Annotated in this window: 89 protein-coding genes, 2 tRNA genes and 1 riboswitch (2 of these 92 running past the window's edge); of the genes, 64 read left to right on the plus strand and 27 right to left on the minus strand. The window is 61.8% G+C overall.

What is annotated here, in order from left to right; translation table 11 throughout:
• The 11 genes from FGZ14_RS08905 to FGZ14_RS08955 all read left to right on the plus strand — a co-directional run.
• A protein-coding gene (locus tag FGZ14_RS08905) for a lipopolysaccharide biosynthesis protein (RefSeq protein ID WP_180754568.1) crosses the window boundary here: on the plus strand, positions 1-1494 show its 3' portion. Its footprint begins 123 nt before the window's first position; 1494 of the gene's 1617 nt are visible here — the last part of the coding sequence; its start codon lies off the left edge, out of view; the stop codon is at positions 1492-1494.
• Positions 1495-1496: 2 nt separating this feature from the next.
• Positions 1497-2651, plus strand: coding sequence for a glycosyltransferase family 1 protein (locus tag FGZ14_RS08910; protein WP_139923414.1), 1155 nt, complete (start codon positions 1497-1499; stop codon positions 2649-2651).
• Entirely contained in the window at positions 2648-3961 is a 1314-nt protein-coding gene (locus tag FGZ14_RS08915) for an O-antigen ligase (RefSeq protein ID WP_139923416.1), read from the plus strand. Before FGZ14_RS08910 ends, FGZ14_RS08915 begins: the two co-directional genes overlap by 4 nt.
• Entirely contained in the window at positions 3894-4979 is a 1086-nt protein-coding gene (locus FGZ14_RS08920) for a nucleotide-diphospho-sugar transferase (RefSeq protein ID WP_180754569.1), read from the plus strand. The genes FGZ14_RS08915 and FGZ14_RS08920 overlap by 68 nt, the downstream gene beginning before the upstream one ends.
• Entirely contained in the window at positions 4976-6274 is a 1299-nt protein-coding gene (locus FGZ14_RS08925) for a glycosyltransferase family 4 protein (protein WP_139923418.1), read from the plus strand. Before FGZ14_RS08920 ends, FGZ14_RS08925 begins: the two co-directional genes overlap by 4 nt.
• 54 nt (positions 6275-6328) lie before the next feature.
• Positions 6329-7168, plus strand: a complete 840-nt coding sequence (locus FGZ14_RS08930; RefSeq protein ID WP_139923421.1) for a glycosyltransferase family 2 protein — start codon at positions 6329-6331, stop codon at positions 7166-7168.
• 49 nt (positions 7169-7217) lie between these two features.
• On the plus strand, positions 7218-8408 hold the full coding sequence (locus FGZ14_RS08935) for a glycosyl hydrolase (RefSeq protein ID WP_139923423.1): 1191 nt from the start codon (positions 7218-7220) through the stop codon (positions 8406-8408).
• A 652-nt stretch (positions 8409-9060) separates the two neighbouring features.
• On the plus strand, positions 9061-11748 hold the full coding sequence (locus FGZ14_RS08940; protein ID WP_139923426.1) for an Ig-like domain-containing protein: 2688 nt from the start codon (positions 9061-9063) through the stop codon (positions 11746-11748).
• A 247-nt stretch (positions 11749-11995) separates the two neighbouring features.
• On the plus strand, positions 11996-13108 hold the full coding sequence (gene gmd / locus FGZ14_RS08945) for a GDP-mannose 4,6-dehydratase (RefSeq protein ID WP_139923429.1): 1113 nt from the start codon (positions 11996-11998) through the stop codon (positions 13106-13108).
• A gap of 242 nt (positions 13109-13350) precedes the next feature.
• Positions 13351-14310 carry a GDP-L-fucose synthase gene (locus FGZ14_RS08950; protein WP_139923431.1) on the plus strand — a complete coding sequence of 320 codons (960 nt, stop codon included), beginning with the start codon at positions 13351-13353 and terminating at the stop codon, positions 14308-14310.
• Between the two features lie 40 nt (positions 14311-14350).
• A complete protein-coding gene (locus tag FGZ14_RS08955; RefSeq protein ID WP_180754572.1) occupies positions 14351-15424 on the plus strand; it encodes a glycosyltransferase family 2 protein in 1074 nt (357 codons plus the stop codon).
• 126 nt (positions 15425-15550) lie between these two features.
• On the opposite strand, the gene FGZ14_RS08960 is transcribed toward FGZ14_RS08955, so the two are convergent.
• The 13 genes from FGZ14_RS08960 to FGZ14_RS09020 form a co-directional block, all read right to left on the minus strand.
• Positions 15551-16912, minus strand: a complete 1362-nt coding sequence (locus tag FGZ14_RS08960; protein WP_139923436.1) for a glutamate-1-semialdehyde 2,1-aminomutase — start codon at positions 16910-16912, stop codon at positions 15551-15553.
• 30 nt (positions 16913-16942) lie between these two features.
• A complete protein-coding gene (locus FGZ14_RS08965) occupies positions 16943-18268 on the minus strand; it encodes a DUF4910 domain-containing protein (protein ID WP_219601092.1) in 1326 nt (441 codons plus the stop codon).
• A gap of 21 nt (positions 18269-18289) precedes the next feature.
• Complete coding sequence (locus tag FGZ14_RS08970) at positions 18290-18931, minus strand: PIG-L deacetylase family protein (RefSeq protein ID WP_139923438.1); 642 nt, start codon at positions 18929-18931, stop codon at positions 18290-18292.
• Entirely contained in the window at positions 18925-19761 is an 837-nt protein-coding gene (locus FGZ14_RS08975; RefSeq protein WP_139923440.1) for a sugar phosphate nucleotidyltransferase, read from the minus strand. The genes FGZ14_RS08970 and FGZ14_RS08975 overlap by 7 nt, the downstream gene beginning before the upstream one ends.
• Before the next feature lie 186 nt (positions 19762-19947).
• Complete coding sequence (locus FGZ14_RS08980) at positions 19948-21288, minus strand: class I SAM-dependent methyltransferase (protein ID WP_139923442.1); 1341 nt, start codon at positions 21286-21288, stop codon at positions 19948-19950.
• Between the two features lie 50 nt (positions 21289-21338).
• The gene (locus FGZ14_RS08985; protein ID WP_139923445.1) at positions 21339-22688 is read right to left on the minus strand and encodes an NAD(P)H-dependent oxidoreductase; all 1350 of its coding nucleotides are present in this window, start codon (positions 22686-22688) and stop codon (positions 21339-21341) included.
• Positions 22689-22840: 152 nt separating this feature from the next.
• On the minus strand, positions 22841-23392 hold the full coding sequence (gene rfbC, locus FGZ14_RS08990; protein ID WP_139923447.1) for a dTDP-4-dehydrorhamnose 3,5-epimerase: 552 nt from the start codon (positions 23390-23392) through the stop codon (positions 22841-22843).
• 56 nt (positions 23393-23448) lie between these two features.
• Positions 23449-24540 carry an NAD(P)-dependent oxidoreductase gene (locus FGZ14_RS08995; RefSeq protein ID WP_139923449.1) on the minus strand — a complete coding sequence of 364 codons (1092 nt, stop codon included), beginning with the start codon at positions 24538-24540 and terminating at the stop codon, positions 23449-23451.
• A gap of 207 nt (positions 24541-24747) precedes the next feature.
• Positions 24748-25638, minus strand: coding sequence for a glucose-1-phosphate cytidylyltransferase (gene rfbF, locus FGZ14_RS09000; protein ID WP_139923451.1), 891 nt, complete (start codon positions 25636-25638; stop codon positions 24748-24750).
• A gap of 250 nt (positions 25639-25888) precedes the next feature.
• Complete coding sequence (locus FGZ14_RS09005; RefSeq protein WP_139923453.1) at positions 25889-26671, minus strand: WecB/TagA/CpsF family glycosyltransferase; 783 nt, start codon at positions 26669-26671, stop codon at positions 25889-25891.
• Positions 26672-26901: 230 nt separating this feature from the next.
• A complete protein-coding gene (locus FGZ14_RS09010; RefSeq protein ID WP_139923456.1) occupies positions 26902-28305 on the minus strand; it encodes an exopolysaccharide biosynthesis polyprenyl glycosylphosphotransferase in 1404 nt (467 codons plus the stop codon).
• A 277-nt stretch (positions 28306-28582) separates the two neighbouring features.
• On the minus strand, positions 28583-30505 hold the full coding sequence (locus FGZ14_RS09015; RefSeq protein WP_139923459.1) for a gliding motility-associated C-terminal domain-containing protein: 1923 nt from the start codon (positions 30503-30505) through the stop codon (positions 28583-28585).
• A gap of 629 nt (positions 30506-31134) precedes the next feature.
• Positions 31135-32484 (minus strand): hypothetical protein, encoded by a 1350-nt coding sequence (locus FGZ14_RS09020; RefSeq protein ID WP_139923461.1) that lies wholly within the window; start codon positions 32482-32484, stop codon positions 31135-31137.
• A 374-nt stretch (positions 32485-32858) separates the two neighbouring features.
• Positions 32859-32953: riboswitch (SAM riboswitch) on the plus strand.
• A gap of 395 nt (positions 32954-33348) precedes the next feature.
• On the opposite strand from FGZ14_RS09020, the gene FGZ14_RS09025 reads away from it, so the two are divergent.
• Positions 33349-34383 carry a RimK family alpha-L-glutamate ligase gene (locus tag FGZ14_RS09025; RefSeq protein ID WP_139923463.1) on the plus strand — a complete coding sequence of 345 codons (1035 nt, stop codon included), beginning with the start codon at positions 33349-33351 and terminating at the stop codon, positions 34381-34383.
• Positions 34384-34386: 3 nt separating this feature from the next.
• Complete coding sequence (locus tag FGZ14_RS09030) at positions 34387-35412, plus strand: LLM class flavin-dependent oxidoreductase (RefSeq protein ID WP_139923465.1); 1026 nt, start codon at positions 34387-34389, stop codon at positions 35410-35412.
• A 158-nt stretch (positions 35413-35570) separates the two neighbouring features.
• Here the strand turns inward: FGZ14_RS09030 and FGZ14_RS09035 are convergent, their stop codons facing one another.
• Positions 35571-36455 (minus strand): carbohydrate kinase, encoded by an 885-nt coding sequence (locus tag FGZ14_RS09035; protein WP_257883386.1) that lies wholly within the window; start codon positions 36453-36455, stop codon positions 35571-35573.
• A gap of 484 nt (positions 36456-36939) precedes the next feature.
• Here FGZ14_RS09035 and FGZ14_RS09040 point away from each other — a divergent pair, with 484 nt between their 5' ends.
• The 3 genes from FGZ14_RS09040 (at position 36940) to FGZ14_RS09050 (ending at position 43107) form a co-directional block, all read left to right on the plus strand.
• Positions 36940-41817 carry a gliding motility-associated C-terminal domain-containing protein gene (locus tag FGZ14_RS09040; RefSeq protein WP_139923467.1) on the plus strand — a complete coding sequence of 1626 codons (4878 nt, stop codon included), beginning with the start codon at positions 36940-36942 and terminating at the stop codon, positions 41815-41817.
• A 75-nt stretch (positions 41818-41892) separates the two neighbouring features.
• Positions 41893-42864, plus strand: coding sequence for a type IX secretion system membrane protein PorP/SprF (locus FGZ14_RS09045; RefSeq protein WP_139923469.1), 972 nt, complete (start codon positions 41893-41895; stop codon positions 42862-42864).
• A gap of 39 nt (positions 42865-42903) precedes the next feature.
• Positions 42904-43107 carry a hypothetical protein gene (locus FGZ14_RS09050; protein ID WP_219601094.1) on the plus strand — a complete coding sequence of 68 codons (204 nt, stop codon included), beginning with the start codon at positions 42904-42906 and terminating at the stop codon, positions 43105-43107.
• A gap of 379 nt (positions 43108-43486) precedes the next feature.
• Here FGZ14_RS09050 and FGZ14_RS09055 read toward each other — a convergent pair whose 3' ends face one another.
• Positions 43487-43834 carry a hypothetical protein gene (locus FGZ14_RS09055; protein ID WP_139923473.1) on the minus strand — a complete coding sequence of 116 codons (348 nt, stop codon included), beginning with the start codon at positions 43832-43834 and terminating at the stop codon, positions 43487-43489.
• 588 nt (positions 43835-44422) lie between these two features.
• Positions 44423-44496 (minus strand) — tRNA-Ile (locus FGZ14_RS09060).
• Positions 44497-44615: 119 nt separating this feature from the next.
• Between FGZ14_RS09060 and FGZ14_RS09065 the strand changes: the two genes are divergently transcribed.
• Genes FGZ14_RS09065 through FGZ14_RS09075 form a run of 3 tightly spaced genes read left to right on the plus strand, consistent with a single transcriptional unit; the run spans position 44616 to position 47189 of the window.
• The gene (locus tag FGZ14_RS09065; RefSeq protein WP_139923475.1) at positions 44616-45272 is read left to right on the plus strand and encodes an HAD family phosphatase; all 657 of its coding nucleotides are present in this window, start codon (positions 44616-44618) and stop codon (positions 45270-45272) included.
• A complete protein-coding gene (locus tag FGZ14_RS09070; RefSeq protein WP_257883387.1) occupies positions 45238-46503 on the plus strand; it encodes a site-2 protease family protein in 1266 nt (421 codons plus the stop codon). Before FGZ14_RS09065 ends, FGZ14_RS09070 begins: the two co-directional genes overlap by 35 nt.
• Before the next feature lie 44 nt (positions 46504-46547).
• Positions 46548-47189, plus strand: coding sequence for a hypothetical protein (locus tag FGZ14_RS09075; RefSeq protein WP_139923477.1), 642 nt, complete (start codon positions 46548-46550; stop codon positions 47187-47189).
• Positions 47190-47398: 209 nt separating this feature from the next.
• Here FGZ14_RS09075 and pgk read toward each other — a convergent pair whose 3' ends face one another.
• The gene (pgk, locus tag FGZ14_RS09080) at positions 47399-48583 is read right to left on the minus strand and encodes a phosphoglycerate kinase (protein ID WP_139923479.1); all 1185 of its coding nucleotides are present in this window, start codon (positions 48581-48583) and stop codon (positions 47399-47401) included.
• Positions 48584-48792: 209 nt separating this feature from the next.
• Here pgk and FGZ14_RS09085 point away from each other — a divergent pair, with 209 nt between their 5' ends.
• The 8 genes from FGZ14_RS09085 (at position 48793) to FGZ14_RS09120 (ending at position 57912) form a co-directional block, all read left to right on the plus strand.
• Positions 48793-51564 carry a D-alanine--D-alanine ligase gene (locus FGZ14_RS09085; protein WP_139923489.1) on the plus strand — a complete coding sequence of 924 codons (2772 nt, stop codon included), beginning with the start codon at positions 48793-48795 and terminating at the stop codon, positions 51562-51564.
• 98 nt (positions 51565-51662) lie between these two features.
• Complete coding sequence (locus FGZ14_RS09090) at positions 51663-52448, plus strand: PASTA domain-containing protein (RefSeq protein WP_139923491.1); 786 nt, start codon at positions 51663-51665, stop codon at positions 52446-52448.
• Between the two features lie 131 nt (positions 52449-52579).
• The gene (locus FGZ14_RS09095; RefSeq protein WP_139923493.1) at positions 52580-54451 is read left to right on the plus strand and encodes a T9SS type A sorting domain-containing protein; all 1872 of its coding nucleotides are present in this window, start codon (positions 52580-52582) and stop codon (positions 54449-54451) included.
• A 103-nt stretch (positions 54452-54554) separates the two neighbouring features.
• Positions 54555-54854, plus strand: a complete 300-nt coding sequence (locus tag FGZ14_RS09100) for a rhodanese-like domain-containing protein (protein WP_139923496.1) — start codon at positions 54555-54557, stop codon at positions 54852-54854.
• Between the two features lie 184 nt (positions 54855-55038).
• The gene (locus FGZ14_RS09105; RefSeq protein WP_139923498.1) at positions 55039-55491 is read left to right on the plus strand and encodes a MarR family winged helix-turn-helix transcriptional regulator; all 453 of its coding nucleotides are present in this window, start codon (positions 55039-55041) and stop codon (positions 55489-55491) included.
• A 36-nt stretch (positions 55492-55527) separates the two neighbouring features.
• The gene (locus FGZ14_RS09110; protein ID WP_219601102.1) at positions 55528-55965 is read left to right on the plus strand and encodes an organic hydroperoxide resistance protein; all 438 of its coding nucleotides are present in this window, start codon (positions 55528-55530) and stop codon (positions 55963-55965) included.
• A gap of 147 nt (positions 55966-56112) precedes the next feature.
• Positions 56113-57108 carry an NADP-dependent oxidoreductase gene (locus tag FGZ14_RS09115; RefSeq protein ID WP_139923500.1) on the plus strand — a complete coding sequence of 332 codons (996 nt, stop codon included), beginning with the start codon at positions 56113-56115 and terminating at the stop codon, positions 57106-57108.
• Between the two features lie 123 nt (positions 57109-57231).
• The gene (locus FGZ14_RS09120) at positions 57232-57912 is read left to right on the plus strand and encodes a type 1 glutamine amidotransferase domain-containing protein (protein ID WP_139923503.1); all 681 of its coding nucleotides are present in this window, start codon (positions 57232-57234) and stop codon (positions 57910-57912) included.
• A gap of 85 nt (positions 57913-57997) precedes the next feature.
• Here the strand turns inward: FGZ14_RS09120 and FGZ14_RS09125 are convergent, their stop codons facing one another.
• Positions 57998-59917, minus strand: a complete 1920-nt coding sequence (locus tag FGZ14_RS09125; protein ID WP_139923505.1) for an ATP-dependent DNA helicase RecQ — start codon at positions 59915-59917, stop codon at positions 57998-58000.
• Between the two features lie 297 nt (positions 59918-60214).
• On the opposite strand from FGZ14_RS09125, the gene FGZ14_RS09130 reads away from it, so the two are divergent.
• On the plus strand, positions 60215-60760 hold the full coding sequence (locus tag FGZ14_RS09130; protein ID WP_139923507.1) for a hypothetical protein: 546 nt from the start codon (positions 60215-60217) through the stop codon (positions 60758-60760).
• A gap of 54 nt (positions 60761-60814) precedes the next feature.
• Here the strand turns inward: FGZ14_RS09130 and FGZ14_RS09135 are convergent, their stop codons facing one another.
• Together FGZ14_RS09135 and FGZ14_RS09140 are read right to left on the minus strand one after the other, a co-directional pair.
• On the minus strand, positions 60815-61618 hold the full coding sequence (locus FGZ14_RS09135) for a hypothetical protein (protein ID WP_139923510.1): 804 nt from the start codon (positions 61616-61618) through the stop codon (positions 60815-60817).
• Positions 61619-62062: 444 nt separating this feature from the next.
• Entirely contained in the window at positions 62063-62719 is a 657-nt protein-coding gene (locus FGZ14_RS09140; RefSeq protein WP_139923512.1) for an ABC transporter ATP-binding protein, read from the minus strand.
• Between the two features lie 294 nt (positions 62720-63013).
• Here FGZ14_RS09140 and sucC point away from each other — a divergent pair, with 294 nt between their 5' ends.
• A complete protein-coding gene (sucC, locus tag FGZ14_RS09145; protein ID WP_139923515.1) occupies positions 63014-64219 on the plus strand; it encodes an ADP-forming succinate--CoA ligase subunit beta in 1206 nt (401 codons plus the stop codon).
• A 124-nt stretch (positions 64220-64343) separates the two neighbouring features.
• Positions 64344-65219, plus strand: a complete 876-nt coding sequence (locus FGZ14_RS09150) for a transglutaminase family protein (protein WP_139923517.1) — start codon at positions 64344-64346, stop codon at positions 65217-65219.
• 90 nt (positions 65220-65309) lie between these two features.
• Here the strand turns inward: FGZ14_RS09150 and FGZ14_RS09155 are convergent, their stop codons facing one another.
• Positions 65310-65801: an organic hydroperoxide resistance protein gene (locus tag FGZ14_RS09155; protein ID WP_139923519.1), complete on the minus strand. Its 492-nt coding sequence runs from the start codon at positions 65799-65801 to the stop codon at positions 65310-65312.
• Positions 65802-65955: 154 nt separating this feature from the next.
• Between FGZ14_RS09155 and FGZ14_RS09160 the strand changes: the two genes are divergently transcribed.
• The 9 genes from FGZ14_RS09160 to FGZ14_RS09200 all read left to right on the plus strand — a co-directional run bounded on the left by FGZ14_RS09160 (position 65956) and on the right by FGZ14_RS09200 (position 78038).
• Positions 65956-66027 (plus strand) — tRNA-Arg (locus FGZ14_RS09160).
• Between the two features lie 465 nt (positions 66028-66492).
• Entirely contained in the window at positions 66493-66735 is a 243-nt protein-coding gene (locus tag FGZ14_RS21915; protein WP_219601111.1) for a hypothetical protein, read from the plus strand.
• A 20-nt stretch (positions 66736-66755) separates the two neighbouring features.
• Positions 66756-67550 (plus strand): hypothetical protein, encoded by a 795-nt coding sequence (locus tag FGZ14_RS09170; protein ID WP_139923523.1) that lies wholly within the window; start codon positions 66756-66758, stop codon positions 67548-67550.
• A gap of 60 nt (positions 67551-67610) precedes the next feature.
• Positions 67611-68624, plus strand: a complete 1014-nt coding sequence (locus FGZ14_RS09175; protein WP_139923525.1) for a sensor histidine kinase — start codon at positions 67611-67613, stop codon at positions 68622-68624.
• 352 nt (positions 68625-68976) lie between these two features.
• A complete protein-coding gene (locus tag FGZ14_RS09180; protein ID WP_139923527.1) occupies positions 68977-69963 on the plus strand; it encodes a YitT family protein in 987 nt (328 codons plus the stop codon).
• A 72-nt stretch (positions 69964-70035) separates the two neighbouring features.
• The gene (locus FGZ14_RS09185; protein WP_139923529.1) at positions 70036-73074 is read left to right on the plus strand and encodes a cyclic nucleotide-binding domain-containing protein; all 3039 of its coding nucleotides are present in this window, start codon (positions 70036-70038) and stop codon (positions 73072-73074) included.
• 126 nt (positions 73075-73200) lie between these two features.
• Entirely contained in the window at positions 73201-74691 is a 1491-nt protein-coding gene (locus FGZ14_RS09190) for a sensor histidine kinase (protein WP_139923531.1), read from the plus strand.
• Between the two features lie 323 nt (positions 74692-75014).
• Positions 75015-75512: a fasciclin domain-containing protein gene (locus FGZ14_RS09195; protein WP_257883409.1), complete on the plus strand. Its 498-nt coding sequence runs from the start codon at positions 75015-75017 to the stop codon at positions 75510-75512.
• A gap of 198 nt (positions 75513-75710) precedes the next feature.
• Positions 75711-78038, plus strand: coding sequence for an endonuclease (locus tag FGZ14_RS09200; RefSeq protein WP_139923535.1), 2328 nt, complete (start codon positions 75711-75713; stop codon positions 78036-78038).
• 234 nt (positions 78039-78272) lie between these two features.
• On the opposite strand, the gene FGZ14_RS09205 is transcribed toward FGZ14_RS09200, so the two are convergent.
• On the minus strand, positions 78273-79145 hold the full coding sequence (locus FGZ14_RS09205) for a universal stress protein (protein WP_139923537.1): 873 nt from the start codon (positions 79143-79145) through the stop codon (positions 78273-78275).
• Between the two features lie 289 nt (positions 79146-79434).
• Positions 79435-79725 carry a GNAT family N-acetyltransferase gene (locus FGZ14_RS09210; protein ID WP_139923539.1) on the minus strand — a complete coding sequence of 97 codons (291 nt, stop codon included), beginning with the start codon at positions 79723-79725 and terminating at the stop codon, positions 79435-79437.
• 145 nt (positions 79726-79870) lie between these two features.
• On the opposite strand from FGZ14_RS09210, the gene FGZ14_RS09215 reads away from it, so the two are divergent.
• From FGZ14_RS09215 to FGZ14_RS09225, 3 genes are all read left to right on the plus strand, one after another.
• Positions 79871-80380 (plus strand): hypothetical protein, encoded by a 510-nt coding sequence (locus tag FGZ14_RS09215; RefSeq protein WP_139923541.1) that lies wholly within the window; start codon positions 79871-79873, stop codon positions 80378-80380.
• Between the two features lie 87 nt (positions 80381-80467).
• Entirely contained in the window at positions 80468-80743 is a 276-nt protein-coding gene (locus FGZ14_RS09220; protein ID WP_139923543.1) for a hypothetical protein, read from the plus strand.
• Between the two features lie 312 nt (positions 80744-81055).
• The gene (locus FGZ14_RS09225) at positions 81056-81877 is read left to right on the plus strand and encodes a universal stress protein (RefSeq protein ID WP_139923545.1); all 822 of its coding nucleotides are present in this window, start codon (positions 81056-81058) and stop codon (positions 81875-81877) included.
• Positions 81878-81947: 70 nt separating this feature from the next.
• Here the strand turns inward: FGZ14_RS09225 and FGZ14_RS09230 are convergent, their stop codons facing one another.
• The gene (locus tag FGZ14_RS09230; protein WP_180754574.1) at positions 81948-84074 is read right to left on the minus strand and encodes a TonB-dependent receptor plug domain-containing protein; all 2127 of its coding nucleotides are present in this window, start codon (positions 84072-84074) and stop codon (positions 81948-81950) included.
• Between the two features lie 590 nt (positions 84075-84664).
• On the opposite strand from FGZ14_RS09230, the gene FGZ14_RS09235 reads away from it, so the two are divergent.
• From FGZ14_RS09235 to FGZ14_RS09295, 13 genes are all read left to right on the plus strand, one after another.
• Positions 84665-86803: a GAF domain-containing hybrid sensor histidine kinase/response regulator gene (locus FGZ14_RS09235; protein ID WP_139923550.1), complete on the plus strand. Its 2139-nt coding sequence runs from the start codon at positions 84665-84667 to the stop codon at positions 86801-86803.
• 632 nt (positions 86804-87435) lie between these two features.
• A complete protein-coding gene (locus FGZ14_RS09240; protein WP_139923552.1) occupies positions 87436-87822 on the plus strand; it encodes a response regulator transcription factor in 387 nt (128 codons plus the stop codon).
• Between the two features lie 86 nt (positions 87823-87908).
• Entirely contained in the window at positions 87909-88793 is an 885-nt protein-coding gene (locus tag FGZ14_RS09245) for a sugar transferase (RefSeq protein WP_139923554.1), read from the plus strand.
• Entirely contained in the window at positions 88793-89563 is a 771-nt protein-coding gene (locus FGZ14_RS09250; RefSeq protein ID WP_139923557.1) for a TolC family protein, read from the plus strand. The genes FGZ14_RS09245 and FGZ14_RS09250 overlap by 1 nt, the downstream gene beginning before the upstream one ends.
• Positions 89560-91809 (plus strand): hypothetical protein, encoded by a 2250-nt coding sequence (locus FGZ14_RS09255; RefSeq protein ID WP_139923559.1) that lies wholly within the window; start codon positions 89560-89562, stop codon positions 91807-91809. The genes FGZ14_RS09250 and FGZ14_RS09255 overlap by 4 nt, the downstream gene beginning before the upstream one ends.
• Positions 91810-91943: 134 nt before the next feature.
• Positions 91944-93380, plus strand: coding sequence for an O-antigen ligase (locus FGZ14_RS09260; RefSeq protein WP_139923561.1), 1437 nt, complete (start codon positions 91944-91946; stop codon positions 93378-93380).
• A gap of 7 nt (positions 93381-93387) precedes the next feature.
• Positions 93388-94293, plus strand: a complete 906-nt coding sequence (locus FGZ14_RS09265; protein WP_139923563.1) for a glycosyltransferase family 2 protein — start codon at positions 93388-93390, stop codon at positions 94291-94293.
• A 9-nt stretch (positions 94294-94302) separates the two neighbouring features.
• On the plus strand, positions 94303-95535 hold the full coding sequence (locus tag FGZ14_RS09270; RefSeq protein ID WP_139923565.1) for a glycosyltransferase: 1233 nt from the start codon (positions 94303-94305) through the stop codon (positions 95533-95535).
• A 317-nt stretch (positions 95536-95852) separates the two neighbouring features.
• Positions 95853-97052 carry a glycosyltransferase family 2 protein gene (locus tag FGZ14_RS09275; protein WP_139923567.1) on the plus strand — a complete coding sequence of 400 codons (1200 nt, stop codon included), beginning with the start codon at positions 95853-95855 and terminating at the stop codon, positions 97050-97052.
• Between the two features lie 66 nt (positions 97053-97118).
• Entirely contained in the window at positions 97119-98000 is an 882-nt protein-coding gene (locus tag FGZ14_RS09280; protein ID WP_139923569.1) for a beta-1,6-N-acetylglucosaminyltransferase, read from the plus strand.
• Between the two features lie 40 nt (positions 98001-98040).
• Positions 98041-99285: a glycosyltransferase gene (locus tag FGZ14_RS09285; RefSeq protein ID WP_139923571.1), complete on the plus strand. Its 1245-nt coding sequence runs from the start codon at positions 98041-98043 to the stop codon at positions 99283-99285.
• 71 nt (positions 99286-99356) lie between these two features.
• On the plus strand, positions 99357-100706 hold the full coding sequence (locus tag FGZ14_RS09290; RefSeq protein WP_139923574.1) for a lipopolysaccharide biosynthesis protein: 1350 nt from the start codon (positions 99357-99359) through the stop codon (positions 100704-100706).
• Positions 100703-101701, plus strand: coding sequence for a hypothetical protein (locus FGZ14_RS09295; protein ID WP_139923576.1), 999 nt, complete (start codon positions 100703-100705; stop codon positions 101699-101701). The genes FGZ14_RS09290 and FGZ14_RS09295 overlap by 4 nt, the downstream gene beginning before the upstream one ends.
• Positions 101702-101828: 127 nt before the next feature.
• Here FGZ14_RS09295 and FGZ14_RS09300 read toward each other — a convergent pair whose 3' ends face one another.
• On the minus strand, positions 101829-104996 hold the full coding sequence (locus tag FGZ14_RS09300; protein WP_139923578.1) for a PA14 domain-containing protein: 3168 nt from the start codon (positions 104994-104996) through the stop codon (positions 101829-101831).
• 624 nt (positions 104997-105620) lie between these two features.
• A complete protein-coding gene (locus FGZ14_RS09305; RefSeq protein ID WP_139923581.1) occupies positions 105621-107282 on the minus strand; it encodes a hypothetical protein in 1662 nt (553 codons plus the stop codon).
• 378 nt (positions 107283-107660) lie between these two features.
• Here FGZ14_RS09305 and FGZ14_RS09310 point away from each other — a divergent pair, with 378 nt between their 5' ends.
• Both FGZ14_RS09310 and FGZ14_RS09315 read left to right on the plus strand, forming a co-directional pair.
• Entirely contained in the window at positions 107661-108377 is a 717-nt protein-coding gene (locus tag FGZ14_RS09310) for a hypothetical protein (RefSeq protein WP_139923582.1), read from the plus strand.
• Between the two features lie 36 nt (positions 108378-108413).
• Entirely contained in the window at positions 108414-108962 is a 549-nt protein-coding gene (locus FGZ14_RS09315; RefSeq protein ID WP_139923584.1) for a hypothetical protein, read from the plus strand.
• A 70-nt stretch (positions 108963-109032) separates the two neighbouring features.
• Here the strand turns inward: FGZ14_RS09315 and FGZ14_RS09320 are convergent, their stop codons facing one another.
• Positions 109033-109467 carry an energy transducer TonB gene (locus FGZ14_RS09320; RefSeq protein ID WP_139923586.1) on the minus strand — a complete coding sequence of 145 codons (435 nt, stop codon included), beginning with the start codon at positions 109465-109467 and terminating at the stop codon, positions 109033-109035.
• Positions 109468-109654: 187 nt separating this feature from the next.
• On the opposite strand from FGZ14_RS09320, the gene FGZ14_RS09325 reads away from it, so the two are divergent.
• The 7 genes from FGZ14_RS09325 to FGZ14_RS09355 form a co-directional block, all read left to right on the plus strand.
• Positions 109655-109987 carry a hypothetical protein gene (locus tag FGZ14_RS09325; protein ID WP_139923588.1) on the plus strand — a complete coding sequence of 111 codons (333 nt, stop codon included), beginning with the start codon at positions 109655-109657 and terminating at the stop codon, positions 109985-109987.
• Between the two features lie 231 nt (positions 109988-110218).
• Complete coding sequence (locus tag FGZ14_RS09330) at positions 110219-111181, plus strand: alpha/beta fold hydrolase (protein ID WP_139923590.1); 963 nt, start codon at positions 110219-110221, stop codon at positions 111179-111181.
• Between the two features lie 164 nt (positions 111182-111345).
• On the plus strand, positions 111346-111936 hold the full coding sequence (locus FGZ14_RS09335; RefSeq protein ID WP_139923592.1) for a hypothetical protein: 591 nt from the start codon (positions 111346-111348) through the stop codon (positions 111934-111936).
• 30 nt (positions 111937-111966) lie between these two features.
• Positions 111967-113067 (plus strand): sensor histidine kinase, encoded by a 1101-nt coding sequence (locus tag FGZ14_RS09340; protein ID WP_139923594.1) that lies wholly within the window; start codon positions 111967-111969, stop codon positions 113065-113067.
• Between the two features lie 66 nt (positions 113068-113133).
• Positions 113134-113886 (plus strand): LytTR family DNA-binding domain-containing protein, encoded by a 753-nt coding sequence (locus FGZ14_RS09345; RefSeq protein ID WP_139923596.1) that lies wholly within the window; start codon positions 113134-113136, stop codon positions 113884-113886.
• A gap of 126 nt (positions 113887-114012) precedes the next feature.
• On the plus strand, positions 114013-114273 hold the full coding sequence (locus tag FGZ14_RS09350) for a hypothetical protein (RefSeq protein WP_139923598.1): 261 nt from the start codon (positions 114013-114015) through the stop codon (positions 114271-114273).
• Between the two features lie 252 nt (positions 114274-114525).
• Positions 114526-115343 carry the 5' portion of a S8 family peptidase gene (locus tag FGZ14_RS09355; RefSeq protein WP_139923600.1) on the plus strand. Its footprint extends 2017 nt past the window's final position, so the window shows 818 of its 2835 coding nt (coding positions 1-818); its start codon is at positions 114526-114528; its stop codon lies off the right edge, out of view.

Below are 115343 nucleotides of genomic sequence, written 5' to 3' on the forward strand. Positions count from 1 at the left end.
AGTCCGGCGGCCTTTGGGTTGGTGGCGCTGGCCGGCGTAATTCTGCGGTTTGGCTCCTACTTCGCCCAGATGGGCATGGAGCAGGCCATTATTCAGAAGCCCGACATTACCCGCAACGATATTCGGGCAGCCTTCACCTCGTCGGTGGCCCTGAGCTTGGTGTTTGCCGGGCTGCTGGTGCTGGGTGCCCCCCTGGCGGCCGGCCTGGTACGCCAGCCCGAGGTAGTGCCCGTGGTGCGGGTGCTGGCCGCCGGCCTGCTCCTGACGGGCCTCAATGCTACGGCCCTGAGCCTGCTGCGCCGCCGGATGCAGTTCCGGGCCATGGCCCTGATGGAGGTAGCTTCCTATGTGCTCAGCTACGGTGGCTTGGGCATCGGATTGGCGCTACAGGGATACGGAGTCTGGAGCCTGGTAGCCGCCACGCTGGGGCAGGGCCTGCTTCTGACGGTGCTGAGCTACGCCGCTGAGCGCCACGCTATTCGCCCGCTCTTCGACTGGGCCACGTACCGCCCCCTGCTGGCCTACGGCAGCCGTATGTCGGCCATCAGCTTCCTGGAGTTTATTACCGGCTCCCTCGATACCCTGCTGATTGGCCGGCTGCTGGGCGCGGCTGCCCTGGGCATTTACAGCCGGGGCTGGCAGCTGATTGGCTTGCCCGTGTACATGCTGACCACCAGCGTATCGAAGGTGGTTTTCCCGTCCTTCAGCCAGCTGCAGTCTGACAGGGCGCGGCTGAAAACGGTGTACCTGGGCAGCATCACCCTGATTGCTACCCTGGTACTGCCCATCTGTGCCGGCGCGGCCGTTGCCGCGCCCGAAATCGTGCGGGTGATGCTGGGCCCCAACTGGACGGCTACCATCCCAATTCTGCGGGTGGTGTGCGCGGCCTTTGGCCTGAGTATGGTGACGATGTTTGCCGGGGTAGTGTGCGATGCTACCGCTACCCTCACGCCCAAGCTGTGGCTGAACCTGGGCTACGCCGTGCTGCTCACGGGCCTGTTCTTCGGGCTAAGTCGGTTTGGGCTGCTGGGCGTGGCTGGCGCGGTAGTGGCCGGCGAAGTGATTCGGACGGTGCTCTACCTGCTGCTGATGCGGCGGGTGCTGGCCGTGCGGACGGCCGAGGTGCTGGGCTCGTACGTGCCCGGCCTGCTGGCGGGGGTAGCCGTGGCGGCGGGTATTGCGGCCGTTCGGTTGCTGCTGCCGCCCGGTACCGTGCCCGCCTCGGTGCTGCTGGTTGAAATGCTGACTGGGGCGCTGCTGCTGGGTGCCTTGGCTGTAGGAGCTCCGCCCGCCCGCCTGCGCAGTGTACTGCGCCGCCTGCTGGCCCGCCTGCAGGAAGGCCCGCACAGCCCGGGCCGCGCCCAGCAGCTGCTTCGCGCGTTTGCCGCCCGCCTGGCCCGCCTCGATGGTGAGCCGGCTCCGGTTGCCGCGCCGGCGGCCCCGCGCCGCCCCCACCCGGCCTTACTCCCCGATCCGGAAACCGAACTGGTATAGCTATGCGGGTACTCTACGATCATCAGGCCTTCACACTGCAGGACTTCGGGGGTATTACGCGCTACCATCACGAGCTGCTCTGCCACGCCAGCTGGCAGGCGGAGCTGGCCGTAACCCTAAGCAACAACCTGTACCTCCGCGACGGAAGCTACTCCCACCACCGAACTTTTCTGCCCAACGTGCCGCTGCGGGGCCGCTGGCGCGTTATCCGGTATTTCAACCACCGGGCCTCGGTGCGGGCACTGCGCCGGGGTGAGTACGATGTTTTTCATCCCACCCTCACCGACGACGACTACTTTCTGGAGCTGCTCGATGACCGGCCCCTGGTCATTACCCTCCACGATACCATTCCGGCCCTGTTTCCGCAGTACTACCCCGACCGCGACGGGAAAGTGCTGGAGCGCATTGTGCGGCGGGCCAGCCGCATTATCACCGTTTCGGAAAACACCCGCGCCGATGTGCTGCGCCTGCTGCCGGTAGCACCCGAGCGGGTATGCGTGGTACCCCACGGCTACGCCGGCCGCGAGTATTCGCACCCCGGCCCGGCCCTACCCCTGCCGGCGTGCTACGTGCTGTTTACCGGCAGCCGGGCCCTGTACAAGAACTTTGGCTGCCTGGTAGAGGCCCTGGCCTTGCTCCCCCCGGCCGTAGCGGCCGACCTGCACCTGGTATGCGCTGGGGGCGGCCCCTTCACGTCCCCGGAGCAGGAGCACTTGCAGCGCGCCGGATGGGCAGGCCGCGCCCACCAGTTCGGGCCCGTGTCCGATGCCCAGCTCAACCAGCTATACCGCCAGGCCCTGGTGTTCGTGTTTCCCTCGCAGTACGAGGGCTTCGGGCTGCCCATTCTGGAGGCCTTCGGGCAGCAGTGCCCGGTAGTGCTGAGTAGTGCCTCCTGCTTTCCGGAAATAGCCCAGGACGCGGCCCTGTACCACCACCCGCACCAGCCCGCCGAGCTGGCCCAGCAGCTGGAGCGTCTGCTGCTGGATACCGCCCTGCGCCAGGACCTGGTGCGGGTGGGCCAGCTGCGCCTGCTCGACTTCAGCTGGCCCCAGACGGCCCGCCGCACCCGCGCCGTGTACGAAGCCGCCGCCCAGGACACCAACCCGTTCTCCACCCCCGCCCCGGTAGCACCCCGCATTCCCGTGCTTGAGCTATGAAAATCAGTCTGCGCTTTCGCCATGTGCTGCCCGCACTGGTGGTGGTAGCCACCGACCGGGCCTTCACCGATTTCGTGTTTCCCGATCCTGACGACCCCCGCCTGGGCCTCTACAGCTACGCCATCACGGGCTTCTCGCTATTGCTGATTGGGCGGTATTTCCGCTACCTGAGCCCGGTAATGCGGCGGTGGCTACTCCTGACGCTGGCCGCCACTGCGGCCCTGGCCCTGGAGTCGTACAATGGCTGGGGCACGCCTTTCGTGTACCCGCACGTATTCGCCAAGCTGCTGACGCTGCTGCCCATTTTCGGCCTGTACGCCTATTACCGCCGCTACCCCCTCCCGATTCCTCTGCTCATGGGGTTGCTGCTGGTCGGGCTGGTCATCAACCTGGCCTTGTATCACCCTGACGCCTTGAGCGTTTCGGCCTTCCTGGAAAACGAGCGGGGCTTTGATGTAACCTCGGCGTTTCTGCTGCTGCTGCTGGCCCTATACTACTTCAACCACTACCTGACCCGGGGCGGACTGCTGCGCCTGGGCCTGTTTTTCCTGATTGTGGGCCTGATTGTGTTTCTGCAGCACCGCACCGTCTGGCTCACCACGATTCTGGCCCTGGCCCTGAACGGGCTGCTGGTAGCCACGGGCCGGGTAGAGGGCGCGCGCCTGAGTCTGAACCGCCTGCTGCCCGTGGTGCTTATGCCCCTGCTTGCGGTTGTGCTGGGCGGTACGGCGCTGATGCTGGATAACCCACAGGTACTGCGCCGGCTGGAAACCAGCCTGGAAGATATTGAGCACGCCGACAAGCAGGGTACTGGCAGCTGGCGCCTGCAGCAGATAGAAACCTACCAGCCTTTTGTGGAGGAGCACCCCATTCTGGGCCTGCGCCTGGAGGGATTTGAACTGCCCGTGCAGTTTTACGGCGACGGCGACACCCCCGTGTGGGCCGACCGCACGGGCCACCACTTCCACAGCTTCTACCTCGACCGGCTGTTCTACTTCGGGGTGCTGGGCCTGCTGCTGGTAATTGCCGTGCCTATTGTTCAGCTCTGGCAGCGGGTGCGGCAGCCAGTACCCCTGAGCCCGGCTACGGCAGCCCTGGTGTGCTACGTTGGGTGCAGCCTGCTCTACGGCGTTTCCTACGACTGGCCGCCCTACCTCTACGGCCTGATCGGGCTTACGCTGGCCCTGGCCGCGCCCGTTACCGCGGCGGCCCCTGCCGCTTCCCCGGCCTTCCCCCGGGCCGATGAAGACCTGGTCCGGCTTCCGTATTCTGCTCCTCAAGCCCCCTCTCCGCATGCTGTCCACTCCTGATGCCGCGGCTCCTGCCGCCGCACCGCTGCACACGCCGGTGCTGCTGCTCATCTTCAACCGCCCCGATACCACCCGGCGCGTATTTGACGCCATCCGCCGGGCCCGGCCCACGCGCCTCTATATTGCCGCCGACGGCCCCCGGGCAACCCACCCCGAAGACGCCGCCCGCTGCGCCGCGGCCCGCGCCGAGGTAGCCCATGTCGATTGGCCCTGCGAGGTATTTACCCTGTTTCGGACCAGCAACCTGAACTGCGGCGTAGGCCCGGCTAGCGCCCTGAACTGGTTTTTTGAGCACGAAGAGGCCGGCATCATTCTGGAAGACGACTGCGTGCCGGCGCCTTCGTTTTTCCGGTTCTGCGAGGAGCTGCTGGTCCATTACCGCCACGATACCCGGGTGCTTCACATCGGGGGCAACAACTTCAGCCGGGAAGCCCGGCGGCCCCAACCCGCCGGCGCCGATTCGTACTTTTTCTCTACCCAGGTAAATAGCTGGGGCTGGGCTACCTGGCGCCGGGCCTGGCACCTCTACGATTTTCACCTGAGCCAGTACCACCAGCTGGCGGCCCAGGGAAAGCTGCGCGGCCTTTACAGCTCCTGGCTCGAAAACCGCTACCGGCTCAGCAAAATCCGGAGTGTGGTGGGCCTGCCCCAGCCCCCCGACGTGTGGGACTACCAGTGGCACTTTACGGTAGCGGCGCACTCGGGCCTGTGCATAGTGCCGGCCGTGAACCTGGTGGGCAACATCGGGTTCGGGGAGCAGGGCACGCACACACTGGACGCCACCGACGAGTTTGCCGACATCCCAACCTCTGAGCTGGAGTTTCCCCTGCGCCACCCCGCCTTCGTGCTACCTGACCGCCGCCGCGACCAGCAGCGGTTCCGGGAGTTTTTGTGGGGACGCCTCACGGCCAAAGCACGGCGCCTCACGGCCCGCCTTGTGCCCCGCGCCGCTACCCCGCCACCGGCCCCGCCGGCTCCGGTTTCCTCGCCTCCCATTCTGCACACCCAACTGGTATGAACGCTCTGATATCGGCCTATGCCTGCAACCCGGCCCACGGGGGCGAGGACAGCAACGGCTTCAACTGGGCCTGGCAAACCGCCCGGCGCGGGCACCGGGTTTGGTGCCTTACTACCCCCGATGGGCAGGCCAACATTGCCGCCTTTCTGGCGGAACAGGGCCACGAGCTGCCCGCCGGACAGCTGCGATTTTTGTTTGTGGCGGTGCCGGCCTGGGTGCAGTTTCTGTACCGCTGGCAGTTTGGGGTGTACCTGCACTATATGGTATGGCAGTACCAGGCCTGGCGGCAGGCGCGGCAGCTCAGCCAGACGGTAACCTTCGACTACGTGCACCACGTTACCTACGGCAGTCTGCAGATGGGCTCCTGGCTGTGGCGCCTGGGCAAGCCCCTGATTTTTGGGCCCGTGGGCGGGGGGCAGCAGGCCCCGGCCGCTTTTCGTCCCCTTATTCCCGACTGGTTTAAAACTGAAACCCTGCGCAACGCCATCAGCTGGCTGCTGATGACCTTCGACCCCAACGTGCGCCAGACCCTGCGCCACGCTACCCTGGTGCTGGCGGCCAACTCCGAAACGGCCGCCCTGGCCCGCCGCCTCGGCGCCCGCCGGGTCGAGCTGTTTCTGGATACTGGCCTGCCCGAATCGTACTTTCCGGCGGCCGCTCCGCAGCGCTGCCCGGGGCCGGTGCTGCGGCTGCTGTGGCTGGCCCGGCTGTATCCGCGCAAGGCCTTGGTGCTGGTGCTGGAGGCTCTGGCGCGGGTTAATCCGGGCATTTCCTTTCACCTGACCATCGTGGGGGATGGGCCGCTGGGGCCGCTGGTGCCGGGCTGGATTGCCCAATACGGCCTTACAGACCGCGTAACGTGGCGCGGGGCAGTATCTTGGCTGGAAGCGCGGGAGGCGTTTCTGGAGCACGATGTGTTCCTGTTCGGCAGCCTACGCGACTCTTTCGCTTCGCAGTTTCTGGAGGCCATGGCCACCGGTCTGCCCATCATTACCCTCGACCACCAGGGAGCCCACGATTTTATTCCGGCCGCAGCCGCCATTAAGGTACCCGTTACTACCCCCGAGGCTACCGCCAACGGCCTAGCCCGCGCCGTGGAGTACCTGCACGCTCATCCCGCCGCCCGCCAGGCCATGAGCCAGGCCGGCTACGCCTTCGCCCGCACCCAAACCTGGGCCGCCCGCACCTACCGGCTCATGAAGCTGACCGCCCACCTGGTACCGGCGCGCCCGAGCCGCCCCCGCCGGGCACCGGCGCTGCCGCTGGAGCGGGCCGTGGCCCTGCCCGCCGGGTAGCCCGGTTTTACTCTCCTTTCCAGTACTGTCCTCGTCCTGCTTTCTGCCTCCTCTATGCTCTACATTGTTATACCCGTTTTCAACCGAAAAGAATTTACCCGGGCCTGCCTGGAATCCTTGCGCCGCCAAACGCACCCCGATTTTCGGGTGGTGGTGGTGGACGACGGCTCCACTGACGGTACCGGCCAGATGCTGCGCACGGAGTTTCCTGAAGTGCTGATTGAGGAAGGCGACGGGAATCTGTTCTGGACGGCCGGCGTAAACCTGGGCATCCGGCGCGCCCTGGCCGAGGGGGCTTCCCGGGTCATGACTCTCAACAACGACGTGGTGGCCGCCCCCGATTTTCTGGCCCGCATGCTTGCCTGGGCCGACCTTCATCCTACGGCCGTACTGGGGGCTCTGGAGCTAGATATTTCTACCGGCCAGCCCGTGTATGGCGGCGAGACCCTGGACTGGCGCACCAACACCCGCCGCGACCTGCTGCAAACCCTGCCGGCCGAGCAGCGCCACGGCCTGCACCCGGTTACCTACCTGCCCGGCCGGGGCCTGCTGATTCCGCGCCGGGTGCTGGAAACCATCGGGCTGTTTGATGAGCGGCGCCTGCCCCACTACCTCGCCGATTTCGACTATACCAGCGTGGCACGGCGGCACGGCTTTCTGGTGTACTGCAACTACGACGCCCACCTGAGCACCTACCCCGAGGAAAGCGGCCAGGAAATAACCCGCCGCCAGCGCAGCCTGCGCGGCTACTACCAGCACCTGTTCGGAATCCGGGGCGGGGGCAACCTGCGCAACTTCACGTACTTCAGCCTCAAAAACTGTCCCCGCCCCTACCTGCCCTACTTCCTGCTGAATGGCTACGCCCGCCGCCTGGTAGGCTACTTCCTGCACTAGCGCCTCACCTGCGGCGGGGCCCGGGTTGTTCTTGTTTTATCCTTGCGCTATGAGGGGTGCTTTCATTTTCCGGCTGGCTAGCGCCCTGGGCCTGTTGCTGCTGTGCACCCTGTGTACGCTGGCGGGCCAGGATGCCGTGCTCGTGATTACGCAGGGCGGCACGTACTCCGGCCGCTACGAAAGCACCGACTCGGACCAAGCCTGCATCCGGATTGCTACTACTGAACCCGTAGTGCTGGAAAACTGCGAGTTGCGCGGCCCCGGCCGCCTGATTGATGCCACCGCAGGCGGCGCCCGCCTGACGGTGCGCAACTGCCGCGGCTACGGCCGGCCCCCTACTGCCGACAACCGGTCCCGCGGCCGCTTTCTGGAGATAAACAAAGGGGTTAGCCTGCAGGCTGAGCACAACTACCTGGAGCACACGGCCGGCCTGCTGGTGTACCAGTGGAGCGGCGACGGCACACCCGCCCAAACGATAACCGTGCGCTACAATCAGGCGCGTAACATCGATGGCCGGTTTCGCAATGGAGGGGGCGCCCACGTCAGTTTTTTGCAGCTGAACGAGGTGCACGGCGTGGGCCACATTGATATTGGCTGGAACCAGGTCATCAACGAGCCCGACAATAGCCTGGTAGAAGATAACATCAACCTGCATAACTCCTCGGGCACGCCCGCCAGCCCCCTGCGGGTGCACGATAATTATATTCAGGGCGCCTACCCCATCCCGGCCACGGCAGCTAAATTCACGGGCTCGGGCATCACAACCGACGGCGATGCTTCTTCGGCGCTGACTACTACGGCTTACGTGGAAGCCTACCAGAACCAGGTAGTGAGCACCTGCAACGCGGCCATGAATATTGCCGCCGGCCACCACAACGTGTTTCACCACAACCGCATGGTAACCAGCGGCCTGCTACCTAATGGCACCCGTCTGCGGGCTACGTACGCGGCTACCTCTATTTTCAACGCCTACCAGAAGCCAGCCACGGTGTTCTTCGCCAACCGGATTGAGAACAACACGATTGGGTTTGTGAGCTGGGGCCGCCACTCCCCGGGTCCCGACCGCCACGACTTGAGCGAGGGAAACTGCACAGAGTGCACCAGCACCATACATTTGCCCGGGCCCATTACCCTGGCTCAGGAGCAGCAGGAACTGGCAGCCTGGCAAACCCGGTTGCGCCAGATAGGGCAGGTAGTGGGACCCCAAAGCCGCCGCGGCCCGGTTTCTGTAGCGCCCTGAGCCCGTCGGAACCCGATAAAGACCTGATTACCAGCCAAAGAATTTTTTAATGCCCGAATTTTATACAAACCGCCTGCACGGTAGCCGCAGGCGGTTTTTTTGTCTATAGGCTGTATTAAAAATTAAAATAATACAATAATTCAAACTCTGCCATCCATTTGGGTTTTCAATCTATTTTATACATTTGTAGTGAACCAAGGGTATCAATATAGCATTTTTTTAAGGCTATTATTGAGCAGGTTTTTTCCAGAACGGGCCGGGTTGCGTAGTTTCCAGCATCCCGATTGTACCTACCGGAGAACCGACAGTTCAGCGGGTCACAGTAGGCCCCTGGTGGCTGCGAATGGGAAGTGCGGAGTGATAAACAGGTTTGCCACAATAGTTTCGAACTAAATTGCGCAGCTGGAATGTTGGTACTGGATGCTTCGAGGTATGGTCAGAATTGTGTCAGGCGCCGGGCGCAATTTGCAGGCCAAATCAGTACCGCAGCAACCAGGCTGCAGCAGTAACACAGCTTTCGAATAGCACAAATTCCATCCAGCCATCTGGAACGAATTGACTTACGGAATAGGCTTTCAGACCATTCCTAACCTGGTTTTTTTCTTTGAAGGCTCACAGAATGCAAAAAGCCCTCGGACCACAATTTTTCCTGATGACTCAACGCAACCGCTCTGGTGCCCATTTCCTGCCGTTGGCGGCAGTAGCCCTGTCTCTGTTTACGCTGGCTCCTTCGGCCGGCCACGCCCAGGGGCAGTTTCCTTCAAACATTACCTATTCGGCCCCCATTACTATTACCAAAGGGGGGTCATACACGGGTAATTTCCGCAGCACGGACTCTAACACACCCTGCATCAAGATTCAGACCACCGAACCGGTAACCATCACGAACTGCGTGCTGGTTGGCGCCGGCGACCTGATTGACGCCAAAAACGGTGGCTCCACTCTGGTTATCACCAATAACAAAGGCTACGGCACCCAGCAAACCGTAGATAATCGGCGCCACGGCCGGTTTTTGGAAGTAAACTCGGGCCGCTCCGTGCGGATTGAGAACAACTACTTCGAACACACCTCGGGCATTGCAGCCTATAAATGGGGTGGCGACGGCTCGGCCTCCCAGACCCTGACGGTTCGGTTCAACCAGGCAAAAAACATTGACGGCCGCTTCCGCAACGGTGGCGGCGAGTACGTGCAGTTCTGCGGCCTGAACCAGGTGCGCAACGTTGGCAACATTGAAATTGCCTGGAACCAGGTCATCAATGAGCCTAACAACAGCCTCGTAGAAGACAACATTAACTTCTACAACTCCGGCGGTACCCAGCAGAGCCCGGCCCGCGTGCACAACAACTACGTGCAGGGCGCCTACCCCATCCCGGCTACTGCCAGCAAGTTCACGGGCACAGGCATGACCACGGATGGTGACGGGTCTTCCGCTTCCACCACCACGGCTTTCCTGAACGCCTACGAGAACCAGTTCATCTCGACCTGCAATGCGGCCATGAACATTGCCGCCGGCCACGACATTAAGTACTACAACAACCGCATGGTAACCAGCGGTTTGCTACCCGATGGCACCCGCCTGAACGCAACGTACGCGGCTACCTCTATTTTCAACGCCTACCAGCAGCCGGGCAGCGTGTTTTACGGTAACGCCACCACCAACAATACCATTGGTTTTGTAAAGTGGGGCTACAACGTGCCGTTTGCTGACCGCCATGACCTGAGCTCCGGCTCCTGCTCCAACTGCACGGGCACCAATCACCTGCCCAACCCCATTACCCTGCAAACCGAGCAGAATGAGCTGGCACTGTGGCAGCAGAAGCTGAAGCAGAACAACATTGTAGTGGGCGCCAGCGGCACCAACACTACCGCACCCGGTACCTCGACCCCTGCTCCTGCTCCAACAACTCCTGAGCCTGCCCCTACTACCAACGCTCCTATCGCCAACACGCCGGCTCCTACTCCTAGCGAAGCCGTTTTCGTGCGGGCTATTAACGTAAACGGGGGTGCTACCACCCTCGACGGCCGCAACTGGGATGCGGGCAATTCCAGCGGGGTTCAGATCAATGGTTTGCCCTTTGCCAACCAGAACGTGACCCTGAACCCGGCCACCGACAACGGCCGCGCCCAGATGATCCGCTCCTCGGTGTACTCGCGTAACCTCAGCGCCAATGTAGCGGTCAGCAACGGCACCTACCTGGTATATGCCTACGTGTGGGAAGACAACGCCGCCCAGACCTACAGCATCAGCGTGGAAGGCAAGGTTGTGCAGAGCAACTACAACAGCGGCGCGGCGGGCCGCTGGGAACGACTGGGTCCGTATACGGCCAATGTTACTGACGGTAACATCACGTTTACTACCTCCGGCGGCGACGCCAACCTCTCTGGCCTGGAAATCTGGCGTCAGGGCACCACGGCCTCGACTCCGGCTCCTACTACCCCCGCTCCGGCTCCGGCTAACCAGGCTCCTACGGTAAGCCTGGCCGCCAACAGCACCGTTACGGTAAATACGGCTCTGGCCCTGTCGGCAACTGCCGCCGATACGGATGGCTCCGTGGCGAAAGTAGAGTTCTACAACGGTTCGACGAAGCTGGGTGAGGACACGTCTTCTCCGTATCAGCTGAGCTGGACGCCGAGTGCCACGGGCAGCGTATCGCTCACGGCCCGCGCCATTGACAATGCCGGCGCTGCTACCACTTCGGCGGCGGTCAGCGTGACGGTAAACGCGGCGGCGGTGGCTTCCACCGGCACTACCTTCTACCGGGCCATCAGCCTGAACGGGGGTGCGTTCACCCTCGATGGCAACGCCTGGGAAGGCAGCAAGGCCAGCAACTACACCGTCAACGGCACGGCTTTCGCCAATCAGAACGTGACCCTGAATCCGGCCACCGATGCCGACCGGGCCCAGATGATCCGCTCCTCGGTGTACGGTAACAGCATCAACTTCACGATGAGCAGCGTGCCCAACGGTACATACGAAGTGTACGCCTACGTTTGGGAAGATGACAACGCCCAGACGGTGAGCATCAGCCTGAACGGCCAGAAAGTGCTGACCAACTTCAACACCGGCTCGGCTGGTTCCTGGAAGAAAATCGGCCCCTTCGCCGCTAATGTTACCAACGGCACTATTCAGCTGACCAGCAGCGGCGGCCACCTCAACCTCTCGGGGGTAGAGGTATGGCGCAAGTCCACGGCCACGGCATTCCAGCCCGTAACGCCCGCGGCGCTGGGCTTCCAGCCCGCCTCCGGGCAGGCACCCACAGCAGCTGGCTTGCGTCCGGCTCTGGTAGCAGTGCTGGCTCCTGGCTCGCGTCAGCAGCGGGTGGGCCTGCGGCTTATCTAGCCAGTAACGCTACCACCCAGCGGCTTACATTTCTCTTCGGCAAAGCCCGATCCTGCTTAGGATCGGGCTTTTTCGTTTTCACGGCCTGAGAGGCAGCACAGCACATAATTTACTTTATTTAATATTAAAGATAAATATTTTCACTGAGTCCCTTTGATATATCAATCATAATACAATAATTTGTCGCTAAAGTTCTAAAAATAATCCTCCGGGATTCTATCTGGCTAACTTCTCATTCCCCTCTTTCATGAAGCGCGCACTCATCACCGGGATTACGGGTCAGGATGGCTCCTATCTGGCGGAACTACTGCTTAGCAAGGGCTACGAGGTGCACGGCATCAAGCGCCGCTCCTCCATGTTCAACACCGAGCGGGTGGACCACCTCTACCAGGACCCCCACGAGCCCCACGTCCGCTTCAAGCTGCATTACGGCGACCTGACGGACTCCACCAACCTGATCCGGATTGTGCAGGAGGTGCAGCCCGATGAGATTTACAACCTGGGGGCCATGTCGCACGTGAAGGTTTCCTTTGATACGCCCGAGTACACGGCCGATGTGGATGGCATTGGCACGTTGCGCCTGCTGGAGGCCATCCGAATTTTGGGCCTGACCCACAAAACGCGTATTTACCAAGCCAGCACCTCAGAGCTCTACGGCCTGGTGCAGGAAGTACCCCAGCGCGAAACCACGCCTTTCTACCCCCGTTCGCCCTACGCCGTGGCCAAGCTTTATGGCTTTTGGATTACGGTCAACTACCGCGAGGCCTACGGCATGTATGCCTGCAACGGCATTCTGTTCAACCACGAAAGCCCGCAGCGGGGTGAAACCTTCGTGACGCGCAAGATTACCCGCGCGGCGGCCCGCATTGCCCTGGGCCTGCAGGAAAAGCTGTACCTGGGCAACCTGGACGCCAAGCGTGACTGGGGCCACGCCAAAGACTACGTGGAAGCCATGTGGCGCATGCTCCAGCAGGACCAGCCCCGCGACTACGTGGTGGCAACCGGCGTCACGACCACCGTGCGCGAGTTTGTGCGCCTGGCTTTTGCTGAGCTGGGTATTGAGGTGGGCTTTAGTGGCACCGGCGCCGCTGAAAGGGGCATCGTGGCAGCTTGCCACCACCCCGATTTTCAGTTGCCCCTGGGCCAGGAGGTAGTAGCCGTTGACCCGGCCTACTTCCGCCCCACGGAGGTAGAGTTACTCATCGGGGACCCAACCCGCGCCAAAACCGAGCTGGGCTGGGAGCCCCGCTACGACCTGCCTGCCCTGGTGCAGGACATGGTACAGGCCGATCTGCGCCTGTTCCGCCGCGACGCCGTGCTCCTGGAAGCCGGCCACCAGATTATGTATCATGATGAATAAGGGTCTCTAGGGTAAGAGGGTATGGGGGTGTGAGGGCATGAGGTTGAAGCGGTATCGTCATTCTGAGCGCTTGGCTAAGAACCTCTGCCATTAGTAGCTACCCCAGCGAAGCGGCAGAGGTCCTTCGGCTACCGCCTCAGAATAACAATACTTCTATCCTCTCGCCTCTGCGCCTTCCTACCCCCACACCCTCCTACCCCCATACCCTCTAAAAAACCAACCTTACCCCAGCCTCTCTCCCCATGGAACTAGACGCTAAGATTTACGTGGCCGGCCACCGGGGCATGGTGGGCGCTGCGCTGGTGCGCCGCCTGCAGCGCGCGGGCTACCACAACCTGATTACGCGCACCTCTCAGGAACTGGACCTGCGCGACCAGGCCGCCGTGGAGGATTTCTTTGCCCTGGAGCAGCCGGCCTACGTGCTGCTGGCCGCCGCGAAAGTGGGTGGAATTATGGCCAACAACACCTACCGCGCCGACTTTCTGTACGATAACCTGATGATTCAGAGCAACGTGCTGCGCGAAAGTCAACGCCAGGGCGTGCGCAAGCTGCTGTTCCTGGGTTCCTCCTGCATCTACCCCCGCCTGGCCCCGCAGCCCATTCGGGAAGAGTACCTGCTCACGGGGCTGCTGGAGGCCACCAACGAGCCCTACGCCATTGCCAAAATTGCGGGCCTCAAGCTCTGCGAAGCCTACCGTGCCCAGCACGGCTGCAACTTTATTACGGTGATGCCCACCAACCTCTACGGCCCCGGCGACAACTACGACAGCCGCAACTCGCATGTGTTACCGGCTTTGCTGCGCAAGTTTTCCGAGGCCGTGGCCCTGGGCCTACCCCGCGTGCCGGTGTGGGGTACGGGCACCCCGCGCCGCGAGTTTCTGCACGTAGATGACCTAGCCGATGCCTGCCTGCACCTGCTGCTGCACTACAACGGGGCCGAGCCGGTTAACATCGGTACCGGCCGCGACATCAGCATTCAGGAGCTGGCCGATCTGCTGGCGGAGCTGACCGGATACGCCGGCGAAATCCTGTTTGACTTCTCCAAGCCCGATGGCACCCCGCGCAAGCTACTGGACGTCAGCAAGCTGCATGGTCTTGGCTGGCAGCACTCCATTGGCCTGCGCGAAGGCGTTACCGCCGTGCTGCAGTCGGCGGAGTGGCAGCGGGCTACGGCCCAGCCGGAGCTGAATGCCCTGGCGTAAGCGCGGTTTGTTTTCTGAAACTCCACTTTTTCCTGTTTTCATGTCGTCTGCTCCGTTTCCGGCCGCCCCTGCCCCTACAGTAGCCCCGGCGTCTTCCCCATCTGCCACCCCGCAGGCAACCCAGCCCCTGCTCAGCATTTGCGTGCCCACTTACCGGCGCCCCGATCTGCTGGCCCGGGCCCTGGGCTCCCTGGGGCAGCTGCCGGCCGAGGTGGAAGTCATCATCTCCGACAACGATGCCGCCGATGACCTGGGTGAGCAGGTAACTACCCAGGCCCTGGCCGGGCAGCTGCCCGGCACCTGGCGCTACTACCGCAACGCACCCGGCGGCTCGGCGGCTACCAACTGGGTAGCCTGCATAGAGCGGGTGCGCGGCCAGTATGTTCTGATGCTGCACGACGACGACTACCTGCTGTCCGGCGGCCTGCAAACCGTGCTAAACGCGCTGCGTTACCTGCGGCAGCAGCACCAAACGGTACACGCCGTGCTGTTTGGCGTGAGCGTAGTAGATGCCCATGAGCGGGAGCTGCAGCGCCAGCAGCCCGCCGAGGCCGGCTATCTGCCACCCGCCGCCGCCGTAGAGGCCGTGCTGACCGACTCGGCCCTGGTGCGCATGCCGGCACTGGTGGTGAGCCGCGAGGCCTACCAGCACACCGGCGGACCCGACCCCAGCCAGCGCAACACCGACGATACCGACCTCTGGCTGCGGGTGTTTGCGTTTGGGGGCGTGCACCTAGCTCCGGCCCTCACGGCGGCATACTCGGTGCACGAAGGGGCCCTGACCACCGGCGTGTTTCACGAGCAGAACATTGAGCTGCTCCAGCGCATTTTTCAGAAGGCCCGCACCCGCCAGCTGCTGCCCGAAGCCCGGCTACGGCGGGCTGAAAATCAGTTTTTCCATCAGTTTATTCTGGCCGGAGCCTACCGGGCCCTGCGCCGGCACGATGCCGATGGCGCCCGGCAGGCGCTCCGGCTGTTCCAGCTGCCCAGCCTGCGCCACCTCTCCACGCCGCTGCGCTGGCTGCCCATCCGGTGGGGGCTGGGGGCGCTGGTACGCCTGAACCTAACACCGCCCCGCCTGAATCGGCTGAGCTGGCTGCGACCTACGGCGTAGGCCCGCGCGGTCCGGCCCGGCTACCCCTTCTTCAACACAAAGGCCCCATTCGTAACAGACACCAGGTACTTAACCTACGGTGCGTTGCGGACGGGGCCTTTGTGCTGAAGGCGGGGGTAGGCAGGGCTAGTTGTAGCGCCGGTAAACTGACTTCACTGGCTGGCCATGCAGGTACTTTTCAACGCCTTCGTCCAGGGCACGGCGGTACACACCCAGTACCTCGTGCAGCCGCTCCAGTACCTGGGCAATAATGGCCTCGGTGTGCGAGTAGTTCACGATGAGGGAAGGCATCAGTAGGCCGCGGCGCATGGTTTCCTGCAGAAACAGGGTCCGGAGGGCTGCCGAGTGCTGGCCTTGCGCGTCGCGGGTGGTGTAGATCAGGCAGCAGGGTTGCCCCAGGGCCTGCACCTGCTGGCTTAGCCCATGCTCACGCGCCGACTGGCCCAGGCCCTGGGCCAGAAGCTGGCCCATGTGGCGCAGATGCTCCACCACAGGCTCCTGCCGGTACACCTGCATCACCGCGCGGGCGGCAGCCAGGGCGTGCGTTTCGGCCCCATAGGTGGTGGAGAGCAGGAACACCCGCTCGTGGGGGTGATGCAGGCCGCCGCGCTCCATCAGCTCGCGCCGGCCGGCCAGGGCGGCCACGCTGAAGCCATTGCCCAGGGCCTTGCCGAAGGTGCTCAGGTCGGGGCGGATGCCGTAGTAACCCTGGGCACCCTGGTTGTGCCAGCGCAGGCCGGTAATAATTTCGTCGAAGATGAGCACCACCCCCTCGCGGCGGCACAGGGCCTGCACTCCTTCCAGAAAGCCGGGAGCCGGCGGCACTTCTTTTTCTACCTCCATGAGCACGCAGGCTACCTGGCCGGGGTGAGCCGCCAGCAGGGTTTCCAGGCTGCCCAGGTCGTTGTATCGGAACCCCAGCGTCAGCTCCCGGATGGCCGACGGAATACCTGTCCCGACGGGCGTGGTGCCTATAAACCAGTCATCGACGGAGAAAAACGGATGGTCCTGGCAGATGGCAACCAAACTGCGGCCGGTGTAGGCGCGGGCTAGCTTCACGGCGGCGGTGGTCACGTCGGAGCCGTTTTTGGCGAACTTGACCATGTCGCCAGCCCCGGTGAAGTCCAGAAACTCTTCGGCGGCTTCCAGCTCCAGCACCGCCGGCCGCCCAAAGTTGCAGCCCAGGCCCAGCTGCCGGGCGGCCGCGGCCACCACCGGGGGGTAGGCGTGCCCCAGCGTTACGGAGCGCAGGCCGGCCCCAAACTCAATAAACTCGTTGCCATCTGCGTCCCACACCCGGCAGCCTTCGCCCCGCACCACGTACGGCGCCATGTGCTCCGGAAACTGGTCGTCACCTTTGGCATAGGTGTGGGCCCCACCCGGGATGGCCGCATGAAACCGCTCCCGCAGCGCGTCGGAGCGCTCGAAGGAAGGGTTTGCGGCCGTGGTGGGGGTAGGAAGGGCGGCAGAAGTCAGAGCTGATTCCATGAGTAGGCGGCCAGGGCCGGTGGTAAGAGGTTAGAGAGGCTGCAGCAGCTCGACCGCTTTCAGGGCGCGGGCGGCCCGGTGCAGCAGCGCCACCGGCAGCCCCGACTGCTGGGCTACCTGCAGCAGGCTGTGGCTGCCATCGGAGAGGTTGAGCAGCCAGAGCAGCGCCATTTGCCAGTCGGCGCCTTCCTGCCCGCCCCCTACCCCCTTGTAGAGGCCCCGGCGGCCCAGTTGGGGCTCGCCGTAGGGACTGAGGTTGCGGTAGCTGCGGTTGGCTTCCAGGGCCTCGCAAAGGGCCTGGGTCAGGCTCAGACTTTCGGCCAGCTGGGTGGGCTGCACAAAGCCCACATCATCAGCCGAGGTATGGTATTCGGCAAACTCCCCGAAGGGCGTGCGCGAAAGGCAGCCCACGGGCAGGTTGAAGCCCGGGGAGCCGTACTGGCGCTCATCGTAACCATAAGGCAGCCAGGGTCGCACCTCGTACGCGGCCCCAAAGTCGCGCAGGACCAGGGCAGCGGCCTGGTCCACCTCAGCGGTAGTATGGCGGCTCTGCTTGTAAGTGAAGCCGCCCGGGCCGCCCAGCAGGGTCAGCACCAGCCCGTGCCGGATGCGACCCACGGCCTCGGGGTTGCGGCTCAGCCACACAATGGAACCAATGGTGCCCGGCCCCAGCACCAGTCGGTAGGTGTAGCGGCGCGGCTGCCGGGCCAGCTCCTGAGCCAGAAACACGGCCACCACCAGCCCCGAGAGGTTATCGTTGGCTAGGGAGGGGTGGCAGCAGTGGCAGGACAGCAGTACTTCTTCTTCCGAAGCGCCCGGCAGCACCAGCTCACCATAGGTCAGGGAGCCGGCCGCATCCAGGGTGCTGTCAATACAGACTTCGTAATACTCATCCTGAAGCTGCTCGCGCTGATGGTGACTCAGGCAGAAGCCCCAGTTGGGTTGGTAGTAGCTGGTGCGGTAGGGAATCAGGTCGGGCTGCTGGGGCAGAGAAAACAAGTGTTCTTCCAACTCGGCCCGCGCAAACCAGCCCCCTACCGGCGTGCTGTACTGCAGCACATGCAGGTTGTGGGCCCGGAAATCGATGACCCGCTCCCCGGCGGCGTTTTTCACCCAGGCCTCCCGGATGCTCCACTCGGCGGGCACGGTCCAGTCGAGGGCGGGGGTACCGCTGGGCACCTCATGCACCTGCAGCGCCGGCAGATACTCGCGCACGATGGCCAGGGTCTGGCGCACCCCGTCGCCGGTGATGCTGCGGCAGATCGGGAACAGGCGCGCCAGCAGGGCGTGCATGGCCGCTCCGAAAGCAGGAGCCGGCATGGCTGGAGGGGTAGCAGGCAGGGCAGCGGTTGACATCAGGGACGGGGGTAGGAAAAACTAGCCAATCAGAAGCTTGCGCACATAAAAGGCCTCGGCGTAGCGGGTGGCGCTCTGAATGCCGCGCAGGCGGGGCAGGGCCCGGAAGGTTTCGTCGTCGTACCAGTGCTTGGCGGCCTGGGTCGGGAAGCCCTCCCGCAGCAGCGCCAGCTTCTGACTGAGCACCTCCGGGGGCAGCTCCACGAAGGCAGCCGGGTTGCCCAGGTCGCCATCGTACTTCGGAATTTCATATTCCAGAATAAGATGGCTCCGAAACGTGTTCCAGGTCAGCTCCGATACCAGGCGGTGGTCCTGGTGCAGATCATGCTGGTAGTGGGTCAGGATAACGGTGGGCTCAAAGGTCTTCAGCTTTTCGTACTCGGCCTTGATGGCAGCGCGCTCGGCCAGCAAGGAGCCGTCGGGGAAACGGTGCACGGTTACCTCGGCGCTGCCGGGCGGAGCAGCCCGCAGAAACAGGGTGGCGGAGTGCTCAGCCTCGCGGGCGCGCTCGTCGGTGGCGGCCCACACCACCCAGCGCACCGCTGCTACCCGCCCCTGCTGCAGCCAGCGCAGCACGGTGCCGCCCGCTCCTATCTCAATGTCGTCGGAGTGGGCACCCAGGCACAGCAGGCGCAGGTTGGCGCCGGGCGCCAGGCTTAGCATACGGCGCGCAGCAGGGCCTCGGCGCGCAGCCGCAGGGGCTGGCCGGGGTCGGTGCTGGTTCGCCACAGCTCCCAGGGCGCATGGCCACGGGCGCAGAGCTCATCCAGAGTCTGCTTGTCCTTGAACGTATCCATAGCCGTCCAGAAGCCCGCGTGGCGGTGGGCCCGCAGCCGGCCCTCCTGTATCAGCCGCTGAAAGGGCTCTTCTACCAGCTCCTCGCCGGCCGCCATGTAGCTGAACACCTCAGGCCGCAGCACAAAGTAGCCGGCGTTGATCCAGAGGCCCGATTTGGCAATGGGGCTGATGTAGTTTACCCGGTCATCATCGGCCAGGGACACCACATGGAAGCTCTGCTGGGGCTGGTAGGCCATAAAGCTGCCCACGGCATCGGTGGCGGCAAAGCGGCTGATCATCTGGTTGAGGTCCAGGTCGGTGAGGCCGTTGGCGTAATTGGCCAGAAACATCTCCTCACCTTCCAGGAAAGGCTGCACGGCCCGCAGGCGCTGCCCGATGTTGCTGGTCAGGCCTGTATCTACGAACGTGATGTTCCAGTCGTCGATATCCGAGTTCAGCAGCTTTACCTGGCGCCCGCCCTTGGAGTACACAAAGTCGTTGGAGAGGCACTCGTTGTAGGTCATGAAATACTGCTTGACCATATCGGCTTTGTAGCCCAGGCAGAGAATAAAGTCTTTGTGGCCGAAATGGGCGTAGTAGCGCATGATGTGCCAGATCATGGGCCGGTACCCGAGCGGTACCATGGGCTTGGGGGTGTTTTCGGAAAACTCGCGCAGGCGCATGCCCAGTCCGCCGCAGAAGAGAACAACTTTCATGTGATTGGCAGGAAGAAAGCAGGAAGAGAAGAAGTGCGAAATAGAATGCGGTAAGCGGGTGAGGGAAGGGAAGCATGCCAGGTTGCCGGGAAAAAGAAGGGAGGCTGCCGGAACGGCCGGGCGGCTGCGCCCGGCTACTTCCTACCTCCTCCACTTTCCTGCCTGGTATGTATGCCGTACTGGCACTTATTCGTACACCTGCACTTCCGGGATGGGCACCACAAAGCGCCCGCCCCAGCTGCGGATGTCCTGCATTTGCTCCATAATCTCTTCGCGCAGGTTCCAGGGTAGAATCAGCACGTAGTCGGGCCGGGTCTGGCGGATACGGTCGGGGTGGCAGATGGGAATGCGAGTGCCCGGCAGAAAGTTGCCTTGCTTGTGGGGGCTTACATCCACGGTATATTCCAGAAAATCGGTCCGGATGCCGCAGTAGTTCAGCAGGGTGTTGCCTTTGCCGGGCGCCCCGTAGCCGACCACCGTTTTGCCCTCGCGCCGGGCTTCAATCAAAAATTCGAGGAGCTTGCGCTTGGTTTCCTTGGCTTTCTCCTCGAAGTCGCTGTAGCAGGCCAGGTCCGTAATGCCGGCTTCCAGCTCGCGGTGGCGCAGGGCCACTACCCGCTCGGTTACGGGCCGGCCCAGGTTGGCCGCGTGCCGGGCGAAGATGCGCAGGGAGCCGCCGTGGGTGGGCAGCTCTTCCACATCAAAGAGGGTCAGGCCGTGGTGGGCGAAGATGCGCTCCACGGTGTAAAACGACAGGTAGCTGAAGTGCTCGTGGTAGATGGTATCGAACTGGTTGCCCTCCATCAGGCGCAGCAGGTGCGGAAACTCCATGGTGATGACACCACTGGGCTTGAGCAGGATGCGCATGCCGGCCACGAAGTCGTTGATGTCGGGCACATGGGCCAGCACGTTGTTGCCCAGCAGCAAATCGGCCTGCCCCGAAAGCTCGGCCACGTAGCGGGCCGTTTCGCTCCCGAAAAAGCGCACCAGCGTGTTGATGCCCTTGGCCTGGGCGTGGCCGGCTACATTGGCGGCCGGCTCAATGCCCAGCACTGGTATTCTTTTCTCCACGAAATACTGCAGCAGGTAGCCGTCGTTGGAGGCTACTTCCACTACCAGGCTGTTGCTGCCCAGCCCGAACCGCTCGGTGGCCATATCGGTGTAGCGGCGGGCGTGGCGCAGCCAGGAAGCTGAGTATGACGAAAAGTAGGCGTAGTCGTTCTGGAAGATTTCCTCGGAGGTCACAAACTCATCGAGCTGGACCAGAAAGCAGCTGCGGCACACCCGGGCGTGCAGGGGGTAAAAGGCCTCGGCCCGGTTAAACTCGTGGGGCCGCACGTGGTTCTGGCACAGCGGCGAGGTGCCCAGGTTCACGAAGGTGTAGTCCAGCGGGGCCCCGCAAAAACGGCACGGACTGGCCGGCGGCTCCACCGGCTCGGGCAGCAGGAAGGGAGCATCGGCGGCGCCTACGGAGGGGCAAGTGGCAGGAAGCGGCGGCGCGGAAACGAGCGAGGACAGGTGTTCCATGACGAATACGGGGAAGAAGAAAGAGGCAATAGGGCAGGCCGGAAGCAGAGCTACACCACCGAAGACGCGGCTACCGCGGCGGCTGGGGTAAGCAACTGGCTTTGAGGCCGGAAGTAGGCGGCTTGCTCGCGGCGCAGCTGGTCAATCAGCCGGCCTTCGGGCACTATCACGTCGTGGTAGGTCAGCACCTGGTCTTTGGGGATATCATGACGCAGGATGCAGCCTTCGGCCACGCCAATGGGGAGCAGGTTTTCGCGCTCGGCTACGTCGGCATTTTCGGCCAGGCCGTAGGTGTGGTAGTGCCCAATGCCATCCAGCACCTGCCCGGCCAGCAGAGGCACCTTGGCAGCCGTTACTACCTCCACGCACATGGGGCCCGCCGGCGCCAGGGCGGCATCCTGAAACAGCACGGCCCGCGCTACGGTGGTGGGGGTTTCGAAGTGGCAGAGGTGGTAGGGCGTGTAGAAGCAGTACAGCGGCCCTGGCCCCAGCTTGTAGAGCTTCAGGTAATGCTGCTGCACGGGGTCATCAATGGTGCCCAGCACAAACACGCCGGGGCCCGGCTCGGCGCCCACTACATAGTCCACTATGCCGGGTCCGCCGCCCAGCAGCAGCTCGTGGGGGTACCACTCGGCGGCTTTGGTGATGGGCGTGCCCGGCTCTACGGTGGGCCCCAGCATGCCCCGGCGGGCCACGCGCATGCCCAGGGCATTGGCTACCACGGCCTGCTCAAAGCTGATTTTGCTGCCATCGGCGAAGCTGGTCACCATGCTGGGGTTCTGGCCCCACTGCCGGGCAAACCCCTCCTGGGTGGTGGGGTTGCGGTAGGGGTCGTGCAGGCCCTTGATGTTGCCGCAGAGCACGGGAGTTACCCCCAGCCCCTTCACGAAGCGGGCCAGGTTGAGGGTTACGCCGGGCTGGTCGCCGTCGGCAACGGTATATACTACCCCAGCGCGGTCGGCGTACACTTTCAGGATGGGTCCCACGGTGCCGTCCAGCTCGGCGTTGAGCAGAATGATGTGCTTACCGTGCCGAATGGCCTCCAGCACCACGCGGGCCCCGTGCTCTACGGCCCCGGTTACCTCAATAATGGCCTCGATGCCCGCGGCCCGACTGAGCAGCAAGGCGTCGTCGGTGATGGCGGGGCGGCCCTGGGCCACGCAGGCTTCCAGCTGCGCTACCGTCCCCACCTCAGTTACGTCGGTTACGCCAGCTTCGGCGTAAATGGCGCGGGCTTTGTCCGGGGTGCGGTTGGCAATGGCCACCAGCTCCATGCCGGGCACATAGCAGCAGATTTGCCGGGCCACGCCCCGGGCCATAAAGCCGGCCCCTATCATACCAACCCGAATGGGGCGGCCTTCGCGCTGGCGCTGTTGCAGCGCCGTATCAATGATGAGCATACGGGAGAGAGTAGCTGAGGGGAGGAAGGGAGTAACTGAGTAAGAAGTAGCGAAGCATTGGAGTAGCTGAGGAGGTGTGCCGGCGCCAGCAGGCTGCCCGGTATGCGGCATGGTGCCAACCAAACCGCTACCCGGCTACTCAGCTTACTGCGTTACTCAATAGGCACGGGCACGCGCAACTCAAAGTCGGGGTGGCGCTGGTCTTTCTCGGAAATCAGGGTAGGCTCCAGGGGCCACTTGATGCCGATGGCGGGGTCGTTCCAGCGCAGGCCCCGCTCGAAGCCCGGAGCGTACTTGGCCGATACCTGGTAGCACACGTCGGTATTGTCCTGCAGGGTGATGAAGCCGTGGGCAAAGCGGCCCGGCACGAACAGCATCCGGAACGAGTCGGCGGTCAGCTCCACGCCCAGCCACTGCCCGTAAGTCGGCGACTCTTCGCGCAGGTCCACAATCACGTCGTAAATGGCCCCGCGGGTGCAGCGGACGAGCTTGGTTTCCTCGTGGGGCGGCAGCTGCAGGTGCATGCCGCGCAGGGTGCCGCGCTGGGGGTTAGAGGATACGTTGGCTTGCAGGGGCGGCATCAGAATACCATGCGCCTCAAACTCATCGGCGCACCAGGAGCGGGCGAAAAAGCCGCGCTCATCGGCCATACGGTCCACATCAATGATGAAGGCGCCGGGCAGCTCGGTTTCGGTGAAAATCATAAGGGGGTAGGTGTTGGAAGTTGATGGCAGAAAGCGGCGGCGGGCCACCCGCAGTCCTAGGCTATGGTAGCAGCCGGAGCCGCTACCACCCGGGCACTGGCGGCGCGGGCCCAGCCCAGGTCGTCGGCCAGCTCGTGCGCTTCGCGCAGGCTGGTGAGCACGCGCAGTCGCATCAGCTCCGAGGAGCGAAAGGCCGCGTCGCGGAAGTTCATGCCCAGCAGCCCGTCGCGCAGCTCGTCAATGGTATCCGCAAGGGTGCGGCGGGGCTGGTGGTCGGGGGCCAGCTCGCGGTACAGGCTGAAATCGACGCGGTAGGAGCGTTTGTCGGGCGGGGCGGCGGGGTTCAGGCTCACGCGGGTACCGGGCAGCGACTCCGCCACGGCGTAGGCCAGCTCGCGCACCTGGTAGTTCCACTGCTCCGAGCCCGTATTGATGGCCAGGAAGGAGCCCCCTACCTCGGGGGTGCGACCCAAGGCCCACGCAATGGCCCGGGCCATATCCTGCACATGAATGAGGGGGCGCCAGGGCGTACCATCGCTCAGGATGCTGATTTCGCCGGCGGCCACGGCCCCGGCCACGAAGTCGTTTACCACCAGATCCAGCCGCAGCCGGTCGCTCCAGCCGCAGGCAGTAGCAAAGCGCAGGCAGGTCACCACAAAGTGGTCGTCGGCGAGGGGGCGCAGGGCCTGCTCGGTCAGCACCTTAGAGCGGGCGTAGGCCGTGAGGGGGTTCAGGTCGGAGGCTTCGGTTTTGGCGCCCTCGCCCCCCGCCCCGTACATGCTGCACGAGGAGGCAAACACGAAGCTGCCCACGCCGGCCGCCTTGGCCTTACGGGCCAGCTCAATGCCAGCCAGGTAGTTTACATCCAGGGTTACCTGCTCGTAGGTCTGGCCCATGGGGTCGTTGCTGATGGCCGCCAGGTTTACTACCGCGTCCACGCCTTCGAGCAAGCCTTCGGGCAGGTGGCGGATGTCGCCGAAAATCTGCCGGTCCAGCCGCGACTCGGGCAGGCGGCGGGCCCCGGTGAGGCAGTGGGCAAAGTAGCCCATGTCGTAGCCAATCAGCTCGGCCTGCGGAAACTGCTGCCGCAGGTGGCGCACCACGCCCGGGCCCACGTAGCCCATGTTACCCGTGATAAGAATGCGCATATGGTGTAGAGTATGAGGGTAGGAGGGTATGGGGGTGTGAGGGCGAGGGGGGGGGGTGAGGAGGTGTAGGGTATGGGGATAAGGGGGCGAAGTGTCCGGAAGAGAGAAGGAAACCCGACAAGCCACGCTGTCAGCTTCTCCGCTATGCTTTCCTACCTTCTCATTGCAATAACGCCTGCCCTACTACCCCCTACCCCTCCTGCCCTATCAATCGGCCGGCATGATGGTGGGGGCGGCTACCCGCTGGCTGAGCGGGGCCACTACGGGAGAGGCCAGGATGTCGGCCAGCACCGGGTCGGGCTCCGCCGACTCAGGGGCGTTGCTCCATACTTTCCACTGGGCGCGGCCCTGCTGCCACATTTCTTCCAGCATGTTTTTGTCGCGCAGGGTATCCATGGGCTGCCAGAAGCCGGTGTGGCGGAAGGCGGCCAGGCGGCCTTCGGCGGCCAGGCGCTCCAGCGGGGCCTTTTCCCATACCGTGTCGTCGCCGTCGATGTAGTCGAAAATGGCAGGCTCCAGCACGAAGAATCCCCCGTTGATCCAGGGCGTTTCGCCGCCCTCCGGCTTCTCGGTGAAGCTGGAAACCAGGCTGCTGGAATCCTGCAGGTTAAACACCCCGAAGCGGCCGGGCTGGCGGACGGCCGTGAGGGTAGCCAGGGCGCCCTGCTGGCGGTGGTAGCGCACGGCCTCCCGAATGTCCACGTCGCCTACCCCGTCGCCGTAGGTCAGGCAGAAGGTTTCGTTTTCCACGTACTCGCGCACCCGGCGCAGGCGGCCGCCGGTCATGGTTTCCTGGCCGGTATCTACCAGGGTCACGGTCCAGGGCTCGGCGTGGTTCCGATGAATCTGCATCTCGTTGCGGTCCATACGGAATGTCACGTCGGAGTTGTGCAGGAAATAATCAGAGAAGTACTGCTTGATCAGGTGCCCCTTGTAGCCGCAGCAGATAACGAAGTCGCGGATGCCATGGTGGGCATATATCTTCATGATATGCCACAGAATCGGCCGCCCCCCAATCTCCACCATGGGCTTGGGCCGCACGCCGCTTTCCTCACTGATTCGGGTGCCGTAGCCACCCGCCAGAATCACTGCTTTCATACGTGTAAGGGTTAAATCATTATCAGGGGAGAGAAGTCAATAAGAGGAGCTCAACACGCATTTACGGCATGACCTATAGTGAGCTAAGGTTGCTGAAATATAGATGTAATTATAATCTTGACAATATTTTTTATTAATATTTTTTATAAAAATTAAAATAAACGTGTGTATTATCCATTTGCCGCACACAATGAGTCCGCCCGCCCTGTTCTGGGTGGGAGCAGCGGGGTTTTCGCATGAGGCAGCGGAGCTAGGCGGCGGACTGAGCAACCGGCCGGCCGGCCAGGTTGGCGAGTGTGCGCCGGGTGAGCAGGTACACGAAGCGGGTGTTGGTGACTAGGTAGCGGCGCCACAGCCGGCGCGGCTCCAGCCACAGGCGGTAGGCCCACTCCAGCCAGAGGCGGCGGGCCCACAGGGGCAGGCGGCGCTCCAGGCCCGCGTACACCGGAAACGCCTGCCCTACCCCCAGCATACAGGCCCGAATGCGCCCCTGGTGGGCAGCCATCCATTTTTCCTGGCGCGGGCAGCCCAGGGCCACAAACAGCAGGTCGGGGTCGGCGGCGTTGATGGCGGCTACCTCGGCCGCGTCTTCCTCCGGGGTCAGGGCCCGGAACGGGGGCGAGTGGGTGCCGGCTATGCGCAGCGTGGGCAGCTCACGCCGGGCCCGGGCTACCATAGCCGTCAGCACTTCGTTGGTGGTGCCATAGAAATACACCGACTGCCCGCTGCGGGCGGCGGCTTCCAGCAGCACGGGCAGCAGGTCCATGCCGGCCACGCGGGCCTGGGGCGCACTGCGGGGGTTGAGCCAGTGTACGGCGGCAGCTACGGGGCTGCCATCGGGGGCTACCAGGGCGGCCTCGCGCAGAATCTGCCGGAACTGGGCGTCGTGCTGGGCCTCCACTACCATGTGCACGTTGGCAAAGCACACGTAGGCCGAGGCGCGCGCCGCCCCCAGCTTCAGGATAGTCGCCACAAAATCAGCCACCGAGCCGGTTGAAATCCAGGAATCCAGAACGGGTAGTTTTGGCAGCATCTGGTGAGATAGTGAGTTTAAGAGTTCAGTAACTGCGAACGGCGCGGCATTGCCCGGTCCGACGGGCGCAGCCCGTCCGACCGATTGGCTTCGTGCTGACTTCCGGTCCGGGAGGGTTTGGCAAGATAGAGGGGGTAGGCGGGTGCCGGCCTTTCGGCGCGAATGGCGCGGACGGCAACCGGTCCGACGGGCTGCGCCCGTCGGACCGGGGCAAACTCACTATTTCACCGCTAGTAAGCGTTCTTTTCGCCTTTCACCATGTTCCAGACGGTAAGGCCGATGATTTTCATATCCAGCCCGAACGACCAGTTTTCTACGTACTTCAGGTCGTACTCCACGCGCTTTTCCATGGTGCCGGCCTCGCGGGTTTCACCCCGGAAGCCATTCACCTGGGCGTACCCCGTGATGCCGGGCGTTACGGCGTGGCGCATCTGGTAGGTGCGGATGTGCTTGCTGTACTCTTCCAGCTGCGAAATCATGTTGGGCCGGGGCCCTACCACCGACATGTGCCCAAGCAGCACATTAAAAAACTGGGGCAGCTCATCGAGGTTGTACTTACGCAGGTAGTAGCCCACGCGCGTCACGCGCCGGTCGCCCTTGGTTGCCTGCAGCTCGGTTTGGCCGTGGCCCTGGCGCATGGTGCGCAGCTTGTAGCACGGGAAAAGCTGGTTGCGTTTGCCCGGCCGCATCTGCTTGAAAAACACCGGCCCCGGCGAATCGAGCTTGATGAGCAGGGCCAGCAGGGTAAGTACCACCGGAAACACGCCCACAATCACCAGCAGCGAAAAGGCAATGTCGAAAAGGCGCTTGAGCACTTGGTTGGTGCGGATGCCCAGGGGCGCGTGCCGGATGGTGAGAATGGGCAGGTGGTCGTAGAAATAGACATTCACATCTTTACGGACGGTGCCGCGGAAATCGGGGACAATGCGGAAGGACAGGAAATGGTCGTCGGCGAAGCGCGAGAGGTCTTCGATGAGCTGGCGCCGATCGAGGGGCATGGCAAAGTAGATTTCATCGACCTGGGTGCGCAGGCAGTACTCTTTCAGCTCAGACAGGCGCCCGCGCACCAACGGCCGGATGCCGGCCGGCACGGGCTCGGTGCTATCGGCGAAAAAGCCCATGAACTGGTTGGCTATCGGGTCGTGCGACTCCAGGAAGCGGTACAGCTCCTGCCCGGAGGCCCCTGCGCCTACTATCACGAAGCGGCTGTGCGGGCGGGCCAGGTGCTTATGGTAGGCCCGGTAGAAAAACGTAATCAGAAAGCGCCCCGCCACCACGGCCGTTACCGAAAAGCTGTAGGCCGAAAACAGGTAGCGGGCCGGCAGCCAGTACATGTGCAGGGCCACTACCCCCAGCAGCACTACCCCCGCGTGCAGCAGAAAGGTGCGCATCAGATACAGCAGCTTCTCGGGGTAGGTAATCAGCCGGTCAGTACGGTACAGGTTGGCAAACTGCCCCGAGAGAATCCACCAGAGCAGGGCAAAAATGGCGTAGAAGAAGGGATAGTAGCCCCCAAAATACCAGTTGCCCAGGAACAGATATCCGGCCAGCCGGAAGGCCGCGAAAATCAGCAGAACATCAACCGCGGGCAGAATAAAACGGGAAGTGTCAGAGTAGTGTCTGTAACGTTCCATAAGCCTGAGGGGAGAAGTGCCAAAGAAACTAGAATAGGTAAAAGCAGCAGGGCAGCCCACAAGGGCGGTATGAACAAAGAAACGTATATTTATTCTTTAATTAATAATAAATATGATTAATTTTTAATCATGGTAAACTATACCTTGGAATGATTCATAAAGTTTCACTGAGTTTCCTTCTTATAACTACCTGCCTGAACCGTAGGCAAGCGGCTCTGCCCGCAACGTCCGGCTTACGCGGGGCGTTACGGGCGGCTATAGGCGAAGAGCTAACCAGCTAGGGGGTTACCTGCAGCCAGCCCTTGTAGCGGCGGCCATCGGTATAGGTTACCAGGTAGTAATACGTGCCGGCCAGGCCGTTGCCCTCCCACCGGAAGCTTCGGCTATCGGAGTGGTACACCTTGGCCCCCCAGCGGCTGTAAATGGCAATGCCCGCGAAGCGCCCGTCGCAGAGGTCGGGCGGCAGGTCCGGGAGGGTGAACACGTCGTTTTTACCGTCGTGGTTGGGCGTAATGATGTTGGGCGGCCGGAACGCAACGGTATCAATGGGCGGCGCCAGCTCAAAGCGAACCGTGCGGACCTGCGCCAGATTGTTGCAGACGGCGCTTTCCTGAAGCCGAAACGTCACGACCAGATCGGGGAACTGCTGGGCGGTACAGGCCGCCTGCCACTGAAAAGCGCCGGTAGCCTGCCCCCGCCCGTTCTGGGCCGTAAAGCGCATGCCCACCGCCGCCAGCTCGAAGCCCTGGCCGGTAGCCGTCAGGGCCAGTGGGTCAGTATCGGCATCGAAGCCAGCCAGGTCGGCGGTGTAGGTAGTGCCCAGGGGTACCCGGATGGTAACCGGTGGCGCGGCCGGGGCGGCGGGAACGGGCGGGAAGGTGGTCGTCAGGACAGGGGGCGCATCCGGGGGCGGCACGGCCGTGAAGGCAACCCGCACCGTGTCGCGCTTGGGCAGGCTGCAGCCATCATCGGCCACTATTACATCCAGCAGAAACACCCGCCCGCCGGAGTTCAGGCACTCCGAAAAGCAGAAGCGGGTGATGAGGGTATCGGTGGGGGTACGCACCACGCCGCTGGCTGCCGCCGCAAACGTAGGGACCGGGGCAGTGAAGTTAACGGGGCGCAGCTCCACGGTCAGGCGCGAGCCCGCGTCGGGGTCCGTGAAGCGCGCCTGCATGCAGTGGTCGGCGCCAACCACCAGCCGCAGCGTGTCGCGGCCCGGGCGGTAGGGTACGCCGGCCGAGGAACGCAGCTCCAGGCTGGGCGCTGTGTTGCGGGGGCAGTTGAGCACGTACAGCTGAAAGTCGCGGCGGGTTTCCCCTATTTTCACCCCCTGCCGGTACTCGGAGCAGCGCACCCCAAACACAAACAGGCCCAGCTGGGTAGGCCGCACCACCAGGCGGCCAGTGCGGGCATCAATACCCAGGCTCGGGCTGCCCGGAATCTGGTTCTGGGCGCTCAGGCCCGGCGCCCACGCCACCGGGGCGTAAGGGGCCGGGGCAGCCTGCAGCGGGTTAGACGAGTTGCCCGAGCCGGCGTGCCCATTGAGGGGAGTAACCATATCGTAGGCCAGCGAGTCGCCATCGGGGTCCTGACCGCCAAAGTCGTAGGTAAACAGCTCGCCCCGGCAGACATAGTCGCCGAGGGCCGGAAAGATGCGGGGGGTAGAATCCAGAAAGCGCTGCCCGTCCCGCACCACGGCCGGAAACTCCAGATAAAAGGCCTGGGCGGCGCTCAACGAGTTCAGAATATTGCTGACGCCCTGGTTGCGGCAGCAGCGCTCCACGGCCACGTAATAGCCGCCCGGACTGGCGTAAGTAGCCGTCGGCAGCGTAATGTTAGTGGTGTAGATAAGCTTGCGGGTGCTCAGCACCGGGGAGGTACAAACCGGATTGGAGTAGTTTACAAAGGTGTTGCTGGTGAGGGGCAACATTACGTTTTGCATCCGCAGGTTGGAGCCGCGCTCGAAAATGCCGGCCCGCATGGTTTGGTCGAGGGCGCCCGGGCTGCCGTTGATGGCGTCGAAGTACAGAGTAAGGGTGAGGGCATACGTGCTGCCGCTGCGGTACTGCAAATCCAGCTCGCCGCCCACAATGTGGGTAGCCTGCGCCGCCGGGGCCACCAGGTTGAGGGCGGCAACCAGCAGCAGCCATAGCCATTGTTGACCAAGCCGGAAGAAAAGGGTACGTGTCCTGTCCATAGTAGCACGAAAAGAAATTCTGGCAGTCCGGCGCCTGGCCCAGACTACGGCTTGCAAGCGGGCGGTTGGACCGTTTCAGTACTGCTGCTGCTCTCCGCCCTTCCGGCCCCTGCATAATGGCCGGCCTGGCTACCGGGCCTGGCAGCTTTCCACTGAAAATAATAAAAAACCAGGCAGTATCCAGCTCAGACAGTGGATCTTATCCGTTCATCTTCTTCCGACTACTGCGGGCTTCTTGGGTGGTTGCTCCCGGTGCCTCCCCGAGCGTCCGGCCTCCCTACCCCCACCCCCATCCTCAACCGGCCGGCAGCGCCAGCTCTGGCGGCCAGCGGGGGCTAATGCCCTGCGCTGCCGGGGCCGCTCACCACAGCCGCTAAGCCCGGGCGTAACGCTAACCCGGCAAAATGCGTAGGTTTGGCCTGCCGGCTGTTACAGGTGTGTGTCAGTCGGCAAGAGCTGCACCTATTGCATTAAAAAGCCCCGACTGACGAGCCGGGGCTTTTTATATGCATCCACTTTGCAGTCGGCGCCGGGGATGACGTAAGGTCTGCTTTCGGACCGGGTAAACTCAGTAAAAGCCCGCCTCCCTTGGGAAACGGGCTTCTGCCGGGCTTGCAGGCGGCCGGAGTCTAACGGTTCTGGCGCACGAGGGTGATGTTGCCGTTGCCGGTTTGGGTCACGTCGCTGCTGTTAAAGCGGGCCCCCTGGTAGGTGCGCGCGTCGTTGCTGTTACCCACCTGCAGCTGGCGGGCGTACGAATCGTTGGCGTCCTGGCTGATGTAGCCGTAGTTGCCCGAGCGGGCAGGGCTGCTGGCGAAACCGCCTACCTGCTGGTCCTGAATGGCCGTGTTCCGGTTGCCCGTCTGCTCTGCCACGGCCTCGTGATACTCGCCTTCCTGCCGCTGGTTAGCCACGTTGCGGTTACCATCCTGCCCGATGGTGGCCTGCGCGAAACCGGCATTCTGCTGGCGCTGCGTGGCCGCATTGTTGTTGCCTACCTGCTGAATAGAAGCCCCCGCAAAAGCCGCACTCGCCTGGGTCTGGGTGGCCTCGTTGCGGTTACCACTCTGGGTGACCGTAGCACTCACCGAAAGAACCCCCGTCTGGCTTTGGGTAGCGGCGTTGTTGTTGCCGGTTTGGGTAGCGCTGGCGGCCACGGCCCCGAAAGCCCCGGAGTGACTCTGGGTTTGGTCGGCGGCGTTGTTGTTGCCGGTCTGCTGAATGAAAGCGGCAGAAGACGCACCTCCCTGGCTAAGCTGCGACTGAGTAGCCGCGTTGTTATTGCCCTGCTGCCCGATGGTGGCGGTCATGTAGCTGCCGGCGTTTTGCTGCTGTTGGCCGGCCGAGTTATTGTTGCCTTGCTGCAGCACGCTGGCCGAGGCCGACTGGCCCGAAACGCTCTGCTGCTGACTGGATGTGTTATTAGCCCCCAGCTGTCGGGCCGTAGCAGTACCGCCAAATACGTTGGTATTCTGGTCCTGGGTAGCGCGGTTATTATTTCCGGCAGCCTGGTAAATCTCGGCATAGGCGTTGCGGCCGCTCTGGTTTTGGGTGGCGTAGTTGGCCCCGCTCACCTGCTCAATGAAAGCACTGTGGCTGAAGCCCCCCTGGAACTGGCTGGCGTAGTTGCCGTTGCTGCCGGCGGCCGTGGAGCCCTGCCGGATGAAGGCCCTGTTGGCGCCCCTGCTTTCATCGGAAAGCTGTGTCTGAATGGCCTGTTGGCGGTTGCCCATCTGGTCAGCCTGCGCCGTATGCTGGATGCCGGCCTGAGTTTGGGTTACTTCGTTGTTGTTGCCACTGCTGCTGCCCCCGTTCACGGCCGCGTCGTTCTGGTGCGCAATGGCCGTATTCGCCCGGCCTAGCTGCTCCACCGTCACGCGGTTGTTGTTGCCGTAGCTGGTAGATGTTTGGATGTTGTTCTGCGCTGTGGCAGCGCCGCTGGTCAAAAGAGCAGCAAAGAGTACTCCGGTTGCTTTCATGCTGATAGAAGGATATAAAAGTGGGAATGAGACACGCCCTGCAAGCCATTCAGGAAATCAATATGAATAAATATGAGAAGATATAGTTATATTAAAAATTATTTAAGTGCATTTTATTAGCAATAAGGCCAGATTCATTCCAAAGTCCTTACAAGCCCATTTTATTCTTATAAAATTCTGTCCATCAGATTTTTTAGTAGCCTTCTGCTAACCCGGCTAGTGCACAAGGCAGCACCTGCACCCTACACACCGCATGTGCGCTGGGGCCTACGCTGCCTACCCCCTGCTGCCTAAGCGGCGCGCAAAGAAAATTTGGCTTTCTGGACCCGGCCGCTTTACCTTTGCCGCACTCAATTCTTTACCTGAAAGGATTGTTTTTATACAGAGGCGTGGAGAGACAGGCTCGACGAAACGCCGGCAACCTTCCGTAGCAGTACGGAAACGGTGCCAAGTCCTGACCATATAAAAACAACGTACCGTGAACCGCTTCCCGCACTTCGCCCCCACTCCTGCCACCCTTGCTTCTGTACAGCATGGCTGTTGTGGCACGTGTTGTTGGGCCGTCTGTACGCCGCTGGCCGGGTAGAGCTGCCGGTTCATTAGCCCCCGGCCGGGGCAATTCTGCGTTTCACGGGTGCCGCAACTGCCGTAAGGGCAGAGCAATGGCTACGGCCTGACCGCGCCCGCCTACTTCCTTCCCGGCTCCGGGCCCCTCTTCCCTACCCCCTTATCCTTGCCCAACCCGGAATGTGTTCGGGCGGTTGCGTGGCGTCTTTGCGCCCGGCCTAACTTCCGGAGGTTCTGGCGGTTGTAGGGGGTAGCGTTTTCCGCTGACTTCAACTATCTGTTTCTTCTTCCCTTCTCATGTCGCAGCCTTCAAAGCCCATTGGCATTTATTTCGAGCATCCCGAATGGTTTAAGCCCCTGTTTGCCGAGCTGGACCGCCGGGGCCTGCCCTACGAAAAAATCGACGCCGCCCACCACCTCTTCGACCCCGCCGAAACCGAGAGCCGCTACTCCCTGGTGGTCAACCGCATGAGCTCCTCGGCTTATCTGCGCGGGCACGGCCAGGGCATCTTCCATACGGCCGGCTACGCCACCCACCTGGAGCGCATCGGCACGCGCATCATCAACGGCTCGGCGGCCACGGCCATCGAAACCAATAAGGCCCGCCAGCTCAGCCTGTTCGCCTCGCTGGGCCTGAAATTCCCGAAGTCCTTCGTGATTAACCACGCCTCCCGGGTGCCCGACGCGGCCCGGCAGCTGCAGTTTCCCATCGTGGTGAAGGTAAACATCGGGGGTAGCGGCGCAGGCATCATCCGCTTCGATACCATGGAGGGGGTAGAGGCCGCCGTAGCCGCCGGACAGATTGACCTCGGCATCGACCAGACGGCGCTGGTGCAGGAGTACGTGGCGCCTCGCGGCGGCCACATTCACCGCGTAGAAACCCTGAACGGTAAGTTCCTCTACGCCATGAAGGTGTACACCACCGGTGAGAGCTTTAACCTGTGCCCCGCCGAAATCTGCCAGATTCCGGAAGAGCCTGCTGCCGGCGACTTCTGCCTCACCGAAGCCCCCAAAAAGGGTATTCAGGTAGAAGCCTTCACGCCTCCCGCCGAGGTAGTAGAAGCCGTGGAGCGCATCGTGGCCGCCGCCAAAATCGACGTGGGCGGCATTGAGTATCTGGTGGATGACCGCACCGGCGACGTGCTGTTCTACGACGTGAATGCCCTGTCTAACTTCGTGGCCGACGCCGTGAATGTGGTGGGCTTTGACCCCTACGCCCGCTTCGTGGACTACCTCGAAACCCAGATCGGGGCTTCGAACCCCGGCAGCCAGCCCGTTGCCGCTGATGCCGTTTCTTCCACCCAACAGCCGGTAGCGGCTTCCATTCACTAAGCCATGCGGTACGGATATTGGATGCCTGTTTTTGGCGGGTGGCTGCGCAATGTTGAGGACGAAAACATGCGCGCCGACTGGGACTACGTGAAGACGCTGGCCCAGCGCAGCGAGGACCTCGGCTACGACTTGTCCTTGATTGCTGAGCTCAACCTCAACGACATCAAGGGCGAAGAAGCCCCGTCGTTGGACGCCTGGAGCACGGCGGCGGCTCTGGCTGCCGTAACCAAGAAGATCGAGCTGATGGTGGCCGTGCGGCCCACTTTCCACTCGCCGGCTTTGCTGGCGAAGCAAGCTGCCAACATTGACCACATCAGCGGGGGTAGGATTTCCTTGAACGTGGTGTCGTCGTGGTGGCAGGATGAGGCCAAGAAGTACGGCGTGCACTTCGAGCAGCACGACGACCGGTACGCCCGCACCGCCGAGTGGCTGCACGTAGTGGACAACCTCTGGAAGCAGGACCACTTCACCTTCGAGGGCAAGTTCTATAAGGTGACGGACTCCATTCTGCAGCCCAAGCCCGTGTCGCGCCCCCGGCCGTTCATTTACGCCGGTGGCGAATCGGAGGCGGCCAAAAACCTGATTGCCGCCCAGTGCGACGGCTACGTGATGCACGGCGACGAGCCCCAGGCCATCGGCCGCCGCATCCGGGACCTGCAGGAGCGCCGCGACCGGCTGGGTTTACCGCCCATGAAGTTCGGGGTAGCGGCTTACAGCATTGTACGCAACACCGAGGCCGAGGTGAAGAAGGAGCTGGAGCGCATTACCAACGTGCAAGGCTCGGCGGCGGGCTACAAAAACTACCAGCAGTGGCTGGCCGGCACCCAATTGGAAAACCAGGTGAGCCTGCAGGACTACTCGGTTTCCAACCGTGGCCTGCGCTCCGGCCTCACCGGTACCCCTCAGCAGGTAGCCGACCGCATCGGCGAGTTTGAAGCCGTGGGCGTGGACCTGTTTCTGCTCCAGTGCAGCCCTCAACTAGAGGAAATGGAGCGGTTCTCGGAAGCCGTAATTCAGGTGCTGGCGTAAGCAAGTTTATTTGTAGCAAAAAGGCCGCGCTAATTGGTAGCGGGGCCTTTTTGTTTACCTAAAAGACTTCGGATGCTCGGGGAGCCGCCGGGCAGGCTGGTGCATCTCAGGAGCAGGTAGCAAGCGGCTGGTTCGCACTCGGGGCAGGCCGGCGCTGCCTACACGGCCTGCCTAGCCATCAGCGCCTGCACGTCGTGTTCGGTAAACGCAGGGGTTGCGCCCGGATGGGTGGCCACCAGCGCGCCGGTAGCGCAGGCCAGGCGCAGCGCCTGCTCGGGGTGGGTGCCGGCCAGCCAGCCTTTGAGCAGAGCGGCCAGAAACGCGTCGCCGCTGCCGATAGGGTCTTTTACCGCCACCGGCACGCCAGGGGCACGGTAGAGGTGGTTGCCGGTCCAAAGCAGGGCCCCGGCGGCCCCGCAGGTTACGCACACGGCCTGCAGCCCAAAGTTTTCGGTTAGCCACTGCATAGCAGCGGGCAGTTCGGGCTCCTTTCCAAACCAAGCCATAATTTCTGCCAGCTCGTGGTGATTTAGCTTCAGCAGGTTGGCTTGCGCCAGCAGCTCGGTTACTACCGCCCGCGTGTAGTGCGGCGGGCGCAGGTTCACATCGAATACTTTAAGGCGGGCGCGCTCCAGCAGGAGCCGCAGGGTTTGGCGGGAATCGGGCTGGCGGGCGGCCAGGGAGCCAAATACCAATGCTTCAGCCTGATCCGCCCGCTGCTCCGGGGCCGCACCGGGCCGGATGTAGTCCCAGGCCACGGGCTGGTCAATCTGGTAGGTTACTTCCTGGGCCGCATCTACGTGGGCAGTTACCCGTCCGGTGGCGTAATGCTTGCTGCGCTGTATGAAGGTAGTATCCAGGCCGCGTGACTGTATAAAGCGCAGGAGCTCCGTGCCCGGCTCATCTTCCCCAACGCAGCTGATCAGGTCCGCGGAACAACCCAGCTGGCGCAGGTGCACGGCTACGTTAAGGGGCGCGCCGCCCGGCTGTCGGCCGCCTGGCAGTACGTCCCAGAGCATTTCTCCAAAGCAGACGATAGACATAGAAAGAAGGCAAGAAAGGGAACGGCTGCTGGCTTCGGCAGCGGAACCTGTGGCAGCCAACAGCTTATGGGGCAAGGGCGCCCCCTGCGCCACTAAAGTCCCTGGGTAGAAAGGTACGAGCCTTTGCCAATGTGCCCCACCCGAAAGTACTGAGCAAATTACTTTACGCAACGGGCACTACCAGAGGCACAGGCCAACTGCCGGGGATAGTGCACACCGCTTTTTTCAGGGCCTAAACCGGGGCGCATTAGCCCCATTTAGGGCTCTGGGGTAACCAGAAAGGCTTCTAGCGGTCGGCTGGCAGCGGTGCCTATCACTATTCTGACATTGCATTGCATAAACCTGGCGGGCAGTGTGTAGCTTTACTACAAACGGCTAGCTGCATTTCAGCAATACCCGGCCGTTGTGCTTCGTTTCTAAGGTAGTGGGTGGCAGCTTCTTTTTTGCGCATCTGCTTTCTCCTTTGCTCTTCACCTGCCCTACTATGCGTGCAGAACTACCGCACTCTACCCGTACCTCCTTTCTGTGCCTTACCCAACCCCGCCGGCCAGCCGGACGGGCGGGCGCGGCGGCCAGCCGGCTGCTGAGCCTGCTGCTACTTTTGCTGCTGAGCGGAGCCGCTACCACCACGTTCGGCCAGGCACCACCCCCTCCCCCCCCGGAGTGCGCGGCCGATGAAAAGTTTGCCAACACCTGGTACTTTGGCTTTAAAGCGGGGCTCGACTTCAACCAGGCCTCTGCCGACTCCCTTCCGAAGGTGCTCACAAATGGGGCAATGGATGCCCCGGCCGGCTCGGGGGTAATGTCAGACGCCAACGGCGAAATTCTGTTCTACAGCAACGGCGAAACCGTCTGGAACGGCGACGGTAGTGTGATGACCAACGGCACGGGGCTGGCAGGCAGCCGCTTCACTACCGACGGCCCCCTTCCCATCAAGCTGCCGGGCAAACCTATAGCTGGCCAACCCACGCGCTACCTGCTCTTTACCCTGAAAGACACCGTTGGCCTGAGCTACTCGGAAATTGAAATTCCTGAGGGTGGTGGGCCGGGCACCGTTATAGCGGCTACCAAAAACACCCCTCTGGCCCGCGGCACGGCGGAGAAGCTGACAGCCGTATTCCATAAAAACGGCTGCGACATCTGGGTTATCGCGCACGGCTGGGGCACTGCCAAGGGGGGGAATAATAACCGCGGCGACGCCTTTCTGGCCTACCGTGTGCGGCAATCAGCCGGCTATGTAGGTCCGGTCCTCATCGACGAGCCCATTATTTCAACCGTCGGCAGCCTGCACGCGCCAAGTGTGGCGGCCCTGGGCTATAAGGGCCAGATGAAGGTAACTCCCAATGGTCAGCAGTTGGCCCTGGCCCGCTACAGCGAAGTAGTGGGCGACAGCAGCAGCACCGTGGAGCTGTTTGGGTTTGATACCGGCTCGGGCCAGGTCAGCGTTAACCCACAGGTGCCGTACATTGTGGACAGCGGCGCCGGGAAATATTATGGAGTAGGGTTTTCGCCTGGCAGCTACCTCTATGCTACGGTGCGCAACCCGCCCAAACTGCTGCAATTCGACATCAGCGGCCGCGGGCCGGTTACCAAGGAAGACATTCCGCTCAAACAGAAAACCCCGGCCGACCTGGGCTCCCTGCAGGCCGCGCCCGACGGCAAGATTTACGTGGCCCGTGACAACCAGCCCGCGCTGGGCGTCATTCCGTACCCGGACTCGCTGGGGGCCAAGTCCCGCTACGCCGACGACAGCCTACAGCTGGGTGGTCGCCTGAGTGGCCTGGGCTTAGTCAACTTCAACCAGAGTTCTTTGTTGCGCGTGGGGCCTATTGCGCAGATAACGGGTTGTCGGCAAATCTCATTCACGGCCCCGCCCATTGAATTTGATAATAAGAAATATCTCTGGACGTTCGGCGACGGTGCCACCTCAACTGAGGAGAACCCCGTTCATATCTACGCCAGGCCCGGCAACTACACCATCACGCTGCGCATTGACACCGACTGTTTTTGCCGCCAAAGCTCGGGAATAATCCAGGTGCCTGATCTGCCGGAGCCGGGTAGCGTCGCGGGCCCGCAGGTGCTATGCGCTGGCGCTGCGCCGGCCGCTCTTACCAGCACTACCGGTGCCTCCAGTGATGCTGACCTTCCGCTTGTGTACCAGTGGCAAACCTCAACGGATAATTCTAACTGGACTGATATTCCCGGGGAAACCGCAGCCACCTATCAGCCCGGCAACTCATTGCCTGCGGGCGTTACGTATTTCCGGCGGCGCGCCCTGCTGCTTTTGCCTAACCAAACCGGTCCGTACTGTACCCCCACCTTTACCGCTTCGGTAGCCATTACCGTGCTGCCAGCCCTAACGCCGGGCGGCATTGCCGCCGCCCAGACGGTATGCGCCGGCAGCCCGGTTGCCCCCCTGACGAGCACCGCCCCCGCTACGGGCGGCACGGGCACGTTTGCGTATCAGTGGGAAGCGTCGGTAGATGGTGGTGCTACCTGGACCGCTATTCCAAACGCTACCAGCGAAACCTTCGCGCCCGGACTGCTCGCGGTTACCACGTCGTTCCGCCGCCAGGTAACCTCCGGGGCCTGCACGACTACGCCTTCCAACACGGTTACCATCACCGTGGTACCCGCCCTGACGGCCGGCACCATTGCGGCCAGCCAGACCATCTGCGCGGGCAGCATACCGGCCCCGCTGACCAGCGAAACTGCGGCTACGGGGGGCTCCGGCGCCATTGCCTACCAGTGGGAATCATCGGTGGATAATGCCACCTGGACGCCCATCGGCGGGGCCACCGGACCAAACTTTGAGCCGGGTCAGCTCAGCGTAACTACCTCCTTCCGCCGCCGGGCAACTTCGGGGAGCGGCTGCGCGCCGGTCTTGTCCAATGTGGTAACCATCACGGTAACGCCCGCCTTGGTGGCCGGCACTATTGCCGCCAGCCAAACGGTGTGCCCGGGTGCTACCCCCGCCGCGCTTACCAGCACGGCCCCTGCTACGGGCGGTACGGGCACGTTTGCTTATCAGTGGGAGTCCTCGCCGGATATCAACGTCTGGACGGTTATTGCGGGTGCCACCGCCGAAACCTTCGCGCCCGGTCCGCTCACGACTACCACCTACTTCCGCCGCCGGGTTACCTCCGGGCCCTGCGCCGCTACCCTGTCTAATGTTGTAAACATCACGGTACTGCCGACTCTAACACCGGGCCGCATTGCCAACGACCAGACCATTTGCGCCGGGGCTACCCCCGCCCCGCTTACCGGCCCGGCTAGTCCCGAGGGCGGCACAGGCAGCTACGCCTACCAGTGGGAATCTTCCCCGGACAACACCACCTGGACGGCCGTTGGCGGGGCTACCGGCGCCACCTTCGTGCCTGGTCCGCTTACGGCTACTACCTTCTTCCGCCGCCGGGTAGTATCCGGCGACTGTGGGCCGGTGTATTCCAACGCCGTAACCATCACGGTGGTACCGACCCTGACTGCCGGGAGCATCGCCGCTAACCAAACCGTTTGCACCGGCGGTACACCGGCTCTGCTTACCAGTACGACCCTGGCCGCGGGCGGCTCGGGCGCCATTGATTATCAGTGGGAAGCCTCGCCCGACAATGTAACCTGGACTACCATCCCCGGCGCCACCGCATCAACCTTTGCTCCAACTCCACTGGCCGCTACCACCTACTTCCGGCGGCGGGCAACCAGTGGGCCTTGCGGCCCGGTTTATTCCAACGTGGTAACCATCACGGTAGCGCCGGCCCTGTCGGCCGGTGTCGTTGGTCCCGCCCAAACGGTGTGCCCGGGCACTACCCCCGCGCCCCTCACCAGCACTACCCCCCCTACGGGCGGCACGGGCAGCTACACCTATCAGTGGGAATCTTCCCTGGATAACAGCACCTGGACGCTCATTGGCGGGGCTACTGCCGAAACCTTCGCACCGGGCCCGGTTTCGGTTACCACCTACTTCCGCCGCCGGGTAACTTCCGGGCCATGCGGACCCGAGGTTACGGCTTCGGTGGCGGTAACGGTACTGCCCGAACTGCTGGCAGGCACCATCGGCACCGATCAGGACATCTGCTCGGGAGCTACGCCGGCTCCGCTGGGCGGGGGCGGGGCCAGCGGAGGCACTGGCACCTTTACCTATCAGTGGGAAGCGTCCACGGATAACTCCACCTGGACGGCCATCAGCGGCGCCACCAATCCTGGGTTTGCCCCCGGCCCGCTCACGACGACTACCTTTTTCCGGCGCCGCGTTACATCGGGCACGGGCACTTGCGCCACGGCGGTTTCCAACGTGGTAGCGGTGCGGGTGACGCCCCTGGTGACGCCCACCGTAACCCTGGCTCCGGCTCCGGTGCAGTGCCCCGGCACTCCCCTGACCTTTACGGCCGTGGCTACCAACGTGGGGGCTAATCCCACGTTCCGCTGGCTGGTGAATAACGTGTTCGTGGCCAGCGGCCCCACGTTTACCAGCAGTACCCTCGTCACCGGCGACCAGGTGCGGGTGGAGGTAACGCCCACGGTGGGGCTGTGCAGCACGGGGCCGGCAACGGCTTCCGTTACCGTCACGCGCACGCCTACTTCCCTGCCTACCCTTACTATTGCCGTGCAACCGGGCGGCCCAGTGTGCCTGGGGGCTCCCCTAACCTTCAGTCTGACCAACGTGAACGGGGCGGGTCCGGCGCCGGAGTATCAGTGGCAGGTAAACGGCACCGATGTACCGGGCGCCACGGGCCCGGTATTCACCAGCACCACCCTGCAGGCAGGACAGGTCGTTACGCTGCGCCTGCGCACTACCAACATCTGCGCCCAGCCTGTTACGGCGGTTTCCAATGGGGTGCCCGTGCGGATTCAGCCTCCGGTGGATGTGGACGCCGGCCCCGACCGGGAAATTCTGGCCGGCACCTCCATCACGCTGGAGGGCCGGGCCGATGGGCGCTACCCCGTGCGCTGGACGCCGGCCGCGGGCCTGCGCTTTACCGGCGACTCGCTGCGGCCCGTGGCTACGCCCCGCGTCACGACCACTTACACCCTCTCGGCGGGAGCGGGCGGCTGCGCCGACTCCGACCAGGTAACGATTACCGTGCGCCCGGCCATCCGGATTCCGAACGCCTTTACGCCTAACAGCGACGGCCGCGACGATACCTGGCAGATTGAAAACATCGAGCAATTCCCCGACAATACCGTAACCGTGTTCAACCGCTGGGGCAACCAGATTTTCTCGGCCACCAACTACAGCCGGGCCAATGAGTGGCGTGGCGACATCAACGGCAAGCCCGCGCCGGTGGGCACCTACTACTACGTCGTCGTCACGAAGGGGCCGCTGGGCAAGTCCTACAGCGGGTCCATCACTATTCTGTATTAACCAAACACCCGGCCGTGCCAGCCACGGCCGGGCTACCTTCTACCCTCCCCGCGAGGTTCTCAGGCAACTTCTGCTATGAAAAGAGCTTTAACGCTACTGCTGCTTCCGCTGCTGCTGCTGGCTGCCGCCCCCCTCCGGGCCCAGCAGCAGGCGCAGTACAGCCAGTACATGAACAATAACTATATCCTGAACCCCGGTACCACGGGCGTTGAGGATTACATCGACGTCAAGACCAGCTACCGCACCCAGTGGACGGGGCTGGAAGGCGCCCCCAAAACCTACTACCTCAGCGCCAGCTCCTCGCTCGGCAAGTGGCGCAGCACCGGCAAGCGCACCCTGCGCGACCGGCGCCGGCCGTTTCACGCCATCGGGGGGCTGATATATAACGATGTAACCGGGCCAACCAGCCGCAAGGGGGCCTACCTCTCTTACGCCTACAACCTGGTGCTGGCACCCAACCTGCGGGCCGCCCTGGGCGTGTCGGCGGGGATGCAGCAGTTTGCCGTGGATGGGCAGCAGCTGCGGTTCTACGATACCACCTTTCAGGCAGGCAGCGCCGCCTCGCGGGTGCTCGACGGCTCTATTGGCCTCTGGGTCTATAGCTCCGATTTCTACGTGGGCATTTCGGGGGCGCAGCTGCTGGGCAACAAGCTCGACTTCTCCTACAGCCCCGATGGGGTAGGCGCGGGCGCGGGCAACACGCTCAAACGCCACTACTTTGCCACGGCCGGGGTGCGCGTGCCGCTCAGCGACGACTGGTCCCTGGTGCCCTCGGTGCTGCTGAAGGCCGTGAACCCGGCCCCGCTTTCCCTCGACCTTAACGCCAAGCTCAAGTACCAGGATTTGCTGTGGGGAGGCGTCTCGTGGCGGGCCTTCGACTCGTTTGTAGCCATGGTCGGTCTAAACTATGAGCAGCTTACCCTGGGCTACTCCTACGACGCGGGCCTCTCCCGACTGGCCGGCTACCACGGCGGCAGCCACGAGGTGTTGCTGGGGCTGCGGCTCAAGAAAAAAGCCCAGGTAGTGTGTACTAATCGGTTTTGGTAAAACTTGCCGCCGGCCCTACCCCACCCATATGGCGCGAAGGTGCTGCAGGGCATCGTATCGACCCTGTTTGGGGGCATCATCTGGGATGCACTTGCCCTACCCCTGAGCCTGAACTTAGAGGGTCCTACGTTTAAGCAACTGCGCAAGCTTGGCCGCACCCTCCTGATCGAAGTAAAGGGCCCGAGCCTGCCCGCGAGCAAACACCAGCTCACGGAGGGCGAAGCCAAGTTCAAGATTGAGTAGTGGGGCTCCCCTGCTACGTCATGGAAACGGCAGAGGAAGCCCTGCGCCTGATTACGGCTTTGGGATCCTAGTGAACAGGATAGTTGTGTATATGTCGCCCGTTTTTAGTACGCCGGTCAAGGTATATCCCTCCTTATATAGCCCCGTAACGACCCGGTAATAGGTTTCCGATGATTCCGTCATGGTCTTGCTGCTGTACCCAAAGGGCAAGTCTATGGTCGTACTCTTTCCTTCTCCGCGAGTAATGATCATTCTACTGGCACCTATTTGCTCACTTACGCGCACTACGACCACATCCGGATCAGTCGTCTGGGCCAATACGGGAGAGCTGCTCAGTACTAGCAGGCACCCCACCACATAGAATAGCTTTTGCATAAGGTTAGGGCTTCGGGGTCTTGGCCAAGATAAGAGTGTTGATCTGAGCCCCCTGCGTCGAAAACCCTATCAAAGGAGCACCAGCCAGTGAGGATTGAACTACATAGCCTTCCGCGTACAGCTTGGCCAGGACTTGCTGTAGGCCTTTTGCCCCAGCTGAGAAATTCTTATCACTCCCTCCATTCTCGATTTCAATCAACTCCACGGGGGCATCTCCCCGTGAAATAGCGAGGCGGATAGATTTTTCTCGTTCCAGCATTCGCACGACGATAACATCCGATTTCGCCTGCGCGAATGCTTGCGAGCTGCTCAACATCAGCAGGCAGCCTACTACGTAGAATAGTTTTTTCATAAGCTCCGAAGATACGGGCCGGCAAGAATTTACCCAGTGGCCGACGTCACTACCCTAGTTTGTACTACCCTTAGCACTCCCTACCTGCATGAGCCAATCAGCTGTTAGCAGTCTTCAGCTCTGCTTATTTACTACTCCTATCAGCCAGAAGCTCCGAGAAATTACCCCAGCTCAGCAGCTACGGCAGACCCACTGCGCCTACAACTACCTGCAGTGTCACTACTAGATGGCACGGGCCCCGAGTTGAGCCGCAGCCTTGGCGTGGCCCTCTCCAGCCGCCCGGGCATCTACTTTCCATACCCGGCAACTTCCTGATAAACAGGTTACCTAAATCCCTACGCCGCTCCTGGCAGCCAGGCCTCAGGTGTACATCTACCAGCCCCACGCGGCCCGCTCTGCTAACTACAGCACCACTGCCCGCTGGCAGAAAGCCCGCGCCACGTAACCGCCAGGATGGGCTAGCCCTTTTCCAGCGTGACCAGATTGCCCGGGCCGTACTTGTCCCCCAGAGGACAGGCATTTCTATTGGCAGAAGCATTGGCAACAAACAAAAAACCCGCTTTACGGTAGCGTAAAGCGGGTTTTGGGTGGGCCCAACTGGAATCGAACCAGTGACCTACTGATTATGAGTCAGTTGCTCTAACCGATTGAGCTATAGGCCCCTGCCTTCTCCAACCGCAGACAGTTGGTTTCAGCTGCGCAAACTTCGACTTTTGTCGGCAGATTTGCAACGCCTACCCCCTGACTTCCCGCAAACCGTTTACGGCCACCCCAGTCTATTATGCCAACCAAACTACCCAACCTGCTCTTCGATTTTGGGGGCGTCATCATCAATATTGATTATAACCTGACCCGGGAGGCCATGCGCCGGCACGGCAGCAGCATTGAGTTCACCCAGGCAGCCCAGGCCGAGCTGTTCGACCTGATGGAAACCGGCCGCCTCACGCCCGAGGAGTTCCGCAAGGGCCTGCGGGAGCATTACCAGCTGACTGCCACCGACGCCGAGCTGGACGCGGCCTGGAATGCCATGCTGCTGGATGTACCCGCCGAGCGGCTGGCCCTGATTGCCGAGTTGCGGGCCCAGGGCCACCAAACGGCCCTACTTTCCAACACCAACCAGATTCATATTGAGGAAATCAACCGGCGCTTGCGGAAGCAGTACGGCTTCGGGCACGGCATAGCCGACTGCCTGGACCGGGTGTTCTATTCCCAGGAGGTAGGTTGGCGCAAGCCCGGCGAGGAAATTTTCCGGCATGCCCTGGAGCAGATGAACTGGAAGGCTGAGGAAACGTTATTCATTGAAGACAGCCCCCAGCACATTGAAACGGCCCGCCGGCTGGGGCTGCGCACCTTATTCCTGACCCCGCCGCTCACGCTGCAAGACGCTTTGCCCGCCGCTCTCCGTGCCTTTCCCCGAGAATACTCCGCCCCTGTCTGATATCACGCCAGCGCCCCACCACTTCCCCAACCCGGGCCCCGTGCCCCCGGCGGAGGATGACGATGTAGAGGCCGCCTTCACGCGCTACGAGCGCCCCGCCCTACCCCGCTGGGCCCGCTACAGCCTGCACCTGCTGCTGCTACTGCTCACGCTGGTAACCACCACCTTCGAGGGCCTGGTGCTGGTGGCCGGTGCACTGGGGCAGGCCTACGCCCCCTATGAGCTGCTGGCCGGCCCCTGGCAGAACCTTTGGCCGGCCGTGCAGCCGGGCTTGTGGTATGCCGTGCCCTTTCTGGGTGTGCTGCTCGTGCATGAGTTCGGCCACTACTTCACGGCCCGCTACTACCGCATCCGGGCAACCCTGCCTTACTTCATTCCTCTGCCTATGGGGTTTGGTACGTTCGGGGCCGTTATCCGCATCAAGGACCGGATTTTTTCCCGGCGCGAGTTTTTCGATGTGGGCCTGGCCGGGCCTCTGGCAGGGTTTATAGTAGCGGTAGGAGTGCTGGCCTATGGCCTCACGCATTTGCCCCCGCTGGACTACCTCTACAACATTCACCCGGAGTACCGCTTCTACGGCTCCCGCTACGCCCAGTACGTGTACCAGGCGGGTCAGGGCGCGGGTACGGTGCTGGCTCAGCCCCTGTTGTTCCGGGCCATGGCCGCCACCCTAGCCGACCCGGCCCTGCTGCCCCACCCCAACGAGCTGGTGCACTACCCCCTACTGGTGGCCGGAATCCTCTCGCTATTCTTCACGGCCCTCAACCTGCTGCCGATTGGTCAGCTGGATGGCGGCCACATTGTGTACGGCCTGCTGGGGCCGCGGCGGGCGGCCAGGGTATCGGTGGTGTTGTTTGTGGGCTTTATTTTTTACGCGGGCCTGGGCTTGTTTTCGTTGGCCTCTGATGAAACTACCTGGCTGTACTGGGCCGGGCCTTACGCGGTGTATCTGTTTCTGGTATTCCGGCGGGTGGTGCCAACGGTGCGCCGGGCCTTGCTGCTGGGCGGGGCCGTCTGGCTGGCGCAGGTGGCGCTGGCCTCGGCTTTTCCCGGGCTGGAAGGCAACCCCGGCTGGCTGGTGTTCGGGCTGGTGCTGGCTCGCCTGACTGGCATTTTTCACCCGCCGGCCCCCGATGAGCGGCCGCTTTCCGCGGGCCGCAAGGTGCTGGGCTGGCTGATGCTGGTTATTTTTGTGCTCTGCTTTACGCCCTTTCCGCTTACATTCCGCTAAAGCCTTATCGGCCGGCAGCAGGGCCTGCTGCCCCGATTTTTTGAATGACAGTTCCGCAATTTTCTCAATACCAGTTCCTTCGGGGTTCTACTCAGCTACTGCTGCGCCAACACGGCCTGCACGTAAGCCAGCGCGGCTGGCGGGGGGCAACCTGGCTGGAAACCGAAATTCCCTACGAAGAGCTCTTGCCCGTGGAGCTGGAATATGCCAGCCCTTCTCCGCTCCATATTGAGCCTTTCCTGATAGTAGCGTGGCTAATTGCCCAGGCAGCACTTCACCTAACCCATAATCAGAAGGACACAGCCACTCTATTAGTAGGCGGTCTGGGGTTCGTGCTGGGGTTGGGGGTAGTAGTGCTGTTGCGCCGGCGCCGGACCCGCACCGTTACGCTGGCCACCAACCGCATCCGCATCGTGCTCCGGAACCGCCGTAGTCAGCACGAGGCCTTGGCTACCTTCACCACCGAGCTGCGGCAGCGGGCACATGGCTACCTGCGGGAAGAATACGCCCAGATCAACCCGCTGGGGCCTATTGAGCTGCAGTTGCACCGCCTGCGCTGGCTACACCAGCTCCGGGTGCTCAGCGCCGAAGAGCTGCAAACCCTCAGCACCCGCCTCACGGGCCGCCTCTCCCTGGCCCCCCTCAACCTGATGGGCCAGGAGCTGGAAACGCCGTACGTGAATTAAAAGTGAAGGGGTGAAGTGTCATGGCGAGGAGGCACGACGAAGCCATCCTTCCTGACCAACACCCTACCCCCTGAAACGTGACAAGCCCTTACCTCCATGCTGGAAGTAAGGGCTTGGCGTTTAGTAGGCTTTGAGCAAAAAGAGAGGAAGGATGGCGTCGGTGCCCTCGCCATGACACCTCACTCATGCACTCACTCGCTCATTTACTACTATCCCAGCGCCGTAACGCCGGGCAGCTCTTTGCCTTCCATGTATTCCAGCAGCGCGCCGCCGCCGGTGCTGATGTAGCTTACCTGCTCCGAGAAGCCGAGCTGGTTTACCGCAGCGGCCGAGTCGCCGCCGCCGATGAGGCTGAAGGCGCCCTGCTGGGTAGCATCGGCAATGGCCTGGGCCACGGACTCGGTGCCTTTGGCGAAGCTGCTCATTTCGAATACACCCATCGGGCCATTCCACAGGATGGTTTTCGACTGGCGCACGATGTCGGAGAAAGCCTTGATCGACTCCGGGCCGAGGTCGAGGCCCAGCCAGCCGTCCGGAATCTGGTCGTTGGGTGCCACCTTGGTTTCAGCGTCGTTCGCGAATTTGTCGGCAATGATGCTGTCGGTGGGTAGTACCAAGTTCACGCCTTTGGCTTTGGCCTTCTCGATCAGCTCCAGGGCCAGGTTCATCTTGTCGGCTTCCAGCAGGGAGTTACCAATCTGCCCGCCCTGAGCTTTAGCAAAGGTATAGGCCATACCGCCACCAATCAGCAGGTTATCTACCTTGTCGAGCAGCTTCTCGATGATGAGGATTTTGTCGGAAATCTTGGCCCCGCCCATAATGGCGGTGAAGGGACGCTCGGCCTGCTCCAGCACTTTCTTGGCGTTGTCCAGCTCGCCCTGCAGCAGGTAGCCGCCTACCCGGTCTTCGGGCTCAAAGCTCTCGGCAATAACGGCGGTGGAAGCATGCTTGCGGTGGGCCGCTCCGAAGGCGTCGTTCACGTACACCTGGCCCAGCTTAGCCAGCTTGGCGGCAAACTCCGGGTTACCTTTCTCTTCCTCGCCGTAGAAACGCACGTTTTCTACCAGCAGAATCTGACCGGGCTGCAGAGCGTTGGCTTTTTCCTCGGCCTGCAGGGCATCATCGGCAAACTGCACCTCTTGGCCGTACTCCTGGCCCAGGCGGGCTACAATGTGCTTCAGGGAGTATTTCTCCTCCGGTCCGCCCTTGGGCCGGCCCAGGTGCGAGAGCAGCACCACGGAGCCGCCATCCTGCAGGATTTTCTTGATGGTGGGGGTAGCCGCCCGGATGCGGGTGTCGTCGGTGATGGCGAAGCTCTTATCAAGCGGCACGTTGAAGTCCACGCGCACCACGGCACGCTTGCCGGCGAAGTTGTACTGATCGAGGGTTTTCATGGAAAAGGAAATGGGTTTGGCTGGGGCGAAGGTAAGATTTTGAGAGAATGAGGGGGTAGTTCAGAAGGTGCATACGCGAAAAGCAGGATGATTACGGTTCGTGTATTGTGCCTGACACATTATGGGCAGACTCTTTGTTGGTGCGCAGTAGCAAGCGTTTCGTATCCGTTACGTCCTCACCTCCCGAAATACTACCTTTGCCCCTACGTATGAAAATAGGCATCTTCTTCGGCGGCCCGTCGCGTGAGCGGGAAATCAGCTTTGCGGGCGGCCGCACCGTGTACGATAACCTGGATAAGTCCTTGTTCGAGGCCGTTCCCGTGTTTGTGGACAGCCGCGGCAACTTCATTCAGCTCAACTGGGAGTATATCTATAAAGGCACCATCCGGGACTTTTACCCGCCTGTATCGGCGTTGCCGCGCACGGAGCTGCCGGTGCAGATGTACTTCGAGAGCTTGGGCGAGCTGAGCCTGGAGGAGCAGGACCGCATCATTTCCGAAGTGGGCCGCCGCATTCAGCCCCAGGAGCTGAGCAGCCTCATGGACTTTGCTTTCCTGGCCCTGCACGGCCCGGCCGGCGAAGACGGCGCCATTCAGGGCCTACTGGAGTGGTACGGCATTCCGTACTCCGGCTCCGGCATTCTGCCCTCGGCTTTCGGCATTGATAAGATTGCTCAGAAAAAGCTACTAAAAGCGCTGAACCGACCTACCCCCGACTTCCGCCTCATCACGGCTGAAGAGTGGGACGCCGCTGATGCACAGGCTACCCTCGACTACCTGGTGCGCGAGCTGGGCTTGCCGCTGGTATTTAAGGCCCCGCGCCAGGGTAGCAGCATTGGCGTAAGCATTCTGCGCGAAGCCGACGTAGCGAAATTCGCCACGGCCGTGGAGCGCAGCCTGTTCCGCAAAACCGTAACCCGCCAGGAGTGGCAGGCACTGTCGGAAGAAAAGAAAACTGTGTGGCTGCAGCAGCTGGTGGATATCCGCGAGGGGATTGGTCTGCCGGTAGTGGTTGAATTGCCCGTCGCCAGTTCTCAGCTGTCAGGTTCAAGCAACGACATCACTGCCAGCAACTGGCAACCGGCAACTGATAACTCGCAACTGATCTATCAGCCCGAGCAACTCCTGAATACTCTGAACGAGCTGCTGCAAACCGCCGAAGCGGTACGCCTGACCAGTGTGGAAGGCGAAACCCAGGTGCTGGTGGAAAGCTTCGTGCAGGGCCGCGAGTTTTCGTGCATTGTGGTAGAAGACCCCGCTGGTCAGCCCCTGGCCCTACCCCCCACGGAGATTGTAAAGGGGGAGGAAATGTTCGACTACCGCTCGAAGTACCTGCCGGGCCTCTCGCGCAAAGTCACCCCCATTGATCTGCCCGAAGCAGACATTCAGCGCATCCGGGAAGCCTGCGAGGAAATGTTTCGCACCTTCGGCTTCCAGGTGTACGCCCGACTCGATGGCTTCATCGGCCCCGATGGCAAGCTGTTCCTCAACGACCCGAACACGACCTCGGGTATGCTGCCGGCTTCGTTCTTCTTCCACCAGGCGGCGGAAATTGGGCTGAACCCCTCGCAGTTTCTGACCTACCTGATTCGCACTTCGCTGGCCGCCCGGCGCCGGGCAGGGCTACGGCCCGTGAAGCTAGCCGGTCTGCTCACCCAGCTGGATGCAGCCGTAGCGGCCCGGGCCTCGGAGGAGCGCACCCGCACCAAAGTGGCCGTCATTATGGGCGGCTACTCCTCGGAGCGGCACATTTCGGTGGAAAGCGGCCGGAACATCTATGAGAAGCTCAGCTCCAGCATCAAGTACGAGCCGGTTCCGGTGTTTCTGACGGGTAGCAGCCAGGAGTTCCGCCTCTACGTGCTGCCCATCAACGTGATGCTCAAGGACAACGCCGACGACATCCGCGAGAAGGTAGAGCACATGGAGGCCGGCCACGGCCTGCACCCCATCCTGGAGCGCATCCGCCGCGAAGCCTCGGCTATTACCAGCACCTACGCTGGTCAGCCCACAGCCCAGCCGCGCCGCGTTTCCTTTGAGGAATTGGCACGGATGGTTGATGAGGTGTTCATCGCCCTGCATGGCCGCCCCGGTGAGGACGGTGCCCTGCAGCGGGAGCTGGAAAAGTTCGGGCTGCCCTACAACGGCTCGGGCGTGGAAAGCTCCAGCATCACCATCAACAAGTTCGAAACCAACCGCCGCCTGCGCGAAGCGGGTATGCGCGTGGCCGAACACCGCATGGCCAACCGCCTGGAGTGGGATGCCGACCACGAAGGCTTCTACCGCAGCCTGGAAACCCAGTTCCCCTACCCCTTCATTGCCAAGCCCGCCGACGATGGCTGCTCCTCGGCCGTGAAGAAAATCAAGAACCGCCAGGAGCTGGAGGCCTTCACCCGCCTCATCTTCCGTCAGGAGGAAACCCTCAGCGAGGCCGAAGCCACTACCCTCAGCCTGGGCTTCAAGGAGGAATTTCCGCAGAAGGACGCCTTCCTGGTGGAAACCCTTATTGACCGTGACGGCGCGGCCCACTTCCTGGAAGTAACCGGTGGCCTGCTCACGCACTGGACCGACGGTGGCGAGCTGCAGATTGAAGTGTTTGAAGCTTCGGAAGCTCTGGCTACCGGCGAGGTGCTGAGTCTGGAAGAGAAGTTCCTGGCCGGCGAAGGCCAGAACATCACCCCGGCCCGCTACGCCTCCGACCTCACGGAGCGCCAGCGCGTGTCGGAGGAGGTGAAAAAGGAATTGCGCCGGGTGGCCGAAATCCTGAATATTCAGGGCTACGCTCGCATTGACGCGTTTGTGCGGGTGCGCCAGAACGGGGCCGTGGAAGTCATCATCATCGAGGTGAACTCCCTGCCCGGCATGACGCCCGCCACCTGCATCTTCCACCAAACTGCCCTAGCCGGCTACACCCCCTACGACTTCATCGACCGGATTCTAGAGTTCGGCAAGCAGCGCACAGAGAAGGCCGTGGCACAGAATTAAAAGCTAGTTCCCCTCCTCAGATGAGGAGGGGAACTAGCTTCTAGTCTTCTAATTCCTAGCTTTGTCTCTTCTAGCCTCTGGTCTCTAATTCTCCCCTGATGTCTTTCTTTAAATCCGATACTCCGGCCGACCTGCTCAAGCATGTGCTGGTGATTTTGCTGGCGACGGGTATCCTGGTGTTCGGGTTCTTTTACGTGTACCTGCCCATCACCACCAACCACGGCGAAACCATTGTGGTACCGAAGATTACGGGCATGAGCCAGGCCGAGCTGGAAGACTACCTCGACGAGCGGGACCTGGCCTACTTCGTGGACGACAGCACCTACGACGCCTCCATCCGGCCCGGCACGGTGCTTACGCAGGAGCCCAAGGCGGGCGAAAAGGTGAAGGAAGGCCGCAAGATTTACATTTCGGTGGCCATGAAGAACCCACCCGTCATCAAAATGCCCAAGCTGACGGACGGCTCCCTGAAAAACGCCCAGCTCATCCTCAAAAGCTACGACCTGATTGTGGGCCAGATTAAGCTGGTGCCCAACATCCAGAAAGATGCCGTGCTGCGGCAGTTTGTGGGCGGCAAGGAGGTAGCGCCCGGCGCGGCCATCACCAAAGGCACCCGCGTAGATCTGGAGGTAGGCGACGGTCTGGGCAACCAGGAATTCCCGGTGCCCAACCTCGTGAACATGCCCGTTGATGAGGCCACTACCCTGCTCGTGGGCCAGGGCCTGCAGCCCGGTGAAATCTTCTACCAGGAACCCGAAGAAGGCCAGGCCGAAGGCACCGTGGTGAAGCAGCGTCCCGTGCCCGGCCCCGGCACCACCATCCGGATGGGCCAGCTCGTGGACCTCTGGGTAGCCGGCCAGGAGCCCGTGAAGGAAGTGCGCTAACTCTGCGCCGACCCAAGGCTGAAATACAAGTGAAAAAGGTTCGTTGGTTATACCACGAACCTTTTTTCGTTTCTGTCCGTGAGAGAAGCACGGCCGCCTGCTCTTGGTTGGTTTCTGTTACTTTGTTATCAATGACTCGTTTTCTACGCTTTCTGCCCGCTGTGCTGGTAGCGCTGAGCCTGCTGCCCCGGGTTGGCTTTGGGCAAGTGCTGGTTCACCCGCTGGGTACCGAGCCCGCGCACCGGGCCGCGCCCGCCCCGGCCCGCCGGGCGGCAGTGCTGGCCCTGCCGTTCTTCGATGATTTTTCAAGCCAGCCCGAGGGACAGCCCGACGCCCGGCGCTGGGAAACCTCCGGTGGAACCCTGGTTAATAACCGCTACCCCCGCCGCCCGCCCACCAAGAACGTGGCTACCCTCGACGGGCTCGATGCCCAAGGCAAAGCCCGGGGGCCGGTGTCGTTTATTGGGGAAGGCGACCTGCTGACTTCCCAGCCCCTGGACCTAAGCGCCCTCAGAACCACCGACAACGTGTACCTGAGCTTTTTCTGGCAGGCCGGCTCCATCTTCGGGCCGCCGGCTCCCAGCGGCTCGCGGCCCATTGCCCTGTACGTCGATTTTCTGAGCCAGAGCAACCAGTGGGAGCAGGTGTGGCAGCTGCGCAGTCCCGGCGACACAACCGTATTTCGCTTCCAGGCCCTGCCCGTTAATCAGGCGCAGTTTCTGCACGCCGGGTTCCGGTTCCGGTTTCGGATGAACGGGGTGCTCTACAACAACCGCGACGCCTGGAGCGTGGACTACGTGCGCCTGGACCGCAACCGCACCGCCACCGACTCTACGTTCCGCGACATAGCCGTAAGCCGCGCCCTGCCCAGCGCTCTGAAGCGCTACACCGCCCTGCCCGTGGCCCAGTTCAACCAGAACGCGGCCCAGGAGCTAACGGACCGCACTGGCACCACCGTCAATAACTTCGATATTGGTCCGGCCCCTACCCCCATCAGCTGGACCGGAACCCTGGCAGTGCTGCCCGGCGGCCCCACCAGTCAGTTTCTCACCGGCGGCCGCTCCCTCGATGCCAACGCGCGCCAGCTGCCGGTAACGGGCAGCGTGCGCACGGCCAGCGTGCCGCTTACCACTACCCCCAAGTTTCTCCGTCAGCGCCTCACCCTGCTCACCAATGAAATCAACCTGCTTACCCAGCCCAACGATACCCTGAGTCGGGTAACCGTCCTGAGCGACTACTTTGCTTACGACGACGGGACGGCCGAAGCCAGCGTGAGTCTGCCCACAGCCTCTACCGGCCCGGCCAGTTACCTAGCCTTGCGCTTCGACCTAAACCAGCCCGACCAGATCCGGGCCATTCGGCTGTATCCGGTGCTGGCCACGGCGGCCGGGCGCGCCATCACGCTCAACATCTGGGACGACGACGGCACGGGTAAGCCCACGGCCCGGCCCAAGGCCACCAAAGCCTACACCATTCCCGCCACCCTGCCCGAGGGACAGTCGTTTGTGGAGGTGGCCTTTGATGCGCCGGTACCCGTGAGCAACCGGTTCTACGCCGGCTATGGGCAGGCCGCCACGCCGCAGTTCGTGGAGTTTGGACTGGATTTGAATAACGCGTCGCCCCCCGGCTACCTGCTGCTGAATGCGCTGGATACCTGGAGCGTTAACAACACCGCCACCCCCACCCGCCCCGCCGGGGCCCTGATGCTGCGGCCCGTAACCGGCAGCACCGTCACGGGCACGGCGGCCCCGGCCGAGGTGGCGGCTACCTACTTGCTTTACCCCAACCCTACCCCCGCCCAGGGCCGGGTGCGAGTACAAGGGCGCTATACCCAGGCCGTGGTGCTTGACGCCCTGGGTCGCGTGGCCTGGGAGCCGCCCGTAGGGCAGCAGGGCCAGCCCGAGCTGCTGTTGCCCTCCTTGCCGGCGGGCCTGTACTTCGTGCGCCTGACCCTGCCCGACGGCCAGTTGGTAACCAAACGGCTATCGGTGCTGGCGCCGTAAACGGGCCACTGGCGCCGGTGTGGCGGTTTCTTGCTATTGTTGTGCCTGGGCAGGCTTACATGCACGCTTTTCCTCACTCTTCACCCCCTGACAACTATTCTCCATGACTGACATCATCCCCGCCGAACTAAAGGAGCGCCAGGCTGCCGGTACCGCCCCCACCATCATCGACGTGCGCGAGACGTGGGAAAATGCCGAAGCCAGCATTGCGGGCAGCCAGAACATTCCGCTGGGCGAGCTGCCCGGCAAGCTCGACGACCTGGACCACCTCAAAGACCAGGAAGTAGTTGTGCATTGCAAAGGCGGCGGCCGCTCGGCTTCGGCCAAAGCCTTCCTGCAGCAGCAGGGCTTCCAGAACGTGCGCAACCTGCTGGGTGGCATGCAGGCCTACCAGCAAGCCTAACGGATCTGCTTCACTCCGCAAAAAACCGACTCTGCCAGCTGGGCAGAGTCGGTTTTTTTGCGCTACCGCTATTGGTAGTTGAAAATTTACTTTCTGACAGTCAACCTTTTGAAACGAAGTTAGCAATTTAGTTGTACACAATTAAATAGCATGAAATATAATTCCCTTTCTTTGTTCAGCTTTTATGAGTAACCCAACGTCTTCTTCTGCTCCCAACCCACTGCTCCAACTGGAAAACCAGCTGTGCTTTCCGCTCTATGCCCTGTCGCGGATGGTTACGAAGGCCTACCAGCCGCTGCTGCAGGAACTGGACCTGACGTATCCGCAATACCTGGTATTCCTGCTCTTGTGGGAGCACCAGGAGCTGACGGTAAAGGAGCTAGGCGAAAAGCTGCTGCTGGACTCCGGCACCCTTACGCCCCTGCTCAAGCGCCTGGAGCGGAAGCAATGGATCAGTCGGCGCCGCGACCCGCGCGACGAGCGTTCGGTTATTATTGGGCTGCTACCAGCGGGGCAGGCCCTGCAGGTGCAGGCCTGCAAGGTGCCGGAGCAGATTTTTGCTCAGCTCAACCTGACTCCAACCGAATTTGAGACGCTTCGCTCTCAGCTGAATACCCTCTTAACCCAACTGGCCTAAGGCCACTTTTCTTTCATCCCTTCTTGTCCCCTTCTTATGAAAATCGAGAAAATCTTCACGGCTCAGGCCAAAGCTAAAGGTGGCCGCGACGGTCAGGTTACTTCCGAGGATCAGGTGCTGAACCTGGCCCTGAGCACGCCCAAAGCCATGGGCGGCCCCGGCAAAGCTGGTGCTACCAACCCCGAGCAGCTGTTCGCGGCCGGCTACGCGGCCTGCTTTGAGGGTGCCCTGGGGGTAGCAGCCCGCCAGGCCGGCGTGAAGCTGGAAGGCGTGACGGTGGAAGCCTTCATCGGTTTCGGCAAAGCCGAAGACGGTGGCTACGGCATCTCGGCTGATCTGCACGTAAATATTCCCGGCGTAGAGCAAGGCCAGGCCGAGCAGCTGGTAGAGGCCGCCCACGGCATTTGTCCCTACTCGCGCGCTACCCGCGGCAACATCGACGTAGCCCTTACGACCACCACCAACCCGGCGTAAGTATCGGCTAACCGGTAAAATGCTGTCATCCGGCGTGGAGCGCAAGCTCTTCGGCTGCCCAAGCGGTTATCCTACCGCATCCGGGCGCGAAGAGGCTTGCGGCCCGCGCCGGATGACAGTTTTCTTTTTCTCACTCCTTTCCACACCATGCAAAACCAAACCATTCTGCTGGCCAGCCGCCCTACCGGCACGCCTACCGCCGATAACTTCCGCTTTGAAACCAGCGAAGTGCCCGCCCTCACCGAAGGCCAGGTGCTGCTGAAAACCCTTTACGTTTCCGTGGACCCTTATATGCGCGGCCGCATGAACGAGGGCAAATCGTACGTACCGCCCTTCGAGCTGAACCAGCCCGTAGCCGGCGGGGCCGTTGCCGAGGTGATTGACAGCAAACTCCACAGCCTGCCCGTGGGCTCCCTGGTAACCGGTAACCTGCCCTGGCAGCAATACATTGTATCGGCGGGCCAAGGCCTGCAGGTTATTTCGGCCGATGAGGCGCCGGCCAGCTACTACCTCGGGCTGCTGGGCATGCCCGGCCTGACGGCGTACTTCGGGCTGCTGGATATCTGCGACCCGAAGCCCGGCGAAACCGTGGTGGTATCGGGCGCGGCCGGCGCGGTAGGCCTGATTGTGGGTCAGATTGCCAAGATCAAAGGTGCCCGCGTGATTGGCACGGCCGGCTCCGACGAGAAGGTGGCCTACCTGAAAGAGCTGGGCTTCGACGAGGCCATCAACTACAAAACCGCCAACATTCCGGAAGCGCTGGCCGCCGCTGCCCCCCAGGGGGTTGACTGCTACTTCGATAACGTGGGCGGCCCCATCACAGATGCCGTGTACGACCTGCTCAACAACCACGCCCGCATTGCCCTCTGCGGACAGATTTCCAGCTACAACGACGCCCAAGCGCCCATGGGCCCACGCCCTGAGGGCAAGCTTCTGAAAACCAGCACCAAGCTACAGGGCTTCATCGTGAGCAACTACTACCAGCGCTGGCCCGAAGGCGTAAAGCAGCTCACCGAATGGTACAAGGAAGGCAAGCTGCGGGCCGAAGAAACTGTGACAGAAGGCTTCGACCAGATTCCGACGGCTTTCCTGGGCTTGTTTAAGGGCGAAAACACGGGCAAAGCCATCGTGAAAGTAGCCTAGCGGAAGCACGCAGGGGGTTGGGGCTGCACCCGTTGAGTGTGGTTGCCTCTCCCCTGCCATTGCCTGAACCGCTGCTTTATCACTTGCTCGACTTACTTATTTCTTCCATTAAAACTGACTTCGATGAACATCTTACTGGTGCTGACCTCGCACGATCAACTGGGCAACACGGGCCACAAAACCGGCTTCTGGCTGGAAGAATTCGCCGCTCCTTACTATGTGTTCAAGGATGCCGGCGCTACCCTTACCCTGGCCTCACCCCTGGGCGGGCAGCCACCCCTCGACCCCAAAAGCGACGACCCCAGCGCCCAGACCGAAGCCACGGAGCGCTTCAAGCAGGACCCGGAGGCCCAGCAGGCCCTGGCCAACACCGTCCGGCTCGACACCATTTCGGCCGCTGATTATGATGCCGTGTTCTACCCCGGCGGCCACGGTCCGCTCTGGGATTTGGCCGAAGACCCCAAGTCCATTGCCCTAATTGAAGCCATGTACGCCGCCGGCAAGCCCGTGGCGGCTGTGTGCCACGCGCCGGGCGTACTGCGTCATGTAAAAGCGCCCAATGGCGAACTGCTGGTGAAAGGCAAATCGGTAGCGGGCTTCACGAACACCGAGGAGGCAGCAGTACAGCTCACCGACGTAGTGCCTTTCCTGGTGGAAGACATGCTGAAGCAGAGCGGCGCCGACTACTCCAAAATTGCCGACTGGCAGCCCTACGTAGTGCGCTCCGAAAACCTGATTACCGGCCAGAACCCGGCTTCCTCGGAGCCAGCTGCTCAGGAGCTGCTGCAGTTGCTGCAGAAGTAAGCACCCGTCCACAACGCGAAAAAGTCGCCTTAGAATCTGCTGAGGTGACTTTTTCGCGTTTATCAGGATCCTCGGCCAGCATTGGCTACCCTAGCCTTCCGTCGGCGGCGTAGCGCAGCTCTCCTAGCTCCACCAGCTCCCGCAGCAGTTGCGTGATAGCAGTGGCCTGGCCCGGCGCAAACTGCGTGAGCACTTCGCGGGGCGTTTGGGGGGTAGCCTTCAGCAGGGTCACTAGCCGGGCCCGCAACTCAGGGGCCGGAGCCGCTTCCTGGCGGGCTTTCTTTTTCGCCAGACAAAAGTCGCAGACGTTGCAGGCGGGCGCGTCCAGCTCGCCGAAATACTCCAGTAGCAGCTGCTGGCGGCAGCGCCCTCCGGCGGCGTAGCGAATTACCGATTCGGTTTTGTGATGGGCTAGTTCCCGGGCCTGCTGCAGACGCTTCTGATCCAGGGGCAGCTTGTCGGCATCGAAGCGGGGGGTAGTAAACAGGGCCTGGGGTGCGTTGTGGCTGGGCTGGTACTGGATAATGCCGGAGCGGTGCAGAAACACGAGCATCTTGCGCACATCCAACACGCTCAGGCGCAGGTGATGGGCCAGACTGTTCTCCGAAATCCGCTGGAAACCGGCAAACAGCTCACCCCCATTAAAGCGCAGCAGACTCTTAATCAGCTGGTCGTGCTGCTGGTTGGCTACTTGAAATCGGTACAGGTCGGTATGGTCGATAGGGATGTGGACGCGGGCCGGGTTGTTCACGGCTTCGTTCAACTGCACGAACCCCTGGCGCTCCAGGGTGCGCAGGCTGTTGTGCGCGTCCAGGGCCTTGATGCGGTAGGTTTCCGTGAACTGCTGCAGGTCGAAGTCGAAGGCCACCAGCTCGCCCCCGCCCACCGCCGTGCGCGAAAAGTTGGCCAGGGCCTGGTACACCCGGCGTACAGTGTCCAGCGGGGGGTAGGATTGCTGGGTGCGGCGGCGCAGCTCGTCGGCATCGCTGGGGCCCTGCAGCAGCACGGCAAAGGCGTACTTCTCGTCGCGGCCGGCACGGCCCGCTTCTTGGTAGTAGGCCTCCAGGTTGTCGGGGGCTTCCAGGTGCACCACCAGCCGCACATCGGGCTTATCGATGCCCATGCCGAAGGCGTTGGTGGCCACCATGCAGCGCGTTTTATTCTGCATCCAGTCCTGCTGGGTGCGGGTGCGCTGCTCGGCAGGCAGCCCGGCGTGGTAGGGCGCGGCCGCTACCCCCTGCTGGCGCAGGTAGGTGGCAGCTTCCTCGGTCTGGCGGCGGGTGCGGGCATACACGATGCTGGTTTTCTCGGCCCCTACCCCCCGCACTACCTCCAGCAGCCGCCGGAGCTTATCCTCGGTGCTCAGCACCGAATACGACAGGTTGGGCCTTGCGAAGCTCTGCTGAAACACCCGATGCGAGGCCCCGAACCGCAGCTTCTCCACAATATCCTGACGGACCTGCTCGGTGGCGGTGGCCGTAAGGGCAATGCAAGGCACGCCGGGCAGCAGCTCGCGCAGCTCCTGAATGCGCAGGTAGGGCGGGCGGAAATCGTAGCCCCACTGGGAAAGGCAGTGCGCCTCGTCCACGGCCAGCAGGCTCACTTTCATCTTCGGCACCCGCGCCCGGAACATGTCCGTCAGCAGGCGCTCGGGGCTCACGTACAGGAACTTCACCGGCCCGTACACGCAGTTGTCTAGGGTCTGGTCGATTTCCTGGTGGCTCATGCCGGCATATACTGCCTCCGCTTTAATGCCGCGCTTGCGCAGGTTTTCTACCTGGTCCTTCATCAGGGCAATCAGCGGCGACACCACCAGGCAGAGCCCTTCCCGCGCCAGCGCAGGCACCTGAAAGCAAATGCTTTTGCCCCCGCCCGTGGGTAGCAGAGCCAGCGTATCGTGGCCGGCCAGCACCGCCCGAATGATGTCTTCCTGCAGAGGCCGAAACCGGGTGTGGCCCCAGGTTTGGCGCAGTACGTGCAGAATATCGTCGGTGGCGGGGAGCAAGGTAAACGAGCAGGTAGGCAGACTACGAAGGTAACGCCCCGCCGCTGGAATCAGAAACCCGCCCCCCGTCCAGGTCAGCCAGAGCAAGCCTTGCCAGACAGGCTGACTCAGCCAGCAGCCTATATCCCTAGCGCGACAGTTGCTTGGGCTTGCAATAAAATGGGTTGATTTAACTTCGGAGTGCTGGACAAAAGCTATATTGAATTTCTGAATTAGTTTGAAATCAGCCTTGAAAATGGCTTTTCGCTTTTCAGCAGGCATTTTACTCTGGTTTTCCAAGCCGCAACCCCGCATTGAATGAGTTTACAGCTGCTCACCGAAACATCAGCCATTTCCGTTTATCTGGATACTGAAAACCACTGGATTTATGTGGACTGGCAGGGAGACCTTACCCTCCCGGTAGTGCAGGCCAGCTGCCTGACCATTGCCCGGTACGTGCTGCTGGGCTCCTATACCAAGGTTCTCAACGACAACACCAACGTTCTGAGCCTCAGCCCCGATGTATCGCCGTGGCTGGCCAATGAATATCTGCCGTATGTTACGCTGGGTGGGGTGAAATACATTGCCTGGGTGTACTCGCCCAACATGAGCACGCAGTGCTACACGGATATTGCCCTCTTCAACCTCGATTCGCCAGTGGTAGCCCTCTTTTCCGATACAGCCTCGGCCTGCATGTGGCTGCAGGGGGCGCGGTTTACAGCGCCGGCCGCGCAGGGTAGCGCTGCTGAAAACCAGGACCTGCTGCTGCAGGTGCTTAAGAGCCGTAAGGACGCGGCCCCGCTGGTAGCGGCCCTGGAAAACAGGAGTACTGAGGTGCCCGGCTCTTTGCCAAATGAAAACTAAAAAAGCCCGCTGCCGAATGGCAGCGGGCTTTTGGTATAGCAAGCGTGGGGCCGCTTAGGCAGCGGCGGCCTGACCATTCTCACGGTCGTCAATGGCTTTCTTCAGCTTGGCAATGGCCTGCACGGCGCGCTCCTCGTCCAGACGGTTGATGTTCAGCAGCATCTTGGTCTTCTCGGGGCGAGTGATAACCGGGTGGTTCAGCAGACGGATGATTTCCTCCTTCTGCGAAGCCGTAGCGTATGCAGGGGCCGGAGCCTCCGCGGCAACCGGCTCGGCGGGCACCGCCTTCATGGGGGCCGGCGCTTCAGCGGCTACGGCAACCGGAGCAGCGGCCGGGGCTACTGCCATGGCGGGCTGGGCTGCGGCGGGCGTGTTGCCACCGTACTCCATTTCCTCGGCAGGGGTAGGCTCGTAACCAGCGGCCCGAATGATCCAGGCCAGAATGTTGCGGTAGGCTTTGCCGATGGCCCGGGTCTGGGCCATGCTCATAATGGCAAACTCCTGGTAGAACTTCTTGCCCTGCTCTTTATTCGAGCAGATAGCAAAACCAGCCCCTACCGTGTGGCCCGACTTAATATCGAACAGCGTCACCTTCGCCTGGTACTTAATCTCTTGCTCAGTCGAAACGTTGATGACGTGGTCCACGATGGGCACGATGCCCAAGCGCGAGCCGGCGTACTGCCAGCCTTCCACGTTCACAAACTCCTTACCCTGCACCGTGGTGCTGAGCTTGTTGTCCTTGATGAATTTAGCAAGGTCCGTCGCCAAGTGCAGCGTCTCGTCGGAGCGCGAGATGTCAAAGCTCTCCACTTTAGTCTTACGAACCGGCTCTTTGATGGTCTTAGTTGCTTCGCTCATGGCGTCTTTCCTTTTATGTCCTGTAGTACCGTATTGTGTTACGTGAATATAACCAAGCAGCCCGCTAAAAGGTGCAAAAACGCTGCTTTTTATATGTATTTTTTATTATTGATTATCAGATACTTACAAATATAATTTCCAAAAACTTTAGCCGGCATCTGTTTTTAGCAACCAGTACTCAAAAAAAGCCTCTTCGCAGCGGCTTTGAGTAGCTCGTTTCAAAGGCAGAGCCTACCCAACCGCCCGGCTTAGCGCTGCCACCGACCCAGGGGTTCCGGCCAGCACCAGGGGGTAGGCCGATACCGTTCCAGCGGCGCGTACGGTAACCAGTCGGACGCCTCCGGCATTGGGCTGGCCCCGGATAGGTAGCAAAAGAAAGAGGAGCGGCCATTAGATGGCCGCTCCTCTAATAATCAATTTCTGCTATGTTATAGTTCCGCTCTCCTACCCCTCCCAGATGTTGCCATCCTTCATGGTAATCTTGCGGTCGGCCATTTCGGCCAGCTGGTCGTTGTGGGTCACGATGACGAAGGTTTGGCCCAGCTCCTTGCGCAGCAGAAAGAAAATCTGGTGCAGCTCCTGGGCATTCTGCGAATCGAGGTTGCCCGAGGGCTCATCGGCGAAGATGATTTCGGGGGAGTTGATAAGGGCCCGGGCTACGGCCGTGCGCTGCTGCTCGCCCCCGCTCATTTCGGAAGGTTTGTGGTCGGCGCGGCGCTCCAGGTTCAGCATCCCGAGCAACTCGCGGGCCCGCACGCGGGTTTCCTTCTCGGAGCGGCCGGCTAGGTAAGCCGGCAGGCACACGTTTTCGAGGGCCGTAAACTCGGGCAGCAGGTTATGAAACTGGAAGATAAAGCCGATGTGACGGTTGCGGAACCGGGCCAGATCGGAGCGGCCCAGGGAGCTGACGGATTCGCCGTCAAAGAGCACTTCGCCGGAGTCGGGGTTGTCGAGGGTGCCCAGAATGTGCAGCAACGTGCTTTTTCCCGCCCCCGACGAGCCAACGATGGACACGATTTCCGATTTCTCAATCGTAAGGTCGATGCCCTTGAGCACTTCCAGCGTGTTGTATTTTTTGCGAATGTTGATGGCTTGCAGCAAAACGGAACCAGGTAAAGTGAGCCCGACGGGTACGGGAAACAAATCTACGGAATGTAGCGCGTTGCGGTAGTGCCCACCCGGCGGAAATACCCCGGCTGGTTTTGGGCAGTGCCGGGCCGGAACCCGCCCTGCCGCTGCCCGGCGCGAGCAGGGCTCATATAACTATCGGCTCATTTTTAGGTTAGTGCAGGTAAAAACTCACCCTCCTAACCGGCAACTGGCAACTGGCAACGGAAAACTGCCTACTTTCGCGCCTAGTAAACCACCCCCATACCGGACCCTTAACTGACCTCTATGAACATTCACGAGTATCAGGGCAAAGACATTCTGAAGCGTTACGGCGTACGCGTGCAGGAAGGCATCGTGGCCGATACGGCCGAAGAAGCCGTTGAAGCTGCTAAAAAGCTGACCGAACAAACCGGCACCGGCTGGCACGTTATCAAAGCCCAAATCCATGCTGGCGGGCGCGGCAAAGGGGGCGGGGTGAAACTCGCCAAGAACCTGGAGCAGGTAAAAGAAATTGCCGGCCAGATCATCGGCATGCAGCTGGTAACCAAGCAAACCGGCGCCGAAGGCCGCAAAGTGCACCGCGTACTGGTGGCCCAGGACGTGTACTACCCCGGCGAGTCGGAAACCAAGGAGTTCTACATGAGCGTACTGCTGGACCGCACCACCGGCCAGAACGTCATCATCTACACCACCGAGGGTGGCATGGACATCGAGGAGGTAGCGGAGGCGCACCCCGAGAAAATCCACAAGGAGCACGTTGATCCGCGTGTGGGGCTGCAGGGCTTCCAGGCCCGCAAAATTGCCTTTAACCTGGGCGTAGAAGGCGAGGCCTTCAAGGAGATGGTGAAGTTTGTGCAGGCCCTCTACAAAGCCTACGACGACACCGACTCCAGCATGTTCGAAATCAACCCCGTGTTGAAGACCTCGGACAACAAGATTCTGGCCGTGGACGCCAAGGTAACCCTCGACGAAAACGCCCTCTACCGTCACAAGGACTTCGTGTCCCTGCGCGACACCAACGAGGAAGATCCGCTGGAAGTGGAAGCCTCGGAGTCTAACCTGAACTACGTGAAGCTCGACGGCAACGTGGGCTGCATGGTGAACGGCGCCGGTCTGGCCATGGCTACCATGGACATCATCAAGCTTTCGGGCGGTGAACCGGCCAACTTCCTCGACGTAGGGGGTGGAGCCAATGCCCAGACCGTAGAAGCTGGCTTCCGCATCATCCTGAAGGACCCGAACGTAAAGGCCATCCTGATTAACATTTTCGGGGGCATCGTGCGCTGCGACCGGGTAGCCAACGGGGTGGTGGAAGCCTACAAAAACATCGGCACCATCAACGTACCCATCATTGTACGTCTGCAGGGCACCAACGCCGAGGAAGGCGCCCGCATCATTGATGAGAGCGGCCTGAAAGTATATTCGGCTGTGCTGCTGAAAGATGCTGCCCAGAAAGTAAAAGAAGTGCTTGCGGAACAGGGCATTTCATAGGTTTTTTCCTATATTTTCTGGTACCTTACAGTGCCCACCTGGTTTACCGGGTGGGCATTTTGTTTGCCTGCCACCAACCCGGCCCGGTTTCCTTCCGTTTAGAGCAACTCACCAGCGTTTTACTATGTCCGCGAAGACTTTTACGCTTTGTTTGCTGGCCCTCAGCCTTTTTGGTTCTCCTACTCAGGCCCAGACCGGGCCGGGAGCCGGCCTGCCCTACCCCTACCTCACTACCCTCGATCCGGTCCCCTACCCCTTCCAGTACAGCTCGCCCAAATCAGACTACCTGACGCGCTTCCGGGAAATGTATGGTCTGGATCAGGTGGTGGCCTCGGAAACTACCGACCTGGGCCGGGCCCGCGCCTTGTGCCGCTGGGTGCACTTCCGGCTAAGCCACGACGGGCACAAACAGTTTCAGTCCCAAGATCCGTTTGCCATTCTGAAGGCTGCCATGCTGGGCCAGCAGGTGCAGTGCGTAGAGTTTGGGCTGGTGCTGGCGGCGGCCTTTAACGCGGTAGGTATTCCGGCCCGGCCGCTGTACCTGAAAGCGGCCAACGTGCAAACCAAAGCCTCGGCCGCCGGCCATGCTCTGGCCGAGGCCTGGCTGCCCGACCTGGGCAAATGGGTGATGGTAGATGCTCAGGCCGATATTATTCCGCTGCTCCACGACAAGCCCCTGAACGCCGTGGAGCTCCAGCAGGCCCTGCTGGCCGATGATCCGGCCCTCGGCGTACTGACCTCCACCGAGGCCAAGCCCAAATCGTACTTCAAGTGGGTGGATCAGTACCTGTTTTACTTTGACACCGTGATGGACAACCGCTACGGGGTGAAATCGGCACGCACCGGACTGATGCTTGTGCCGCTGGGGGCTCACAAGCCCGTTATTTTTCAGCGCACCGAAGCCATTCATAATATGCGCTACACCAACTCGGTAGCTACCTTCTACGCCCCGCCTGCCAACACCGACTGGCTGGCGGCCGGCACCGAAGAGACCCGCTAGTTGGCTCCCGGGTGCCCATCTACAAACAGCAGGCCCGGCTACTCTGGTAGCCGGGCCTGCTGTTTGTAGATGGGTAACGGAAGGCACGGGTTACTGCACGCCACCGTTTGCGGCTACGCCTGCGTTTTCTTCGGCCTGCACTGGCAGCGGCTCGCCCTGCACGCGCAGTTCTACCTCAATGTTGCCACGGGTGCCCACCGAGTACGGGCAGATTTTGTGCGCCTGACGCACCATGTCAATGGTTTTTTCCCGGTCGAAGGCTTTCAGATCCACATCCAGCACCGCCGACAGGCCGTAAGCCTCGCCATCCTGGAACAAGGAAACCGAGCATTTGACCTCCGTTTGCGGATCAAGACGGTCGCCGGCCCTCTGAGCAATAACCAGCAGAGCCTGCTGGAAGCAGGACGAGTAGCCAGCGGCAAATAGCTCCTCGGGGTTGGTGGCGCCTTTTTTGCCGCCCAGGCCCTCCGGCACCGACATGTCCAGGTCAATGATGCCGGTGGCGGAGCGCACATGGCCGCTGCGGCCGCCGATGGCCGTAGCATCGGCCGTATATAGGGTCTTTTTTTCGGTGCTTGCCATACAAGATAGGTTCAGGTGATGTTGGTATCCGAATTTAACTGCCCTGAGCCGCCGAAGGTTACCGACGAGCTGTACAGGATTTTGCGGAAAATGCGGATTACTGTTTGGCAGCCCCGCATTTTCTCTCTAGTTTTGCCACCCACTACACTACCCTGGTGGCGTAGTACAACGGATAGTATGGGAGTCTCCGAAGCTCTTGATCCAGGTTCGATTCCTGGCGCCACCACGTAAAAGCCCCTTGCCTGCTCAGGCGAGGGGCTTTTTGTTTTACCGTTTGCCTATGAGAACATCCGATAGGCAACCCACTGGCAATTTTTTAATTATTTGAATAATTATTATTACATTAATCATAGAAAACATTTCTACCCGGGCACATGCGGTTGCGCCGGATGCTGGCTACAGATCGTCTTAATCTTCTGATACGATGAAAATCTGGCGTTATCTTCTGAATGGAATGCTGGCCGCTGCCTGTTGCGGCATTACTAGCAGCTGTGGCACCAAACCCGCCGCGGCTCAGCAGCCCACCGGTATGCAGCAAGGCGGGGCAAGCCAAGTGAAAAAGCCTGAATTTCCGGGCGGTAGAGGGGTACGGAACTCGCAGGTGCAACGTGGTTTGAGAGGGCAAACCGGCTACTACCGGCAGGATCACGACACGAACCGATATGCACAGGCCTACTATATTTCTGGCTCGGTGCTAGATTCTGTCATTCACCAGGAAGGCGCCAGCGGAGTGCGTATCTATCTGGCGCAGGCTAAAAAGAAGGGAGAGCCCTACCTGATTGTCGTGGGTACCCGCCAGGAGAAAGACGGACCGAAAGACTTGATTTCGACTACGGATAAGCAAGGCGTGACGACTGCTACTTACCTCGTGGTTCGCTCTGATGATAAGTGCCCGGCTAACTGTGATAAGACCAGCCCGTACTATCACCCATAAGCCCACTCAACGCCTGCCGAATGGAAATCTGGGCGAGCTTGCACGTACTGAACCGGACGTTGGAAGCAACTCCCCTGTTGCCGTTTGCTTGCGCATGGGTACGACGGCATCATATTCCGGCGGCGTTTCGGCCCGTGTATTATTACGTGGGCATCAGGACACTCCTATATTTCCTGGATATTTTCAGCCGCCTCGCCTTCCGCAACAACGTGTATGTGTACCATACGGCTACGGTGGTGCTGGTTTGCTGTTTGCTGCGCACTTACCAGCACTTGCTGCCCAGGCAGTACCATGTGCTGATTGGTGGAGGCTTGCTGCTGTTTCTGGGGGTAGCCGTACTGGATGCCGCCTTGAACGGCTTGTTTACCAACGTGAATACTTATTCGCAGGCTTTTGGCTGCGCGTTACTGCTGCTACTGGCCCTCCTGCACGTGCTGTACTTGACGCGCAATGCCTCTCTGGAGCGCACGCTGGAAAGTCAGCCGGAGTTTTTTTTGAGCGCGGCCGTGCTGGTGTACTGCTCCAGCTCTATTGTCAGCTACGTGGCCATCAATACTATTTACAGCGCTGGCTACGATGAGCCGACGCTTATTCGGCTGGATACGCTGATTACTACCCCCGACATGCTACTGCTGACAGTGCACATGGCCCTGCTGGCCTGGATGTTTCAGCTGTTTCCGTTGAGCGTGGCGCCCCGGCGGGCTTTGCCCAGCTGGCTGCACTACAGCTCCCGAACCTCAAGGCGCTACCGCCTGCTGGGCCGCTCCCTGATCGGTATTCGCCTACCCCGCCCCTCCCGCTGGAGCCCGGTTTAAGCCCCCGGCAGGCTGCTTACCTGTTGCCGGGCCCTTCTGCCAGAACCTTAGGCTACCGCCATGCCAGAAAACCTGTTGCCGCTGCTGCTTATTGGGCCTATTCTGCTGCTGCTGGCCGTGGGCATCGTGGGCGTGCTGATTCGGGAGCAGCACCGGCGGCTGCGCCAGGAGCAGGAAAAGCAGTTGCTGCTGGCTCAGCAGAACGAGCTATTGGAGCAGCAGGTAGCCCTGCGCACGGCCGAGGTGGTAGCCCAGCGCAACAGCCTGGAGCAGGCCCTGCAAGAGTTGCGCACCACCCAAACCCAGCTAGTCCAGAAAGAAAAGATGGCCTCCTTGGGGGAGCTGACGGCCGGCATTGCCCACGAAATCCAGAACCCGCTCAACTTTGTCAATAACTTCTCCGAAGTCAGCAGTGAGCTGCTGGCAGAGCTGGAAGCCGAGCAGCAGCAAGCCCCCGGCCGCTCGGCCCTGGAAACCGAGCTGCTGGCCGACCTGAAGCAGAACCTGGTTCGTATTACCCAGCACGGGCAGCGCGCGGCCGCCATTGTGCGGGGTATGCTGGAGCACAGCCGCGCCAGCACCGGCGAGCGGAAGCCTACGGACCTCAACGCCCTGTGCGAGGAATACCTGCAGCTGGCCTACCAGAGCGCCCGGGCCCGGCACAAAAACTTTACTGTCACCCTTACTACCCGGTTCGCGCCGGGCATAAGCCCGGTATCAGTGGTACCCCAGGAGGTAGGGCGGGTGCTGCTTAACCTTTTGCTGAACGCCTTTTACGCTGTGCGGCAGCGCCAGCAGCAGAGCGGCCCCCTGTACCACCCCGAGGTAACGGTAAGCACCGGCGTCCGGGGCCAGCAGGCGGTAATTAAGGTGCGCGATAATGGCCTGGGGATTCCGGCAGCCATTCAAGACAAAATCTTTCAGCCCTTCTTCACCACCAAACCTACCGGCGAGGGCACCGGCCTGGGCCTTTCCCTGAGCTACGATATCATTACCAAAGGCCACGGTGGCCTGCTCACTTTAAACACGGAACCAAACGAGTTTACGGAATTCAGTATTGTGCTGCCGCTGTAGGGCTCGGCCATAGGAAAGTCACGCGGAAAAGCAATTTCGGAATAAAGTATTGCCCTTTGCTGCATATCATCTATTTTATCTTTATTTTTATTCTTCCAAGAAAACAAGAAGAGTGCGCATCGCTCAGGAATCTGGTTACAGCTTTAGCTGGCCTGCTCCTGAAGGTTGCCACGGAGCCCGGGACTTGGCTGGCACCATCGGTCAGCTAAGCGTGAGTGAGAGGTAGTGAAGGACGCGGAAGTTTTCACCGGCCCAGCCCGAAGCGGCGGCCATTGCTTGGGAAAATTTCTGTGCGCAGGCGGCCCCGGCAACGCGCCGGCCCCGCGTTTCTATCCCAAGTACGCAGTGCATCATGCTGATCGAGCAACTTATTCCGTTGCGCTTACGCACCCGGCGCGCACCCCGGCCGGCAGCGGCCCCGGCTCTGGAAGCTACCCTGGCCCCTCAGAGCGACTATGGCTTGCTGTACCGGCTGTCGGGGCAGTGGGTGCGGCAGCTGCTCGGGCACGGAGCCCTGCTGTTGGTGGGGGTGTTCTGCGCGGCCCTGGGGCTGAAGGCTTTTCTGCTGCCCAACGGCTTTATTGATGGCGGAGTAACGGGCATTTCCTTGCTGGTGAGCCAGGTAACGGGCATTTCGCTGTCGGCGCTGATTGTGATTATCAACATCCCTTTCATCATTCTGGGCTACTTCCAGATAGGTCCGCGCTTTGCCCTGAAAACCCTGCTCACCATTCTGACCCTAGCCGGGGTGCTGCTGGTGGTTTCCTTCCCCTCCCTGACTCAGGATAAGCTGCTGATTGCAGTGTTCGGGGGGTTTTTCCTGGGAGCAGGGGTAGGCCTGGCCATGCGGGGCGGGGGCGTGCTGGACGGCACCGAGATTCTGGCGGTGTACATCAGCAAGAAGCTGCCAGGCTCCATCGGCGACATCATCCTGATTATCAACATCATCATTTTTGGGGTGGCGGCCTGGCTGCTTTCCGTAGAAACGGCCCTGTACTCCATTCTGGCTTACCTCTCGGCGGCCAAAACCGTGGACTTTGTTATTGCCGGCATTGAGGAGTACACCGGCCTGACCATCATTTCGGCTCAGAGTGAGGCCATCCGCCAGCTGATTACCGACAAGATGCGCCGCGGGGCTACGGTGTATGAGTGCACCCGCGGCTTCGGCTCCCACGGCCACCAGCACCTGCGCATCGAGGCCATTTTCACCGTTGTGACGCGGCTGGAGGTAATTCATCTGACCGATGAGATTCGCAAGCTGGACCCCCACGCCTTCATTGTGATGCAGAGCGTGAGCGACATCCGGGGCGGCCTGATCAAGAAACGTCCGCTCCACTAGCGGAGCAGGGTAGCAAAACCGGCCCGGTAGCACCTCCTGGGTTATATCAGGCTTTTACGCAGCAGTACGGCAATGGAAACATGGCAGCAGTTTTTGGGGGTGCGGGCGCGGGAGGCGAAGACGGTATGGCTGTTCTTTCTGCATAACTTCCTGCTGGGCATCGGCACCATTTTGGTGTATGTAGTAGCCAACGTGCTGCTGCTGGAGCACCACCCCGAGCGTAACCTGCCCCTGGCCTATGGCTTAGGGGCCCTGGGCATGGTAGGGGTAGCCAAAGCCTATACCTATTGCGAGCATGCCTGGCCCCTCAAGACGCTGGCCCGCCGCACGCTGGTAGCGGCCATTGGGTTCACGGGGCTGCTGGGCGGCCTGGTGCTACTGCAGGCCAGCGCCGTGGGCGCGGCCGTGCTGCTCATGGTGGGCTACCGCATTATTTACCTGCTAACCAACCTGGAGTTCTGGGGGCTGTCGGCGGTGGTGTTTGATGTGCGCCAAGGCCGGCGCCTGTTCAGCGTCATCAGCTCCGGCGACATGCCCGCTAAGGCCCTGGGCGCCATACTGGCGGTTTTTGTGCACGCCCGCACCGACCTGGTTTTTCTGCTGATACTGGCCTTTGGGGCGTATCTAATGGCACTTTACACCCAGCACCTCACCTTCGGGGCGCACGTGGTAGAAGCCCGTCCTACCCCCACCCGGCCGGTTCAACCCGTTGCCTCGCCTCTGCTGAGCAGGCTGCCGGGCAGCAACCTGCTAGTGGTGTCCATGGGCCTGAGTTGGCTGGCCGTGGCGGGCGTGGCTACGGGCGTAGAGTACTTTTTCTTTATCAATGTCAAGTACAAGCTGCTGGAGCAGGCCACCATTCTGCAGTATGTAGGTGGGGTGCTGGCCTTGTCTTACGGGCTGGCCATGCTGGGCAAGCTCGTGCTCACGCGCCACGGCCTCGATCGGCTGGGCTTGCCCCGCACCCTGCTGCTGTTGCCGCTCACGGCCCTGGGCGGGGTAGTGCTGTTTGGGGGCCTGCAGCTGCTGGGCGTAGGGCCGGGTGGCCAGCTGGTGTACTTCTGCGGCCTGTATCTGGGGCTGGAAGTGCTGCGGCGGGCCGTGTTCGAGCCGGTGTTTCTGGTGTTGTTTCAGCCACTTTCGCCCCCCGGGCGCCTGAAGGGTCATACGCTGGTGAAGGGTTTCTACGAGCCGGTGGGCATGGGCCTGACGGGCCTGCTGCTGCTGGCGGTGCAGGCGGCACCTGCTCTTGGGGCCTGGGTGCCTTTCCTGTGGATGGGCCTGCTGCTGCTGGGGGCCATACTGCTGCTCCAGCGCACGCACCAGTATTACCTCGCGGAGCTGAAAACAGTGCTTAGTCGTCGGTTTCCCAACCAGCCGCCTGCCGGGCCGCCGACCAGCGTGTTTGAGATGCCGGATGCCTCCGACCCGCTGGAAGAAGCCGGTGCTCTGGTCCAGGCTGGCGCCGGGCTACCGGCCTCTGCCTTGCCGGCCGCCGCTGCCGAGGCCTTGTACCACCCCAATGCGGCGGTGCAGCAGACCGCCATTAGGAGCTGTTTGCGGGCCGAGCCCACCCACCCCGCTGCCCTGGCGCGCCTGCACGAGCTGGCCGCTGCCCCGGAGGCCGAGCACCGCCAAACGGCCCTGGGTCTGCTGGACCTGATGCCCCCACCCCAGCAGGTAGCCTTGTTGCGCAGCTGCCTGCACAGTCTGGAACCGGGGCTTATAAAGGCAGCCGTGGCTGCGGCCAGCCAGGTACCCGGGCCCGAGGTTATTGCCCTGCTTATTGATTTGCTGGAGGAAAAAGCCGTGCGCAAACCGGCGGCCGATGCGCTGGTGGGCATGGGCGCGGCTGCGCTGCCTACCCTGGAAAAAGCCGTGCACCGCCACACCGACTACCCCCTGCTGCGCCGCTTAACCGCCGTGTGTGCCCGCCTGGCTACCCCGGCCGCGCGCCGCGTGCTGGTGATGCTGGCCCAGCAAACCAACCTGACCCGGCGTGCGGCCGCCCTGCAGGCCCTTACTCGCTTCGATACAGTCATGACCGACGCGCCGCTGTTTCAGCACCTGATGCAGAAGGAAATGCGCCTGGCCCAGCTGCTGCTGCACGGCATGCTGGGAGCCCACGTGGAGCTGCGTTCCTGCCTGAAATACGAGCTGAGCAAGGTGCAGCAGCGCCTGTTCGGGCTGCTGCTGCAGCTCTACGACCGTCAGCCCATCCTCGACGCCCAGCGCAGCATTGCCCGCGTGGGCCAGGAGCGGCAGGCCAACGCCCTCGAAATCCTCGACAACCTGATTCCACGCCCCCTGTACCAGGGCTTGCAGGCCCTAGTGGAGGTAGGCCGCCTCACCAAAAAGGTCCAGACCTTTGATCAGCTGCTGGGCCCCGTGCCGCCGGAGTCCATCCTGACCACAATTCTGCAGCGGGGCGAAGAGGCCTTTGCCCCCTGGACCATCAGCGTGGCCCTGCGCCAGTGGCAGCCTACCCCGGCTACCGTGCCCACGCTCCGTGCGTACCTGCAGGCGGCCAACGTGCTGGTGCGGGAAAGCGCCGAGGATGTGCTGGAGCTGCTGCCGGCCCGCTACCCCGCCGTGTATGAGCACTGGCTCAGCCTCTACCCTACCCCGGGCGGGCCGGCCAACCCTGCGCCCCCAGCCCCGCGCGTGTCGGCGGTGGAGCGGGTGCTGCTGCTGAAAAACACTTCCCTGTTTGCCGAAACGCCCGAAAACGTGCTCAGCAGCATTGTGCCCATCATGAAGGAAGTAAGCTTCGAGGATCAGCACCGGATTTTCGCCCAGGGCGACCTGGGCACTTCCCTGTTCATCATCTATACCGGCCAGGTGGGCATCTTTACCGAGGAGCACCAGCTGGCGGTTTTCCATGAGGGCGACTTTTTCGGGGAGCTGGCCTTGCTGGATGCCGAGCCGCGCTCGGCCTCGGCCGTGGCCCAGGGCCCGGTGGTTGCTTTCCGCCTCGATCAGGAAGATTTCTATGATGTGATGGAAGAGTGCGCTGAGGTGCTGCAGAACATTCTGCGGGTGCTCTGCCAGCGCCTGCGCCTCCAAAACGAGAAAATCAGGGTGCTGGCCGTGGGCGAAATGGTGAAGTAAGCCAGGGCTTCTGGCCATCTGGGGGGTCTGGCTTCAACATAATTACAGGCGTGGGCTGAGGTGGACCATGGTTCCGGGGCGGCGGCTGGGGCCAGCAGGCTCAGTTTCGCCGCGGTTTCTATCCTCATGTCTGCTCCTTCCTCCTCTCTGCGCTCCTGGCCCGCTGCCCGCACCATCAGGGGGCGGGTGGGTGCCTGGCTGAGCCATTGGTGGTGGCGGGCCATTAACCTGGGGGTGCAGCCCGGCCTCACGGTGTGGCAGCTCAAGCGGCTTCACCTGCTGAACGGCATCTGCTGGATTACCATCGGTATTTACGCCGGCTACGTGCTGGTGTACCTGAACTCGCCCGACTGGCTGACGCTGCGCATCTGCCTGGCCGGGCTGGTGCTGCACCTGCCGCCCCTGGTCCTGAACTACTACCACCGCTACGACGCCTCGGCTTACTATAACATCCTGAGCGTGACCCTGATCTGCTCCCTGACGGCCGTGGTGCGACGCTACAACGGTGTGGAGTACTTCCTGATTACCAACAGCATTGTGGGCATGCTCTTTTTCCGCACGTTCTGGAAGCTGGCGTTTCTGTTTCTGGTGAACGTGGCCGCCTACTTCGCCGTGCGCTACGCCATGACGGTCGTTACTTTCTCGCTGTACGTGCCGGGCAGCGCCTACTTCTACAACATCAACGTGGCCCTGTGCTTTCTGACGTTGTTTCTGGTGGTGTACTATTTCCGGAGCGAAAATCTGCAGCAGGAAACCCTGCTCAGCCGCCAGAATGAGTCGCTGGCCCAGTCGTTGCAGCACCTGCGCACCACCCAGGCCCAGCTGGTGCAGCAGGAAAAGCTGGCGAGCCTGGGGGCCCTCACGGCCGGCATTGCCCACGAAATCCAGAACCCGCTCAACTTCGTGGATAACTTCTCGGAGGTAGGCCTGGAAATGGTGCAGGAGCTGCGCGAGGCGCTGGCCACCGAAACCTTGTCGAAGGAAGCGCAGCAAAACGTGGTTCTGCTTCTCGACGACCTGACCCAGAGCCAGCAAAAGGTGCACGAGCACGCCGACCGCGCCGGCAGCATTGTGCGGGCCATGCTCCAGCACAGCCGGGCCGGCACCGGCCAGCGCCAGCCCACCGACCTGAATGCCCTCTGCGACGAGTACCTGCGCCTGGCCTACCACGGCCTGCGCGCCAAAGTCCCCAGCTTCAATGCCACCCTCACCACCGACTTCGATCTGCAGCTGGGGCCGGTGGAAGTAGTGGCCGAAGACCTGGGCCGGGTGCTGCTGAACCTGTTTACCAACGCTTTGTACGCGCTGCAGCAAAAAATCAGGGGCATGGCTCCGGGCAGCTACCGCCCCACGCTTACCGTGCGCACGCGCCGGCTGAAAAACTCCGGGGAGGTGCTGGTGCAGGTGCACGACAACGGCACGGGCATTGCGCCCCAGGTACTAAACCAGATTTTTCACCCCTTTTTCACGACCAAACCACCGGGCGAAGGCACCGGCCTGGGCCTTTCCCTGAGTTACGATATTGTGACCAAAGGCCACGGGGGCACGCTTTCGGCCCGCTCCCAGGAGGGTGAGTACAGCGAATTCAGTATCCGGCTGCCGGCCCCGCGCATCTAAGCGCAAGCTCCTGCGTATAAAGCGGCATCCTGGCCTCCCGCCCGAGGCGGCAGGCCCCTACCCCTGATCCTCACCCCAACCTCTCACACACGATGAACAAGTACCTGCTCTCGACCCTGGCTCTGGCCTTCACCTTCAGCACCGGCACCACCCTGGCCCAGGGCAAGATGAAAACCAAATCGGACGACGAGAAAACCAAAACCAAGGAAGGTGGCATGACCACCAAAACCAAAGTTGCCGACGACGGCAAAGTGAAGGTTAAAGGCGAATCGGAGGACGGCGCCAAGCTGAAGGCCACCACCAAGCCCCGCAAAGGCGTGGACATGAAGAACATGTCGATGTCGTCGTCATCGGGGGCGGGCGTGATGGTAGGCGGTGCCATGATGACCCCGGACAAGGACATTGTAGATAACGCTGTGAACTCCACCGAGCACACGACCCTGGTAGCCGCCGTAAAAGGTGCCGGCCTGGTAGAAACCCTGAAGGGTGCGGGTCCCTTCACGGTTTTCGCGCCCACCAACGCCGCCTTCGATAAGCTGCCGGCCGGTACCGTGAACACGCTTATTCAGCCCGAAAACAAGCAGAAGCTGACCACCATTCTGACGTACCACGTCGTGCCCGGCCGCCTGCTGGCCGCCGACCTCAAGGACGGGCAGATGCTGACCACCGTGGAAGGGGAAACCCTGATGGTGCACCGCTCGGGTAACACCGTGATGCTGCACGACGCCAAGGGCGGCATGGCCAACGTTACCATTGCCGACGTGGTATCCAAGAACGGCGTAACGCACGTTATTGACACGGTGCTAATGCCCACGAAATAAACCTGTTGCCCGCTCATAGTATAAGGCCGGCTCCGGAAACGGGGCCGGCTTTTCTGCGTAGCAACGTAAAGCAGGTGGGCAGGGCGGGTATGTTACGTAATTGTTACGAAACCCGGTTGAGGCTTTTGTACCTTAGGGGTGCGGACAGGATTTCCGACCTTTGCCGCTTGCCTTTCTTTACCACACCCTCTTGCCTCTATGAAACACTTTTTCTCCTGGCTGGCAGGCCTGGCACTCACTCTGAGTTCGGCCGTGGCCCAAACCCTTCCGCCGGCCCCGCCTACCACCCTGCAGGGCCAGGACCTGAAAACCTGGCTGCGCCAGAACTGGTACGATGGCAAGCGCATTGAGCTGAGCTACAACGCGGCCCGGGGCCGCATGTACAACTACGTTGACAACCAGGATGGTAAGGTAGTATGCGTGTACTCAGGCTACACCGAAAACACCCCCCTGGACTCCAGCAGCACCAACCCCGGCGTAGTAACGCGCATCAACTGCGAGCATACCGTGCCCCAGTCGTGGTTTGACGAGGTAGTGCGTATGCGCTCCGACATTCACCACCTGTTCCCGACCTACGACACCTGGAACAGCAACCGCGGCTCCGACCCGTTCGCGGAAATTCCGGATGCGCAAACCCGCCTCTGGATGCGCAACAACCAGAGCCAGACGAGCATCCCGACGGCCAACATCAATGAGTACAGCGAGGATACGGACACGCAGTTTGAGCCCCGCGAAGACCACAAGGGCAACCTGGCCCGGGCCATTTTCTACTTCTACACCATGCACCAGGGGCAGAAGTTTGACGCGGGCAAGGAAGTAATTACGGCTGCCGCCGACCTGCAGACCCTCTACCAGTGGCACCTGGCCGACCCAGTGGATGCCCGGGAGCGGGAGCGAAACCGCCGCGTGGCCAAAAGCCAGGGCAACTTCAACCCCTACATCACTTACCCCGACCTGGTGGCCCGGGCCTGGGGCTTCCAGGTTCTGCCCACGTTCTTCTTCGCTACCGCTACGGGCAGCGCCCCAGAAGGCAACGCCGGCACTAGCACCTACACGGCTACCGTTTCGGTAACGCCGGCTCCTACCACCCTCCTGACCGTGCAGGTAACCCTGGATGCGGCTACCTCTACCGCCACCGCCGGCCAGGACTTCTTCTTCGCCTCTCCCCAGACCCTGACGTTTGCCGCCGGCCAAACCTCCCAGACGGTAACCGTAACTCTGAACGGCGACACCCAGCCCGAAGCCAACGAAACGGTGGTCCTGACCCTGCGTACGCCCTCGGAGGGCGGGGCGGTGGGCGGTCCGGCCGCCCATGAGCTGACCATTACCAATGACGACGGTCCGGCGCCGACTATCTCGTTTGCCTCGGCCAGCGGCAGCCTGCTGGAGGGCTACGCCGGCACGAGCAGCACCTATACAGTGAACGTAACGCTCAGTGGCAGCGCCCCCACCGCGGCGGTAACCATTCCGGTATCGGTAAGCGCGGCCGGCACTACGGCTACCAGCCCTGCCGACTATATCCTGAATACGACCAGCGTAACCTTCGCGCCCGGGCAGGCCTCGCAAACTCAGGCGGTAACCCTGACGGTAATCGGAGACGCTCAGCCTGAGCCCAACGAAACGCTGCGTCTGGTGCTGGGTGCCCCCTCCACCGGCGGGGCCGTGCTGGGCACGCCGGCCGCTCACGTTGTCACTATCCAGAACGATGATCAGGCTCCGGTGGGCTCGCCCTGCACAGATCTTTTTTTCTCGGAGTATGTAGAAGGCGTGGCGGGCAACACCAAAGTGCTGGAGATTTTCAACCCCTCGCCGGCCGCCATCAGCCTCGAAGGCGTGCAGGTGCGCCTCTACCCCGCTGGCTCCACTACCCCTTCGCAAACCGCCAGCCTGACCGGCATTATCGCCCCCGGCGACGTGTACGTTATTGCCAACACGGGCGTAACCTCACCGGTAGTACTGGCCCAGACCGACCTGCAGTCGGGGGTAGGCTTCTTTAATGGTCCCCAGGCTATCGGGCTGTTTTCCGATTCGGATACGCTCGACGTGATTGGGGTAATCGGCCAGACCCCGGCCAACAACGCCTGGACCGTACCCGGCGGCTCAACCCGCGACAATACCCTGGTGCGCAAGCCTACCGTAAGCCGCGGCCAAGCCCGCTGGAGCCAGTCTCAGGATGGCTGGCAGGCCCTGGGCGCTGATGTATATACCAACGTAGGCACCCACATCAGCAACTGCACCACGGTAACCGCCACCGCCACCGCGGCTCCCCTGAACATGGGTATTGAGCTGTTCCCGAACCCGGCCGCCGGCAATGTGCAGCTGCGCCTGCCCGAGCTGCGGGGTCGCCAGGATGCCGTTATCAGCTTCTACAATGCCCTGGGGCAGCTGGTGCTTACCCGTACCCAGGCTCTGGGCGGCGCCGAAACCGCTACCCTCGACGTCCGGACGCTGGCAAACGGCCTGTACTCGGTGCGGGTACTGGCCGGCGGGGTGCGCTACAGCAGCCGCGTAGCCGTGCAGCACTAAACCGCTCAGGCTTTTCATAAGCCGGCTCAAAAGCCCGGCAGTTACACTCTGTTCTGAGTGTGGCTGCCGGGCTTTCAGTTTTCGCCTACCCCCTCGCCGTCAAGTGCCTACTGTGGGCAGACTGGTAGGCGGCGCCGGGTAAAATAAAACGGCCCGCATTGCAGTGCGGGCCGTTAGGTACATGCGGTGTATTCTCCACTCATCCAATACGATAATTGTAAAAAGCAGCCCGGCTTATACCTCCGCAATGGTGAGGACCGGAATAGTGCTGTGGGCCAGCAAGCCCGCCGTAACGTTCCGTGGAAACGGCACGCCTGCAAAGGTGCGTTTGCGCGTCACGAAAGACAGCAGCTCGGCATGGTGGCGGGTGGCCGTGCGCCGAATGCCCTGCTCAATGCTGGGGTAGCGGCTGGTAGCTACCGTATGAGCCACCCCGCGCAGCAGCCCCATCAGGCGAAGCTGGGTGGCTATTTCCCCGATTTCCGGCGACGATTCGCTGGTGTACACATGAATGCCTACCACCTCCGGAATGATGCGCGTAAGCAGATGATCCACGTCGGTGGGCAGGTGGGTAAGAGCCAGGGGGTAGCGAGAGTACGTGAGTTGGGCCAGTAGGTCGGGGATGGTTTGGGCGGCCGGGGGCAGGTGCACGGCCCGCCGGTCGGTGTCCAGCACAATGCGCCGCGGCACCGGCCCCGCCCGAAACGTAATCGGGACTACCAGCAGCGGCTGGGCCAGCTGGCTCACCAGATACAGGGCGGTGCTGGTAGCCGCCGAGGCCAGGGACTTGGTCGGATTGCCGTTGCCCACCACCAGCACATGCCCGGCCGCGGTGCCCATGGCGGCGCGCAGGTGGCCCAGGGGGTCGGTGGCTACTATTTCCCAACTGCAGGGCACCTGTTGGCTTACTTGTTCCGCCAGCTGGCTCAGGGCCAGCTCAGGGGCCCGAGCAGCAGCCGGGAGCACATGGAAACAAGGGCCGGCGGCTTCGGGCAGCACATGCCACAGCCGTAACTGCCCGCCTACGTGCCGGGCCAGCCCCGCCGCGTAGTGCAGCGCGTTGGTGGCCGTAGCCGAGAAATCCGTCAGGACATGAAACGTCAGCATAGCAGCAGGCACCACGAAAGGCCAGAAAATCCTTTTAGGAAAGGTAGCTCATTTCGGAGTGGCAAAAATTAATACCACATTAAAAATATCTTATAATCAGACATTTCTCTTTTTCGGCCTTTATAGCTGCGTTGCACTGGGTAAGCTATGTCGGCCGCTTCTAAAAAGCCTACCCCCCGGCGGGCCGGCAACCTCCGTGCTTTTTCGCCCTTAGCCAATGCCAGGAGAAGCAGAATGAAGGTCGCCGGCCCGCCGGGGGGTAGCATGGTAGCATCAGCCGGAGGCACTTTTAAGCCGCGGCCTCGTCCAGCAGCTCGTTGTACTCGGGGTGCTGCTCCACAAAGTGCTGCATAAACTCGCAGCTGGTGCGCACCTTCAGGCGGTGCTCCCGGGCGTAGGTCAGCCCGGTCCGGGCCAGCTTTTCGGCCACGCCCTGGCCGCGCAGCCCCTCTTCCACGAAGGTATGGGTGAAATCGATGACGTGCTGGGCGGGGTAACTATAGGCCAGCTCAGCGGTGTAGCCATCCTGAACAATTGTAAATTCCTGATCAGAAGCGTTGTGGGTGACGGAAGAAGCCATGCGTAGGATAATGAGGTAGGACAAAACAAGTCGGCGGAACAGAGCAGTATCGCCATTTGCCAAGTATTTACGTAAGAGAAGCAGCACCGGCTATTCACCCCTGGCCGCTGCCGTACTCTTTCCCTCCTCTTTCTACATCCATATTATGGCACATACCCCCGAAAACCCCGATTTCACCCCCCAGGACTCAACCCAGCCTACTTCTCCCGAGGCCGGCCACCACACGCCGCAGTACGGCGAGTTTGGCAAGCCTACGGAAGCGGCGGCTACCCAGGCCCGGCAGGGGGACAGCATCACGCAAGGCGGCCAGGCTGCACCGTCGGTAGCCTTTCCGGAGCAGCGCGGCAGCGTCCCCCAGAACCTCGATCCATCATTGGCCCGCGAGGTAGCCGATGCTGAATATGGCGTGCAGCGCGAAGGCTGGGCCCAGGACGACCCGCGCTATGGGGGCGGCACCCGCAACTGGGCAACCAACGAGCCCGCTAACCACAGCACCGGCCCCGCCCTCGAGGACGAAGAAAAGCCGACCAACCCCAACGTGGGCAAAAACGACAACCCCGATGAGTTCAGCACCTTCCGCCCCGATGAAGGGCGCGGGATTCCTGGCTCAGGCAATGAAGGCCCGTATTTCGAGGCTTCCGATAAGGACAAATAGCTCCGCTTTTCTGACCTGTTTATTCCGAAGCGGCGCGGGCCGAGCCCAGGCTGGTCCGCGCGCCCGCTTCCTTACTTTCCTTTGATTATGGCTACCGAACCAAACCAAGACCCCGCTGCCGCTCTCAACCCCGACTCGGGCGCTAACCTGACGGAGGAGCAACGCAAGCACCGCGAGGAGCTATACAGCTACAAGCGCGACGAAGAAGGCACCCTCGACACCTCAGCCCGCCTGGAAGAAGAAACCACAGGCATTCCGCTGGATGGAGCCGGTAACGCCGGCCCCGACGCCGACAACATGAGCCGCCGCGACGAGCTGGATATCCCGGGTTTCAACAACCCCATCGACGACAACAACCGCTAGCGGCCCCTACCCCCGCCGGCTTGCCCCAACGTTCAGCCCGCGCAAAATGCCAATGGCACTTTGCGCGGGCTGCTCTTTTTTGCCAGCTGCCAGTTAACACCAAGCCGTGTTATAGCTCCCCGGTAACGCCCGGGCGCTGCCTATGGCCGGCATAACCGTTACAGCCGAGTTTTGCGGCAAGGGTTGGAAAGCCGTGTTACGGCTTGGTAGCGGCCTACTCCACCGGTTGGAGCGGGTTTCGGGGCCTCACCTGCTGACGTTGGCGGCGATTTTACGTATATCGGGGCTCCGCTCTCTCAACCATCCACTCCTATGGTAGCTCCTTTCCTTGTCCTGACCGATTTCACCCCCGCCGCCGACCACGCCCTACGCTATGCGGCTACCCTGGCGGCCGCCGTAGAGGCCGCGCTGGTTGTGCTGCACATCCGGCGCGAAACCCTGCTTGATCCGGACGCATTCAATGGCAGCATCCGGCATCTGAGCGAAGGCGAAATCGCGGCGGCCCTGCAGCAGCGGGTGCAGCCCCTGGGTGTTAGCACCACCGTTGAGTCGGCGGTTGATGGGGTAGAAGGCGCCGTGGCCGATGCCGTACGCCGCCACAGCCCCGCCCTGGTAGTGCTGGGCAAGCCCGCCACTGATACTACCCCGGATGAGTTGGTCAGCACTACCTCCCTGAAGCTGCTGCGGGCTACGCGTACACCCCTGCTGGTGGTGCCCTCCGGCTCACAGGCTCCTGTGCCGCCACACTGCGTGACTATTGCCGCCGATAACAACAGCTTCAACCTGAAAGAGCAGTCGGCGGGGGTGCAGGCACTGCTGCAGAAACTGCAGCCCCACCTGATGGTTACGCACGTAGCAGAGCCCGAAAACAGTGACACCTGCCAGGATGCGCTGGAGGCCGTGACCAAAAGCGGTCTGCTTGCCGGCAACAACTTCCGGGTGCACTGCCACGGCGTCCGGCATCGGCGGGTGCCGCTGGGCATTCTGCAGGCCGCCGCCGAAACCAAGGCCGATTTGCTGGTGCTGGTAGCCCGCCGCCGCAGCTTCCTGGGCCAGCTCTTCAACCGCAGCATTACCTCGCAGGTGGTACTGCACGGGCAGCTGCCCATGCTGTTGCTACCCTCCCTGGATTAATCCGGCGGCGCGCTTTTGCTACCTCTCGTCGGCAGGCACAGGCAGAACCGAACCGGGCTGGTAGATGCTGCTACCAGCGCCACCCCAGCTGCGTACCGGCATACCAGTTGCGGCCCGGCGCGGGCTGGAAGTAGCGCCCCCCAAAGGCGTTGAGGTCGTTGCCGAGGGAATAGCGGCGGTTGGTGGCGTTTTCCAGCCCCCCAAACACATCCAGCGCCAGCGCCCCGAACAGCTCCCGCCGCCAGCCGGCGCGGCTGCCCAGGGTCCAGTAGCCGGGCGCGTATTCGGTGTTGGCATCGTTAAGGGGTAGGCGGGCCTGGTGGTTGATGGTGGGATTGAGGTAGAAGCCCCGCCGCTCCGCGAAATCGAGGCCGGTGGTGAGGGTATGCGGGGCCGTGCCCGTGAGGCGGTTGCCACTGAAGTTGTTGCCCCCGCTTTCATAGCTCCCGAAGCGGTAGTGGTTGTAGGCGTAGCTTACGAAGGCGCGCAGGCCATACCCCTGGGCCGCCGACTGACTGCCGGCTCCTGCCCCTGCTTCCTGCCGCCACAGCCAGCTGCTCAGGGCCGCCTCAATGCCTCGCTGCCGGGTAGTGCCGGCATTGGCGAAGAGCTGCACGCCCTGCTCGGTGGTACGGGTAGTAATGGTCTGGCGCAGGCGCAAATCGTAGAAAGCCACGTCGTAGCGCAGCCGCTCCTGCCACAGCTGCCCGCGCGCACCTACCTCGTAGCTGGTGCCGCGCTCGGCCTGCAACGCTCGGTTGATGGAAGCATCGGAGGGTCGGATTTCCTCTTCGGTCGGTGGCGAGAAGCCCGCACTTACGCTGGCGTACACCGACAAGCCAGTTCCAAACTCGCGCAGCAGCGCTACCCTCGGTGACACCTCGGGCCGGAAGTTGCGCTCCAGGGCGTAGGCATCGGGGCGGGTGGCCGCGTCGGAGAGGCGGCTGATGCGGTAGCGCAGCCGGTTGTAGCTGGCCCCGGCCGTGAGCAGCAGCCCGGCGGGCAGCTCGTAATCGGCCTGGGCAAAGGCAAAGCCGGTCAGCGTCCGGATTTCATCGTCGTAGCGGAGGGGGCCAGGTGTGCCGGCGCGGTTCTGGTAGTTGCGGGAGCTTTCAAACCCGGTCTGGCCTTCGGCACCGGCCTGCAGGCGCAGTGTGCGCCCGGCCAGGGCAGTGCGGTAGCTACCCACTACCCGTCCACCCCCACCCAGCACCGTATTACGCTCAAAATCTACCAGATACGGCGTGTTGATACGGCTGCCACTCAGGTACAGGGTCGTGCGCAGGCTCAGCCGCTCAGAAAAGCGGACTTCGTGGGTGCCGCCCAGCAGCGCCGTGCGGGAGGCGTAGTAGGCACGCTGCTCCACGGTACCGGGGCTGGTGGCCGTGCCGGGGCGGGCCTGGCGGGGGTTGGCCTGAAACTGAGCCCGCGTGAGGCCGCCGGGCAGTTGGTAGGTGATATCGGAATAGAGAGCGTGCACCCCCAGGGTTTGCTTGTCGGTGGGCTGCCACTCCCCGTCCAGGGTCAGCACGTCGCGGCGCAGGGCGCTTTGCTGGCGGTAGCCATCAAGGGTCTGGCGGGCATAGGCAGCGCGTAGATAGCCGGTGGCGGTACCCGTTTCGGCGGATGCTGTGTAGCGCCGCAACCCAAAGCTACCGGCCGTAAACCCTACCTGGGCCCTGGATTGGCCTGGGGTCGGCCGCCGGCCCGTGAGCAGCACAGCTCCGCCCGTACCGGCTCCGTACACGCTGGCGGCCGGACCCTTTATCACCTCAATTCCGCCCAGCAGGGCCGGGTCCAGGATATTCAGGGGAGTGCTGCCGCTCGCTTCCGTGAAGGGCAGGCCCTGGTAATACACTTTGGTATTGCGCACGCCAAACGGCGAGCGAAGCGTGCTGCCCCGCACACTCAGGCGGTAGCTGGCCGTGGCCCGTTCCTCCAGGCGCACCCCCGGCAGGGTATTGACGGCCTGCGTAAGGGCGTTCTGCGGAAACCGCTCCAGCACGCGGGCATCCAGCACGCCTACCGCGGCCGCCGTACGCCGCAGGGGCAGCTGCTGGCCGTAGCCGGTTACAGTAGCCTCGGGCAGCAGCTGGGGCCGGAGCATGGAGGTATCGGGAGGGGTAGCAGGAACGGGCCGCTGGGCCGCCACGGAAAGGGGTAGCAACAGCAGCGGCGCGGCGTATCGGTAGGTCATGAGGGAAGCTGATCTGAACAGGGCTGCGCAATCGGCCCCGGCCCGCAGGACAGGGGTAGCCCGAAAGCTATACCCAATTGCGGCCATTTCGTTTTCCGGGCTCCCACTTTGGGTTACTTGCCGCCTTCCGGCAAAGCAAAGCCGTGGGCATGACGGGCACCGGTTTTCTATTTTTTTTCGTCCCCATTGACGCGGCTCAGCCTACCGTTTGGGGTAGGCAACACCGGGCCGGTACCAGCCTCTCGCTACTCTGGGCTAACCAGTTCTCCGGTTTACTTCCGCCCTCGAATCATGAGCTTATAATCAATTCTTTAATTAAATTCTACTTCTACTATATAAAGCTTTGCAAGCTCAACAGTGCCTCGGAAGCGCAGGTGGTTTTGACCTTTAATTGCAGAGAGTTTTTGGGACGCTGGAACTGCTATATCAGTTCTACTTAATATAACAATAACAATAATAATTAAAACTTTATTTTTACCTTATAGTATTGCAATTTGTTATCTCCTCAGCCAGCTAACCTGCTGACTGACTTCAGTAACAGATACCGGCGGTGGAGCTCATACAGCAGCACGATTAACTCAGAGGAATGCATGGAATCTTTACTTACCGGACATCAGCATAGCCTGCCATTTCCGGCGGCCGCTATCGGGTGGGGTGCCCCATGGCCCGCGCCCGACGCGCTGGCGGCCCTGCAGGCCCTGCACATCCTCGATTCGGAAAGCGAGCCAGCCTACGATGCGCTGGTGCGGGAAGCCGCCCAGCTGTGCGCTGCGCCCATGGCTTCCATCAGCTTTCTGGATGCGGAGCGCCAGTGGGTTAAGGCCCAAACAGGCCTGCCGGGGCTGCTGGAGCTACCGCGGAGCGTTTCGTTTTGCGCCCATGCCCTCGGCGCCGACTCGCTGCTTGAGCTGCACCAGGCACATTCGCCCGGCGTGTTCGCCCGGAACCCGCTGGCCGGCGAGCAGCTAGGGGTAGTATTTTACGCCGGCTACCCCATCCGGACGGCCGAAGGCCATGCGGTGGGGGTGCTGGCTGTGTACGATACCGCCCCGCGCAGCCTGAGCCCCGAGCAGCAAACAGTGCTGCGGTTGCTGGCCCGGCAGGTAAGCCAGGAGCTGGCCCTGCGGCAGGCGCAGCTGGCCCGGCAGGCTGCCGAGGCCGCCAGCCAGCGCAAGCAGGTGTTTCTGGCGGCCGTCAGCCACGAAATCCGAACTCCGCTACATGGCATTATGGGCCTGACCCGGCTGCTGCGCGAAAGTTTTATCACGCCCCAGCAGGAAGAGCACCTGACCATCATTCTGTCGTCGGCGGAGAATCTGCTGACGGTTATCAACGATATCCTGGATTTCAGCAAGGTGGAGCTGGGTCGCATGGAGCTGGAGCGGGTACCCTTTGATGTGGCCGCCACCGTGCGCGACGCTACCCGCTCGCTGCAGCACCTGGCGCAGAGCAAGGGCCTGGCCCTGCACACCCACATTCAGGACTCGGCCATTCCTACGGTAGAGGGCGACCCGTTCCGGTTGCGGCAGGTGCTGCTGAACTTGCTAACCAACGCGCTGAAATTCACGGAAGCCGGCCACATCAGCGTGACGGTGGACGTGGCCGCCGAAGATGCCCGGCAGGTGCAGCTGAACTTTTGCGTGGAAGACACAGGCGTGGGCATCAGCCCCGAAAAAGCACAGGAAGTGTTTCGGGCCTTTGATCAGGCGGCCACCAGTACGGCCCGGCGCTACGGCGGCACGGGCCTGGGGCTGGCTATCTGCAAGAGCCTGATTGAGCTGCAGCAGGGCCGCATCTGGCTGGAAAGCCAGCCCGGGCGCGGCAGCTGCTTCCGCTTTTCGCTGGCCTACCCCGTCAGTGCCTACGCGCCTCCCACCGAGGACGTGCTGCCGGTACTGGCCCCGGGTCTGCTGCAGGGCCTCTCGGTGCTGCTGGCCGAAGACAACTCCGTGAACAAGCTGCTGGCTACCACGCTGCTACAGGGTTGGGGCCTGGAGGTGGAGGTAGCCACCAATGGCCGGCAGGCGCTGGACCTGGCCGAAGCCCAGCCCTACGACCTGATTCTGATGGATATTCAGATGCCCCAGCTTACGGGCTTTGAGGCCACAGCCTACCTGCGTGCCACCACCAACCCCAACCGCCATACGCCCATCATTGCCCTCACGGCCAACGCCCTCAAGGACGAGGTAGGCGCGTACACCCGCCAGGGCTTTACCGACTACCTCATTAAGCCTTACTCTGAGGCCGAGCTGTACCGCGTTCTGGTGCGGGCCACGGGGCGCACGGAAGTAGCCCCGGAACTGCCCCGGCCCTCCTACAACTTTTCTCAGCTGGGCCGGCTGGCGCACGACCAGGAGTTTATCCGGAAGATGCAGCAGCTGTTTCTGGATACAGTGCCGGAGCAGCTACGGCAGCTGCGCGAAGCCCTGAGTAAGCGGCGCTGGAAGGCAGCCAGCCTGCTCACGCACAGCCTCCGGGCCACGTATGGCAGCCTGCAGATGGCCGAGGCCATGCACTGCCTTAAGCAGCTGGAAAAAGCTATGCATCCCCCACCGCCTACCCCCCAACCCCTGCTGAACCTACTGGGCCTGCTTACTACCATCACTAACCGCATGGCCGACACTTTTGCCGAACACCTGCGGCAACAGGCCGAAGCAGCCGACAGCACCACGGTTACTGCCCACCTGCTGCCCGACAATACCCCTGAAGAAGCACTGGTATCTATTTAATTACCAACTTCATAGCTACTCCAATCCACACTTTCGTAAGGCCAGGACAGACCGTACGAATTAGGGTTAGTGTCGTGCTTAAAATACGAATTTTTGACTTATGTCATAATTATTTTACTTCACTTATTTCTCAATACAAACATTAATTGATATAATTACATAAAATTGCAACATATGAGACTCATGGTCGTACTATGCCGTACGTTGTGGGTTGAGAAGTTTGGTAAGGTTGTATTGCTTTGGCAGCAGCCTTGTGAGCCCCCTCTGATAACGTACTCTTGCTACCTCGGCCTCAAGGCCAAACATACCTAACCTCTTCATTAGCAGTCGTATTTTCTTCGTCAAAATAACTGGCTGCCCTGCTTACCTCCCCTGAAGCGCGTGCCTGAGGCCCGCTTCACTCCCGCTCTGCTGCACCAGCACTCCCCGGCTTCGGCCCGCTGGCAGCTCTCTCTCCCTACTCCCACCCTGCCACCTCGGCCAGCCTCTCGGGCTGCCGGAGGGCTTTTTGGTGCGTCAGTACCGGGCCATTTGTGTGCCCGGCCCACAGAAGCCCAATTTTTTATCCGATTAGTAACATACACTTCATCTGCCCCGACACTTTTTTACTCACCATAAAACCTCTGGCACTTATGGTTTTCCCCAAGAAACAACTCCTCATCATCGACGATGAGCCCTCTATCCGGCTGATTCTGGAGCATTACTTCTCTACTGAGTACGACGTGGTGGTCACCTCCAACGGGCAGGAAGCCCTGAACTGGCTGCAGAAAGGCCACCAGGCCGACGCCATTGTGGCCGACTACGAGATGCCGCAGATGGATGGCCTGGAGTTTCTGAAGCGCCTGCGGGCCCATGCCTCCCACGGGGCCACGCCCCTACTCATGTTGTCAGTAGCCGACGAGAGCAGCAAGAAAATCCAGTGTCTGCGGCAGGGCGCCGACGACTACATCGTGAAGCCCTTCAACCCGGAAGAGCTGGAAATCAGAATCAAGAACGTGCTCAACCGCGTGCGGGCCTAGGGCCTTCGCGTCTGATCACCTACCCGACCTGTACTACCTGAAATTCCCTATCTGTATTGGTCCAAGACTACCTACACTCTCTGGTTATGAACGCTACCGCTCCCAATCTCTACCCTTCCAGCAGTGCCCCTCAGCCGTTGCTGCCTAATGGCTGGCAACTCACACACCGCCCCCTCCGGAAACCCACCACGGCCCGCCCCCGGGCCCGCGTGATGCGCATGCCGGTGACCAAGCGCATCTTCGATATTGTTTTCTCCTCCCTGATTCTGCTGGCCCTGCTACCCCTGTTTCTGGTGGTAGCCCTGCTAATTAAGCTCGAATCGAAGGGGCCGGTGCTGTACTACTCCTACCGTGTGGGTACAGGCTACCGTAAGTTCCGCTTCTGGAAGTTCCGCTCTATGCGCCCCGACGCGGATCAGCTGCTGGCTTCCATGAAAAACCAGAACCAGTACCAGGCCGCCGCGGCCGAAGAAGCCACGGTAGAGCCCGGCGTATGCGCCTGCGGCCACGAAGGCGGCACCTGCCAGAGCCACCTGATTGACCGGCACGGCAACCTGATTTGCGAAAAGCACTACTACCAGGCCAAGAAAGCCCGGGAAGAGGCCACCTTCATCAAGATTGCCAACGACCCACGCATTACCCGCATCGGGATGTTTCTGCGCAACACCAGCATTGATGAGCTGCCCCAGCTTTTCAACGTGCTTCGCGGCGATATGTCGCTGGTGGGCAACCGCCCCCTACCCCTCTACGAGGCCGAAAAGCTCACTACCGATCAGTTTGCCACCCGCTTTCTGGCCCCGGCCGGCATCACGGGCCTGTGGCAGGTAAGCAAGCGCGGTAAAGGCGGCGACATGTCGGCAGAGGAGCGCAAGGCCCTGGATGTGGAGTACGCCACCAACTACTCGTTCCGCAAGGACCTGCAGATTCTGCTGAAAACCTTCCCGGCTTTGCTGCAAAAGGAAAACGTCTGATGAAAATTGCTTTCTACTCACTTGTGCTTGCCCTGGCGGCCGCGCCCCTGCTCGGCCGGGGGCAGCAGGTAGCCGGGCCACCGCCCCCGCCTACCCTGCCCTGGGAGGAGCGGTTTTTTAAGGCCCCCGAAGCGGTGCTGCCCATTCTGTACCAGGCCGCCATCAGCCACTCGGCGGGTCTGGAAAAGCTGGAGCTGGCCAAGCAGGTAGCCAACGAGGACATCCGGCTGGCCCGCAAGAAAATCCTGAACTCGTTTTCATTGGGTTCCAGCTACAACTACGGCACGCTGCCCTACTTTGCCACCAACGGCTCTACGGAGCGGGTGCAGCAGTTGAATGCCTTTTCGCTGGGAGCCCGGGCGCAGTATAATGTGGGCCTGAACGTGATGGTGCCCCTGGAGCAGCTCTCTAGCCGCCGGGCCACTATTCATAAGCAGGAGCTGCTGTTGCAGCAGGCTACGGCCGAGCGGTCTGTAGGCGAAGCCGAAGTGCGCCGCCAAGTAATTCTGCTGTATCAGGAGCTGGGCCTGGCCCGCGCCAACCTGCAGCACTACCAGAACGCGGTGCAGACCTCCGGCATCAGCAAGAAGCTGGCCGACAGCAAATTCCGCAGCGGTGAAATGCCCGTGGACGAGCAGATGGCCGCTACCGAGCTGCACAATAAGGCCCTGCTGGCCCAGGAAGAAGCCCGCAACAAGTACCAGACGGCGCTGCTGCTGCTGGAAGACCTGCTGGGTACGCCCCTCCACCTTTTAATGAACGGCCGATGACCCTGAAAGACCTTTACCGGCTGCTGCGCCGCCACTGGCTGCTGCTGGCGCTGGTGCCGCTGGCTACCTGCGCCTCTATTTACTTTTTCGGCCGTAACCGCGACAAAAAGTACACTTCCGATACGGTTATCTACACGGGCATAGCCTCGGGCTACAAGATTGACGGCGACAACAACGCGGCCGGCGGGGGCTGGAACGCGGCTTCCACGGCCTTCGATAACCTGCTCTCGCTGATTAACTCCCGCGAAACGCGCGAGGAAGTGGGCCTGCGTCTGCTGGCCCTGCACCTGCAGGAGCGCAAGGCCAGCGGGGCGGCCACCGCCAAAGCCCAGCAAGCATCGACTGCTCCCAGTGGCCTGATGGCTTCCGTGCAGCGGGTACTGATGCCCTCCAAGATTGCCGCCGCCGATGAGCACCTGCTCGATTCGCTGGCCACGACCCTGGGCGGGGCTACCGCCGCCGAAACGCTGGCCAACCTCACGGCCGCCTACAAGGTCAACAATACCAACGCCATTTACCGGCTGCTCTATTCCAAGCACCCCTACTACTCGGAGGCAGCTATGTGGAATATTGCCGCCAACCGCGTCAAGGACAGCGACCTGCTTCGGATTGAGTACACCTGCAGAAATCCGCAGGTGTGCCGCGAAACTCTGGACATTCTGACCCAGGTGTTTATCCGCAAGCACAAGGAGCTGTTCGTGGGCCAGAACGCCAACGTCATCGGCTACTTCGACGAGGCTACCCAGAAGGCCTACGCCAAGCTGCAGGCCGCGGAGCGCAAGCTGCTGGCCTTCCACCAGACCCACAACATTGTGGATTACGACAAGCAGATTATTTCCTCCACAGAGGAGCGCCAGCTTACCGCCGACAAGCTCAACGAGCTGGAAATGCAGTACGCCGGGGCCAGCTCGGCCCTGAAATCGACGCAGGCCTCCCTGGGCCGGCGGGGCGTATCGAATTTGAAAAGCCAGGAGATACTGCGCCTGAGCAACCGCCTGGCCGAGCTAAACGAGCAGATTTCGGAAGCTGAACTGCTGACCAAAAGTGCCAACACGCCCGAGGGTGCGGCCCGCGTGGCCAACCTGCGCCAGCAGGCGGCCAGCGTCAGCAGCAGCCTGGATGCCGCTACCACCAGCTACGACGCCGACTCTCGCTCGGTGCAGGGGGTAGCCGTGAAGGACCTGCTCCAGGACTACAGCAAAAACGCCCTGCAGGTGGAAGACCTGCGCGGGCAGCTCAGCTCCATGCGTCAGCAGAAAAACAGCGTTGCCAGCCAGTACAACAGCCTGGTGCCGCTGGGCGCCGAAATTCGCAAAATCCGCCGCGAGGTGGAAATAGCCGAGAAGGAATACATGTCGCAGGTAGAAGGCCTGAAGCAAAGCAAACTCTCCCAGCAAAACGTGGAGCTGGCCTCGCAGCTGAAGGTGGTGGACCCGCCTAACCTGCCGGCCACGGCTGGCGGTACCCGCCTGCTGGTGCTGCTGCTGGGCGGCCTGATCGGGTCGTTTCTGTTCACGGGGGCCGGCCTGGTGGCCGCTGATTTGCTGAACAACTCCCTGCAGAAACCAGCCCTGGCTACCAAGGTGACCAGCTTCCCGGTGATGGGCATCATCCCGAGCACCACCAACCTGAACCAGAAGCAGCTGCTGGACGCCCAACGGGCCGAAGACCAGCTGGCGCGGCAGCTGCTGCTGAAAATGCACCAGAAGGACGATTCCGGCAAGCCCTTCATGATTGGGGTACTGAGCAGCCAGAGCGGTGAGGGCAAAACCACCCTGAGCACCTCCCTGACGGCCAGCCTCAACAACATGAAGATCAAAACCCTGGGCCTGTTCCCGAACGACCACGCGGTGCACGTCTGGATGGAAGGGCACACGGCCTACTACTCGCCTCTGCAGGGCCTCTCGCAGGGCGTAACGGTAGCCGACCTGGCCGGTATCCGCGCCTACAACAACGCCGTGATTATTGTGGAGTTTCCGGCCTTGCTGGAAGCTACCTACCCCGCCTCCCTGCTCCAAAGCCTCGACCTGATTCTGGTAGCCGTGAAGGCCACCCGCAGCTGGGAGCAGGCCGACAGAAAGATCTTCGAGAACATCCGGAACGTGACCAAGGCCCCCATTGAGGTGGTGCTGAACGGGGTGCTGCCCGAGTACGTGACGGACTTCATTGGGGCCCGCGTGAAATCCGGCAATGGCAAGAAAGCCGGCCTACCCCCGCGTCCGCTCCAAGGCCTGCTCAACCCCTGAGCAATCAGCTCCGGGTCCTTGCCACGTGGCTTGCGAAAGTCCGGGCTACAGTCCCCGCCGGCAGCTCCCTCAGCCTTCTTCAGCTCCTCTTCCTACCCCCTCATTCTTAATCCAACTACCCCTTACCCGTTACCATGAGCCAATTTGCCCCAGTCCCTACCCTGAAAACCCGCGGGATGCAGATTCTGCTGGCGGTGCTGGCGGCTGTGGTAGTGGGCTGGGGCACGGCCCAGGCAGGGCTGCTGGTGCCGGCCCTGCTCATTGTGCTGGCTGTGGTGGTGCCGTTTGTCATCATCCTGTTCACAACCCCGCGGGTAGGCATCATCGCCCTGCTCTGCTACTGCTTCCTGTTCTTCATTATCGATCGGGAAGTGGGAGGGGCGCCGTTTGGGCTGGCCATCGACGGGCTGCTGGTTACTACGGCCGTGGCGGTGCTGGTGCAGCACCGGCGCTTCAACTGGAACTACCTCCGCAACGACCTGATGCTGCTGACGCTGTTCTGGTTTGGGGTCAACATTCTGGAGCTGGGCAACCCCTCGGGGGCCAGTGTGATGGGGTGGGTGCAGGAGTTCCGAAGCGCCTCGTTCTACTGGCTGCTCACGGTGCCGCTGGCCCTGCTGCTATTCAACCAGAAAAAAGACCTGAACCTGTTTCTGGTTTTGCTGATCGGGCTGTCGTTGCTGGGCACACTCAATGGGCTCAAGCAGCTCTACATCGGCCTCTCGCCGGGCGAGCAACACTTCCTGGACGTGGGCAACTCCAAAACCCACCTGCTCTGGGGTAAGCTCCGCGTGTTTTCCTTTTACAGCGACGCCGGCCAGTTCGGGGCTTCTCAGGCCCATATTGCCCTGATAGCCCTGATTCTGGGGTTCGGGCCGTTTAAGAAGTGGCAGAAAACGCTGCTGCTGCTGGCGGCCGGCCTGCTAATTACGGGCATGTTTATTTCCGGCACCCGGGGGGCGCTGTTTGCCTTGCTGGTGGGCATTGGGGTAGCCCTGCTGATCAGCAAGAATATCAAGGCCCTGGTAGTAGGCTCCGTGCTGGCCCTCTCGGCCCTGTACGTGCTGAAGTACACCAAAATCGGGGACAGCAACTACAACGTGTACCGGATGCGCACGGCCCTCGACCCGCAGGACGCCTCCCTGAACGTGCGCCTCAACAACCAGCTGGTGCTACGCAACTACCTCGATTCGCACCCATTTGGCGGCGGCGTGGGCACTATTGGTACCTGGGGCATTAAGTACAACCCGGGCAGCTACCTTTCCACCATTCCGCCCGACAGCTACTGGGTGAAGGTGTGGGTGATGTACGGCATCGTGGGCTTTATCATCTGGTTTGGCATCATGCTTTACATCGTGGGCAAGGGGTGCGGCATCGTCTGGAACATCCGGGACCCCAAGCTGCGCGTGAAGCTGAACGCCCTGACGGCGGGCGCGGCGGGCATCCTGTTCTGCAGCTACGGCAACGAGGTCATCAACTTCATGCCCTCGGCCATCATCGTGTACATCTCCTGGGCTTTCATTTTCCTGGGTCCCAAGCTCGACTCTGATCCGAAACCCCTTCAACCGTAACCAGCTTATGGCCACGCCTCTGGTATCCATTATTTCCATCAACTACAACCAGGCCCGCGTTACCTGCGAGATGGTGGCTTCCCTGCGCCAGCTTACGTACCCGGCCGTGGAAATTATTGTGGTGGACAACGCCTCTCCTACCGACGACCCCGGCCTGATTACGGAGCAGTTCCCGGAGGTGCAGCTCATCCGCTCCCCCCAGAACCTGGGCTTCGCGGGCGGCAACAACCTGGGCATCCGGCAGGCCAAGGGCAAGTACATTCTGTTCCTGAACAACGACACGGAGGTAGCCCCCGGCTTTCTGGAGCCCCTGGTCGAGCTGTTCGAGCAAAACCCGGAGGCCGGCATTGCCTCGCCCAAAATCATTTTTCACGGCTCAGACGGCATTATTCAGTATGCCGGCTCCCGGGGCATCAATACCTGGACGGGCCGCAGCGTAACCATTGGGCACCTGGAGCCCGACCACGGGCAGCACAACGCCTCCGGCCCCACCCAGCTGGCCGACGGCGCCGCCATGATGGTGCCCCGCCGCGTGATTGACGAGGTAGGCCTGATGCCGGAAGTGTACTTCCTGTACTACGAGGAACTGGACTACTGCGAAATCATTAAGCGCTGGGGCTACACCTGCCACTACGTCGCTGAATCGACGATTTACCACAAGGAGTCGATGTCAGTGGGCAAGGCCTCGGTGCTGAAAACCTACTACATGAACCGCAACCGCCTGCTGTTTATCCGCCGCAACTTCACGGGCTGGTCGCGCTGGACGAGTACCTGCGTGTTTCTGCTGGCGGCCCTGCCCAAAAAGGCCGTGTCGTTTTCGTGGCGCTCCGAGTGGAGCCACCTGCGGGCCCTGGGGCGCGGGCTGTGGTGGAATCTGCAGCACCTAGCGGGTCCCTCTTCTGCTACTTCCTAACCGCGCGCTATGTCCCTTATTACTCTCTTTTTTGATGGCCTGCTGTGGGCGCTGGGTATTTACCTGGCCCTGAACTGTGCTTATCTGCTGTTTTTTGCCCTGGCCGGCCATTTCCGGCAGCCCCGGGTAGCGGCTCCGGCTCAGTCGAACCAGGCCAGCCGCCCTGCCCGCGCCGTGTGTGTGCTGATTCCGGCCTACCGCGAAAACTCCGTTATTCTGGAAACTACCCGCGCCGCCCTGCGCCATACGTACAGCGGGCCTCATACCGTGTGCGTCATTGCCGACGGCCTGCAGCCGGCCACCGTGGAGGCCCTGCGCAACTTGGGAGCCCAGGTGCTGGAAGTGCACTTTGAGCGCAGCACCAAGGGCAAGGCCCTGCTTTACGCCCTGGAAAGCCTGCCCCGGCACCGCTACCAGATAGCCATGGTGCTGGACGTGGACAACCTCATGGGCCGGGGCTGCCTGGAAGCCGTGAACCAAGCCTTCGAGGCAGGTTACCAGGTTGTGCAGGCCCACCGCACCGCCAAAAACACCGACTCGGCCTTTGCCCTGCTCGATGCCTGCAACGAGGAAATCAACAACCACATCTACCGCAAGGGGCACTTTGCCGTGGGTCTCTCGGCGGCTCTCATCGGCTCGGGTATGGCCTTCGAGTTTGGCTACCTGCGCCAGCTGCTGCAGGGCATTGGCGAAACGGTAGGCGAAGACAAGGAGCTGGATTTCCGCATTGCCCGCGACCAGGAGAAAATCTGCTACCTCGACAGCGTGTTCGTGTACGATGAGAAGGTAGAGAATGCGCAGGTGTTTACCCAACAGCGCAGCCGCTGGCTGGCCTCGCAGCTGGAGTTCCTGAAGAAGTACGCCGCCGAAGGCGTGGAGCAGCTTCTGGACCACGACAACTTCGAGTTCTTCAACAAGGTAGTGCAGGCCTTTCTGGTCCCGCGCGTGCTGCTGATTGGGGTGCTGGGGCTGCTGCTGCTGGCCTCGGCGGGCCTTAACCTGGTGCTGCCGGTGGGCCCCTCGCCCCTGTTCTGGGGCGGCCTGCTGGCGGTGCTGGGGCTTACGCTGCTTATTTCCCTGCCGGGCCGCCTCTACAACCGCCAGCTGCTGGCAGCCATTGTGCGCCTGCCCTACGCCCTGGTGTGCATGGTGCTGGCCCTGCTGCGCATCAACCGCTCCAAAACGGCTTTCCTGGCTACTCCTCACCGGGTGCAGGCCCTCGATGCCTCCATTGAGCACTAACCTTCACGTTTTATGCCCTTCGAAATCATTGCCCTGCCCGCCGCAGCCTGCCTGATCTTTGGCTTCATCCGGGGTCTGCGGGCCGGCCGCCAGCAGTCCTGAGCAATTAGCTCCGGTCCGACACCGCAGGTGTCCGACTGGTTGACGCCCGCGCCGTTTGCACGACTTCGGCCTACCCCTTCCATCTGCCCAAACCTTTCCAATAGAAGTCAGCACGAAGCCAACTGGTCCGGCAGGCTTCACCCGTCGGACCGGGGTAGGCAGACCTACTTCCTTTCCTCCCTTAGCTACTCCGTTATCCAGTTACTCCTTTGATGATGAGCAACTTTCTCCTTTACCTTTTTTGGGCGGCCTTTGCCGTGGCGTTCTACACGTATGTGGGCTATGGCCTAGTGACCTGGGCGTTGGCGGGCCTTACCCGGCTGGTGCGGCCCGCCCGGCCCCTGGCTCCCTTCGAGCCGGAGGTTACGCTGGTAGTGCCGGCCTACAACGAGGCTGATATTCTCGATGACAAGGTGGCCAACTGCCTGGCCCTGAGCTACCCCCGCCAGAAGCTGCGGCTCCTGTTCATTACGGATGGCTCCACGGACAACTCGGCCGAGGTGCTGGCCCGCTACCCCGAGGTGGAGCACCTGCACTCTCCCTTCCGCGGGGGCAAGTCTCTGGCTGAGAACCGGGCCATGGAGTTTGTGCGCACGCCTTACGTCATCTTCACCGATTGCAATTCCTTTCTGAACCCCGAAGCGGTGCGTGAGCTGGTAAAGCACTACCAGGACCCCCAGGTGGGTGCCGTATCGGGTGAAAAAAAGGTGCTGGCCCACGCCTCGTCCTCCGGGGCCGGCGAGGGGCTGTACTGGAAATACGAGTCGTTTCTGAAGCGCTGTGACTCTCAGATTTACTCCCTGATGGGGGCCGCCGGCGAGCTGGTTTCCTTCCGCTCCAACCTGTTTCAGCCCCTGGAAAAGGACACCATCCTCGATGACTTTATTCAGTCCCTGCGCATTGTGGAGAAGGGCTACCGGGTGGTGTACGAGCCGGCCGCCTATGCCGCCGAAGCGCCTTCGGTTTCCCTGGCCGAGGAAATGAAGCGCAAGATCCGCATCTGCGCGGGCGGCTGGCAGTCGATGGTGCGGCTACGCTCCCTGCTGAACCCACTGCGGCAGCCCCTGGTAACGTTCCTGTACGTTTCGCACCGGGTGCTGCGCTGGAGCATTACGCCGGTGGCGCTGGTGCTGCTGCTGGTGCTGAGCCTGGTGCTTACGGGCTTGGCGGGCGGCTTCTACGCGGCCTTTTTTACCGGACAGCTCCTGTTTTATGGGCTGGCCTACCTGGGCTGGCTGGCCGAAAGCCGGGGCCGCAGCCACAAGCTGCTGCTGGTGCCCCTCTACTTCACCCTGATGAACGTGGCCGTGTTTGCGGGCTTCCGGCGCTACCTGCGCGGCTCCCAGCCCGCCGCCTGGGAAAAAGCCGCCCGCAACCAACCGCTGGAAGGCAACCTGAGTCTGCCCAAAGCCTAAGCTCCCCGCTCTGCCTCCCCTACCCCACCCGCTTGTTCGAAAGCCGTTCACCCAACCTTCCCGGCGATGAGAATAGCCCATCTGATTATGGCTCACAAGGGCCCCGAGCAAGTGGCCCGGCTGGTAACGGCCATGGCCCACGAGGGCTTTGACTTTTACATTCATCTGGACGCCAAAGCCGACCGGCGGGAGTTTGAGTTTCTGGAAGCGCTACCCGGCGTGCGCCTTACCACCACCCGTCTGTACGTGCGCTGGGCTTCCTACCGCTTCACCAAGGCCATTCTGGAGTGCACCCGCGAAATTCTGACCACCGGTATTGCCTACGACTTCATCAACCTGATGAGCGCCCAGGACTACCCCATCAAGCCCGTAGAAACCATTTATAGCTTCTTTACCCGCAACCTGGGCCGCTCCTTTCTCTCGTTTGAATCGAGTGAGGAAGACTCCGAGTGGTGGGCCCACGCCATCACGCGCGTGGAGAAGTACCACTCTACTTATTTCCACTTCAAAGGGCAGTACTTTCTGCAGTCCACCCTGAACTGGCTGCTGCCCAAGCGCAAGTTTCCGCTGCCCTACACCCTGTACGGCGGCAAGGATGGCTCCTGGTGGACCATCAGCCGCACCTGCGCCCAGTACCTGGTTGATTTCGTGGATGATAACCCTACCCTGCGGCGCTTCACGATGTTTACCTGGGGCTCCGATGAGTTTCTGATTTCGACCATCCTGATGAACTCGCCCTACCGCGCTACCATCGTGAACGACAACTACCGCTACATCGACTGGAGCCGGGGCGGGGCCAACCCCAAGGTGCTCACCTCCGACGACTTCGAGAGTCTGCGCACCAGCTATAAGCTGTTCGCCCGCAAGTTTGACCCCACCGTGGATGCCACCGTGCTCAACCGCGTGGATGAGGTGCTGCTGGCGGCCCCGCTGCAGCCCGTTTCCTGATGCCTGCCCTTCTGTTTTCGCCTACCCCACTTTTCTTCTGATGGAAAACCCCATACACGGCCGTGATATTGTAGTGGTAGGGCAGCAGCCCTGGGACACCGAAATTGGCAGCAACTGCAAGAATATTGCCCTGGAGTTTGCCCGCCACAACCGGGTGCTTTACGTGAACTCGCCCCTGGACCGCAACACCGTGCTCAAGCATCGCCACGAGGCCTGGGTGCAGCGCCGGCTGCGGGTTACCAAGGGCGAGGAGCAGGCCCTGGCCGTTGCGGGCGAAAACCTGTGGGTGCTCACCCCCGACTGTATGGTGGAATCTATCAACTGGCTGCCGTCCTCACCGGTGTACACTGTGCTGAATAAGCTGAATAACCGGCGCTTCGCGGCTTCTATCCGGAGCGGCATTCAGGCCCTGGGCTTCGAGGACTTCATCCTGTTTAACGACAACGATATTTTCCGGAGCTTCTACCTGAAAGAGCTGCTACGGCCCGCCGTGAGCGTGTACTACTCCCGCGACTATATGCTGGCCGTGGACTACTGGCGCAAGCACGGCCGCCGCCTGGAGCCCCAGCTCATTGCCAAGACCGACGTGTGCGTGGCCAACTCCAGCTACCTGGCCTCGTACTGCCAGCGCTACAACCCCCGCTCTTACTACGTGGGCCAGGGCTGCGATGTGGCCCCTACCCCCGCTGCTACCGGCCAGGATACGCTGCCCCCTGACCTGGCCGGCCTCCCGGGCCCCCTGATTGGCTACGTGGGGGCGCTGGTGAGCCTGCGCCTGGATATAGCCCTGCTGCAGACCCTGGCCGAGCAGCGCCCCCACTGGAGCCTGGTGCTGGTGGGCCCCGAGGACGACGAATTCCGGGCCAGTGGCCTGCACCAATTGCCCAACGTGCACTTCCTGGGTCCGAAAGCCCCAGAGGAGCTGCCGGCCTACATCCGGGAGTTTGCCGTGTGCCTCAATCCCCAGCTGATCAACGACATGACCATTGGCAACTACCCCCGCAAGATTGACGAGTACCTGGCCCTGGGCAAGCCCGTGGTGGCTACCCGTACCCAGGCCATGGACATCTTCGCCGGGCACACTTACCTGGCCGACGCCGCGGCCGACTACGGGCCCCTGATTGAGCAGGCCCTGCGCGAAGACTCCGCCGAGCGGCAGCAGGAGCGCGCCGCCTTTGCCGCTACCCACACCTGGGCCAACAGCGTGGGACAGATTTACCAGGCCATCCGCACTGTTTCGCCGGCCCTGGCTTCCGGCCCGGCGGCCACGCTGACCCCTGCCTGAGCCACCACGCACTCCCCTTCCCGCCGCCCCCAGCCGCCTACCCCACTCCCACCGTTATTTCCTGCCGCCTGATGCTCGCAGTCTTTAAAAACCGACATGTTTTGTCCCTGACGGGCAACGGGGTCATGGCCGTGTTCAGCATCCTGACCTACAGCATTCTGTACCGGTTTCTGCCCGAAGCCGATATGGGGAACTGGGTGTTCTTTCAGTTTGCCTTTCTGCTGCTCGATACCTTCCGGACCGGGCTGCTGCAAACGCCCCTGATTAAGTTTTACGCCGGCGCCGACCAGGCCCGGCAGACCACCGTAGCGGGTTCCTCCTGGTTTATCGGCCTGCTCGTGACGGGCTTCTTTGTGCTGCTCAACCTGGCCTGCCTACCGCTGGCACCCTACACCACCGATACCGGCGTACTGCTGCTGCTGCACTACTTTGGTCTGAGCCTGGTCGTGACGCTGCCCTTCAATGTGGCCGTGTGGCTGCTGCAGGCTGAGCAGCGCTTTGATGCCATCCTCACCATCCGGCTGCTCAATCAGGGCTCCTTTATTCTGCTGACGGTGCTGCTGTATGCGCTGGGCAACATCAGTCTGCCGGGCATTGTGTACTCGTTTCTGGCCAGCTCCCTGCTAACCAGCGTGGTAGCCCTGGTAATGGGCTGGGCCCGGCTGGGGGCGCTGCGCCACAAAACGGCAGCCTGCGTGCGGGAGGTATTCCACTTCGGCAAGTACAGCTTCGGCACGTTTCTGTGCGCTACCCTGCTACGCAGCTCCGATACGTTCATCATTAAGTTTATGCTGGGCCCAGCCGCCCTGGCCGTGTACAACCTACCCCAGCGCCTGCTCGAAATCATTGAGATTCCGCTGCGCAGCGGCCTGGCTACGGCCATGCCCGATATGTCGGCGGCCGTGAACCGCAAGCGCCACGATGAGGTGGCCCACACGCTCAAGAAATACGCCGGCTCCCTTACCCTGCTCTTTATCCCGATTACCGTGGCCGTGCTCGTGTTTGCCGATGTGATTGTGCTGCTGATCGGGGGGCAGAAATACGTGCACACCGAAGCGGCCAACCTCTACCGCATCATGATTGTGTGCGCCCTGCTATTCCCCATCGAGCGGTTTCTGGGCGTTACCCTCGACATTATCAACAAACCCCAGCTCAACCTGATAAAGGTGCTCATTGCCCTGGCCATCAACACCACCGCCGACATCCTCTGCATCAAGTTTACGGGCAGCATTTACGGAGCTGCCGTGGCCTCGGCCTTCACGCTGGTAGCCAGCCTGGGCTACGGCTACTGGGTGCTGAACAAGTACCTGCCTCTACATTATCAGGATACCTTTCCGCTGGCCCTGGCCGAGTTCCGCAGCCGGCTGGATCTGCTATTTCAGAAAGTGAAGCTTATTACGAACCGGAATCCTACGCTATGAAGAACTTCGTCGTGCTGTCCTACGGTCACAGAGCCGAACACCACCGGGCCGTCTTCGCGGTGTTAAGCTTCTGGGCATGGTACCGGGGAGACAGGGCGGAGGTGCAGACCATGCTGTACACCGACAACCCGGACTATTTCCGGCCCTACCTGGCCGGGCTGCCGGTGCAGTATGAGCTGCTGACGCCGGCCCGGCTAAGCCAGATGAAGGGCGCAGCCCAGTACCTACACCGCGTAAAGGCCATTATTCTGGAACACGTCTTTGCCGTATTCCCGACGCACGATGCACTGTACACTGATACCGACACGTTTTTTACCGCCGACCCAGCTGGCCTGCTGGCGCGCCTGACCTCCGGCACCAGCCTCATGCACCAACCCGAGTACCGGCTGCAGGATGCCGTGCCGGTGTTTGCCGCCTTCGGACAGCAGCAGTACCCGGAGCGGCTGCTGAAGCTGCTGGAAAGCGCCGTATTTCAGGTAGCCGGGCAGCCCACGCGGTTCTACTCCCGCCAGGTAGCCTGGAACTCGGGCGTGCTGGGCATCAGCCACCAGCAGGCCCCGCTGCTATCCGATATCCGACAGGTAATGGATACGTTTTTCGAGCGCACTGCCTGGTTTGTAAGCGAGCAGCTGGCTTTTTCCCTGGTACTGCAAAACCAGACCCGGCTGGTTGGGGCCCAGCCTTTTGTATGCCACTACTGGGGGCGCCGCCAGAAGCGCCTGATGGATGAGCGGCTGTCGGGGCTGCTGCACGAGCGGTTCACGCGGTTGTCGCTGACGGAGCGGCTGCAGTGCGTACAACAGCTGACGCTCCAGTGGCAGCGGCAGGTAGAAGCTGACCGCCTGCAGGAAGGCTCGCTTTACGCCTTCGCCAACCGCCAGCCCCGGGCTGGCATCAAGTACGCCCTGAAATCGTTGTTCAAAGCTCCGTTCAGCCCCTATTTCGTGCGCCGCCTGCTGGCTATGGGCCGCCGGAAGCTCTATAGAACTGCCTGAGCGGGCTGCCTCAGCCCATCATTCACACAGTGGCCCTTCGCCTGCCATAACCGGTAACCAGGGCTACCCCGGTTTTTGGCTACAACAAGCGAAGGGCCACTGGCGCCAGGCTGCTACATTCTGGTTTCTACTCGGCCAGCACTACCCGTTGGGTTAGCACCACCGAGGGGGTAGTAAGCCGCACCAGGTACACGCCCGTGGGCAGGCCCTGCCCCGGAAGCGTGAGGCGCTGGGTAGAGCCGGCCTCTACCGGGCCGGCAAACAGCTGGCGTACCACTCGCCCCTGCATATCATACACCACTACGCTGGCGTGGCCGGTGGTCTGGGGCCGAAAGGTTATTTCGCTGGCGGTGGTGAAAGGGTTGGGCGCCACGGTGAAGGCGGCGGTTTCAGGCGTGGCCGGACCTGCGCCCAGCAGCGCGCTGCTGGCCGTGGCCGTGGGGCTGGCACTACCACCCGCGTACGGCGACAACCGGCTGCCCGGAATCGGGCCTTCCAGGGTACCATCGGGCAGCTGCCAGGCCACGGCCAGGTGGTCGTCGCCGCCCTGCTCCTTGTGCAGGGCCTCTACGTAATAGCGGCGCCCGGCCGTGAGCGTCACCGGGGCCGATTTCTGCCCGGCGTACTTGTTCCACTCGCGCGGGTTGGTGTAGCCCGCTACCGTAGCAATCCGCACTTTTTGCGCCGGGTCATCGGAGGAGCTTAGCCACAGCTCGCAGTTATCGTCGCCGGCAATCCAGAAAGTATAGGCGCCGGTCTGGGGCGGGCAGAGGTAGCCGCGGAGGCGGGCGCCATAGTTATCGGCCAGGTTGCGGGGGCTTTCAAACTGGGTTGGCTGACTGGTGTTGGTGGGCGTGATAAGCACCGGGATACCCGACACGGCCGCGCCGCTTACATTGTTCCACTGCTCCCGCAGGATGGTGCCCGTGGCCGAGCAGGTAGCCGGCGCCGTGGTGGGCGGCAGAGTGCTGCCAACCGTGCTGCCGGCAGCCGGCACCACAAACAAAGGCGTCTCGGTCAGTAGCAGGCTCAGTTGCCCGTTGGTCAGGTTCACGCGCTGCACTGAGAGGGCACTGCCGCTGGTGGGGCGGTACACATCAGCATAGGTAGCGGTGCCCAGGTTGAGGGTGTACTGCACCGTGCGGCCTTTCTCGTCGGGCACTACCAGGGCATAGGCCTGTTGGCCGTTTAGCTCGTAGCGGTCCACTACGGGGTTAGTGCTCAGGCTTTCCCGGAAGGTGTACTCGCCCAGCAGCTGGTTGGTTTGCGTCAGGTACTTGGTAGCCAGGCGAGGGGTGCGGTCGGCGTTGAGCAGGCCCATGGTGGCAAACTGGGTGGCGCTGCCGGGGTTGTCGTCGTAGAGCTGGTAGAGAAACACGCGCTCCACGCCGTAGCGCGGGTAGAGCAGAGCCGTGCGCAGCAGCCAGTCGGCCTGGGTTTCCTGCACCGAGCGCCCCCCAATGGCAATGGCCTTAAAGGGGCTACCCTGGTTGGTATCGAAGCCGGTTTCAGTAATCCAGACGGGCATGTTGCCGCAGTACTGGCGGGCCATCTGCACGAAGCTGCGGGCTACCGGCGCCGCGTCCGACACCTCGGGGGCGGCCCCGCGGGTGGAGTTACCGCCCTGGGAGGTACCGGCGTCGTTGGAGTAGTTGTGGTAGTTGATGATGTCCCAGCACAGGTTCACGCTGCCGTCGGGGCGGTAGCCGCGGTTCTGGCGGCACCACTCCACCATGCCTTTCACGTACTCGGGGTCGGGCTTGGCCAGGCCGGCCATTACCACCTGCATGTTGGGGTCGGCGTTTTTCACCCCAATACCAGGGCCCAGGGTGTTCTTGTGCCCATCGTAGAAGGCCGAGAGGTTGGCCGCGTACTGGGCGGGCGTCTGGTAGGCTTTGGCTCCCTTCCACCACTTGTCCCGCTCGTTGTCGCACTCGATGTACGTAATCAGGTTCAGGCCAATCTTCACCTCATTGATGCCGTCGCCGGGCCAGCGGGGGGTAGTATTAACGGTTACCAGGCTGCGGGGCACGCCGGTGTTGCTGCCGTAGCGGGCCGCGAATTGAAAAGCCATCCGGGCCTGCTCGCGGTAGGAGGCGGGCTTGCTGAAGTCGGCGCCGCCGCGCACGGGCACGTTCTCATGGTCGCGCTGGTCGGCGGGCCAGGTGTTCAGCAGCCAGCCCGGCAGGGTTTTGATGCAGGCCAGCACCTCAATACCCTCGGCCTTGAGGCGCTGATACATAGCATCGTAGTTCCAGCCGCCGCTGTGGGTAGGGTTAAAGGTGTAGCTACCCTCTGAGGACTCCAGCCGCTCCCAGTCGAGGTAGTGGCGCATGCCGGTGAAATTTTTCATGCCCGCCATCCGGGTGGCCTCTACCTCCCAGGGCTTGTTGGGGTCTTCCAAATCCCACTCAAACGCATTAACGCCCAAGGATTGCTTGAATTTGATGGGCCGCGGGCCAGCGTTAGGGGCAGCAGGTGCCGGGGTAGTGGGCGAGGTAGCCGGGGCGGCCTGCACGGTCAGCGTCTGGCTGACGTTGGCCGCAGCCAGGTAAGCTGAGCTGCCGGCCTGGGCGGCCGTAATGGTGGTGGTACCGGCCCCTACCACGGTGGCCTGCCACTGACCACCGGCGTTGGAAACCGTAGCTACCGCCGTATTGGACGAGGCAAACGTGATGGGCGTGGCCGTGTTGTTGCTGGTGGCGCTGAGGTTGAAGGGAGCGTCGCCCACGGTTTTCGCCGGCAGCGCCCCGAAGCTGATAGTCGCCTGCGCCTGGCTTGGAGCAGGGTTTGGCGCTGGCGCGGGGGTAGCCGCAACGCCGCTTGCATACCCGTACACCTGAATTTTCTGGGGAATGTTGTTGCAGTATTTGCGCACGATAATCGCATCGGCAGCCACCGGCATGGCCGTTTTCAGCTCTACCCACTGCTGGTAAAGCGCCCCGGTGAAGGTGCCCAGCAAGATGCGCTGGGTGCCATTCAGGGCGTAAATGGAAGCCGGATTGTCGGCAAAGGAACCCTCGAAATCGTAGAGGCGCACGCGGGTAATGTTGGTGCGCTGAGCCAGGGATAGGGTTACGTCGATGTACTGAAAGTTGGCTGGGGCCCAATGGTTGCTGACCAGTTTGCTGAGGTCGTCGGTGAGCCAGGGCGAGTAGTCCTGGCCGGTATCGGGGCTGGGGCTAATGGCGGTGATACTTACGCGCGTTTCACTTTGAGCCCGGGCCACGTACGTTGTCAGGAAAAAACATACGGAAAAGGCCAGCAGCGCCATCCATCCGGAAAATTTCGCCATTTCAAAAGAGGTTTGGTGAAGGTGCGGGCAGCCAGGCAGCGCATAGCCGCCGGCTCCCCGGTTGTGGTGAGTGCGCCCCGCTTCAGGCAGGACGGGTAGGTGGGGTACTGGTGCGCAAATGGGGCCGTGCCGGCCGCGGCAGGCCCGCAATCAGGTTGTTGGGTTCGGTGCACCGGTTTCCGGGCCGCCGGCCGCCGAATGGCGACTTTCCGGCCTGGTGCGCGGGCACTTGCTCTTCCGGCTGGGAAGCTCCGCGCTTGCTACCCAATCGGGCGGGCAAACTGTATCCGTACTTCTATTTGCTGCTTTCCTACCCCGGCAGTAATGGCCGGAGGCGGGAAACTTCTCCAGTTGTTCTGCGTGGGCTTGCGCTTGCGTTGCCCGGTATCCTCCTGCTTCTGACGTTACACGTATTTCCTCTGCCCGGCCCTTGCTGCCGACCATTCAAATTTCGCAAAAAATACAATTCACAAATCACCCACCTAGGTTAAATTGCTGATAATGGGCTATTTTATTAATAATTCGAAATTCAATGATTCAATAGTACAAAAAGCACACACTGCTATATGACCCACTGTATAGGTTACTCAGGCACCGGCGGCTTACCCGTAAGCTCCTGCGAGGCTACCTGCGGCGGGGGTTCTGGCGGGGCTGAGGGGTAGCGGCCAATTGCAGACCAGCGGGCTCCAGTAGCGTAAAAAAGGCCGGAGCTCCGTCCAGCAGCACCTCGCGGCCCGGCAAGCGCAGCTTCACCTGGGAAAGGCCAAAATCCCAGGCCTTACGCTCTACGCCGGCCATCGGCCAGGCGGCCGGGAAGCTATAGCGGGCCGTGGCGGTTTCCCGCTGATCGAGCTGGGTTTTGGCCCACAGTACGTACTGGTACTGACCGTCGCGGCGAAAGGCGGCGCCCTCCACTTCGTCGGGGAGCTGTAGGGCGGCGGTGCGGGCGGCATCGTAGCGCCAGCCGGCCAGCAGTCCGGCGGTGGTCTGGAAGCCGAGGCCCAGGGGGGTGAGCTTTTCGCGGCCGGGCCGGTCGCGGTTCATGTTTTCGTACATGCCCATGAGCTTGAACTCATCGGCGGAGGAAACGCCGGCGGGCTCCCGGGGAGCATCAGCCGCCTCGGCCACGCTGTAAAAGTGCACCTGCCGGATGCCGTTTTTCTGGGCCGCCACCAGAGCCTTGATGCCGAAGTTACGCTGCATCTCATCGGAGCTGTAGCGCCACTCGGCGGTGCGCCGACTGATGTTGGTTTCCGTGATGATGAAGTGCTTTTCGGGGTAGGTCTCGCCGTTGAAGCCGTGTTTGTGCAGCACTGCCTCAAACCGGGCCTTGTGGCGCAGCAGCTGGGCAGCGGCATTATCGGAGTTGCGCTGGTAGTTGAAGCCGGTGTGCAGCAGGTTGCGCCGGCGCAGGTAGTAGGAAGGATAGACGTGGTAGTCCACCACATCGAAGTAAGCGCCGCCCCGGGCCGGATACTGGGCCGTTACGGCGCCACCCTTGGGGTTATCGGAAAAGCGCAGCAGAGCATCGAGGTACTCGGCGTAGCCCAGGCCGCCGGGAGTTACATAATCCTCGGGGCAGTACTTTTTCACTACCTCCCAGGTAATGCGCAGAGTCCGGATGTAGTGGTAAATGGGCGCCAGTGTGTTGGTGGTTTCGGCGGGCCGGGGGGCCCGGCCCAGCCACTCCTTATTGCTGACGTCGGTAATAAAATCGGGCTCGTTTACTACCTCCCAAAAGCGAATGTGCTTGCCGTAGGTTTGGGTTAGCCGGTAGATGTAGGCGGCGTAGTAGTTGCGCGGGTTTACGGTGCTGTCGGGCAGCCAGATGGGCTCGTAGAGGTTGGCAAACAGCTTGGAGGGCTCCCGGCAGCCCGGATACACGGTTTTCTCGCGGTGCTCGGCGGAGGGCTCGCCTACAAAGCATACCAGCTCGCGCAGGCCCAGGTTGTTGGTGTGGTGCCGGAAGGCTGCCCGCCGGGCCTGCCACCCCCACTTATCCAGAAACTGCTCGGGCAAGGTTACCCGGATGGTCTGCCCCCCGGCTTTGCTGATGGCCGAGGCCAGCTGCTCATCGTTCCAGCCGCTGCCGTAGTAGCCCATGTTGCAGCCGTAGCCGAAATCTGCGGTGTAGGGGCGAACGTAGCTTTCGGCCGTGTGCGGGGTGCGTGGGGCAGTGGGATGCTGGGGACCGGTGCAGGTACTGACGGGCGCGGCCAGCCCCAGCAGCGCCGCCCCTACTACCAACTGGCTGCCCATGTGGGCAAAGCGTATCATGCGTTTCATAGGACAGCTTTCAAGGGTGACCGGTACTTGAAAGGCGAAGGCGCGGCAGGGCTTGCTTCCGGAGCAGCCCACAAACCACCTCCTTAATTATCAGCACCACACCGATAACCTGATCCAGACAAGGAAATGAGCTTTGGGAGCCAGACGGGTGGGGGTCAGACCAACGAAGAGCGGCAGCAAGAACAGTATTCCAAAAGCGGCAGGTGAACCCGCTGGGCTAATGTAAGAAAGAAAATTTATAGGATTGATTGAATTAATGCAAATACCCTACTTCTATACGTTAAGGATTTGCTACCACTGCTAGGTCTGCCGATGCGTGTGCTACTCTGGACAGCCGCTATTTGGCAGTTATTCTTACGTTAAGGATAACCTACTGCTATGCTGCTATTACCTACCCCCCGCCGCGCCCAACACCCTCTGCTATATCCGCCGGGCCTGCTGGCACTGGCGTGGCTGTTGTTGCTAGGGTGCGTGGCGCTGCCATACATTAAACATCCAAAACCTAAACAAACAATCCTGGAGGTTGCCTTCCCTAAACCCGGTAAACCCATAGGTTCCCTTTTTGGATTTCCTACACCCCAACAAGTCAAAGAATTTGGCCCTTGGAAAAGCGTTTTTGTGTTAGGGAATCTATGGGCTGACTATTTTGAAGTGAGGATGATAGAAAGCATATGTCTCTCGTTGGTTGGGGAACAGATTCAACACCGGGCAGTACATGTGTATATGAGCGAACCAACTTCCTATAACACCTTTATTCAATTGTTAGATATACCTAATCGATTGGGCATCAAGAAGTATTGGATAGACCTAAGAAAACCTCCTTTCAGCATTAATTTGTTGGGCAATGAGCCTCCTGATCCAGGATATGCTCCATTTTTTTGTGGTACGTCATCTAGTATTATCTCCCAACCAGAGGTAGCACCTAAGCTCTCTTTCAGCGAAGCAGCTACGGAATGGTTTGCTGAAAGACGCAACGATTTATATTCCCCCGACTGGCGCAACACCTGGCGGCTGCTGTTGCTACCGAGCATGCTCTCAGGGTGGCAGGTAGTGCGGCAGTGGCGGCGGGCGGCGGCTCAGAACGTAAGCGCTTAGGGAATCTGGCGGGGCGGAACTACGTTTATAGTTCCTATGCCTGCCCTACCCCCCGATCTGCGCAAAGCCCTCCTGGGCCTGCCACAAAAAGAAAAAGACCAACTCCTGACCCGCCTGGTTTCCCAGGATGCCGTCCTGACGGAGCAACTAGCCTTCCGTCTGCTGGAAGGCGACGATGCCCTGGAAGTGCGCCGCCAGCGCCTGCAGCAGCAGGTAGATGACCCCGTGCGCGGCTTCCACCAAACCCCCAACGACCTACTTCATATTGTGCGGCAGCTGCAGCAGCGCCTCACCTACCACTGCAAAATCACGGGCGACACCCAGGGTGAAATCGAGCTGACCTTGCGCCTGCTCACCAACGTGCTGCGCCACCAGCCCGAGGCCACCGGCCGCCTGCACGGCCCCACCCAGCCCCTGCTCCAACACCTGGCCCGCCGCACCGCCGAGGTCGTAAAGTCCATTCAGAAGCTCCACGAAGACTACCACCTAGAGTTTGCCCCCGCCCTCAACGAGCTGCTGGCGCTGCTCTACGCCTCAGCCGCCGCGCCCCTGGCCCGGGAACTGGGCATCCCACGGGAGTGCTGAGGAAGTGACGGGTGAACAGATAGACAGATGATCTGGCGGCCAAAAGTTGGCCTACCAGTGAGGCACCTCGCTACTCTAGCGTTCGAAACACAATGGGCATGGTGTAGAGGACTCGCACGGGCCGGCCAGCGTTCTGGCCGGGGCTCCACCAAGGCATGATGCGGACCAGGCGCAGGGCTTCTTCATCGAGGCCAGCCCCAAGGCCTTTTACTATTTCCGCGTCGCGGATGCGGCCTTCTTCCGTCACCAGAAAGCGCACGTACACCTTGCCGGAAACGTGGCGCTGCAGGGCCTCATCGGGGTAGTGCACCTCGTTGTGCAGAAACTTCTGAAAAGCCGCCGCGCCACCAGGGAAAGCCGGCATCACCTCGGCAACATGGTACACGGCGGGAGCTGGAGCCGGGGCCTCATCGGGTTGCGCGTTGGGGCCGGGGTTTTGAGCAAAAGAGGGGGTAGCAACGGGCAGCAGCCCAAGCAGCAGGAACAGGCGTAGGAGTTGCGGCATAGGTGGCGGAAAGCGGAGGCAGAGGTCTGGGCAAAACTACCAGGCTCAACCAGGCCGCAGGTAACCGCTCGGTTATCATTCAGTTGCTTATTTGTTGGCCCGGGGTGCTGTATCCTTTTTGGGCGGGGGCAAGTACATAGCAAACAGGCCCACCCGGCGCCGCTCCACTCCTCACTGCTCTGCTACCATGGCTACTACTCCTTCTCCCGAACACATGCGGGCCCCCGCCCACCTCACCGCCGACGACCTGCGCCAGGCCCTTACGGAACTCGACGCCAAAATCCAGACCCTACGCAACCGCGCCCACGCCACCACGGCCAATTCGGAGAACACCTATCACCAGCACGCCGACGCCCTAGAAGCCAAGCGCGCCCGCCTGGTAGAACGCCTCGGCCCCGATGCCCCTACCCCCGCCTCCACCGACAAACCCGCCGCCGGCCCCGACCAAGACCGGAATGCCTGGGACGAAATCTGGCACGGCATCGAAAACCTGCGCCAGGATCTGCGCAATATCATCTAGAGCCCTACTTTCTAGTTTATATCCTAAGGACGCCCTGCTGAAGGGCGTCCTTTTTTGTTCAGGGAACGGCTGTTGCCACTGGCGAGAAGTAATTGCAATTCGGGCGGGGTTTTCGGCAGTTCGGGCGGCCGATTTACCGTTCGTGGAAAAGTTGTTTCGGCCGGGGGCCGGAGGTGCTAGGTTTGACTCATCAACGAACCCGAAACCTTTCCTGCTACCCCCTTTTTCGCCATGAACCTGACCGCTACCCTCCGCCCCCTCTGCTCGGCCCTGCTACTGACGGCCGTTTCCGTGCTAGCCGCCCCGGCCGCTACCCAGGCTGCCACCCCCGGCGGCGTTTCGGCAGTAGCCCCCGACGACGCCTCGGCTCACCCGAACTTCACGGTGCGGGTAGTAGGCAAAGGCCGGCCCATGATCCTGATTCCGGGCCTGACCTGCCCCGGCGCGGTGTGGGACGAAACCGTGGCCCATTATCAGAAGCAGTACCAGTGCCACATCATTTCCCTGGCCGGCTTTGGCGGCACCCCCGCCCCAGCCAGCACCAACCAGCTGCTGCTCAACGTCCGCGACCAGCTGCTGGCCTACATCAAAACCCAGAAGCTGCAGAAGCCAACCATCATTGGGCATAGCCTGGGCGGGTTTCTGGCCCTGTGGCTGAGCAGCACCCAGCCCGAAGCAGCTGGCCCCCTGGTTATTGTCGATTCGTTGCCGTTTCTGGCGGCGGTGCAAAACCCCACCCTTACGGCGGAGGCCGCCAAGCCCATGGCCGAGGGGATTCGCCAGCAGATGAGCAGCGGCAAAATGACCGTAGCCGCCGCCCGCCAGATGTCGGCCACCATGATGACTGATACGGCCCGCATCAGTCAGGCCACACGCTGGTCGGTGGCCTCGGACCCCGCAACCGTGGCCCAGGCCTACTACGACCTGATGACGACGGACCTGCGCCCCGAAGTGGCCCGCATTCAGCAGCCCGTGCTAGTACTGGGCGCCTGGGCCGCCTACAAGCAGTACGGCTCCACCAAGGAAGGCACCAAAGCTGTTTTTGACCAGCAGTACGCCAAGCTGCCCCAGCATCAGGTGGTGATGTCGGAGGCGGGCCGGCACTTCCTGATGTGGGATGACACTCAGTGGTTTTTCAGCCAGACCGACGCTTTCCTGAAGCAGAACGCCGTGGCCCGGGCCTCGGCTAGGTAACCTCGTAGGTAGCCCGGACTTTAGGCCGGTAGCCGCTCATTTGCTCCCACTCAGAAGAAAGATGCGGGAGGCCATCGGACTAAAGTCCGGGCTACAGTACAGCTACAGGTACTCTTTATATTGCGTGCGAAATCAGGTATGCTCTACCCCCTTCTCACCGTTTTATGTTACTCCATCAGGAATTCGCAGCGCTGAGGCTGGAGCTGTCCGTGAAAGCCAAGAACGGCCTGGATTTTATTGTGGCCGCCAGCGTAGTGTGGGCCGCTATTGCAGTGGTCTGGCTGCTGCCGGGCTCCCTGACCCAGAAAGGGTTTATCACCTTTTTTGTGGGCTCGGCCACGCTGCCCCTGGCCTGGCTGCTCTCGAAAGTATTGCGCACTACCTGGACGCTGCCGCACAACCCGCTGCAACCGCTGGGGCTCTGGCTCAACTTCGCGCAGCTGTTCTATTTTCCCTTTCTCATCTTTATTTACAGCAAGTACCCACAGCACTTTATCATGACCTACGGCATCATTACGGGGGCTCATTTTTTCCCGTACGCCTGGTTTTATGATGCCCGGCCGTTCGCGGTTATGGCCGGCGTTATTCCGGTAGGCTGCCTGGTGCTGGGGCTGCGCCTCACCGAGCCCGGCCAGCTTTACCTGATTCCGGTGTTTATTGCCGGTGCCCTGGTGGTGCTGGGGGGCCTGCTGGTGGTTGCTTACCGCCAGAATAAGAAAGCCTACCTCGCCCCCGTGGCCCTGCAAGCCCACTAACCTGCGGCCGCTCTGGCCCTATTTCCTCGTATGTTTTCCTACGCCGCCGCACCGTCTCCCAGCCGCCTGTACTGGCACTGCCAGCTACTGGGGTGGAGCCTGTACTTTGTGGGCTGTTCGCTGATTTTTGCCTTCACGGGCTCGGCCACCCGCACCATGGTTCTGATTGTGCTGACCATTTCAGCAACCATGCTCCTGATCAGTCACTGGCTGCGCTACCACGTGCGGGCCAACCGGTGGGAGCAGCTGGCCCCGCTGCCCCTGCTGGGGCGCCTGCTGGCAGCCAACGTGGTGCTCTCCCTGGTGAGTCAGGTCCTGATCTGGGCCGTCATTATTTTCCTGATCCGGCCCGTCGGTAACGGCAATCCTCAGGGCTGGGGGCAGTTTTTCGGGTACGCGGCCAACGTGAATATTCTGCTGTGGCTGTGGAGCGGCTTCTACTTTGGCTGGCACTACCTCACCAGCTTCCGGCAGGCCGAAGTGGACAAGTGGAAGCTGGCCGCCGCCGTGCAGGAGGCCGAAATGCGCACCCTTAAGGCCCAGATCAATCCCCACTTCATGTTCAATGGGCTCAACAACATCCGGGCGCTGGTAATGGAAAACCCAGCCCGGGCCCGCGACATGATTACCCACCTCTCGGACCTGCTGCGCTACTCCATTCAGCTCAACAGCGCCGAGCAGGTGCCCCTGAGCCGGGAGCTGGAAATTGTGGAGCACTACCTGCAGTTGGAGGCCCTGCAGCTGGAGGAGCGCCTGCACTACTCCCTGGACGTGGACCCAGCGGCCCTGAGGGTGCTGATTCCGCCCATGACCCTGCAGCTGCTGGTAGAAAACGCCATTAAGCACGGGCTGGCCCCGCGCCCGGCGGGCGGCGTCATTCGCCTCTGCGCCCAGCTCAACGACTCCAACACCCTGCATGTAACCGTGCGCAACACCGGCCGCTACACCCCCCAGCCCGGCTACCAGGGGGTAGGCGTGCGCAACGCCCGCGAGCGGCTGGCCCTGCTTTTTGGCCCCGCCGCCCACCTGCACCTGGCCAACGACCCTCACACCCCGGATATGGTAGTGGCCCACCTGCAGCTGCCGGTAGCGGCCGGAGCACCAGTACCTGTGGCGCCCGCCCTGGCCTAATGCCCCGGCCCAGGGTGCCCTTAATACCAGCTAATTCTTACCTGATCAGCGTACATCTGCACTTTTATGAATGCCTTGCTAGTTGATGACTCCCGCCTGGCCCGCACCGAGCTGCGCCACCTGCTGCAGGCATTTCCGGAGGTGACGGTGGTAGGCGAAGCCCGCCACGCCGAGGAAGCCCGGACCCGGCTGCGGGAGCTTCAGCCGGATTTGCTGTTTCTCGACATCCACATGCCGGGTGAAACCGGATTCGAGCTGCTCGCCTCCCTGGACGTGGCTCCGCGCGTTATTTTCACTACGGCTTACGACGAGTACGCCCTGCGTGCTTTCGAGGTAAATGCTCTCGACTACCTGCTCAAGCCCATTCAGGAAAACCGGCTGGCTGCCGCCCTGGCCAAAGCCCGCCTGAAGCAGGCAGCGGCCGTAGCGGTGGAGGCAGGAGCCGCCGGACCACCCCCGGCCGAAGAGCCTGCCCCTACCCCCCTCTCTGAGCACGACCAAGTATTTGTGAAGGACGGGGAGCGGTGCTGGTTTGTACGCCTCTCGGATATCCGGCTGTTTGAAATCAACGGCAGCTACACCCAGATTTACTTTGAGCAAAACCGCCCCCTGATTCCGCGGACCCTGCAGCACCTGGAGCAACGCCTCGATTCGCGGGTGTTTTTCCGGGCCAACCGCCAGCAGATCATCAACCTGAAATGGGTGGAAAGTATTGAGCCCTGGTTTAGCAACTCCCTGAAAATCCGGCTGCGCGGAGGGCCGGAGGTAGAGGTTTCGCGCCAGCAGTCGGTGCGGTTTCGGGAAATGCTGAGCTTGTAGGCGGCGGTCGGCCCGGCTCAGGATTATTCCGGCCTGCCTGCATCCTTTTGGGGTAGTTTATAGTACACAGGCTCAGGCTGCTGCCTGCGCGGCGGCTGGTTTCTCTCGCCTATAGCCTTTGTTGCCATGAAGTGCATACTACCTCTCTCGGCCCTTGCCCTGCTGCTGGGCTCGGCCTCCTGCTCTCAGGATACCACGGCCATGGAAAAACCCCGCGAATACCGCTCGGTCTCCATGGAAAAAACCCGGCGCACCAACGACAAATCCCAATTTAAGCGCAACCACAGCCCCATCGGGCTGGGCATTGATCTAAACTCGAACAATCCCCACAAATTCAGGATGGTGAATGCGCCTAAGCGCTACAAGTACAGCAAAGGCGGCCGGTAAGGCTACCCCGAAGATGCCCCAGGTAGGCCGTCTGAGTAAATGCAGGCGGCCTTTTTATTTTCAGCCGCAGCCGCGTTTCAAAGTCAGCAAGCGCGGCTGCAGCTAGTGCTGGAAACGCAGCCTCTCAAGGGCCGGGGGCAGCTGTTTATCGAAAAGCCCGGCTCTGCCCCTGCCGGGCTGGCCCGGAATAGTTAAATTTACCGGGCCCTGGCCTGTGCGCTAAGGAGCTTATTAATCCTTTGCTCGTTGCTTATGCTGCTACCGATACTGCGCTATTTCATTTGTTGCTGGGGCCTTGTGCTGGTGCTGCTGCCTGCCACGCTTCGTGGGCAAAGCCCAACCGCTGCGGCAGCGGCCAAAACTATTATTCCGGGCCGGTTGGTATTCAAGCTGAAGGCCTCTACAGGTCAGCAGCGCAATATTCCTGAGAACACCCGAACGCCAGTGCTGAACGCGGCCCTGGCCCGCCTGAACGCCCGGAACGTGCGGCCCAAGTTTCCCTTGAGCGCCGCGCCCGATGCCCGGCAGCCGGGAGCCGTGAATCTGGGCCTGATTTTCCAGGCCGATCTGCCAACGGCACTGCCCGTGGAGGAGGCTTGCCAGGCCCTGCGCAAAACCGGCGCGGTTGAGTACGCCGAGCCCCTGTACAGCTACCCTATGCTGTATCAGCCCAACGACCCGCTGTCCGACTCTACCCTCGCCAGCGGGCAATATTACCTGAAGAACATCAGGGCCTACCGCGCCTGGGACATCAGCAAAGGCGACACGAGCCTGGTTATCGGGATTGTGGATGCGGGTACCCGCCTGACTCACGAAGACCTGAAAAGCCAGCTGCAGCTCAACCGCCTCGACCCTATTGATGGCATTGATAACGACCAGGACGGCTACGTAGATAACTACTATGGCTGGGACTTTGCCGACAACGACAACAACCCCTCCCGGGACCCCAGCAGCGTGCACGGCATTCTGGTGGCAGGCTGCGCCGCCGCTGCCCCCGATAATAACAAAGGCATTACGGGCGTAGGATTCCGGTGCCGGTTTATGCCCCTCAAGATTTACCCCAGCACTGC

This window comes from Hymenobacter sp. DG01 (assembly GCF_006352025.1).
GTDB lineage: Bacteria > Bacteroidota > Bacteroidia > Cytophagales > Hymenobacteraceae > Hymenobacter.

Excerpts from the sequence above, each read along its gene's own strand:
- FGZ14_RS08925 (WP_139923418.1), top strand. The coding sequence starts at position 4,976 with ATGAACGCTCTGATATCGGCCTATGCCTGCAACCCGGCCCACGGGGGC.
- FGZ14_RS09190 (WP_139923531.1), top strand. The coding sequence starts at position 73,201 with ATGTCTGCTCCTTCCTCCTCTCTGCGCTCCTGGCCCGCTGCCCGCACC.
- FGZ14_RS09130 (WP_139923507.1), top strand. The coding sequence starts at position 60,215 with ATGAGTTTACAGCTGCTCACCGAAACATCAGCCATTTCCGTTTATCTG.
- FGZ14_RS09180 (WP_139923527.1), top strand. The coding sequence starts at position 68,977 with ATGCTGATCGAGCAACTTATTCCGTTGCGCTTACGCACCCGGCGCGCA.
- FGZ14_RS09225 (WP_139923545.1), top strand. The coding sequence starts at position 81,056 with ATGGTAGCTCCTTTCCTTGTCCTGACCGATTTCACCCCCGCCGCCGAC.
- FGZ14_RS08955 (WP_180754572.1), top strand. The coding sequence starts at position 14,351 with ATGTCGTCTGCTCCGTTTCCGGCCGCCCCTGCCCCTACAGTAGCCCCG.
- FGZ14_RS09020 (WP_139923461.1), bottom strand. The coding sequence starts at position 32,484 with ATGAAAGCAACCGGAGTACTCTTTGCTGCTCTTTTGACCAGCGGCGCT.
- FGZ14_RS09215 (WP_139923541.1), top strand. The coding sequence starts at position 79,871 with ATGGCACATACCCCCGAAAACCCCGATTTCACCCCCCAGGACTCAACC.
- FGZ14_RS09270 (WP_139923565.1), top strand. The coding sequence starts at position 94,303 with ATGTCCCTTATTACTCTCTTTTTTGATGGCCTGCTGTGGGCGCTGGGT.
- FGZ14_RS09040 (WP_139923467.1), top strand. The coding sequence starts at position 36,940 with ATGCGTGCAGAACTACCGCACTCTACCCGTACCTCCTTTCTGTGCCTT.
- FGZ14_RS08950 (WP_139923431.1), top strand. The coding sequence starts at position 13,351 with ATGGAACTAGACGCTAAGATTTACGTGGCCGGCCACCGGGGCATGGTG.
- FGZ14_RS08960 (WP_139923436.1), bottom strand. The coding sequence starts at position 16,912 with ATGGAATCAGCTCTGACTTCTGCCGCCCTTCCTACCCCCACCACGGCC.
- gmd (WP_139923429.1), top strand. The coding sequence starts at position 11,996 with ATGAAGCGCGCACTCATCACCGGGATTACGGGTCAGGATGGCTCCTAT.
- FGZ14_RS09120 (WP_139923503.1), top strand. The coding sequence starts at position 57,232 with ATGAACATCTTACTGGTGCTGACCTCGCACGATCAACTGGGCAACACG.
- FGZ14_RS09150 (WP_139923517.1), top strand. The coding sequence starts at position 64,344 with ATGTCCGCGAAGACTTTTACGCTTTGTTTGCTGGCCCTCAGCCTTTTT.
- FGZ14_RS09315 (WP_139923584.1), top strand. The coding sequence starts at position 108,414 with ATGCCTGCCCTACCCCCCGATCTGCGCAAAGCCCTCCTGGGCCTGCCA.
- FGZ14_RS09335 (WP_139923592.1), top strand. The coding sequence starts at position 111,346 with ATGTTACTCCATCAGGAATTCGCAGCGCTGAGGCTGGAGCTGTCCGTG.
- FGZ14_RS09100 (WP_139923496.1), top strand. The coding sequence starts at position 54,555 with ATGACTGACATCATCCCCGCCGAACTAAAGGAGCGCCAGGCTGCCGGT.
- FGZ14_RS09005 (WP_139923453.1), bottom strand. The coding sequence starts at position 26,671 with ATGCTGCCAAAACTACCCGTTCTGGATTCCTGGATTTCAACCGGCTCG.
- FGZ14_RS09035 (WP_257883386.1), bottom strand. The coding sequence starts at position 36,455 with ATGTCTATCGTCTGCTTTGGAGAAATGCTCTGGGACGTACTGCCAGGC.
- FGZ14_RS09090 (WP_139923491.1), top strand. The coding sequence starts at position 51,663 with ATGTCTTTCTTTAAATCCGATACTCCGGCCGACCTGCTCAAGCATGTG.
- FGZ14_RS08980 (WP_139923442.1), bottom strand. The coding sequence starts at position 21,288 with ATGGAACACCTGTCCTCGCTCGTTTCCGCGCCGCCGCTTCCTGCCACT.
- FGZ14_RS09195 (WP_257883409.1), top strand. The coding sequence starts at position 75,015 with ATGAAGAACATGTCGATGTCGTCGTCATCGGGGGCGGGCGTGATGGTA.
- FGZ14_RS09260 (WP_139923561.1), top strand. The coding sequence starts at position 91,944 with ATGAGCCAATTTGCCCCAGTCCCTACCCTGAAAACCCGCGGGATGCAG.
- FGZ14_RS08910 (WP_139923414.1), top strand. The coding sequence starts at position 1,497 with ATGCGGGTACTCTACGATCATCAGGCCTTCACACTGCAGGACTTCGGG.
- FGZ14_RS09265 (WP_139923563.1), top strand. The coding sequence starts at position 93,388 with ATGGCCACGCCTCTGGTATCCATTATTTCCATCAACTACAACCAGGCC.
- FGZ14_RS09135 (WP_139923510.1), bottom strand. The coding sequence starts at position 61,618 with ATGAGCGAAGCAACTAAGACCATCAAAGAGCCGGTTCGTAAGACTAAA.
- FGZ14_RS09285 (WP_139923571.1), top strand. The coding sequence starts at position 98,041 with ATGGAAAACCCCATACACGGCCGTGATATTGTAGTGGTAGGGCAGCAG.
- FGZ14_RS09010 (WP_139923456.1), bottom strand. The coding sequence starts at position 28,305 with ATGGAACGTTACAGACACTACTCTGACACTTCCCGTTTTATTCTGCCC.
- FGZ14_RS09330 (WP_139923590.1), top strand. The coding sequence starts at position 110,219 with ATGAACCTGACCGCTACCCTCCGCCCCCTCTGCTCGGCCCTGCTACTG.
- FGZ14_RS09075 (WP_139923477.1), top strand. The coding sequence starts at position 46,548 with ATGACAGTTCCGCAATTTTCTCAATACCAGTTCCTTCGGGGTTCTACT.
- FGZ14_RS09290 (WP_139923574.1), top strand. The coding sequence starts at position 99,357 with ATGCTCGCAGTCTTTAAAAACCGACATGTTTTGTCCCTGACGGGCAAC.
- FGZ14_RS08975 (WP_139923440.1), bottom strand. The coding sequence starts at position 19,761 with ATGAAAGTTGTTCTCTTCTGCGGCGGACTGGGCATGCGCCTGCGCGAG.
- FGZ14_RS09015 (WP_139923459.1), bottom strand. The coding sequence starts at position 30,505 with ATGGACAGGACACGTACCCTTTTCTTCCGGCTTGGTCAACAATGGCTA.
- FGZ14_RS08970 (WP_139923438.1), bottom strand. The coding sequence starts at position 18,931 with ATGCTAAGCCTGGCGCCCGGCGCCAACCTGCGCCTGCTGTGCCTGGGT.
- FGZ14_RS09210 (WP_139923539.1), bottom strand. The coding sequence starts at position 79,725 with ATGGCTTCTTCCGTCACCCACAACGCTTCTGATCAGGAATTTACAATT.
- sucC (WP_139923515.1), top strand. The coding sequence starts at position 63,014 with ATGAACATTCACGAGTATCAGGGCAAAGACATTCTGAAGCGTTACGGC.
- FGZ14_RS09110 (WP_219601102.1), top strand. The coding sequence starts at position 55,528 with ATGAAAATCGAGAAAATCTTCACGGCTCAGGCCAAAGCTAAAGGTGGC.
- FGZ14_RS08995 (WP_139923449.1), bottom strand. The coding sequence starts at position 24,540 with ATGCGCATTCTTATCACGGGTAACATGGGCTACGTGGGCCCGGGCGTG.
- FGZ14_RS09220 (WP_139923543.1), top strand. The coding sequence starts at position 80,468 with ATGGCTACCGAACCAAACCAAGACCCCGCTGCCGCTCTCAACCCCGAC.
- FGZ14_RS08935 (WP_139923423.1), top strand. The coding sequence starts at position 7,218 with ATGAGGGGTGCTTTCATTTTCCGGCTGGCTAGCGCCCTGGGCCTGTTG.
- rfbC (WP_139923447.1), bottom strand. The coding sequence starts at position 23,392 with ATGATTTTCACCGAAACCGAGCTGCCCGGCGCCTTCATCATTGATGTG.
- FGZ14_RS09240 (WP_139923552.1), top strand. The coding sequence starts at position 87,436 with ATGGTTTTCCCCAAGAAACAACTCCTCATCATCGACGATGAGCCCTCT.
- FGZ14_RS09250 (WP_139923557.1), top strand. The coding sequence starts at position 88,793 with ATGAAAATTGCTTTCTACTCACTTGTGCTTGCCCTGGCGGCCGCGCCC.
- FGZ14_RS09170 (WP_139923523.1), top strand. The coding sequence starts at position 66,756 with ATGGAAATCTGGGCGAGCTTGCACGTACTGAACCGGACGTTGGAAGCA.
- FGZ14_RS09045 (WP_139923469.1), top strand. The coding sequence starts at position 41,893 with ATGAAAAGAGCTTTAACGCTACTGCTGCTTCCGCTGCTGCTGCTGGCT.
- FGZ14_RS09095 (WP_139923493.1), top strand. The coding sequence starts at position 52,580 with ATGACTCGTTTTCTACGCTTTCTGCCCGCTGTGCTGGTAGCGCTGAGC.
- FGZ14_RS09205 (WP_139923537.1), bottom strand. The coding sequence starts at position 79,145 with ATGCTGACGTTTCATGTCCTGACGGATTTCTCGGCTACGGCCACCAAC.
- FGZ14_RS09300 (WP_139923578.1), bottom strand. The coding sequence starts at position 104,996 with ATGGCGAAATTTTCCGGATGGATGGCGCTGCTGGCCTTTTCCGTATGT.
- FGZ14_RS09350 (WP_139923598.1), top strand. The coding sequence starts at position 114,013 with ATGAAGTGCATACTACCTCTCTCGGCCCTTGCCCTGCTGCTGGGCTCG.
- FGZ14_RS09310 (WP_139923582.1), top strand. The coding sequence starts at position 107,661 with ATGCTGCTATTACCTACCCCCCGCCGCGCCCAACACCCTCTGCTATAT.
- FGZ14_RS09065 (WP_139923475.1), top strand. The coding sequence starts at position 44,616 with ATGCCAACCAAACTACCCAACCTGCTCTTCGATTTTGGGGGCGTCATC.
- FGZ14_RS09280 (WP_139923569.1), top strand. The coding sequence starts at position 97,119 with ATGAGAATAGCCCATCTGATTATGGCTCACAAGGGCCCCGAGCAAGTG.
- FGZ14_RS09345 (WP_139923596.1), top strand. The coding sequence starts at position 113,134 with ATGAATGCCTTGCTAGTTGATGACTCCCGCCTGGCCCGCACCGAGCTG.
- FGZ14_RS08915 (WP_139923416.1), top strand. The coding sequence starts at position 2,648 with ATGAAAATCAGTCTGCGCTTTCGCCATGTGCTGCCCGCACTGGTGGTG.
- FGZ14_RS08920 (WP_180754569.1), top strand. The coding sequence starts at position 3,894 with ATGAAGACCTGGTCCGGCTTCCGTATTCTGCTCCTCAAGCCCCCTCTC.
- FGZ14_RS09320 (WP_139923586.1), bottom strand. The coding sequence starts at position 109,467 with ATGCCGCAACTCCTACGCCTGTTCCTGCTGCTTGGGCTGCTGCCCGTT.
- FGZ14_RS09275 (WP_139923567.1), top strand. The coding sequence starts at position 95,853 with ATGAGCAACTTTCTCCTTTACCTTTTTTGGGCGGCCTTTGCCGTGGCG.
- FGZ14_RS09230 (WP_180754574.1), bottom strand. The coding sequence starts at position 84,074 with ATGACCTACCGATACGCCGCGCCGCTGCTGTTGCTACCCCTTTCCGTG.
- FGZ14_RS09025 (WP_139923463.1), top strand. The coding sequence starts at position 33,349 with ATGTCGCAGCCTTCAAAGCCCATTGGCATTTATTTCGAGCATCCCGAA.
- FGZ14_RS09305 (WP_139923581.1), bottom strand. The coding sequence starts at position 107,282 with ATGAAACGCATGATACGCTTTGCCCACATGGGCAGCCAGTTGGTAGTA.
- FGZ14_RS09055 (WP_139923473.1), bottom strand. The coding sequence starts at position 43,834 with ATGAAAAAACTATTCTACGTAGTAGGCTGCCTGCTGATGTTGAGCAGC.
- FGZ14_RS09085 (WP_139923489.1), top strand. The coding sequence starts at position 48,793 with ATGAAAATAGGCATCTTCTTCGGCGGCCCGTCGCGTGAGCGGGAAATC.
- rfbF (WP_139923451.1), bottom strand. The coding sequence starts at position 25,638 with ATGAAAGCAGTGATTCTGGCGGGTGGCTACGGCACCCGAATCAGTGAG.
- FGZ14_RS08940 (WP_139923426.1), top strand. The coding sequence starts at position 9,061 with ATGACTCAACGCAACCGCTCTGGTGCCCATTTCCTGCCGTTGGCGGCA.
- FGZ14_RS09340 (WP_139923594.1), top strand. The coding sequence starts at position 111,967 with ATGTTTTCCTACGCCGCCGCACCGTCTCCCAGCCGCCTGTACTGGCAC.
- FGZ14_RS09245 (WP_139923554.1), top strand. The coding sequence starts at position 87,909 with ATGAACGCTACCGCTCCCAATCTCTACCCTTCCAGCAGTGCCCCTCAG.
- FGZ14_RS08985 (WP_139923445.1), bottom strand. The coding sequence starts at position 22,688 with ATGCTCATCATTGATACGGCGCTGCAACAGCGCCAGCGCGAAGGCCGC.
- FGZ14_RS09175 (WP_139923525.1), top strand. The coding sequence starts at position 67,611 with ATGCCAGAAAACCTGTTGCCGCTGCTGCTTATTGGGCCTATTCTGCTG.
- FGZ14_RS09255 (WP_139923559.1), top strand. The coding sequence starts at position 89,560 with ATGACCCTGAAAGACCTTTACCGGCTGCTGCGCCGCCACTGGCTGCTG.
- FGZ14_RS08930 (WP_139923421.1), top strand. The coding sequence starts at position 6,329 with ATGCTCTACATTGTTATACCCGTTTTCAACCGAAAAGAATTTACCCGG.
- FGZ14_RS09295 (WP_139923576.1), top strand. The coding sequence starts at position 100,703 with ATGAAGAACTTCGTCGTGCTGTCCTACGGTCACAGAGCCGAACACCAC.
- FGZ14_RS09155 (WP_139923519.1), bottom strand. The coding sequence starts at position 65,801 with ATGGCAAGCACCGAAAAAAAGACCCTATATACGGCCGATGCTACGGCC.
- FGZ14_RS09105 (WP_139923498.1), top strand. The coding sequence starts at position 55,039 with ATGAGTAACCCAACGTCTTCTTCTGCTCCCAACCCACTGCTCCAACTG.
- FGZ14_RS08965 (WP_219601092.1), bottom strand. The coding sequence starts at position 18,268 with ATGTCAACCGCTGCCCTGCCTGCTACCCCTCCAGCCATGCCGGCTCCT.
- pgk (WP_139923479.1), bottom strand. The coding sequence starts at position 48,583 with ATGAAAACCCTCGATCAGTACAACTTCGCCGGCAAGCGTGCCGTGGTG.
- FGZ14_RS09115 (WP_139923500.1), top strand. The coding sequence starts at position 56,113 with ATGCAAAACCAAACCATTCTGCTGGCCAGCCGCCCTACCGGCACGCCT.
- FGZ14_RS09185 (WP_139923529.1), top strand. The coding sequence starts at position 70,036 with ATGGAAACATGGCAGCAGTTTTTGGGGGTGCGGGCGCGGGAGGCGAAG.
- FGZ14_RS09325 (WP_139923588.1), top strand. The coding sequence starts at position 109,655 with ATGGCTACTACTCCTTCTCCCGAACACATGCGGGCCCCCGCCCACCTC.
- FGZ14_RS09200 (WP_139923535.1), top strand. The coding sequence starts at position 75,711 with ATGAAACACTTTTTCTCCTGGCTGGCAGGCCTGGCACTCACTCTGAGT.
- FGZ14_RS09030 (WP_139923465.1), top strand. The coding sequence starts at position 34,387 with ATGCGGTACGGATATTGGATGCCTGTTTTTGGCGGGTGGCTGCGCAAT.
- FGZ14_RS09235 (WP_139923550.1), top strand. The coding sequence starts at position 84,665 with ATGGAATCTTTACTTACCGGACATCAGCATAGCCTGCCATTTCCGGCG.